Raw genomic sequence first — 110141 nt, 5'->3', positions numbered from 1 at the left:
GTGATCTCCCAAGTTGCCGACCGGGCGGTCGACCTGGGATTGGTCGACATGTCGGCCTCGCATATCGGCATCCACGGCGAAGCGATCCGCGAGGCCGTCGCGCATGTCCTGATGCCGGAGGAGCACCCGCTCGCGGATCGCGAGGTGCTGAGCCCGCAAGACCTTGCCGACGAGCCGATCATCGCCCTGGCGCGGCGCTTTCCCGAGCGCATCAAGGTGGAGCAGGCTTTTGCCGATGCCGGCGTGGCGCTCCGTTTGGTCGGAGAGGGGACGGCGGCTGTTTTCGTCGCGGAGATGGTCAGGCAGCGCGTCGGCCTTGCCTTGCTGAACCCGTTTCCACTGACGCTCGGCGGCCTGTGCGGGCTGGTCGCCCGCCGCTTCGCGCCGGCGATCGCCTATCGCACGATGCTGCTGTTTCCATCCGCCGGCTCGGTCGCGCCGGCGGCGCGCCGCTTTGCCGATCTGCTGATCGCGATGCAGCCGGAGGACGGCCTGACCATGCCGATCAGGTAGCGCTCAGAACGCCTTGAAGGTGATGATCGTGTGGGTGTCGGCGATCTCGGGGATCGACTGGACCTTCTGGGCGACAAAATGGCCGATATCGACGTCGGCCGCGACATGGAACTTGGCGAGGATGTCGTAATTGCCGGCGGTCGAGTAGATCTCCGAGGCGATCTCGCGGTCCGCGAGTTCGCTGGCGACCTCATAGGTCTTGCCGAGCTTGCATTTGATCTCGACGAAGAAGGTCTGCATCGCTTGGCTCCGGAATCCTGTCGCCTCTGGATAGTGCCTGCTGCGATCGGGTCAAGCGCCTGCGAGTTCGGCGATGCGGCGCGTCATGGCGCTGTCAGGATCGGCGAGGCCGGCAATCACCGTGAAATGGTTGGCGCCGTCGATCTCCTCATAGCGCGTGCGCACGCCTTCCAGGCCCCAGATATCGGTCAACCTCCGGCTCTGCCTGAGGTATTCGGCGCTCTCGGTCCCGCCGACGACCGCGTCCATGACGAGCCCGGACGGCGCCGGCCAGAACAGCGGGCTTTCGCGCTCGGCGCCCTCCAGCGTCAGCCCGAGCGCCTTGTTGATGCTGGTCTCCGTCAGCGGCTTCAGATTGTAGAGGCCGGAGATGCCGTAGGCAGCCGGCACGATCTGTTCGGGAAGCATCGGATCGACATTCTTCCAGCCCGTCGCCAGCAGGCAGGCGGAAAGCTGGCCACCGGCCGAATGCCCCACCGCGACCACCGGCAAATTGTAGCGCAGCCAGATCGTCGCGGCAGCCTGCTGCAGCTCCCAGACGATATGGCCGACCTCGACCTGCGGGCAGAGGTCGTAGCCAACGACCGCGACGGGGACACCGAGCAGGTTCAATCCGCGCGCCATGTGCGAGAAGTGGCTCGGATCGAGCGCCTGCCAGTAGCCGCCATGGATGAAGAGCACGATCGCCTGGCTCTTCACGTCTTCCGGCTTGAACAGGTCGTAGGTCTGGCGCGGGCCCTCGCCATAGCGGACGCCGCGCTCGCTGACTGCGACCTCGCGATAGGCGGCGGCGTCGCGGGCCCAGCCGGCGATGATGCCGGGGTGCTCGGGAACACGGCCGCGGTTGTTGTATTCGGTCTCGTAATCGACTGACATCATGTCCTGATCTTGCTGTGCCGCGGCCGGAGCTGGCGGCTCGGTTTGGAACCAGTTTGCGCCATGCGCACCCGGCCGGTCGAGGTCTTTTGACAGGGGCTGCGACAAACGCGACAAGACGCAGCCTCGATCGCGCCGGAGCCCACCATGGACAATCCCGTTCTCGCCGAAGTCACCCGTGGCAGCACGGTCGAATCGCGCCACCGCGGCGCGGCGATCGTCGTCGATGCCGACGGGGCGGTGGTCTTCTCGCTGGGCGACGTCGAGCATCCCGTCTTTCCGCGCTCGGCGGTGAAGGCGCTGCAGGCCCTGCCGCTGCTTGAGAGCGGCGCCGCCGACCGTTACGGCCTGACCCCGGCCGAGATCGCCCTCGCGGTGTCTTCGCATTCCGGCGAGGAGCGCCATGCCGAAACCTCGTTGGCGATGCTGAAGAAGGCCGGCCGCGACGCGGGCTGCCTGGAATGCGGTGCGCATTGGCCGATGGGCGAGGCGGCTGCGCGAGCGCTCGCCCAGGCGGGGCGCGAGCCGAGCGCGCTCAACAACAACTGCTCCGGCAAGCATGCCGGCTTCATCTGCCTGTCATGCGGCCTCGACGAGGAACCGGCCGGCTATGTCAAAGCGGGCCATAAGGTGCAGCAGGCGGTTCGCGCCGCGCTGGAGGAGGTGACCGGCGCCGCGCACAAGGCCGAGCTCTCCGGCACAGATGGCTGCTCGATCCCGACCTATGCCGTGCCGCTGAAGGCGCTGGCGCTCGGCTTCGCCCGCTTCGGCACCGGCAATGGCTTCGGCCCCAGGCGGGCCGAGGCGGCGCGGCGCATCCGCGAGGCGGTCGCCGCCAACCCGTTCATGGTCGCCGGCACCGGACGCTTCGACACCCGCTTCATGGAAGTCTTCGGCGCTCGCGCCTTCATCAAGACCGGGGCCGAAGGCGTTTATTGCGGCACGCTGCCCGAGCTCGGCTACGGCATCGCGCTGAAATGCGATGACGGCGCCGGCCGCGCCACCGAGATCGCGATGGCCGCGCTGGTCGAGCGCTTCCTGCCGCGGCAAGGCAATGACGAAGCAGCCTTTGCGCCGTTCCGCGAGACCGTCATGAAGAACTGGAACGGCATCGAGGTGGGTCGTGTCCGTGCTGCGGAGGCGCTGCGGTCGCGTGCTTGACGGCGAAGGCGTGCCGGCGCGAGGGTCGCCGCCCGCTTCCGGTCCCGCGCGATGCCGCCTGCTCCAACGCCAGATGAGAATGCTTCTGCGCCCGGCCGCGCCAGCGCCTTCAGCCGCGACCTGCTGGCCGGGCTGACGCTGGCGGCGATCACCATCCCCGAGCAGATGGCGACGGCGCGGCTCGGCGGTTTCGAGCCGCAGGTCGGCTTCTATGCCTTCGTCGCGGCAACATTGGGCTTCGTCGTGTTCGGCGCAAGCCGCCTGCTGACGGCCGGCGCCGATTCGACGATCACGCCGATCTTCGTCAGCGGGCTCGCGGCACTGGCGGCGGGCGGCGTGATGCCGGCGGGTTCCGCGACCCTGCTCGCGCTCCTCGTCGGATTGTCGCTCGTCGTCGCCGGCCTGCTCCGGCTCGGCTGGATCGCGGATCTGTTGTCCGTGCCGGTGCTGACAGGCTTCCTCGCCGGCATCGCCGTCCACATCGCCGTATCACAGCTCCCCGGCCTGCTCGGCATTCCCGGCGGCGGCCATCACATCGCCGAGCAGTTCGCCGCCCTCTGGCGCGGACTTGGCGGAATCAACCCGATCTCGCTGGCGATCGGTGTCGCGACATTCGCAATCGTAGATCTGTGCGAGCGCCTCGCGCCACGCGTGCCAGGGGCGCTGTTGGCGCTGGCGGGAGCAACGGCGGCGGTTGTACTCTTTCGGCTGGAGACGCACGGCGTCGCGGTGCTCGGCGCCTTGCCCGCGGGCTGGCCGAGCTTGGCGCCACCCGAACTCGACTGGGCCGATATTCGCAGCCTCGTTCCACTCGCCCTGGTCATCGCGCTGGTGGTGATGATGCAGACGGCCACCGTCAGCCGCTCCTTTCGCGATCCGGATGGTGCCGAGCCGAAGGTCGACCGCGATTTCATCGGCCTTGGCGCCGCGAACCTCTTCGCCGGGCTGGCCAGCACCTTTCCGGTCAATGCGAGCCCGCCAAGGACGGCGGTGGTGGCCGAAAGCGGCGGGCGCTCGCAGCTCGCTGCGGCGACGGCGGCGCTGATCGTGCTGGCGCTTGCGGTCGCGGGCGGTTCGCTTCTGGCACAGGTGCCGGTGGCGGCGCTGGCCGGCGTGCTGCTCTTCGTGGCGCAGCGCATCGTCCGGGTGGAGGTCATCCGGCGGATCGCCGGTCAGTCCCGCTCCGAATTTGCGCTCGTCGTGCTCACGGCCATCGCGATCGTCTGGCTGCCTGTCGAGACGGGCGTCGCCGTCGGGATCGGCCTGTCGCTGCTGCACGGGGTCTGGATGACGACGCGCAGCGAGCCGATCGAGCAGTTGCGCATCCCCGGCACGACGATCTGGTGGCCGCCTGAGCCCGGCCACCAGGGCGAGCAGGTCGATGGTGTGCTCGTGATCGCCTTCCCGGCGCCGCTGCTCTTTGCCAATGCCGAGATCTTCCGGCGCGGCGTGCTGGCGCTGCTGGCCGAGCGCAGGCCGACCTTGCTCGTCCTCGATGCTGGCGGCATCCCGGCCATCGATTATACGGCGGCGCAAGGCTTGTTGGCCGTGGCGGCGGCCTGCCGGACGCAGGGCGGAACCTTCGCCATCGCCCGGGCCGAGTCGGTGCGCGCGCTCCAGGCCTTGCTGGATTTCGGCGTGACCGCCGAGATCGGGGCGGAGCACGTATTCCACAGCGTGGAGGAGGCGGTGAGGGCGCTTGGGCCGATGCGGGCCGCGAGCGTCAGCTGACCGAATTGCCCTCGACCCGGATGCCGGCGGCGCGCTTGTCCTCGCCCTTGGTCAGGTCGCCGGTCACCGCCTTGCCGAATTCGGTGCCGACGACCGCGCCGAGCTTCGCCTCGCTGATCACATTGTTGGCGATCAGCGCATTGCGCTCCTTGGGGACGAGCGAAACCGAGATGCCGATGCCGGTTCGCCGGACGACATTGCCGGTCGCGACGAGGTTGCGCATCGCCCAGGACCAGCCGAGCGTTATGCCGACATCGCTGGCGTTCTCGATGACGTTGCCGGTGACGGCCGCCTCGGCCTCGACATGCAGGCCCGAGCCGCCGACGGGCTCCTTGCCCTTCGGCGCCAGCCCCTTCTGGGCGTTGCGGATGATGTTGTTGGCAACGACCGCGAGCCGCCCACCATGGTCGAGATTGGTGACGCTCGCGCCCTGTGCGCAGTCCTCGATCAGGTTGTTGGCGATGATCGCGCCCTCGAAGGCAAATTCCGAGTAGAGCGCCGTTTCGCCGCAGCGCCGGCCCTGATTGCCGAGAATCTGCACGTTCGAGCCGGAATTGTTGCGGATGAAGGTCAGCGCGCAGTCGCGCAGCGTATTGCCTTCGATCACGACGCCGCCGGCGCGGAAGAGGCTGATGCCGTTGCCGTTCGGCCCGTCGCCGCCGGCATCGCTGCGGATGCGGTTGAGTCGGTTGCCGCGAACGAGGCTCTGATCGTCCCCGGCCTGGCTGCGCCAGAGCTGGATGCCGTTGTTGCCGCAATCCTCGACCATGTTGGCCTCGATCGCGAGCCCGCGCGAATCGAGCGAGAACAGCGCCGAATCCCGCATCGAGCGGAAGCGGTTGCGCTCGATGCGCCCGGCCGTGCGATTGAGCGTCAGCCCGACCGAGCCGGCATTGGCGAACTCGCAGTCGGACAGCGCGAGATCGAGCACCTCCTCGGCATTGAGCAGGCCGATGCGCTGGCCAAGCTTGATGTCGAGCCCGTCCAGCATGATGCCGGCGATGGCGGCCCGCTTGATCCGCCGCGCCACCAGCATCGGCCCGGCCTGCGCCGCGATGAATTGCGTCGCGCCGGGAACGCCGATCACCCGGGCATTCTCCGGCAGTACGACATTGGCGATGCGATAGCGGCCGGGCGCGACGATCAGCGGCGCATCGCGCTTCACCGCCTCGACCAGCGCGGCCTGGAGGGCACGCGACTGATCCTCGGCGGAGCCGGGGCGCAAGCCGAACTGTGCCGCCTCGAGCCCGAGCATGCCGAGCGGAGCTGGCGTGCTCGGGCGCGGCGCCTGTGCCAGCACGGGACCAGCGGAGACCGCGACCGTGCCGAAAAGGGCCGTCCGCAGCCAGTCGCGGCGCGAAAGCGTCATCGAAGTCTCCATCATGCCGCAGAGCCTTCAAGAGGCATGCCGGGACCTCTGGCACGACTGCCGATTACAGGCCGAGCGCTCCGGCGATCTCGGCGGCGGCGGCGGTCGGCGCCATCTCGCCGGCGGCGACGGCCGCTTCCAGCTTTGGCGTGCGCGCCTTCAGCGCCGGATCGTGCCGGAGCTTGGCTTGCAGCCGGTCCTGCACCATCGCCCACATCCATTTGACGTCCTGCCGCCGGCGCTTCTCCGCGATCAGCCCCTTGGCCTCGAAACGGGCGCGGTGCTCCTCGATCTTGGCCCAGAGCGCATCGAGCCCGGCGCCGGTCAGGCCGGAGATCGTCACCACCGGCGTCGACCAGAGCGGCGAGGTCGGCGCGAGGATGTGCAGCGCTGCCTTGTATTGCGCCGCTGCGGCGCGCGCGGCGGTCGCGCCCTCGCCATCGGCCTTGTTGACCGCCAGCATGTCGGCGAGCTCGATGATGCCCTTCTTGATGCCCTGCAATTCGTCGCCGGCATTGGGCAGCATCAGCACCAGGAAGAAATCGGTGAGGTCGGCCACCGCCGTCTCCGACTGGCCGACGCCGACCGTCTCGACCAGGATGACGTCGAAGCCGGCGGCTTCGCAGAGCAGCATGGTCTCGCGCGTCTTGGCTGCGACGCCGCCCAGCGTCCCGGAGGAGGGCGAGGGGCGGATATAGGCGTTCGGGTCGATGGCGAGCTGGGCCATCCGGGTCTTGTCGCCGAGGATCGAGCCGCCGCTGCGTGTCGATGACGGATCGACCGCGAGCACCGCGACCTTATGGCCCTGGCCGGTCAGATAGCTGCCGAGCGCGTCGATCGTCGTCGACTTGCCGACGCCAGGCACGCCGGTGATGCCGACCCTGATCGCTTTGCCCGTATGTGGCAGCAGGCGCGAGAGCAGGGCTTGCGCCTGTTCGCGATGGTCGGCGCGCCGGCTTTCCGCGAGCGTGATCGCCCGTGCCAGCGCGGCGCGCTCGCCCTTGAGAATCGCATCGCCGAGCGCCGTGAGATCGACCATGCCCCGCTGGTAGCAAGCGAGCGCCCGCAACGGAAGCGAGGCTTTCGGCGGCCCAGGCCGTCATCCCCACTCTTGCCAAGCGGCGAGGAGGGTGAGACGAGTCCCGCGGGGTGCGGAGAGCCTGTCGCGTGTCCGGTTTGCGGTTTGTCGTTCTCGTCTCACTGTTGTCGCTCGTGCTCGCCGCCTGCGGTGGCCCGCCGCGTGTTCTGGTGGTTTCGGCGGCGAAGCCCGAGGACACCGTCGGTACGGTCCGCATCTTCGTCGCGACCTCGCGCGCCACGACCGGGCAGCCCGAATATTTCAGCGGGGAGCGCAGCCCTTCGGTCGGCTTCGCCCGGCTCGATATCAGCGTTCCGCGCGCCCATCAGGTCGGCCAGGTCGAGTTGCCGGGCAGCGTCACCAGCGCCGGTGATCCCGCCAGCCATTTCACCGTCAGCGCCGTCGAGCGGCTGACCGAGCCGGAAATCCTGAAGCAGGTGCGGGCGGAGGTCGCCCGGCGCCCGCCAAGCGAGCGCGAGGTGCTGGTCTTCGTCCACGGCTTCAACACCAATTTCGCCGACGCCGCATTTCGCTTCGCCCAGATCGTCACCGATTCCGGCTTCAAGGGCGTGCCGGTGCTGTTTACCTGGCCTTCGCGTGCCCGGGTGCTCGCCTATCCCTATGATCGCGACAGCGCCGACTTCTCGCGCGATGCGCTCGAGACCGGCCTGCGCGTGATCGCTCGTGACCTCGGCGCCAATCGTTTCGACATCCTCGCGCATTCGATGGGGACGCTGCTGACGGCCGAGACCCTGCGCCAGGCGGCGATCCGCGGCGACGGCAGCTTCGGCGGCAAGCTGCGCAACGTCATGCTTGCGGCGCCCGACATCGATCTCGACGTGTTCAAGACCCAGCTCGCCGCGATCAGGCGGCCGGTGACCGTCTTCGTCTCCTCGGACGATCGCGCGCTCGACTTCTCGCGCCAGTTCGCCGGGGACAAGGCCAGGCTCGGGGCGATCTCGGAGAAGGATACCGACGTCGTCGCCGATCTGCGCAAGGCCGGGGCGACGATCATCGATCTCTCGAAAGACCGCAGCAGCGACGACTACAATCACGGCAAGTTCGCGACGTCGCCCCGCGTCGTGCAAATGATCGGACAGCGGCTCGGCGCCGATGGACTGGATGGCAGCACGAGCGGCAGCATGCTTGGGCTCGACTCAAAGGCCTCGCCATCCTTCGCCGCGCGCGACAAATGACTGCCCAATTCTGGCCGCGTTGATCAGGCCTTAAGGGTTGGCGGCCAGAAGGTCCGCACGCCCCCAATCCTGGACCTCGCCAGTGACCTCGCCTTCGCGACACGCCGTTTCACGCCGCTCCTTCGTCGCCCTGCTCGGGGCGGGACTGGCCGGTTGCGCGCAGAGCGAAGCCTCCGTCTCGCCTTTCGTCGGGCCGGCGGATTCGTCCAGCTTCGGAAAGGAGCCGCAGCTTCTGGTTGCGACCACGCGCAAGCCGATGGGCGACCGCGCACCCTATTTCGGCTCGGAGCGCGGCACCGGGCTGACCTTCGCCGAGGTCAGGCTGTCGGCGCCGGGCCGCGGCGTCGCTGCGCAGGTGAGCTCCGTCGTCAGCGGTGACTGGGCCGTGCTCGGCGTGACCCGGCGCAGCGCGAGCGATGCCGCCCGCGCCTTCTCGGACGCTGCGACCGGCCGCGACGTGCTGCTCTACGTCCACGGCTTCAACGAGACCTTCGAATCGGCCGCACGCAGCGCCGGCCAGCTTTCGCATGCGCTCGCCTTCGAGGGGCGCACGGCGCTGTTCACCTGGCCGTCCGGCGGCGGCCTGCTCGCCTATGCCTATGATCGCGAAAGCGCGCTCTGGTCGCGTGACGGCTTCGTCCAGACGCTGAAGGCGCTGGTCGCCAACCCGACGATCGGGCGGATCAATATCGTCGCGCATTCGATGGGCAGCTTCCTGACTATGGAAGGTCTGCGCGAGCTGCGTGATTTCGAGGGGCTGTCCGACCGGATCGGGGCCGTCGTGCTGGCCTCGCCCGATGTCGACATCGACGCTTTCGAGCAGACCGTGCCGCGGCTCGGGCCGATCGCCCAGCGCATGACCGTGATCATCGATCCCGGCGACAAGGCGCTGGCGATCTCCTCGCGCATCGCCGGCGGCGTCGCCCGCGCCGGCGCCGCCGATCGCGAGCGGCTGGAGCAGCTCGGCGTGCGCGTCGCCGACACGGCCGGCCGCGGCTGGAGCCTGCTGCGCCACGACCTCTTCCTGTCGAACAGCGAAGTGACGCAGGTCGTACGCCGCGCCATCGACCGGGCGCGCTCCTGAGAACGGAGGCGGGAGCCTCCGTCCCCGGGTCTTGCCGCGTCAGCCGGCCGGCTTGAGCGCGATGACCGAGCGCGCCGCCTTTTCGATCGCCTCGCGCGAATAGAGCAGCGGCGCATAATCGCCGGCTGCCCAGAGCGGGGCGAGATCGCGATAGTGCGGGCTGTAGGCGTCGCCCGACTGGCCCGGCGTATTGATGAAGCGGCTGTCGTCCCAGTTGCCGACATCCAGCACCATGCGGAACGAGGCGCCTGCGATCACCCTGAAGTCGGAGATGCGGTATGAGGCCGCGCGCGGGCTGAAGGCCGAGCCGCCCATGGCGAGCCGGCCGACATTGAGCTGTGCCCGATCCGGGCCGCCGGCGAGCGGCGACAGGGCATGATCGAACTGGGCGTGGTGAATCTTGCCCCAGTTCCATGTCGCCGTGTCCGGGCCGAGCGTCTGCCGCAACTCCTCCATTGCCGCTTTCAGCGTCTCGAGCAGCAAGGCATTGCGCGCTGCCTTCGGCTCGGCGCCGAGCGCGTTGTCGGGCGCTTCGAGATAAGCGACCACCGCCGCGACATCGAGCGGGCCAATGACGCTGCGCGCCTTCTCAGGTACTGCCTTGACCGTTAGGGCGCGCCCGAGATGCTTGCTCATCCAGACCTCGGACAAAGCAGCAGCCGCGCTGTCGACCGCGATCGCCTGGTTCCAGCCTTTGATCAGCTTCAGGCCTTCGGCTGTGACGGGATCGTCCGATGACAGCGGCGCCAGCAGGACGGCGAGCTTGCGGGCATTCTCCGAATTGTCGTCGTTCTGCAGGGCCATCGCGTCGGCGAGCGTCACCTTGTCTTTGGTGCCGAGCACGGCCTTGATCCGGTTGATCCGCGAGGGATCGGACCATTCGTAGCCGATGCGCTTGGCGAGCAGCGGATGATCCTTCGGGATATTCATCTCGTTGGCGGTGGCGAAGAAGCCCTCGGTCGGGTTGAAGACCTCGGGCAGTTCGCCGGCCTTGAGGAAGCCTGTCCATTCATAGCGTCCGTCGCCGGGCACCGGCATCAGGCCGTCATGGTTCGGCCGCTGCGGCGCGCGCCCGCCGACGATCCAGCCGATATTGCCCTTGTTGTCGGCATAGACCTGGTTCTCGGAGGGCGCGCCCCATTCGGCCATCGCCTTCTTGAAGCCAGGCCAGTCCTTCGCCGTCATGTATTCGGCCGAGTTGAAATAGGCCGAGGTTCCCGGCTCGAACCAGACCGTGCGGATGGCGAAGGCACGTTTCTCCTCGGGCTCGGCCTTCATGACCGGGCCGTGGCGGGTGAATTTGAGCTCGATCTGGCGCGGCGCTTCGCCCTTGACCTCGATCGTCTCATTAACCGTCTTCATCTCCTCCCAGCCACTGCCATAGCGGTACTGGTTCGGATTGGCCGGGTTGGTCTCGTAGACGTAGAGGTCCTCCTGATCGATCGCGAAGATCGTCAGGCCGAAGGCGATCTCGCCGTTGTGGCCGATCGAGATGCCGGGCAGGGCCGGCTCGCCAGCGCCGATCACCGAAAGACCCGGCGCGTTGAGATGCACGACATAGCGCAGCGACGGCACCCCATGGGCGCGGTGCGGATCGTTGGCCAGGATCGGCCGGCCGGTCGCGGTGCGGCTGGCGGCGATCGTCCAGTTGTTCGAGCCGATGGTCGAGACGCTGTCTCCGGCTGCGGCGAAGATGGCGTCGCGGTCGAGCGCGGCGCGCTTCTGGCCGGGCGCGGCGAAGGTGACGTCGCGGGTCGCCAGATTGTAGTCGTCGAGGATATCAGGCTTGATCGCGCAGGGATCGAGCCCATCGGGCACCGTGGTCTTCACGCTCGGTTCCAGCACGCGCCGGAAGCGGTCGGCCTCGATGCCGGCGGCGCAGGCGACGCGAGCCCGCACCACCTCGGATAGCACATTGCGGGTCAGGCCATGGCTGCGGATGCGCACGACGTCCTCGGCGCTCCAGCGATCCGGCAAGGTGCCGGCGACGCGGAAATCAAGCGGCAACGGCTGCTTGCCGGCTCGCACCTCGTCGACGCGGGCATTGATGCCGGCGACGAAGGCGTCGGTATAGGCCTTGGCGTCGGGCCCGTAGGCCGCCCATTCCTTGTCCATCTCGCCGCGATAGAGGAAGAGCCGGGCGGCACGGTCCTGCGCGACATAGGACGGGCCGAAATCCTTGGCCAGCAGCCCGAGCCCGCGCTTGCGCCAGAGATCGATCTGCCAGAGCCGGTCGCGCGCCGCGTTGTAGCCTTGCAGGAAGAGGGCATCGCGGGACGAGGCAGCGTAGATATGCGCCACGCCCCATTGATCGAGGATCAGCTCGGCCGGCCCCTGCAGCCCGGCGACCGTCTGTTCGGAGCGCTTCACGGCGCTGGTCAGCTCGGCCTTCGCGGGCAGGCATCCGGCGATGGTGACGGCGGCAATGGCAAACAGCGACGCTGCGCCGTGGGCGCGATCTGCTCTGCTCATGGTGTTCCTCCGTGCGGCCCGTCTTTGGCGACGGGCCTTGCCGGGGGAGCTTAGGGGCGGAGCGGACGCCAGCCATCGCCCATGACCACATGGCGGTTCTGCCGCGCCGGCATGCGGTGTGGATCGTTCCTTGCGCGTGCCCAGCTAGAGCGGCGGCAGGCCGACCCGCTTCTTGATCGTCGCCAGGGCGAAATTGGATTCGACCGACTGGACGCATTTCAGCCGTGTCATCTTCTGCTTGAGGAAGCGCTCATAGCCCTCGATGCCATCGGTCAGCACGCGCAGCAGGTAATCCTGCGAGCCGGTCATCAGATAGCACTCCGCCACCTCGGGCCAGTTCTCGACCGCCTTCTCGAACTCGGCGATCTGCTCGGTGTTCTGCTGGCTGAGCCGGACCGAGACGAAGACGCTGAAGGGCAGGCCATAGGCCTTGGGATCGACGATCGCCGAATAGCCCTTGATGACGCCGGTCTCTTCCAGCCGCTTCAGGCGGCGCAGGCAGGGCGTCGGCGACAGGCCGACCTTCTCCGACAGGTCCTGATTGGTGATGCGGCCATCCTCCTGCAGGAGGTGGAGCATGCGGCGGTCGATCGTATCGAGCATGTTCTGCTCCTCCTGGTGATCTATCGAGCAGGAAGCTGCAAAATCTTGCTCTAGAGCACGGATGATCGTTCATGCAATGGCCTTAGGATCGTCCTAGGCTCGCGTCGCGGGGCCGAGCTGGCCGGGCAGGAGGTAAGTCATGAGCGACGACAACTACCACAAGGACCGGATCGCCAATCGTCGGCTCCATCCCGAGACCCTGATGATGGGCTATGGCTATTCGCCGGCCATGTCGGAAGGCGCGCTCAAGCCGCCGGTCTTCCTGACCTCGACCTTCGTTTTCGAGAACGCCCAGCAGGGCAAGGACTTCTTCGACCTGACCGCCGGCCGCCGCCAGCTCAAGCCGGGCGAGAAGTCGGGCCTGGTCTATTCGCGCTTCAACCATCCCAACATGGAGATCCTCGAGGATCGCCTGGCGATCTGGGACGAGGCCGAGGCCTGCGCCGTCTTCGCCAGCGGCATGGCGGCGATCGCGACGACCTGTTTCGCCTTCCTGCGCCCCGGCGACACCATCGTCCACAGCCGCCCGCTCTATGGCGGCACCGAGACGCTGCTGAAGAACCAGATGGGCGCCTTCGGCGTCACGCCCTTCGGCTTCACCGACGGCGTCGATGTCGCCCAGATGCGCAAGGTCGCGCAGGACGCCGCCGCCAAGGGCCGCGTCGCGATGATCCTGGTCGAGACCCCGGCCAACCCGACCAACGGCCTCGTCGACCTCTCGGCCTGCAAGGCCATCGCCGACGAGTTGGAAAAGAGCCAGGGCCATCGCCCGCCGGTCGTGGTCGACAACACCATGCTCGGGCCGATCTTCCAGAAGCCGCTGAAGCACGGCGCCGACCTCACTTTGCTCTCGCTGACCAAATATGTCGGCGGCCACAGCGATCTCGTCGGCGGCTCGATCAGCGGCTCGAAGGCGCTGGTGCGGCAGGTGAAGAGCTGGCGCGGCTCGCTCGGCACGCAGCTCGATCCGAACTCCTGCTGGATGCTGATGCGCTCGCTCGAGACGCTCGACATCCGCATGCATCGCGCCAACGAGAATGGCCGCAAGGTCGCCGACTATCTGCGCAAGCATCCGAAGATCGCCAAGGTCCATTATCTCGGCGATCTCGCTGAGGGCGACCCGCGCAAGGCCGTGTTCGACCGGCAATGCACCCAGCCAGGCTCGACCTTCGCCTTCGACGTCAAGGGTGGCGAGAAGGAAGCCTTCGCCGTGCTCGATAACCTGCAGATCATGAAGCTCGCGGTCAGCTTAGGGGGCACCGAGACGCTGGTCTCGCATCCCGCCGCCATGACCCATTCCGGCGTCGCCCGCGAACTGCGCGAGGAGATCGGCCTCACCGACGCGCTGATCCGCATCTCGGTCGGCATCGAGAATATCGAGGACCTGATCTCGGATCTCGCCCAGGCGCTCGATCACGTCGCATTTTGACGGAATAGTCAAAATGCGAAAAACGTGATCGTTTCCAAAGCTCAGAGCATTGCTCTTGCGAAAAACCGGTTTCCACTTTTTCGCGCAATGCTCTCGACGCCGCGTGAGGGCAGGGCGGCGCCGCATCCTCGTCGCGGCGCTCGCCGCCACGCTGCTCGGCGGCCCGGCTTTGGCCGAGCCGCAGACCGAGAGTGTGGCCCAGACCATCTGCCGCCTGATCGAAGGCGCCGCGAAGACGCATGGCCTGCCGGTCGCCTTCTTCACGCGCCTGATCTGGCGCGAGAGCAGTTTCCGGCCGAACGTCGTCAGCCCGGCCGGGGCGCAGGGCATCGCCCAGTTCATGCCGGGCACGGCGAATGAGCGCGGCCTTGCCGACCCGTTCGACCCCGAGGCCGCGATCCCCCATTCGGCCGCCTTCCTCGCGGCGTTGAAGAACCAGTTCGGCAATCTCGGCCTCGCCGCTGCCGCCTACAACGGCGGGCCGAACCGTGTCGCGCGCTGGGTCGAGCGTGGTGGCATGTTGCCTTACGAGACGCAGGCCTATGTCCGTTTCATCACCGGCCGCCCTGTCGAGGAATGGCGATTGGGCGCAGGCGAAACGCCGCCGCCGGCGACGCGCGAGGAGACCGATTGCCTCGCCACGGTCGCCTCGATTCGCATCACCGCGCCGGCCGTGCTGGTCGAGGGCGCCTATGGGCCGTTCGGTGTGCAACTCGCCGGCAACACCTCGAAGGCGCGCGCCATCGCCTCCTATCAGCGTGTCGCCGCGCGCTTCGCTTCGCTGCTGTCAGGCAAGCCCACCATGATCCTGGGCTCGGCCGTGCCGGGCCGGGGCAGGGGCCGCTTCTATCGCGTCAGGCTGCCGGCGCAGAGCCTGCGCGAAGCGACTTTGGCCTGCAATCGGTTGCGGCAGGCGGGCGGGGCCTGCCTGGTGCTGCGGAACTAAACGATCTGCTGCGGCCTTCGGTATTGGTCATCCCGGACAAGCCGCGCAGCGGCGCCGATCCGGGATCCATTCCTGAAGCTCGATCGGAAAGGTTCCGGAATGGGTCCCGGGTCTCCCTTCGGTCGCCCGGGACGACTCGCGTTTGAATCGCGAAGCCGCTGTGCGAGGGACACTATAACCCCACCCGGCCCCAGCCCGGCAGCTTGAGCGCTGGCCGCTGCAGGTCGAAGCCCGCCACCAGCCCAAGCAGGTTGATCTCGACGCCCTCGACCCAGCCGAAGGTGACGCCCGCTAGCCCGTAGAGCGAGGCCTGCAGTCCGGTCCTGCTCGGCGTGAGGCCGGCATAGAGGCCGCCTTCGCGCCAGTCCTTGCCGATCGCGGTCGGCGGCAGGGCACGGCCAAGCTCCGGCACTTCGGAAAGGATGTGCTGGACGAAGCTGTTCGAGTTCGGCCCAGGCCAGGCGGCATAGGAACCATACTCGCTGTAGCTATAGCTCTTCACGGCGTCGCGGATGCGCGGGATCAGCGCCTCGGCTGCCTGCCCTTTGATCTCGCCGACCAGCTCCGGGACATTGCCGTACCAGCGTCCATCGGCGACGCGGACATTGACGCGCACCGGGTTGCCCCAGCCCACGACGTCGAAGCGGGTATAGGCAGGGGCGTTCTTCTCCTTGACCACGACCCAGGAGTGATGGGCGAAGACGCCGCGCCAGCGTCCGACGCGGGCGGCGAAGATGTGGACAGTCGCTTCGGGCGCGATGGCGGGGGCGGGCAGGAGCGCTGCACTCGACCAGTCGGCGCGGGCCCAGTCGGGCGCGCGCGACTGCCATTGCCACCAGGCGGCATGCGTGCCGAGCGGCAGGAGGAAGAAGACCGCGAAAAAGAGGAAAAAGCGCCGGATCATTCTTCTGCTGAAAATAGGGGGCGAGGCGGGGCCGCAACAAGGCGCGACGGCGCGTCACCGATCACGAAATCGAGGTTGAGGCTTCGTCGCAAGCTGCTAGCGTGCAGCCGCGAAATCAAAGGAGGGGCAGATTGCGCACGTTGACGTCGGTTATGCATAGAGTGGCCGCTGCGGTGGCTTTCGGGCTCGTTCTGGCGGCCAGCCCGGCTAGGGCGCAGGACAAGGAACTGCGCATCTTCAACTGGTCGGACTACGTCAATCCGGAGGTGCTCGACGCCTTCAAGAAAGAGACCGGCATCACCGTCGTCTACGACACCTTCGACCAGATGGAGACGGTCGAGACCAAGCTGCTTGCCGGCAAGACCGGCTACGACCTCGTCGTCGTCACCGCTTCCTTCCTGCCACGCCATATTCCGATCGGACTCTATACGCCGATCGACACCGCCAAGGTGCCGAACCTCAAGCACGCCTGGCCGGAGATCAAGCAGCGTCTGGCCAAATACGATCCCGGCAACAAGTTCGCCGTAAACTACATGTGGGGCACCACCGGGATCGGCTACAACGTCGCCAAGGTGAAGGAACGGCTCGGCAACGACGCCGTCATCGACAGCTGGAGCATCGTCTTCGATCCGGAGAAGCTGAAGAAGCTCTCCAATTGCGGGGTGCATGTGCTCGACGCGGTCGAGGAGATGTTCCCGGCGGCGCTGCGCTATCTCGGGCTCGACCCCGATTCGAAGAAGGAGGCCGATCTCGAAAAAGCCGGCGAGTTGCTGCGCAAGATCCGCCCGCACATCCAGAAGTTCCATTCGTCGGAGTACATCAACGCGCTCGCCAACGGCGATATCTGCCTGGCGGTGGGCTATTCCGGTGACGTGCTGCAGGCGAAGAAGCGTGCGGTCGAGGCCAAGAACAAGGTCGAGATCAGCTATGTCATCCCGAAGGAAGGCGCGCTGATGTGGTTCGATTCTTTCGTGATCCCGAAGGATGCCGGCAACCAGGATGCGGCGCTGCAGTTCATCGACTTCGTCAACCGGCCGGAGATGGCGGCGAAGAACTCGGACTTCATCCAGTACGCCAACGGCAATCTCGCGGCCAAGCCGCTGCTCTCGGCCGAGGTTCGCGACAATCCTGGCATCTATCCGACCGACGCGGTGATGAGCCGCCTCTACACGATCACGCCCTACGACCAGAAGACGCAGCGGGTGGTCAACCGGCTGTGGACCCGCGTCAAGAGCGGCAGGTGAACAGGCCGGAGGCCGGGGGAAGGCGCGCCTCGCCGGGCAGCGTCCGGCGCGACTTCCAGCCCTGGAACGACCCGGCGGCGAAACCGCTGGTCGAGTTCAGGAACGTCACCAAGCGCTTCGGCACGGTGACCGCGGTCGACCGGCTCTCGCTTGCGATCCACCAGCGCGAGTTCTTCGCGCTGCTGGGGCCGTCTGGCTGCGGCAAGACCACGCTGATGCGCATGCTCGCCGGCTTCGAGCAGCCCGACGAGGGCGAGCTTCTCCTCGACGGCGTCGACATCACCGCCGTGCCGCCGCACCAACGGCCGGTCAACATGATGTTCCAGTCCTATGCGCTGTTCCCGCATCTCAGCGTCGGTGACAACATCGCCTATGGGCTGAAGCGTGAAGGCCTGCCCAAGGCCGAGATCGCTGCGCGGGTCGAGGCCATGCTCGGGCGCGTTCGCCTGAAGGGCATGGAGAAGCGCCGGCCGGACCAGCTCTCCGGCGGCCAGCGCCAGCGCGTCGCGCTCGCCCGTGCCCTGGTCAAGCAGCCCAAGCTGCTGCTGCTCGACGAGCCGCTCGGCGCGCTCGACAAGAAGCTGCGCGAAGAGACGCAATACGAGCTGATGGACCTGCAGGCCGATCTCGGCCTGACCTTCATGGTCGTCACCCACGACCAGGACGAGGCCATGACCATGGCCGACCGCATGGCGGTGATGGACCATGGCCGGTTGCTGCAGATCGCGCCGCCCGACCTGATCTACGAGGCGCCTTCCAGCCGCTTCGTCGCCGAGTTCGTCGGCGACATCAATCTGATTGAGGGCAGAGTGACCTCGGTCGCGGGCGATCTCGTCACGCTGGAGAGCGGTCCTGCCGGGGTGATCGAGCTCGACGAGGATGCGCCGAGCTGCCGGCCTGGCGATGCGCTCACCGTCGGCCTGCGCCCCGAGAAGATCGCGCTCAGCCACGACGAGCCTGCGCAGGGCGTCAACAAGGTCGCCGGCGAGATCTGGGATATCGGCTATCTCGGCGACATGACCATGGTCCAGGTCATGGTCGGTGGCGACGAGGGCAAGCTCTTCAAGGTCTCGCTCACCAACCGCACGCGGCGGATCGAGCGGCCCTTCGCCTGGGAAGACAAGGTCTGGCTCTCCTGGGACGTCGAGGCCGGCATGGTGCTGGTGTCGTGAGCACGCCGGTCCCCCGAGCCAGCGGAACGGGGCGCGGCCTGCTGGTCGCGGCCATTCCCTATCTCTGGCTCATCGCCTTCTTCCTGGCGCCTTTCGTCATCGTGCTCCGGATCGCGCTGTCGGACGCCGCGACCGACCAGCCGCCCTATGCGCCGCATTTCCCCGGCATCGGCCAGCTCGGCGAGTTCCTTGGCGCGCTCGATCTCGAGAACTTCCGCCTGCTCGGCGACGACCCGCTGTACTGGCAGAGCTATCTCTCCTCGCTGCGCATCGCGGCGCTGACGACGCTGATCGCGCTCGCGATCGGCTATCCGCTCGCCTATGCGATGGCGCTTGCTCCCAAGCGCTGGCAGGGCATGTTGCTCGTCCTCGTCATCCTGCCGTTCTGGACCTCGTTCCTGATCCGCGTCTACGCGTGGATTGGCATCCTCAGGCCGGATGGCCTGCTCGACATGGCGCTGATGGGCATCGGGCTGACCTCCGAGCCGGTGCGCCTGCTCAACACCGACGCCGCGGTGCTGATCGGCATGGTCTATTCCTACCTGCCCTTCATGGTGCTGCCGCTGTTCGGGGCGTTGCAGAAGCTCGACGGCACCTTGCTGGAAGCGGCCTCCGATCTCGGCGCGAAGCCGCTGACCACTTTCCTGACCGTGACCCTGCCGCTCTCGATCCCCGGCATCCTCGCCGGCTCGGCTTTGGTCTTCATCCCGGCGATCGGCGAGTTCGTCATCCCCGATCTGCTCGGGGGCTCCGACACACTGATGGTCGGCAAGGTGCTCTGGAACGAGTTCTTCTCCAACCGCGACTGGCCGCTGGCTTCGGCGGTGGCGATCGTACTGCTCGTCGTCCTCGTCCTGCCGCTGATGCTGCTGCAGCGGGCGCGCGGAGCGACCCGATGAGGCGCTTTGGAGCCCTCCATCTCGCCGCGCTCGTCGCCGGCTTCGCCTTTCTCTATCTGCCAATCGTCGCGCTGATCGCCTATTCCTTCAACGCCTCGCGGCTGGTGACGGTCTGGGGCGGCTTCTCGACGCATTGGTATGGCGCGCTACTGCGCAACGAACCCTTGCTCGACGCGGCCTGGCTGACGATCCGCGTCGCGCTGGTCTCGGCGACTCTGGCGACAGTCCTCGGGACGCTGGCGGCGCTGGCGCTGGCGCGCTACCGGGTCTTCGCGGGGCGCATGCTCTTCTCCGGCATGGTGATGGCGCCATTGGTCATGCCCGAAGTGATCACCGGCCTGTCGCTGCTGTTGCTCTTCGTCGCCGGCGATGTCGAGCGCGGTTACTGGACCGTCGTCATCGCTCACGCGACCTTCAGCCTGGGCTTCGCCTGTATCGTCGTGCAGGCGCGGCTTGCCGGCTTCGACCGCTCTCTGGAAGAAGCTGCGCGTGATCTCGGCGCCACGCCGACGGAAACGTTCCGGACCGTGACGCTGCCGCTGATCTGGCCGGCAGTCGCCGCTGCCTGGATGCTGGCCTTCACGCTCTCGCTCGACGATCTCGTCATTGCGAGCTTCACTACCGGGCCGGGCGCGACGACGCTGCCGATGCGGCTCTATTCGGCGATCCGCCTCGGAGTGACGCCCGAGATCAACGCCGCCTGCACGATCATGATCGCGGCGGTGGCGGTCGCGGTGATCGGCGCCTCCCTGCTGATGAAGCGGGACGCACTGGCCGGGCGGTGAGCGCTATTCCGATGAGGTGCCGCCCGCTGCAAGGAACGCATCCAAAGCCTGTTCCAGCACATCGAGATCGGTGGTGGTGGCGTTGAGCAGGGTATCCACGTCAATGCCATCATAAGCGTGACGCAAGATATTGCCGATGCCTGCGATCTGCCTCCAGGGGATATGCGGGTGGGCGGCGCGCCATTCAGCCGGAACATGGCGGCTCGCTTCACTGATGATCTCGAAGAAGCGTTCAAGGGCCGCACGTAGGATGGGGTCGCGCTTGATCTGCTCATCGCCGTTCGTCTGGCGCATGGCACGGATATTTGCGATTGCATCCTTGATGTGGCTGATCCGGTCGCCGACGGTTGACGCCACTAGAACAGCTCTATCCGCTCATCGCGCGTCGCCCTTGCCAGTCGTTCCGACAAGCTTCGTCGTAATGTGATCTGGACTGGCAGGCCGATATGCTCCGACAAATCCTGTTCGACACCCACGAGATCGATGATCGAAAAACGGGGATCATCGACATCGATCATCAGGTCGACATCGCTGTCGGGCCTGGCATCGCCTCGGGCGCGCGAGCCGAAGAGCGCGATATGGCTGACACCGCGCGCCTGCAGTTCCGACTGCATCGCCAGAATTCGCCGTTTGATCTCGTCCTGACTCATCATCGCGTTGCTGCCGATACCGGTTGCTCGCTCGCTCCCAAGTTTAAATGGTTTCGGTCATTCGCGGAACCGCTGAGCTAAACGCCCGCTGAACGTCCCGCTCAAAGCCGGTTCAGCCCGAGAGCACGATAGTGCCTGCCAGAGCGGGAAGCCTTTCCGCTCGGGCACAAGGAGACATCACGATGTTTCGCACTCTCGCTTCTGCCGGCCTCATCGCTGCCGCCGCGCTCGGGATCAGCGCGGCATCGCCCAGCAGGGCCGAGGCCGGCGTCCTGATCCAGCAGGCCTATTATGACGGCCCCGGCTATGGCTGGCGTGCGCCGCCGGCCTATGGCTACTGGGGCGTGCCGCGCTGGCGGCGCTATTACGAGGGCCCGCGCTTCTACGGCCCGCCGCCCCCGCCGCGCCACTATTACCGCTGGCGCGGTGGCTGGTGACCTTTGAAACCCAGCGGAGCGCGGCGCGTCACTCCGCCGCGCTCTTCTGCGTGTAGCCGAGGCGCTGGTTGAGCTCTTCCAGCAGCTTCTCGGCCGCATCGGCGATGACAGTGCCCGGCGGGAAGATCGCGCTGGCGCCGGCCGCGATCAGGGCGTCGAAATCCTGCGGCGGGATCACGCCGCCGACGACGATCATGATATCGGGCCGGCCGGCCTTGGCGAGGGCAGCCTTGAGTTCGGGCACCAGAGTCAGATGCCCGGCTGCCAGCGAGGATACGCCGACGATGTGGACGTCGTTATCGACTGCCTGACGTGCCGCCTCCTCCGGAGTGGCGAAGAGCGGGCCGATATCGACGTCGAAGCCGAGATCGGCGAAGGCCGAGGCGATCACCTTCTGGCCGCGATCGTGCCCGTCCTGGCCCATCTTGGCGACGAGGATGCGCGGGCGGCGCCCGTCCGCTTCCTCGAAGGCCTCGCACATTAGCTGCACGCGCGTCACGGCAGGGTTCATCTCGCCGACCTCCCGCTTGTAGACGCCCGAGATTGCCTTGATCTCGGCGCGATGGCGCCCGAAGACCTTCTCCATCGCCAGCGAGATTTCTCCCACTGTGGCCTTGGCCCGTGCCGCCTTGACGGCGAGGTCGAGGAGGTTGCCGTCGCCCTGCGCGCCATTGGTGAGGGCGGTGAGGGCGGCTTGCGTCTCCGCCTCGTTGCGCTCCGCCTTGAGCCGCCGGAGCTTGTCGAGCTGCTGGGCGCGGACCGAGGCATTGTCGACCTTGAGGACGTCGATCGCCGCCTCGTTCTCGGGCTTGAAGATATTGACGCCGATGATCGATTGCTGGCGGCCGTCGATGCGCGCCTGCGTCTTGGCGGCGGCCTCTTCGATCCTGAGCTTGGGGATGCCGGCCTCGATCGCCTTGGCCATGCCCCCCAGCTTCTCGACCTCCTGGATATGGCCCCAGGCCTTGGCGGCGAGCTCGGCGGTCAATCGCTCGACATAATAGGAGCCGCCCCAGGGATCGATGATCCGGTTGGTGCCGCTCTCCTGCTGCAGCACGATCTGGGTGTTGCGGGCGATCCGGGCGGAGAAGTCGGTCGGCAGCGCCAGGGCCTCGTCGAGCGCGTTGGTGTGCAGCGACTGGGTATGGCCCTGCGTCGCCGCCATCGCCTCGATCATCGTGCGCGGCACATTGTTGAACACGTCCTGCGCGGTCAGCGACCAGCCCGAGGTCTGGCAATGGGTGCGCAAGGGCAGCGACTTCTCGTTCTGCGCCCCGAAATCCTTGACCAGCTTGGCCCAGATCAGCCTGGCGGCACGCAGCTTCGCCACCTCCATGAAGAAGTTCATGCCGATGGCCCAGAAGAAGGAGAGCCGCGGCGCGAAGACGTCGACGCCTAACCCTGCCCGTTGCCCGGCGCGGATATATTCGACCCCGTCGGCGAGGGTGTAACCGAGCTCGAGGTCCTGCGTCGCTCCGGCCTCCTGCATGTGGTAGCCGGAGATCGAGATCGAGTTGAACTTCGGCATGTTGGCCGAGGTGTAGGCGAAGATGTCGCCGATGATCCGCATCGAGGGCGAGGGCGGGTAGATATAGGTGTTGCGGACCATGAACTCCTTGAGGATGTCGTTCTGGATGGTCCCCGAAAGCTTGGCCGCCGGCACGCCCTGTTCTTCCGCCGCGACGATGTAGAGCGCCAGCACTGGCAGCACCGCGCCGTTCATCGTCATCGACACGCTCATCTGGTCGAGCGGAATGCCGGAGAACAGCGTGCGCATGTCGTAGATAGAGTCGATCGCGACGCCGGCCATGCCGACATCGCCGCCGACGCGCGGATGGTCGCTGTCATAGCCGCGATGGGTCGCGAGATCGAAAGCGACCGAAAGGCCCTTCTGGCCGGCGGCTAGATTTCGCCGATAGAAGGCATTCGAATCCTCGGCCGTGGAGAAGCCGGCATATTGCCGGATCGTCCAGGGCTGGTTGACGTACATGGTCGGGTAGGGACCGCGCAGATAGGGCGCGATGCCCGGCAGCGTGTTGACAAAGGGCAGGCCGTCGCGGTCGGCGGCGGTGTAGAGCGGCTTGACCGGAATGTCTTCCGGGGTTTGCCAGAGCTCGCCTGCGGCCTGGGGGGCGGTCGCGCCGGCCGCACCGTCGGCGAAGGCGAGCTTCGTGAAATCCGGGATCGCGGTCATGGCTTGCTCCCGTCTGGTCTGTCCCACCAATGGTGGAAATGATGCACCGGTCCGTGGCCGCGGCCAACCTTGACCGCGTCCGAGGCCGCGATCGCGGCCGAGATGTAGCGTTTCGCCAGCGCCACCGCCTCGTTGAGGGCGATGCCATGGGCGAGGCCGGCTGCGATCGCCGACGACAGCGTGCAGCCGGTGCCATGCGTGTTCTTTGTGGCGATGCGCGGCGCAACCAGGCGCTCGCGCCTGCCATCCTTGCCGATCAGGATGTCGACGCTGTCGTCTCCGCTTCCGTGGCCGCCCTTGACCAGCACATTGGCCGGGCCGAGCGCCAGCAGTGCCTCGGCCTGCTCAGCCGCGGCATTCTCAGTCTCAGCCGTGGCAGTACCGAGCAGTGCCGCCGCCTCGGGCAGGTTCGGCGTGACGATCGTGCAGAGCGGCAGCAGGCGGCGCTTCAGCGCCTCGATCGCGTCTTCGCGCAGCAGGCGTCCGCCGGAGGCTGCGATCATCACCGGGTCGAGCACGATGTTCTTCGCGTTATGGCGCTCCAGTCCATCGGCGACCGTCTCGATCAGTTCGGCAGTGGCGAGCATGCCGATCTTGACCGCATCGACCGAAAGGTCGTCGAAGACGGCGTCTAGCTGCGCGGCGACGAAATCGGCCGGCACCGGATGGATCGCAGTGACCGCGGTGGTGTTCTGCGCGGTCAGCGCGACGATGACGCTGGCGCCATAGACCTGGTGCGCGGCGAAGGTCTTGAGGTCGGCCTGGATGCCGGCGCCGCCGCTGGAGTCGGAGCCGGCGATGGTGAGGGCGATCGGCATGCCTATCCCTTGCTCGTGCTGACTGGCGATATGGCGATCGCCAGCGCATCCTGCAGCACGGCGATGGCGTCGCAGCCGGCGAAGATGAAGTTCGTCACCCCGGCCTCGCGCAGCGCCGTTTCCTGCTCACCCGGGCGGCCGGCAAGCCAGACCGTGGCGCCTGCAGCCGTCAGTGCCATGGCGGCGGGGATAGCCTCGGCGACATAGGCCTCATCGGAACCGCACAGGCAGGCGAGCTTCGCCCCCGACGCACGAAAGGCCGCAACGAGTGCGTCGAGATTGGTCGTGCCGGTCTTGGCGAAGCCGTCGCCGGAAGGCGCTGCGATGCCGCCAGCCTCGAACAGGTTGCGGGCGAAGCCGGCGCGGGCGGTGAACCCTGCGATCGGGCCCAGCGTCGCGAGGAACGTCTTCGGCCGCTCGCCGGCGGCTTCGGCGATGTCGGCGCTGGCGCGCAGCGCCTCGAACGGCTCGGCCAGCCGGATGCTCGGCAGGGCCTCGACGATGATCGCATCACCGCTCGCGTCTTTGCTGGGGGCGGCAGCCGGCGGCGGCGCCAGTACCGCGACCGGGGCTTCCGACAGGTTCGGGAACTCGCTCGTGCCGGTGATCGGCTCGCGCCGGGTCGCAATCGCCTTGGCCCGGGCGTCGCGCTCGCGCGCCAGCCCTTTCTGGATATGGCCGTTGGCGAGTGCGCCGACGATGCCGGTGAGGTCACCGGAGCTTTCCGCTTCAAGGTCCTGGAACTTGCGCCAGCCCTGCTCGCACAGCGCCTGCGTCAACGCCTCGAAGCCACCGGCTCCGGCCGCCGGATCGGCGACGCGCCAGAGATTGGCCTCTTCGAGCAGGATCAGCTGGGTGTTGCGGGCGATGCGGCGGGCGAAACCGTCGGGCAGGCCGAGCGCGGCGGTGAAGGGCTGGACGCCGATCGAATCGGCGCCGCCGACGCCCGCCGAGAAGGCGGCGATCGTGCCACGCAGCAGATTCACCCATGGATCGCGCCGGGTCAGCGAGCGCCAGGCCGTCTCGGCATGAATGAAGACGGGTTTGGGTTCAAGTCCGCAGGCGCGCTGCACCCGGTCCCAGAGCAGGCGCGCGGCCCGCAGCTTGGCGACTGTGACGAACTCGTCGGCATCAGCAACAAGGGTGAAGGAGATGGCGTCGCGCGCCTCGGCGAGCGGGATGCCCTGCGCTTCCAGCAGGCGCAGATAGGTCACGGCTGTCGCCAGGACGGCGCCGAGTTCCTGCGCTTCGGTCGCGCCGGCCTCGTGCCAGGTGCGGCCATCGGCGGTGAGGAAGGGGCCGGTGAAACCGCGCGCCTTCAGATTGCCGATCGTCTCCGTGATGCGCTTGCCGAGCTCGGACAATGGCACCGCGAGTGCACCGGAGCTGGCGAGCACGCCGATCGGCTCCATGCCGAAATCGATCTGGAGCGAGGAGGGTGCGTGGCCACGCTTGTCGACAAGATCAGCCAGCAGCAACGCATGCTTGCGGCCACCGGGAGCCGGGTCGAGGCGCAAGCGGACGAGATCGAGCATGACACCGTCGAGGGTGGCGTCGAGAGCATCTACAGAGGTCGCGTTGAGCCCGAAGCCGCGCGCCGGGGGGGCACCGGCGAAACTCAGGCTGAGGGAATCGGCGCCGCCTTCCAGCTCGGCGAGGGCGAGCCTTGCTGCCTCAGCCGTATCAGGGTGATCGATGCGGGCCGCGACGCGCCAGCGCCCAGCCTCGGCGCGTAAGGGACGTGCGCCTCCCTCTGCCGCGGCTTCGTAAAGCGGTTCGATCCGGACACCGTCCGCCGTTCGCCCGACCAGCTTCTTCTCGAAATCGGCGCCCTTCAGTACCTTGTCGACAGCGGCGCGCCACTGCGCTTCGCCCGGGGTGGCGAATGCGTCCATGAAGGGTAGATCGGCGAGGACTGTCGAGGTCATCAGCAGCGAACTCCTTGCACGCGTTCCTCCCGCCATTCCCGTCAGGCGGTGGACCACACGCCAGTTGGCGGCCCATTGTGCAACCGCGAAGTCCTGATTGCCATGGCTCGGCGCGAACGCAAATGCCCCCTTGGTCGGAAAGCCGTGCCGAAATGCGCAACCCCGCGACAGCGAACTCCTATGCCCGCAAACGAAAACGCCACCCGGTAGGGCGGCGTTCCGGAAATTCGTGAGGGTTGGGTCGGCTCAGACGAACTGGCCGAGGCCCGGGATCGCGCCGACGATCGCGCCCATGGTGTCCTCGCCTGCCTTCTCGCGACCGACCGCGAACATCTCCTTCGAGACACTCTGGATCTGGCCCATCGACAGGCCGGCCCCCATCAGCTGGCCGCCGAGCGCCATCACGCCGCCGCCACCACCCATCAGGCCGCCGATCGCGCCCATCAGGCCGCCCTTGGCGCCGCCTTCGGCCTCGGCCAGCTCCTGCGCACCCGGCAGCGCCGCCATCAGCTGGCCGATCTCGGCCGCGGGACCTTCCTTCTGCAGGAACGCGAGGATGATGCCGATCGCCTTCTTCGCCAGCGTCTCGTCGAGGCCGGAAGCGGCCATGATGCGGGAGATCAGTTCTTCCATCGTGCGGTCCTCTTATGACGAGCTTGCTGGTGCTCTCAAGATAGTTTACACATAAACTATCTCGGATGGAAGCGATCTTCACGCTTCCGCCCAACGTTTCGGTTCGCTACACCCTGTCTACGACCTTATGGCAACGAAACAGGCGCGACCATGGCGGATGACGGCACGATCCTGATCGGCAAGAGCGAGAAGCCGGAGGTGCTGCTGCTCAAGCTCGCCAACCGCCACGGGCTGGTGACCGGCGCTACCGGCACCGGCAAGACCGTGACATTGCAGGTTCTGGCGGAAGGTTTTGCCAGGCACGGGGTGCCGGTCTTCGCCGCGGACATCAAGGGGGACCTGTCCGGCATCGCCGCGCCCGGCAATTCCAAGCCGCCCTTCGTCAAGCGCGCCGAGGAGCTCGGGCTGAAATACGAGCCCGACCAGTTCACCACCGTGTTCTGGGACGTGTTCGGCGAGCAGGGCCACCCGGTCCGGGCAACGATCTCGGAGATGGGGCCGCTTTTGCTGGCGCGCCTGCTCGACCTCAACGACACGCAGGAGGGCGTGCTCAACATCGCCTTCCGGATCGCCGACGAACAGAAGCTGCTGCTGCTCGACCTCAAGGACCTGCGCGCGATCCTCGCCTTCATCGCAGAGAACGCCCAGGAGCTGACGACCAAATACGGCAACGTCACCTCCGCCTCGGTCGGCACGATCCAGCGCGCTCTGCTCGTGCTGGAGAACCAGAAGGGCGACCTGTTCTTCGGCGAGCCGGCGCTCGACATCAACGACCTGATGAAGACCGATCGCGACGGCCGCGGCATCGTCAACATCATGGCCGCCGACAAGCTGATGGCCAATCCCAGGCTCTACGCCACCTTCCTGCTCTGGCTGCTCTCTGAACTGTTCGAGCAGCTGCCCGAGGTCGGCGACCTCGACAAGCCCAAGCTCGTCTTCTTCTTCGACGAGGCGCATCTGCTGTTCAACGGCGCGCCCAAGGCACTGCTGACCGCGGTCGAGCAGGTCGTGCGCCTGATCCGCTCCAAGGGCGTCGGCGTCTACTTCGTCACCCAGAACCCGCTCGACATCCCCGACACTGTGCTGGCCCAGCTCGGCAACCGCGTCCAGCACGCGCTGCGCGCCTTCACCCCGCGCGACCAGAAGGCGGTTCGGGCTGCCGCGGAGACCTTCCGGCAGAACCCGAAGATCAACACCGAGCAGGCGATTACCCAGCTCGCTGTCGGCGAGGCCCTGGTTTCGACGCTGGAAGGCAAGGGCTCGCCGACCATGGTCGAGCGCTGCCTGATCGCTCCGCCGATGGCGCAGGTCGGTCCGATCACGCCGCAGGAACGGGCGCAATGCATGCGCGACTCCGGCTTCACCGGCAAATACGACACCATGGTCGACCGGGAGTCGGCCTATGAGGCGTTGATGAAGCGCAAGGGGATGAATGCCGAGGGCTCGCCGGTCGAGGCCTCCACGGACGGTGGCGGCGGCATCCTCGACACGATCGGCGGCTGGCTCGGCGGCCCGAAGGAGCGCCCGAAGACCGGCCCGGGCAGCCGCGGCGGGCCGCTGCCGCAGAGCATGGCCGAGAAGATCATAACCTCGGCGGCGCGCTCGGCCGCGACCTCGATCGGCCGGCAGGTCGGCAACGCGATCTTGCGCGGCGTGCTCGGGAGCCTCACCGGCGGGCGGCGGTAGCGCGCACAGTTGCCGCATCTGGTAATTGTCATTCAGGTGCATTACATTTTGCTCCTGAAGGGAGTTTCCGCATGGCCTCGAATGCCTTGGTGCAGGCGCGTATCGACGCCGACGTAAAGGACCGCGCGACGGCGGTCCTTGAAGGGATGGGGCTCACCGTCTCGGATGCTGTGCGCATTCTGCTGACCCGCACGGCGAACGAGGGCGCATTGCCGCTCGAGCTCGTCAGCACCAGCGATGCACATGATGCCTGGTTCCGCGCGAAGGTGCTGCAGGCCCTGGCGGATGAACGCTCCGACATCGATGACGCCGAGGCCGAAGCCCGCTTCGCAGAGCGGCGCGCGGCCGCCTATCGCAAAGCTGGTGGCAAGGCGTGAGCAGGCTGGTCTGGGGGCCATTCGCCCTGGCCGATCGTGACGAGATCTTCAGCTATATCGAAGCCGATAGTCCGAAGGCAGCTGCGGAGGTCGATGAACGGATTGCCTCTGCGGCGCGTCGGCTGCTTCGGTTTCCAGAAAGTGGCAGGCCGGGCAGGGTCGCCGGCACACGCGAACTGATTGTTCCGCGCACGCCCTATATCGCGGTCTATGCGGTGACTGCCGACAAGATCCGCATTCTTCGCGTCCTGCACGGTGCCCGGATGTGGCCTGATGACATGGATGAGGCGTAGGACGCTTTCACGATGCACGCCGCCATGCGCACGGACGGCTGGCATCCGGCGCGCGACTGGGCATGATGGCGCCACCGGAATCAGCCTCCAGTGAGCGCCATGTCCCAGCTTCCCGCCGTTCTCTCCCGCCTCGATGCCGATCTCGACGCGTCGCTGGCGCGCTTGTCCTCCTGGCTCGAAATCCCTTCGATCGGGACCGATCCGGCCTTCAATGCGCAGACGCGCCAGGCAGCAGAATGGCTGCGCCTTGATCTGGAAGGCCTCGGCTTCAAGGCCGAGCTGCGCGAGACTGGCGGCCATCCGGTCGTGCTGGCGCATCGCCCCAAGCCCGGCGCGCCGCATGCGCTGTTCTACGGCCATTACGACGTCCAGCCGGTCGATCCGCTAGAGCTGTGGGACAACGATCCGTTCAAGCCGGTCGTCAAGGAGATCGAGCCGGGGCGCAAAGCGATCCTCGCGCGCGGCGCCTGCGACGACAAGGGGCAGGTGATGACCTTCATCGAGGCGATCCGGGCCACGCTCGCCGAGACCGGCGACCTGCCGATCGGTCTCACCATCCTGGTCGAGGGCGAGGAGGAATCCGGCTCGGTCAACCTGCCGGGCTTCATCAAGGCCAATGCCGCCGAGCTGAAGGCCGATTTCGCGCTGGTCTGCGACACCGGTATGTGGGACCGCGTCACGCCGCTGATCACCTCGACCCTGCGCGGCATGGTCTATCAGGAGGTGCGTCTGAGCGCCGCCGACCGCGACCTTCATTCAGGCCTGTTCGGCGGTGCAGCCGCCAACCCGATCCATGTGCTGACCAAGATCGTCGCCGAAATCCATGACGAGACCGGCCGGATCACGATCCCCGGCTTCTATGACGGCGTGCACGAGCCGAGCAATGCACAGAAGGCCGAATGGGCCGATCTCAACCTGACCGAGAAGGAATTCCTCGGCCAGATCGGGCTGAAGCACTCGATCGGCGAGAAGGGCCGCATGCTGATCGAGCAGATCCAGTCGCGCCCGACCTGCGACGTCAACGGCATCTGGGGCGGCTATACCGGCGAGGGCTCGAAGACCGTCATTCCGGCCAAGGCCTCGGCCAAGGTCTCCTTCCGCCTCGTCGGCGACCAGGACCCGGAGAAGATCGCGGCGGCCTTCCACCAGTTCGTGCGTGAGCGCCTGCCGGAGGATGTGACTGCCGAGTTCATCAGCCATTCCGGCTCGCCGGCGCTGGCCGTGCCGGTCGATTCACCCGTCCTGCAGAAGGCGCGCAAGGCGCTGGCCGAGGAGTGGGGCGGCCGCGTCGTCTCGATCGGCAGCGGCGGCTCGATCCCCGTCGGCGGCGACTTCAAGCGCACGCTCGGGCTCGATACGCTATTCGTCGGCTTCGGCCTAGACGACGACCGCGTCCATTCGCCGAACGAGAAGTACGATCTGTCCTCCTTCCACAAGGGCCAGCGCTCCTGGGCCCGCATCTTGCAAGAACTCGCCTCATGAAATCCGTCTGTGTCTTCTGCGGCTCGAGCCCGGGCCATGATCCCGTCCATGCCGAAGGCGCCCGCGCCATGGGCACGGCCATCGCCCGGCGCGGCCTGACGCTGGTCTATGGCGGTGGCGCCGTCGGCCTGATGGGCATCGTCGCCAATGCCGCGCTCGAAGCCGGCGGCGAGGTCCATGGCGTGATCCCGCGCGCGCTACGCGAGAAGGAGGTCGGCCACAACAAGCTGACCCGGCTCGAGGTGGTCGAGACCATGCACATCCGCAAGGCTCGCATGGCCGAGCTTTCCGACGGTTTCATCGCCATGTCCGGCGGCATCGGTACCTTCGAGGAGATTTTCGAGATCTGGACCTGGAGCCAGCTCGGCATCCACGGCAAGCCGCTCGGCTTCCTCAACATCGACGGCTTTTACGACGCCCTCGGCGTGTTCCTCGACAACACCACCAAGGCTGGCTTCATGTGGCAGGCCCATCGCGACATGGCGATGATGGAGACCGATCCGGCGGCGCTGCTCGACAAGATGGAAGCCTACAAGCCGCAGACCCAGATCAAATGGGTGGAGAAAACGGAGGTTTGATTGCATTCCGTAGGATAGGAATTTTGTCCTTGACATCGTGACGCTGATCGGGTAGAGATCAGGAACGCTCACGAAGTGTGCCTGAGACGAACGAAGCCGCCGCGCTCCCAGCCGGCGGCTTTTGCATGTCCGGGCCGAGCCGAGGTTTCCGATGACCGACGATGGTGACGAGACCGCCCCGGTTCGGCCGGCGGCGAAGCGCAAGCCTGCACCGCGTGGCCGCAAGGCCGTGATCGGCAAGCTCTGGAAGGCGGCGCAGACGCAGCTCGAAGCGCATGAGGCGCATCTGGCCGAACTGCCGGCCGGCGCCGCCGCGAGCGAGACGGACGCCAAGACGCTGGCGACCCTGGCTCGCACCGTGCGCGAGCTTGTCGCGCTGGATTCTGCCGCAGCGGGGGAGGAAGGAAAGTCCGAGGATGAGCCCAGTCCCGCCGAAGGATTGCGCAGGGTCGAAGAACTCAGAAGCGAGCTTGCTCGACGCTTGGTTGGCCTTGCCGCTGAGCATCCGGATATGGGCCGGGCAGCGGGGGCTGCAGACGTTCGGAGCGGAGCTGCTGAAGATCTATGAGTGGGACTGGGCTCGCTGGGCGCGCCCGGATCAACTTCCGCCGCAAGGCGATTGGTTCAGTTGGCTGGTCATGGGTGGCCGCGGTGCCGGCAAGACACGAACCGGTGCCGAGTGGGTGCGCGGCATGGCTCTGGGGCGATCGCCTTTCGCCATAGAGCCCGTCGGCCGCATCGCCCTCGTCGGCGAGACACAAGCTCAAGTCCGCGACGTGATGATCGAGGGCGTCTCCGGGCTGCTGGCGATCCATCACCGCTGGGAGAAGCCGGTCTGGTCGCCATCGCGGCGCCGGCTCGAATGGGGCAATGGCGCGATCGCGCAGGTCTTCACCGCCGAGGATCCGGAAGGACTGCGCGGGCCGCAATTCGGCGCCGCCTGGTCCGACGAATTGGCGAAATGGCCGAACCTTCAGGAGACCTGGGACATGCTGCAACTCGGCCTGAGGCTCGGTAACCAGCCGCGTCAGGTGGTGACGACGACGCCGCGGCCACTGCCGCTGATCAAGCGCCTGCTCGATGATCCCAGAGTCGCCATCAGCCGGGCGGCGACCCGGGCCAACCGCTTCAACCTGGCGCAGAGCTTCCTCGATAGCGTGCATCAGGCCTATGGCGGGACGCGGCTCGGCCGGCAGGAACTGGAAGGCGAGATCGTCGAGGAAAGCGCCGATGCGCTCTGGAGCCGGGCCCTGATCGAGGAATGCCGCGAGCGCGAGGAGCCGCCGCTGGCGCGGATCGTCGTGGCGATCGATCCGCCGGCCTCCTCGTCGAAGCGGGCCGATAGCTGTGGGCTCGTCGCGGCCGGCATCGATCGCGACGGCCTCGGCCATGTACTGGCGGATGCAACGCTCGCCGGCGCCAGGCCGCATGAATGGGCGCAAGCCGCCGTCGCGCTCTATCGCCGGCTGGAGGCCGACGCGCTGGTCGTCGAGGTCAACCAGGGCGGCGAGATGGCGACAAGCGTCATCCGGGAGGTCGATCCGGGCGTGCCGGTAACGCCGGTTCGGGCCTCGCGCGGAAAATTCCTGCGGGCCGAGCCGGTTGCGTCGCTCTATGCGCAGGGCCGGGTACGGCACGCTGGCGCCTTTCCCGCGCTGGAAGACGAGATGTGTGATTTCGGCCCGACGGGGCTGAGCTCCGGTCGCTCGCCTGACCGGCTCGACGCGCTGGTCTGGGCCCTGACGCATCTGATGCTCGGGCCGAAGGGCCGGCCGCGGGTGAGGGGACTCTAGCACCCACCTTCGCAACAACAGCGAGAGACCCATGCTCAATTTCCTTCGCAACCTGCGCGGCCCTGCCGCGCCGGAACAGAAGCGCTCGCGTGTCGGGCCGCTGATCGCCCTGCAAGAGGCCGGCCGCCCGGTCTGGACGCCGCGCGACTATGGCGCCCTCGCGCGCGAGGGCTATCAGCGCAATCCGGTGGTGCATCGCTGCGTCCGATTGATCGCCGAGGCGGCGGCGCAGACCCAGCTCATCGCCAAAGTCGATGGGCGCGAGATGCCGGAGCATCCGGCGCTGGCGCTCACCGAGCGGCCCAATCCGCGCCAGGGCGGCATCGCCTTCCGCGAGATGCTCTACGGCCATCTGCTCGTCGCCGGGAATGCCTATGTCGAGGCGGCGAGCATCGGCCGCGAGCCGCGCGAGCTCTATGCGCTCCGGCCCGACCGGATGCGGGTGGTGCCTGGCCGCGACGGCTGGCCGGAAGCCTACGACTATACGGTTGGCGCGCAGACCATCCGTTTCCGCCAAGACGAGGGCGCGCTGCCGCCGATCCTGCATCTGTCGCTGTTCCATCCGGTCGACGACCATTACGGCCTCTCGCCGATCGAGGCAGCCGCCTGCTCGCTCGACGTCCATAACGCTGCCGGCGCCTGGCACAAGGCGCTGCTCGACAACGCGGCCAGGCCCTCCGGCGCGCTGGTCTATGACGGGCCGGAAGGCGGCACGCTGACCGAGGCGCAGTTCGAGCGGCTGAAGCAGGAGCTGGAAGACGGTTTCCAGGGAGCGCGCAATGCCGGGCGCCCGCTGCTCCTCGAAGGCGGGCTCGACTGGAAGCCGCTGTCGCTGTCGCCGGCCGAGCTCGACTTCGTCGCCGCCAAGGGCGTCGCTGCGCGCGAGATCGCGCTCGCCTTCGGGGTGCCGCCCTTGCTGCTCGGCCTGCCTGGCGACAACACCCATGCCAATTTCGCCGAGGCCAACCGCGCCTTCTGGCGCCAGACGCTGATCCCGCTGGTCAGGCGCACGGCGCAGTCGCTGGCGCAATGGCTTGGCCCCGCCTTCGGCGATGCGCTCGTGCTCGAGCCCGATCTCGATGCGGTCGAGGCGCTGGCGGACGAGCGGGAATCGCTCTGGCGGCGGGTCTCCGCTGCCGGCTTCCTCAGCGAGGACGAGCAGCGCGAGGCAGTCGGCTATGGCCGCCGGGAGGTGCCGTCGTGAACGCGTTCGACGCAGCCGCGGCAGGGATCGTCGCACGCGGCGATCTTGGCCATCTCGCCCTGCTGCTCTGGGCCTTCTGCGCCTCGGGGCTCGCGCTGTTTTCCCTGCGCGAGCTGATCGCCGCCAACCGGCGCTTCGACGAGTTCGTCCGCGAACTCGCCCGGTTCAATGCCCGCTATGAAGGAGGGGATTCATGAGCAAGACCGGTGGCAAAGCGCCGCCCAGGCCGGCTCCGGCAACCGTGAGATCGGGCGCGGCCGCGCCGCGCCCCGGCCGCCAGCCGCGCGAGGTATTCGGCCGCTTCTTCGAGACGCTGGGACAGCTCGATACGAATGGTCGCGGCGGGCGGGGAGGGGTGCGATGACAGCCGTTACGCCCCGCTATCCCGCACTGGCGCGCGAAGCCAAGTTTCTGGCGCAGCCGCTGGCCCGGATCGAGTCGGACGGTGCTTTCGAGGGCTATGCCAGCCTGTTCCGCATCGCCGATCTCGGCAAGGACGTGGTGGAGCCCGGCGCGTTTCGCGACAGCTTGGCCCGCCGCGGCGCCGGCGGCATCCGGATGCTCTGGCAGCATGATCCGACACAGCCGATCGGCCGCTGGCTCGAGCTGCGCGAGGATTCGCGCGGCCTTTATGTCCGCGGCCGGCTCTCGCTCGCCGTGGCGCGAGCCCGCGAGCTGCATGCGCTGATGCGCGACGGCGCCGTCGACGGACTCTCGATCGGCTTCCGCTCGCAGCGCACTCGCAACGAGCCGCGCAGCGGCCTGCGCCGGCTCGAGAAGGTCGACCTCTGGGAGATCTCGCTCGTCACCTTCCCGATGCTGCCGCAGGCAAGGGTCAGCGCCGTCAAGGCGTTGCGCACCCCCTGCCGTGCCGCCTTTCCCTGAAGATTAACCTGAAGCCGCTTGAACCACAGGAGATTCCATGACTGCGCTGAACCAGGCTCCCGAGACGAAGGCGACCGGCGAAACCGCCGCCATCTATGACGATCTGCGCTATACGCTGGAGGCCTACCGCGCCACCAATGACGAGCGTCTGGCCGAGCTCGAAACCCGCATGGGCGGTGACGTGCTGACGGGCGAGAAGCTTGCTCGCCTCGATGATGCGCTCGACGAGACCCGCCGCCGGCTCGACCGGCTGAGCCTCGACAGCCGCCGCCCGGCGTTGGGTGCGAGCGAGGAGCGCGATCCGGCCGTCGCCGAGCACAAGGCCGCCTTCGCGGCTTACGTCCGCCATGGTGAGGCCACCGGGCTGAAGCGGCTCGAGGCAAAGGCGCTCTCGGCCGGTTCCGGCCCGGATGGCGGCTATCTCGCGCCGTCCACGGTCGAGGGCGAGATCCTGCGCCGCCTCGCCACCGTCTCGCCGATCCGTTCGATCGCCACGGTGCGCACCATCTCGTCCGGCACCTACAAGAAGGCTTTCTCGACCACCGGCCCGGCTTCCGGCTGGGTGGCGGAGACGGCGGCGCGTCCGCAGACCGGCACGCCGACGCTGGCCGAGCTCTCCTTCCCGGCGATGGAGCTCTACGCCATGCCGGCGGCGACGCAGACCCTGCTCGACGACGCCATCGTCGACATCGACCAGTGGATCGCCGAGGAGGTCGAGAGCGCCTTCGCCGAACAGGAAGGCGCCGCCTTCGTCACCGGCGACGGCGTCGACAAGCCCAAGGGCTTCCTGGCCTATCCGACGGTTGCGGATACAAGCTGGAGCTGGGGCAATATCGGCACGCTCAAAACCGGTGTCGCCGGGGCATTCGCTGCCTCCAACCCGTCCGACATCCTGGTCGATCTCGTCTATGCGCTGAAGGCGGGCTATCGCCAGAACGCCAGCTTCGTGATGAACCGCAAGACGCAGGCCGCGGTGCGCAAGTTCAAGGACTCGACCGGCCAGTATCTCTGGCAGCCGCCGGCCGCTGCGGGCGCCCAGGCGACGTTGCTCGGCTTCCCGGTCGTCGAGGCCGAGGACATGCCGAACGTCGCGACGGACTCGGTCTCGATCGCGTTCGGCGACTTCCGCCGCGGTTATCTCGTCGTCGACCGGGCGGGCGTGCGCATCCTGCGCGATCCCTATTCCGCCAAGCCGCATGTGCTGTTCTACACGACCAAGCGCGTCGGCGGCGGCGTGCAGGACTTCGCTGCGATCAAGGGGCTGAAGTTCTCGGCCTGAGTGCCCGTTTCGGCTGCGTCAGCGGCCGAACCACCAGCTGTAGCTCGCGCTCGGGCGTGCGTTCTCGCCCGCCTGGCGCGGCTCGTCGCCGTAGTTGAGCAGGCGTTCGCTCGCCTCGGCGATCCAGGCGCGATGATCGTTGATCGGGGTGATCGCGGTGAAGCCGCCGCAGATCATCTTGACGCGGGAGCTCAGCGGCCCGCTCGACCAGGAAACGATGCCGACGAGATCGCGCGATCCGGGCGGGCCACGCAAGACCGGCCCGCCGGAATCGCCGCGGCAGGCGCCGGCACCGAGGATCTCGCCACGGTTCTCGGTATCGACCGCGACCTTGACCGTGTTGGCGGTAGTGTAGTTGCCGGCGTTGACCAGGGTGACTTCGCGCAGCGTGCGCGCGGACTTCTTGTTAGTCTCCGAGGCGAGGCCGAAGCCGGCCATGGTCACGGTCTCGCCCTGCCACAGGCCGCTGCCGAGCGTCAGCGGCTGGATGTCGGCCGGCAGCGGCGTGGCGAGGCGCAGCAGCGCGAGGTCCGCACCCGGCTGGGTGCGTGGCGTCGTGCCGGGCACGAAGGTCGGGTGCGGCAGTACGGCCGCGACGGCATGCGTGCGGTTGCGGAAGCGCTTGTCGAGGCTGATCACGCGGACCGATCCGCCGGTCATCAGGCAATGCGCCGCCGTCAGCACGAGTTCGGAGGAGATCGCAGCGCCCGAGCAGAGCTCGCCGCGGCTGGTCTCGACCCGCAAGGTCGAGGCGCGCACGCCGTCGACTGCTCGGGACTGCACGCCGCCGATCACCGCTTGGGCCGGCGCAGTCATCTGCAGGCCCGCGCAAAAAGCGATTGCGACAGTCGCGGCGCACTTCGAAGAGGTCATGGTCGAGGCCATCATTGCCATGGTGCCAGTCTAGGGTTTGCTGCGGCGCAGTCCAGTGCTCTTCGCAGCGCCGCCTATCAAGGTGTGCGGGTCCAGTCGGCGCTCTCGCCCCAGCCGGCCAGCGTCCGGTCGATCCAGGCGCGTTGCGGCGCGACCAGCACGCCCTGGCTGAGCAGGCCGCATTGCTTGCCGGACGGGCCGGTCGACCAGCTGGAGACGGCGACGACGCCGTCCGAGCCTGCGACGATCGGTCCACCTGAATCGCCCTGGCAGGCGCCGGCGCCCGGCCGCTTGCCGCCGGTCGCAGGGTCTGACGCCCACAGCAGGATCTTGCCGGGGCCGTAGGGCTCAACGGTGGCGAGTGCGGCCGAGCGATAAGTGCCGGTCGTCTTCGCATCACCCTCGCGGCCGACACCATAGCCTGACAACGTCACCGGCGAGCCGGCGCGCGGCAGGCCGCCATCGACGAGCGTCGCGGACGAGAAGCGCGCCGGCAAAGGCGCGCCGAGCCTGACCAGGGCAAGGTCGATCGAGCGCTGCCGGTTCGTGACGGATTTGGCGTTGAACTCGGGGTGCAGCGCGATCGCCGCCGGCTCGACCAGCATCGGCTCGCCGCCTTCGCGCCAGTGGATGCGCAGATCGACGCGGGAGTCGGCGCAATGGGCGGCGGTAAGGATGGCGCGGCGTGACAGCACGATGCCGGTGCAGACGCCGCCGCGCGCATTGAGAACCATCACGGTCGCGCCGGCGACAGGCCCGCCTTCGCGCCCACCGACCACGGCCGAGGCCGGCCGGGTCGCGGCAAATGCCGCCGTCAGGGCCATTAGTCCAATCGCCGTTCTGACACGCATCGAGCCGTCTCCGCTGTCGGGCCGGGCTCGATAGCGCATCGGCGGCGCCGATCAAACCGGAAAAGAGGAGAGGCCATGACGCCGATTGCCCTGACGCCGCCGGCCATCGAGCCGGTCTCGCTGTCGGAAGCCAAGGATTTCCTTCGCATCCTCACCGCTGACGAGGACGAACTGCTCGGCACTTTGATCACGGCGGCCAGACTCATGGTCGAGGCGGCGTCCGGCCGTCTGCTGATCGAGCAGGTCTGGCGCATCGTCCTCGACGCCTGGCCGCAGGGTGGCGATATACGCTTGCCGCTCTCGCCGGTGCGCAGCCTCATGGCGGCACGCGTCTATCCCGCGAGTGGTCCTTCAGAAGCTGTTGTATCGTCTTCGCTGACGCTGGCCGAAGGCTCCGACCCGCCGCTGATCAGGATTGCAGGTCCGGTCCCGGCACCCGGCCGTGCCCATGCTGCGATCGAGATCGATCTCGTCGCCGGCTTCGGCCCGACGCGTGATACGGTGCCGGCGCCGCTGCGACAGGCGGTGCTTCGGTTGGCCTGCCGCTGGTTCGAGCATCGCGGCGACGTGGTCAGCCGCGATGCGATGCGGCTGCCGGCCGAGATCGCTGCGCTGGTCGCCCCGTTCCGCCGCGTGAGGCTGTGATGACCAGGGAGGTCGGTAAAGGCCGCCCTGTCGGTGCCTTGCGCCGTCGCCTGCTGCTGGAGGCGCCTGTCGAGACGCCGGACGGCGCAGGCGGGCGGCTCATCGGCTTCGAGACCGTCGCTGCGGTCTGGGCCCAGGTCGAATGGCTTTCGGGGAATGAACGCTGGCGCGGCGAGCGGCCCGAGCAGGCGGTGAGCCACCGCATCACCCTGCGCTGGCGTGTCGGCGTCGATGCCGGCCAGCGCCTGCGGGATGGCGGCCAGGTCTTCGACATCCGCGCGGTCGGCGATCCCGATGGCGGCCGCCGGCGCCTGATCTGCCTGGTCGAGGAGGTCCGCCGATGAGCGACGCCATCCTGCCGCTGCGGCGCGCCGTCCATGCGCATCTCTCGGTTGACGCCGAGCTGACGGCGCTGATCGGGGCCGGCCGCATCCATGACGAGCCGCCGCGCGCCGCGAGCGGACTCTACGTCGTCCATGGCGAGGTCGCAGCCGAGGATTGGTCGACCGGGAGCGATCGTGGCTGCGAGCAGAAGCTTTCGCTCGTCGTCTGGGCCGGGGAGAGCGCCTCCTCGCGCAAAGCGCTCGAGGCAGCGGCACGCATAGTCGCGAGCCTCGAAGGCGCAGTGCTCGTGCCGGAGGGCCACCGGCTGGCCAACCTGACCTGGCTGTCCTCGAAGCTCGCCCGCGATCCCAAGACCCATCTGCCGACGGTGACGCTGACCTTCCGAGCCGTCACCGACGCGCTCTGACCTCCAAGAAAGGACCGCCCATGCCTGCCCAGAAAGGCAAGGACCTCTTGCTCAAGGCCGCCGATGCCGGCGGCAGCTTCGTCACCGTGGCGGGCCTCCGCGCCCGCCAGATCGCCTTCAACGCCGAGGCGGTCGACGTCACCCATGCCGAGTCGGCCGGGCGCTGGCGCGAATTGCTGGCCGGGGCCGGCATGCGCCGCGCCAGCATCAGCGGGGCTGGCATCTTCAAGGACGAGGCCTCGGATGCGCTGGTGCGCCAGATCTTCTTCGACGGCGCTATCCGCGACTGGCAGGTGATCGTGCCGGATTTCGGCGTGATCACCGGGCCGTTCCAGCTCTCGACGCTCGAATATCGGGGCGACCATGCCGCCGAGGTCACCTTCGAGCTGTCGCTGGAATCGGCGGGGCAGCTCTCCTTCACGCTCGCCTGAGGAGAGGGGGCGCATGGTCAATCGCTACAGGGGCGAGGTCGCCCTGATGGTCGAGGGGCGGGCGCTGCCGATGCGGCTCACCCTCGGCGCGCTCGCCGAGCTCGAGGATGCGTTCTCGGTCGAGAACCTGCCGGCATTGGGTGAGCGCTTTGCGGCTGGCCGGCTCTCGGCCCGCGACATCACGCGCATTCTTGCTGCGGGCTTGCGCGGCGCCGGCGGCACGCTGGCCACGGACGAGGTCGCGGCGCTCCCCTTCGACGGCGGGCTCAACGGCGCCATCGCCGCGGCGATCGCCTTGCTCGACGTCACCTTCGCTCCGGCAGGCGAGCGGGCGGAGGTCCGCCCTCCGTCGCCGCCGGTGGCTTGAGGGCTCCGGCGGCTCCCTTCCCCTGGCACGAGGTGATGGCCTTCGGTCTCGGGCGCCTGTGCTGGACACCGGATGCCTTCTGGGCGGCGACCCCGCGCGAGATTCTTGCCGCGGTCGAGGCCCATCGGCCTGCCGAGGCGGGCGAGCCGCCGTCACGTACCACGCTGGATGCCCTGATGCGGGCTCATCCAGACCCCGCTTCCCGCAACGACGAATGAAGGTGCTCAGATGGCTGACGAAGACGATTCTTCCTCTTATCCCTCTTCCTTCGACGTCGGTGGCCTGCGCTCCCTCAACACGCTGACCCAGAGCCTGAGCAAGTCGGCGCAGGCCTTCGGCAAGTCGATCACCAATGCGTTCGCCAGCGGGATCATCGAGGGCAAGCGCTTCGAGGACGTGCTGCGCAGCATCGGCACCTCGCTGAGCCAGACCCTACTGAAATCGGCGCTGAAGCCGCTGCAGAACACGATCTCGAGCTGGCTCGGTTCCGGCGTCAACAGCCTGGCAGGGCTCTTCACCGGCGGTGCGGGAGGCGGTGGCGGCAGTACGCCGGTCTCCTTCTTCGCCGATGGCGGCGTTGTCGCGTCACCATCCTACTTTGCGATGGGGCGCGGGCTCGGGCTGATGGGAGAACGCGGGGCCGAGGCGATCATGCCGCTGTCGCGCGGCCCCGATGGCAAGCTCGGCGTGCGGGCCGGCGGTGGCGGCGATCGGCGCCCAGTCAGCGTCACCGTCCAGGTCTCGACGCCCGATGCCGACAGCTTCCGCCGTTCCGAGGCGCAGGTCTCGGCGGCGATCGCGCGGGCCGTGGCGCGCGGCAACCGCGCGCTCTGACACCCGCAGCATGACAGGACAGGGAGAGGCGTCATGAGCGGCTTCCATGAGGTGCGCTTTCCCGCGGGGATCGCGCGCGGCGCCCGCGGCGGGCCGGAGCGGCTGACCCAGGTGGTGACGCTGGCTTCGGGCCGCGAGGTCCGCAACAGCCGCTGGGCCCAGTCCCGCCGGCGCTACGATGCCGGCTTCGGCATCCGGACGCTCGATGCCCTGGCCGAGGTCGTCGCCTTCTTCGAGGAGCGGCGCGGACGGCTCTATGGGTTCCGCTGGCGCGACCGGCTCGACTGGAAGAGTTGCGCCCCGTCGGCGACACCTGCGGCGAGCGACCAGCAGATCGGGATCGGCGACGGCGCCACACGGGTCTTCCAGCTCTGCAAGCTCTATGGCGGCCTGCACGCGCCCTATGTCCGCCGCATCACCAAGCCGGTCGCGGGAACGGTGCTGATCGCCGTAGACGGCGTTGCGAAGCCGCAGCCGGCGGTCGTCTCCTGCGACCACGCGAGCGGGCTGATCACTTTCGCCGTCGGCCATGCTCCGCCGGCTGGCTCTGTCGTGAGTGCCGGCTTTGCCTTCGACACTCCCGTTCGCTTCGACACCGATGCGATCGAGGTCGACCTGTCGGCCTTCGAGGCCGGCGACATCCCCAGAATCCCGATCGTCGAGATCGCCGACTGAAGGCTTCGCCATGCGGACATTATCCCCCGGGCTCGCCGCGCATGTCGCCGGCGATGCGACCACGCTGTGCCGGTGCTGGAGCCTGACGCGCCGCGACGGCGCAGTGCTTGGCTTCACCGATCACGATCGCGATCTCTCCTTCGACTGCATCCTGTTTCGAGCGAACGCCGGCCTGGAAGCCGCAGAAGCCAGCTCGGAACTCGGCTTTGCGACCGGTGGCGGCGAGGTGATCGGAGCCCTGGCGGCGAGCGGCCTTAGCGAGGAGGACCTGTCGCGTGGCCTCTATGACGATGCCCGCGTCGCGCTCTGGCTGGTGAATTGGGTCGATCCGAGCCAGCGTACCTTGCTGGAGACCGGTTTCGTCGGTGAGGTGAAACGCAGCGACAGCAATTTCACCGCGGAGGTCCGGGGTCTCGGCAAGGCTTTCGACGAGGAGCGCGGCCGGCTCTACACCGCGGGCTGCTCCGCCGATCTCGGCGATGCCCGCTGCGGCGTCCTTGCGCTTCCGGCGCTTGGAACGGTCTCGGTGACCGATGGTCGGCTCACGATCACGGCGCCGGTCCTCGGCAGTTTCCAGGACGGGCGCTTCAGCGGGGGACGGCTGGTTTTCGAGTCGGGTCAGAACGCTGGCTTTTCCACGGAGATCCGCAGCCATCGCAATGCCGACGGCGCCGTCATCCTGCAACTCTGGCAGGCGGCGCCGCGCCCGATCGCTGTCGGTGATCTCTTCACGGCACTCCCCGGCTGCGACAAGCGCTTCGCCACCTGCCGTGACAAATTCGGCAATGGCGTCAACTTCCGCGGTTTCCCGCATCTGCCGGGCAACGATTTCATCATCGGCGGCACGGGGGCAGGCGACCCCGGCGCCGGGCCGTTCGACGGCGGGAGCCTATTCCGATGACCGGCGCACATGCGACACGGGCGCGTGTCATCGCAGCGGCGCGTGGCTGGCTCGGCACGCCCTACCACCATCAGGCCTCGCTCCGCGGAGTCGGCTGCGATTGCCTCGGCCTGGTGCGTGGCGTCTGGCGCGATCTCTACGGCAGCGAGCCGGAGCCGACGCCACCTTATTCGCCTTATTGGGCACAGCAGGGCTCGGGCGAGACGCTGGCAGAGGCTGCGGAGCGTCATCTGATCCCGGTCAAGCCGCAGGAGGCCCGTCCCGGCGACATGCTGCTCTTCCGCTGGCGGGCGCATCTGCCGGCGGCGCATTGCGCCGTCCTGACCGAGCCGGACCGCATCCTGCACGCCCATGACGGCGCCGCAGTCGGCGAGACCGCCTTCACCGGCTGGTGGCGGCGCCATCTCAGCCATGCCTTCGCCTTTCCGGAGCTCGACGTCTGATGGCCACGCTTGTTCTGCAGGTCGCCGGCTCGGTACTGGGCGCCGCCGTCGGCGGCCCGTTCGGTGCCATGATCGGCCGTTCGCTCGGCGCGATCGCCGGTGCGAGCCTCGACCAGAGCCTCTTTGGCGGGGGCGGCGGCACGCGCATCGTCGAAGGCCCGCGCCTCAAGGAGATCGACGGCCTCGCTTCGACCGAGGGCGCGCCGATCCCGCGCATCTATGGTCGGGCCAGGCTGGGCGGTCAGCTGATCTGGGCGACGCGCTTCGAGGAAGAGGTGACGACCACTGTCACCCGCACCAAGGCCGGAGGCAAGGGCGGGCAGAAGGCGCAGAAGACCTACGAGACCACTTACAGCTACTACGCCAATCTCGCGGTCGCGGTCTGCGAGGGGCCGATCGCTTTCGTGCGCCGCATCTGGGCCGATGGGCGCGAGATCGATTTCAACACCGTCGCGCTGCGCATCCATCGCGGCTTCGAGAACCAGGAGCTCGATCCGCTGATCGCGGCCAAGGAGGCCGGCGCTGCTCCGGCCTATCGCGGCACGGCCTATGTCGTGTTCGAGCGCTTCCCGCTCGCCGACTACGGCAATCGCGTGCCGCAATTCTCCTTCGAGGTGGTGCGCGCGGTGCCGGGCCTCGGCCAGATGATCCGGGCGGTCACGCTGATCCCCGGCGCGAGCGAATTCATCTACCAGCCGACCCTGGTCAATCAGGAGCCCGAAGCCGGCGTCACCGTCGCCGAGAACCGGCATCAATTGCATAGCGCCACCGATATCGATGGTGCGATCACACATCTGCTGGCGCTTTGCCCGAACCTGCGGCGCATCTCCCTTGTCGTCAGCTGGTTCGGCGACGATCTGCGGGCGGATCATTGCACCATCGCCCCGCGCGTCGAGATCGCCGACAAGAATACGCCGGACACGCCCTGGTCGGTCGCAGGAGTCGACCGGACGAGCGCGCGCCTCGTGAGCCAGTCGAGCGGCAAGCCGGCCTATGGCGGCACGCCCTCGGACGAGAGCGTGATTGCGCTGATCCGGCGGCTTCGCCATGTCTACGGGCTCGAAGTGGTGCTCTATCCCTTCGTGATGATGGATGTGCCCGCCGGCAACGCGCTGCCCGATCCACATACCGGCAACGCCTCGCAGCCGCCCTATCCCTGGCGTGGCCGGATCACCTGTTCACCGGCTCCGGGCCAGTTCGGGTCACCCGACGGCACGCCGATCGCGACCGGGCAGATCGCGAGCTTCCTCGGCTCGGCCACGGCTGCGGATTTCTCGCTCGACGGCGACCGGATCGTCTGCGCGCGGCCCGGCGAGTGGAGCTTCCGCCGCGCTGTGCTGCATGCCGCGATGCTCGCCAAGGCGGCCGGTGGCATCGAGGGCTTCATCATCGGCTCCGAGCTGGTCGGACTGACGCGGGTGCGCAGTGCACCGGGTTCCTATCCGATGGTTGCGGGCCTGGTTGCGCTCGCGGCCGAGGTCCGCTCCATCCTGCCGCCGCCGACCAAGCTGACCTATGCCGCCGACTGGACCGAATATGGCGCCCATGCGACCGATGGCGGGCTGGAGGTGCGCTTTCCGCTCGATCCGCTCTGGGCCAGCGTGCATATCGACGCGATCGGCATCGACTATTATGCGCCGCTCTCCGACTGGCGCGACACGCCGGATCATGCCGATCTTTCCATCGCCCGCGGTCCCGCCGATGTCGATTATCTGCGCCATCGCCTGACCTCGGGCGAAGGCTATGACTGGTACTATGCCAGCCTGTCGGCCCGCTACGCGCAGACGCGCCTGCCGATCACCGACGGCGCCTTCGACAAGCCCTGGATCTTCCGCCCAAAGGACCTGCCGAACTGGTGGTCGAACCCGCATGTCGAGCGCTTCGCAGGTTTCGAGATCGGCGCGACCGGCTGGTTGCCCGGCTCGAAGCCGATCTGGCTGACCGAAATCGGCCTGCCGGCCGTCGACAAGGGCGGCAATTCGCCGAACGTCTTTCCCGACCCGAAATCGATCGATGGCGGCTATCCGCATTTCTCGACAAAGGCGCGTGACGATCTCGTCCAGGCGCGCGGTATCGAGGCGATCCTGTCGGGCTTCGACCCCTCGCTTCCCGGTTTCGATCCACAGCGCAACCCGAGCTGGCTTTCGCTCGGCCCGCGCATGGTCGATCCGGCCAACATCTTCGTCTGGACCTGGGACGCCAGGCCGTTCCCCGCTTTCCCGGACCTGACCTCGGTTTGGGCCGACGGAAGCAATTACGAGACCGGCCACTGGATCAACGGTCGCCTGGAGGGGGTGACGCTCGATCGGCTGGTCCGGACTATCCTGGCCGATTACGGCCTGCCGGCGCCGGACGAGCTCGCCATCGACGGCTTCGCCGACGGCTATGTCCTGGATCGACCGATTTCCGCGCGCCAGGCGCTCGAACCGCTGGCCCAGGCCTTCGGCTTCGATGCCGTCATCTCGTCCGGCAGGCTCGCCTTCCGTGGCCGCGCCGCGACGATTGCCCGAGCGTTGTCGGCGGATGACCTTGTGCTCGATCGCAACGGCCAGCCTTTCGAATTGCGCCGCGCGCAGGAGAGCGAACTGCCACGCGAGTTGCGCCTCGTTCATATCGACGGCAATAACGACTACCGCCAGGCGACGGCGCGCTCGCGCCGCCTTGCCGGGGCCGCGCGGCGGGAAAATGCCGTCGAGCTCCCGATGGTCACGCGCCGGGCCGAAGGGCAACGGCTTGCCGATCAACGGCTGCAGGAGATCTGGGCCGGCCGCGAAACGCTCGAACTGGATCTGTCGCCGCGTTGCATCGACCTCGAGGCGGGCGACGTCGTCTCCCTGGAGGTGGCCGGCCAGCCGCGCCTGTTCCGGCTGACGCGCATCAGCGATGGTCCGACGCGGCGCGCCGATGCGCGCTCGGTCGAGCCTGCGATCTATCGCGGTGCGGCGTCGGGAGCGGCAGAGACACGCCTGCCGAAGGTGACGCCGCGGATCGCCGGCCGGCCGGATGCACTGATCCTCGACCTGCCGATCGTGCGGGACACGCCGCCGCCCTTGCAATCCCTCGCAGCCTTCGCCGATCCCTGGCCCGGCGGGCTTGCGATCTGGCGCGCCACCGATGGCATGCCGTTCGCCTTGGCTGGCATCGTCGCGGCCCCCTCGATCATGGGCGAGACCTTGACCACACTGAGGCCCGGTCCCCTCTGGCGGACCGATCGGCATGCCTTCGTCGATGTCCGCCTGCGTGGTGGTGGTCTTGCCTCGGTCGCAGCGGAAGAGGCGCTCGCCGGCGCCAACGCGCTCGCCTTCATCGATCCTGCCGGGCAGGTCGAGATCGTGACGGCGGCGCGGGTCGAACTGATCGGCGCACGGACATTCCGGCTGTCGCAGATGGTGCGTGGGCTCGGCGGTTCGGAGGTGGCGGCGGCACGGACATTGGCGGCTGGAGCGCGCGTGGTTGTCCTCGACGGCGCGGCGGTCGCGCTGACCACGAGCCTCGACGATGTCGGCCGGCATCTGCGCTACCGGATCGGGCCGCCCAATGCCGATGTCGCGTCGGCCTCGATGCGCGAGCTCTCCGCCACTGTCGGAACAGCAGCGCTGCGGCCACTTGCCCCGGTGCGCCCGCGCGCCAGGCGCCTGCCGTCCGGTGTCGCCTTGAGCTGGGTTCGGCGCAGCCGCGTCGGCGGCGATTCCTGGGAAGCGGTCGAGGTCCCGCTGGGCGAGGAGATCGAGCGCTATCGCGTCACGATACGCGCCGGCGACGAGGTCATCAGGATCATCGATGTCGGCGCACCGACGATGCTCTATGAAACCGCCCAGGAACTCGCCGATTTCGGCAGCGTCCAGGCTGTGCTGGACGTCGAATTGGTGCAACTCAGCATTGTTGCGGGTGTCGGCCTTTCCCGGCGTGGACACATCGCCGTGCGCTGAGCTAGCCTCACGCCGATGTTCATGGCGCATTCACGCATGCCGGGCTAGCCCAATGGCGATGATGCTGCTCGACCCCAACGTCGCGATTCTCGCGCTTGTGACCGCGACTGCCTCGCCGGTGGAACCGGTCGATGCGGCGCCGCCGATCGCGTGCCTGTCAGCTCAGGAAACGCGCGAGGCGGTGTCGGACGGCAAGGTCATGCAGCCGGCGGTGGCCTCCCGCCATGCCCGCGAGGCGGCGCCTGGCGAAGTCCTGCGGATCAGGCTCTGCCGCCAGGGCGACGAGTTCGTCTATGTGGTGACGACGATGAAGCGCGACGGCCGCGTCGCCCGGGTCACGCTCGACGGCGCCTCCGGCAAGGTGGCGGATATCCGCTAGTTCCGCTATTTCCCGTTCCTGATCCGCCAATCGGAGAAAAGCCGCCGTGCGATTGCTCGTCGTCGAGGACGACAAGGACCTCAACCGCCAGATCGTCAATGCGCTGGAGAATGCCGGCTATGCCGTCGACAAGGCGCTCGACGGTGAGGAAGGCCTCTATCTCGGCGAGACCGAGCCTTATGACGCAGTGATCCTCGATCTCGGCTTGCCCAAGGTCGACGGCGTCGCCGTGCTGCAGGGGTGGCGCCGGGCGGGCAAGACCATGCCGGTGCTGATCCTGACGGCGCGCGACCGCTGGAGCGACAAGGTCTCCGGTTTCGACGCCGGCGCCGACGACTATGTCGTTAAGCCCTTCCACATCGAAGAACTGCTGGCTCGCGTTCGCGCGCTGCTGCGCCGTGCGGCCGGTCATGCCACGGCCGAGCTGATCTGTGGCCCTGTTCGCCTCGACACCCGCGCCAGCCGCGTCGTCGTCGACGGCAACCCGGTCAAGCTCACCTCGCACGAGTACCGGTTGCTCGCCTATCTGATGCACCATCAGGGCCGCGTGGTCTCGCGCACCGAGCTGGTAGAGCATCTCTACGACCAGGATTTCGACCGCGATTCCAACACGATCGAGGTCTTTGTCGGCCGCCTGCGCAAGAAGCTCGGCGTCGACGTCATCGAGACCGTACGCGGCCTCGGCTATATCGCTGCCGCGAAAGCCTGAGGGCGCCATGCCGGTCACGCGGCAGCGCTTCTCGCTCGGCGCGCGGCTCTTCATTTCGGCTGCGATCTGCTGCGCGCTGGTGCTGATCCTCGCCGGCTTCGGCCTTACGACCTTCTATCGGCGGACGGCCGAGCGCGGCTTCGACGAGCGCCTCAGCGTCTACATCAAGGAACTGGTCGCCGACCTCGCCGCGCCACCCGAGGCCGAGCGCCAGGCGATCGGCGATCTCGGCGAGCCGCGGTTCGACCTGCCGCTTTCCGGCTGGTACTGGCAGATCATCCGGCTCGACGGCGAGCGTCCGAGCGTGCGTACCTCGCGCTCGCTGGTAGGCGGGCAATTGCCGAAACTGCTCGATCAGAATCTGCAGCCGAATCCGCGCGGCCTGCGCGAGAGCTATATCTCGGGGCCGGACGAGCGGCGTCTGCGCGTGCTCGAACGGGAGATCGATGTCGGCGAGGATGGCCGCTTCACCGTCGGGGTCGCCGCGCCCGCCGACGAGATCGAGGGCGATATCCGCGATTTCCGCTTCGCCCTGACGCTGACCTTCCTCTTCCTCGGGCTCGCTCTTGTCGCCTCGACGATCGCCCAAGTGCGCTTCGGCCTGCGTCCACTGGCGCGTTTGCGCTCGGCCGTCGGCACAGTGCGTACCGGCGAGAGCACCCGTATCGCCGGACGCTATCCGCCTGATCTCGCGCCGCTTGCGGGTGAGCTCAACCAGCTCATCGATGCCAATCGCGAGATCCTAGAACGCGCCCGCACCCAGGTCGGCAATCTCGCCCACGCCCTCAAGACGCCGCTCAGCGTGATGCAGAACGAGGCCGAAGCCAGCCAGGGCGTGCTTGCCCAGACAGTCCGCCATCAGACCGCGATCATGCGCGACCAGGTCCAGTACTATCTCGACCGGGCCCGGGCCGCGGCCTTGTCGGGCGCGCTCGGCGGCATCTGCGAGATTTCTCCCTCGCTCGACGCGCTGATCCGTACCTTCGAGAAGATCGCGCAGGGCAGGGCGATCGAGGGCAGCCACACCGTGCCCGCCAGCGTCCGCTTTCGCGGCGAAAAGCAGGATTTCGAGGAGATGCTAGGCAATCTCCTCGACAACGCCTTCAAATGGGCGCGTACCGAAGTCCAGGTCAGCCTGGTACCGGAAGCGCAGGCACCGGAAGGGCGCCTCGTCCTGCTGATCGACGATGACGGGCCCGGCCTGCCCGACGAGGCGATGGCCGAGGTCCTCAAGCGCGGCCGAAGGCTCGACGAGACGACGCCGGGCTCGGGACTTGGCCTCTCGATCGTGGTCGATCTCGCCAAGCTTTATGGCGGCGGTCTCTCGCTGGAGCGTTCGCCGCTCGGTGGCCTCCGCGCCCGTCTCGTCCTGCCGGCGGTCTGACGTCGCATTGCCCGCGTGACCCTTTGTCGCCATCTTCGGACATGAACAGGCACCTTCGAACGGTTATGAACGGCGAATGCTGATCTGGATCATCTTCGCGGCCATGACGGGGGCTGCGGTCATGGCGGTGCTCTGGCCGCTCGGCCGCCGGGCGCCGGCACTCTCCGCCGACACGGCCGGAGCGACCGCGCTTTACCGGGCCCAACTCGCCGAGATCGATCGCGATCTTGGCCGGAAGCTGATCGGTGCCGTCGAGGCCGAGGCGGCCAAGGCCGAAGCCGCGCGCAGGCTGCTGCGCGAGACGGCGTCGGAGACCGTTCCCGCCGGTGAGAGCGAGCCGGCGCTGCGTCGGCGCCGCGCAGCGTCCGCCATCGCGCTGTCCTGCGTACCCCTGCTGGCCCTGCTGGTCTATGGCGCCTATGGCTCGCCGACGCTTCCCGATCAGCCGCTCGCGGCGCGCATGCAGGGCAATCCGGCACAGGATTTCGAGCTGGCGCTGGCACGGATCGAGGCGCATCTCGCCGCCAACCCCACCGACGGCAAGGGCTGGAACGTGCTCGCCCCGGTCTATCTTCGCCAGGGCCGCTTCGAGGATGCCGCGAAGGCCTTCGCCAATGCTGTCCGCTACGACGGTGCGACGACCGAGCGGCTTGGCGGCCAGGCCGAGGCGCAGATTCTCGCTGCCGGCGGCGTCGTCACGGCGGCTGCACGTGAAACCCTCGCCGAGGCGTTGAAGCTCGATCCGGCCAATCCGCGCGCCCGCTTCTTCATGGCGATCGCGCAGGAGCAGGACGGGCAGGTGCCGGCCGCGATCGCGTCGCTGAAGGCTCTGCTCGCAGACGCGCCGGCCGATGCCCCCTGGACGGCGACCGTCCGGGCTCGCCTCGAAGGACTGGAACGTTCCTCCCCACCGTCCGACGCGATCGCCAGCCTGCCCGAGGCCGAGCGTATGGGTGCGATCCGCGGCATGGTCGACGGCCTCGCCGCGCGGCTCGCCGAAGGCGGCGGCAGCCTCGCCGACTGGTCTCGGCTGATCCGCTCGCAGGCCGTCCTGGGAGATCGCGCGGCAGCGCAGAGATCGCTCTCTACAGCGCGCCAGCGCCTGAGCTCCGATCAGTCGGCGTCGTCCGCCCTTGACGGCCTGCGCAGCGAACTCGGCCTGCAGGAGGCGTCGCGATGACCGTCCAGGCCGGTATCCCCGCCACGCCGCCGCGCAAGCGCCTCACCCGCAAGCAGCGTCGCCTCGTGGTGATCGCCTCGGCCGGCGTCGTTCTTGGTCTTGCGGCCGGCCTCGTCGCCTATGCGCTGCGGGATTCGATCGTCTTCTTCTATGGCCCGACCGAGATCGTCGAGAAGGGCCTGACGCCCGGCACACGCCTGCGCCTCGGCGGCCTGGTCGAGACCGGCTCGGTCGAGCGTGGTGCCAACCAGCGCGTCAGCTTCGCCGTGACAGATGGCAAGACCCGGACAATGGTCAGCTATACCGGCCTGCTGCCCGATCTCTTCCGCGAAGGGCAGGGCGTTGTCACCGAAGGCGTGCTCGAAGGGGCGGGCCGGTTCCGCGCCGATTCCGTGCTCGCCAAGCATGACGAGACCTATATGCCGCGCGAGGTCGCCGACGCGCTGAAGAAGCAGGGCCATTGGCAGCCCGGCGAAACCAAACCCGGCGCCCCCGCAGCGCCGGCCACGAAATAGGGCTGCGCCTGTGTTCGTCGAGATCGGTCATTTCGCCCTGGCATTGGCGCTCGGGGTCGCGGTCGTCCAGACGATCGTGCCGCTCTGGGGCGTGGCCCGGAACGATCCGGCCCTGGCATCGGTCGGTCCCGCGGCCGCGATCGCCTGCTTCCTGCTCGTTGCGCTCTCCTTCGGCTGCCTGATGGCGTCCTATGTGGTCTCCGACTTCTCGGTCGAGAATGTCGCCGCCAATTCCCACTCGACGCAGCCGCTGATCTACAAGCTGACCTCTGTCTGGGGGAACCATGAGGGCTCGATGCTGCTCTGGGTCCTCATTCTCGTGCTGTTCGGCGCGCTGGTCGCGCTGTCGCGCCGTTCGCTGCCGCCGAAGCTGCGGGCCGGCACGCTCGCGGCGCAAGGCAGCGTCAGCGTTGCCTTCCTCGCCTTCACGCTGCTGACCTCGAACCCGTTCCGCCGGCTCGTCCCGGCGCCGGGAGAGGGGCAGGACCTCAACCCGATCCTGCAGGACCTCGGCCTCGCGATCCATCCGCCGCTGTTGTATGTCGGCTATGTCGGCTTCTCGATCACCTATGCTTTCGCCGTCGCCGCGCTGATCGAGGGCAAGATCGACGCAGTCTGGGCCCGCGCCGTCCGGCCCTGGACCCTTTTGGCCTGGACATTCCTGACGCTCGGCATCGCCATGGGCTCCTACTGGGCCTATTACGAGCTCGGCTGGGGTGGCTGGTGGTTCTGGGACCCGGTCGAGAACGCCTCGCTGATGCCCTGGCTTGCCGGCACGGCGCTGATCCATTCGACCGTGGTGATGGAGAAGCGCGACGCGCTCAAGGTCTGGACGATCCTGCTCGCGATCCTGACCTTCTCGCTCTCGCTGCTCGGCACCTTCATCGTCCGCTCGGGCGTGCTGACCTCGGTGCACTCCTTCGCGAGCGACCCGCAGCGCGGCCTCTTCATCCTCGGCATCCTGATCGCCTTCATCGGCGGCTCGCTCGCGCTGTTTGCCTGGCGCGCGCCGCTCCTGAAGCAAGGCGGCCTGTTCGCGCCGGTCTCGCGGGAGAGCGCCCTCGTCGTCAACAACCTCTTCCTGGCGACAGCCTGCGCCACCGTTTTCATCGGCACGCTCTACCCGCTCGTGCTGGAGATGGTCACCGGCGACAAGATCTCGGTCGGCCCGCCCTTCTTCAACGCCACCTTCGTGCCGCTGCTGGTGCCGCTCCTGCTGCTGCTGCCGATCGGCCAGACCCTGGCCTGGAAGCGCGGCGATCTGCTCGGCGCCGCACAGCGCGCCCAGGTGGCCTTCGGCCTCGGCGTCGTCACCACGCTGGCGATCTTCGCCTTCGTGCGAGGCGGTCCCGTACTGGCGCCGCTCGGCATCGGGCTCGGCGTCTTCCTGGTCGTCGGAGCGTTCTGGGAGGTCGGCGAACGCGTCGTCGGCCGCGCCAGCGGCGCATCGGCAATTCTGTCGCGCGCGAAGGGCCTGCCGCGTTCGGCCTGGGGCACGGCCCTCGGCCATGCCGGCGTCGGCATCAGCGTGATCGGCATCGCCGCCGTGGCCTGGGGCACCGAGGCGATCGGCATGCTCAAGGTCGGCGAAAGCCTGACCAGCGGCCGCTACACCGTGACGCTGGAGGCGGTGACGCCACGCACCGGCCCGAATTATCGCGAGGATGCGGCCCGCTTCCGCATCGTTGCCGACGGCCGCGAGCTGAAGCCGGTCGAGGCGATGAAGCGCATCTATACGGCGCGCTCCATGCCGACGACCGAGGCCGGCATCCGCACCGTGGGGCTCGGGCAGGCCTATATCAGCCTGGGCGAGCCCGACGCCAGCGGCGCCATTGCGGTCAAACTGCATGACAAGCCGTTGATCCTCCTGATCTGGATCGGCGCGCTGGTGATGGCGGCGGGCGGCGCGCTTTCGCTGACCGATCGGCGCTTCCGGCTGGCCGCGCCGCGTCGCGTGGCGGCACCGTCCGCACTTCCGCAGCCGGCCGAGTGAGCCCGATGCGCGCGCTCCCGCTCCTCCTCGTCGGATCGCTGGCCCTTGCAGCGCCGGCCATCGCCGTGCAGCCTGACGAGGTCCTGAAGAACCCGGCGCTGGAGCAGCGCGCGCGGCAGATTTCCTCCGGCCTGCGCTGCCTGGTCTGCCAGAACCAGTCGATCGACGATTCAGACGCGCCGCTCGCCAAGGATCTGCGTGTCCTGGTGCGCGAGCGGCTCACCGCCGGCGACAGCGACGGCGCGGTGATGGATTTCGTCGTGGCGCGCTATGGCGATTTCGTTCTGCTGCGCCCGCCGATGAACGCGCGCACGATCGCGCTGTGGGCCGCGCCCTTTGTGATCGTTTTGTTCGGCGCCATCTTCCTCTGGCGTCGTCGCAATCTCGCTGCGGCACCGGCTGGTGTGACGCTGACGGCCGAGGAACAGCGCCGGCTCGACGATCTCCTACGCGACGACCGCGGCTGACGGCGCGCCAACCTTACGAAACTGTCATCGTCGGGCGAAATCCAGGTAAGGCGCCGCCCGTCATGGTCCATCTCACGAAGCAGGGAAGGCCCTGCCTCCCGCATCGAGGTGAGACCCATGACCGCCCAAGAGAACAACACCCCCGACACCACGACCCGCTCGCCGGCCACCGCCCGCTCGATCCTGAAGCGCGGCGCGATCGTTGCCGGCGCCGCGACGCTGAGCATCGGCCTGATGGCCGGCCTCGCCGACAATTTCCTCAATACCCACGGCGCCGCCAATGCGCAGCCGGTCCAGCTCTCCGGCCTGCAGCAGACGCAGCTGCCGTCCTTCGCCGACGTCGTCGACCGGGTCAAGCCCGCCGTCGTTTCCGTCCGCGTAAAGGCCAAGGTCGTCGCCAGCGCCAACGATGAAGACGGCCCGGCCGGCGTCGAAGGCCTGCCTCCCGGTCATCCGCTCGAGCGCTTCTTCCGTCGCTTCGGCGAGGAGGGCATGGGCCCGCGTGGGCCGCAGCAGCAACAGCCGCGCGTGCAGCTCTCGCAGGGCTCGGGCTTCTTCATCAGCCAGGACGGCTATGTCGTGACCAACAACCATGTCGTCGCCAACGCAGCCGAGGTCCAGCTCGTCACCGATGCCGGCAAGACGCTCTCGGCCAAGGTGATCGGCACCGATCCGCGCACCGATCTCGCTTTGCTCAAGGTCAACGAGTCCGGAAACTATCCGTTCGTCCAGCTCGCCACCGGCAAGCCGCGCATCGGCGAGTGGGTGCTGGCGGTCGGCAATCCGTTCGGCCTCGGCGGCACCGTGACCGCGGGCATCGTCTCGGCCCAGGGGCGCGACATCGGCTCCGGTCCCTATGACGACTTCCTGCAGATCGATGCGGCGGTGAACCGCGGCAATTCCGGCGGCCCGACCTTCAACCAGAAGGGCGAGGTCATCGGCGTCAACACCGCGATCTACTCGCCGTCGGGCGGCAATGTCGGCATCGCCTTCGCGATCCCTGCCGCCACGGTCCAGAGTGTCGTCGAGCAGCTCAAGGAGCATGGCTCGGTCGCCCGCGGCTTCATCGGCGTGCAGATCCAGCCGGTCACCGCCGAAGTCGCCGACGCGATCGGCCTGAAGGATGCCAAGGGCGCCCTGATCGCCGAGGCGCAGCCCAATGGCCCCGCTGCCAAGGCCGGCCTCAAGCGCGGCGATACCATCCTCGCGGTCAACGGCGAGAAGATCGCCGATGCGCGCGAGCTGTCGAGGAAGATCGCCACCTTCGCACCGGGCGCCAAGACCAGCCTGACCATCTGGCGCGACGGCAAGGAGCGCGAGGTCTCGTTCGAGGTCGGGCGCCAGCCGGCGGCCTGACCCGGGACTATCCAAATCGGGGCATGCTCGGGCGCGTAGCGTCAGTCCACCTTGCAAGAGCATGTTCCGGGCGGATGGTTTCTCCCGGTTGTCACGTCGCCCCCTGCCGGGAATGCCAGCCGTCACGGCGGCAGGTCGGATCGTCACCTCCGGCCTGCCGCTTTTCCTTGTGTTGAGGTAGCGTGTCGCCATGCGACTCCTGATCGTTGAAGACGACGCCGAAGCGGCAGCCTATCTGGTCAAGGCCTTTCGCGAGGCCGGCCATGTCGCCGACCATGCCCTCGATGGCCTCGAGGGCTATGCCATGGCGCAGGGCGGCGGCTACGACGTGCTCGTGGTCGACCGCATGCTGCCGCGCATGGATGGGCTCTCGGTGATCCGCTCCCTGCGCGAGCAGGGCGAGACCACGCCGGTGCTGATCCTGTCCGCACTCGCCCAGGTCGACGACCGGGTGAAAGGTCTGCGCGCCGGCGGCGACGATTATCTGCCCAAGCCCTATGCCTTTTCCGAGCTGCTCGCCCGGGTCGAGGTGCTCTCGCGCCGTCGTGGCGCGCCGGCCTCCGAGCCGACCACCTATCGCGTCGGCGATCTGCTGCTCGACCGGCTGGCGCACCGCGTCACCCGCGCCGGCGAGGAGATCGCGCTGCAGCCGCGTGAGTTCCGCCTGCTCGAATATCTGATGAAGCATGCCGGCCAGGTGGTGACCCGTACCATGCTGCTCGAGAACGTCTGGGACTATCACTTCGATCCGCAGACCAATGTCATCGACGTTCATGTCTCGCGCCTGCGCGCCAAGGTCGACAAGGGCTTCGAGCACCCGATGATCCACACCATCCGCGGTGCGGGATACATGGTCCGTGACACAGCTCGCTGACGGCCAGGCGGCCGAAGGGCAGCAGCCGGCCGGTCGCCTGCGCTTCCTGCCGCATCTTGTCCGCACGACGGCCTTCAAGCTGACGGCGATCTATCTCGTCGTCTTCGCGATCTTCGCCATCTTCGTGCTGGGATATGTCGCCTGGAACGCCAAGAACCTGCTCGACGACCAGATCCGCTCGACCATCGATGCCGAGATCCAGGGGCTGGCCGAGCAGCAGCGCCTCGGCGGCATCAGGCGGCTCGTCCAGGTCATCGAGCGGCGCTCGCGTGGGCCCGGCGCCTCGCTCTATCTCGTCACCACGCCGCTGGGCGAGCGCATCGCCGGCAATATCGAGGCCTTGCCGCCGGGCACGCTCGACCGCCAGGGCGAGAGCGAGATCGAATACGCGCGCTCCTCGGAAACGCTGGACCAGACCAATCACGCCATCGTCCGCGTCTTCATGCTGCCGGCCGGCTTTCGCCTGCTGGTCGGGCGCGATGTCGAGGAGCGCGAGCGCCTGCGCGTCGTGATCAAGCGCGCCGCAGCCTGGTCGGTCCTGCTCGTCGTCGTGCTCGGTTGCTTCGCCGGCTGGTTCGTGGCGCGGCGGGTGCTGAAGCGCATCGACGGCATGAACGACACTGCCCGCTCGATCATGGCCGGCGATCTCAAGGGCCGGCTTGCCATCGCCGGCACCGGCGACGAGCTCGACCGGCTGGCCGGGAACCTCAACGCCATGCTCGACCGCATCGGCGAGCTGATGAGCGGGATGCAGCAGGTCTCGGACAACATCGCCCACGACCTCAAGACGCCGCTGACCCGCCTGCGCAACCGTGCCGAGGAGGCGCTGCGCACGGCGCAGTCGCCCGAGCAGCTGCGCAGCGCGCTCGACGGCGCGATCGAGGAAGCCGATGGGCTGATCCGCGTCTTCAACGCCTTGCTGATGATCGCGCGGCTCGAAACCCGCCAGATCAGCGACAGCATGGCCCCGCTCGATCTTGCCGAGATCGTCGACGGGCTGTCCGAGCTCTACGAGCCGCTGGCCGAGGAGGCAGGCCTTACTTTGTCGGCTTCCGTCGAGCCCGGCCTGTCGCTCACCGGCAATCGCGAGCTGATCGGCCAGACGTTGGCCAATCTGATCGACAACGCGCTGAAATACGGCAAGCCGGAGGGCGATGCGCCGGCGACGGTCGTGGTGACGGCGCGGCGTGTCGGCGACATGGTCGAGCTCGGTGTCGCCGATCACGGTGCCGGCATCCCCGAGGCTGATCGCGGCCGTGTGCTGGAGCGCTTCGTCCGGCTCGATCAGAGCCGCAGCAAGCCGGGCTTCGGACTTGGGCTCGCCTTGGCCTCTGCCGTCGCGCGTCTGCATGGCGGTGCAATCCGCCTGTCGGACAATGCGCCGGGGCTCGATGTCGTAATGTCGCTGCCGGCCAGTCCTCCTCCTGTGGACAGCTCTGCCGCGGAGGTGCCGCAAGGCTCGACATCGCAGTCTGACGGGGCAGGGTTCCAGTCGGCATGACGAAGGGCTAAGGCTCGCTCAGCCGGTCGACGCGGAGGTCAGTGTGGGCGAGCCCTTATGCCAACGCCTGAAGGCGGCGCCCGTCCTGCCGGCGCGCGGCAAGATCAAGGCGCTTTGGCGCGAGGAGCTGATCGAGCGCTTGTTCGATGCCGAGGCTGGTGAACGACTCGCCGCCCATCTGACGGGTCATGACGCCTCGGCCGCGCTCGTTGCCGGTATTCTCGCGCACTCGCCTTTCCTGACCCAGATCATGCGGCGCGATCCGGAGGGGCTCCTCGCCTCGCTGACGACCGATCCTGGCGAGCGCCGCGACGCGCTGCTGGCCGGGATCGCTGCCTTCGCCACGCCGGAAACCGCGACCGCCGACCTGATGCGTGAGTTGCGCCGCTTTCGCCAGGCGATGGCGCTCCTGCTGGCGCTCGCCGATATCGGCGGCATCTGGCCGGTCGAGACGGTCACCGCCGCGCTCAGCGCCACCGCCGACATGGCGGTGAAGCTTGCCAGCGAGCACGCTTTGCATCAGGCCGCCGGTCTCGGCCGGATCGAGCTTCCCGACGCCAATGAGCCCGGCAAGGGCTCCGGGCTTGTCGTGCTGGCGCTCGGCAAGCATGGCGCCGGCGAGCTGAACTACTCCTCCGACATCGATATCGTCGTCTTCTTCGATCCGGAGATGGCCGAGGCCGCCGGCGTCGGCGAGCCCACGAGCTTCTTCGTCAAGCTGACGCAGCAGATCGCCCGCATCATCCAGGAGCGCACGCCGGACGGCTATGTCTTCCGCGTCGATCTGCGCCTGCGGCCTGATCCCGGCTCGACCCATGTCGCCGTCGCGCTGCCGACGGCTTACGCTTACTACGAGACGGTCGGCCAGAACTGGGAACGCGCCGCGATGATCAAGGCGAGGCCTGTCGCCGGCGATATCGAGCTCGGCCGCCGCTTCATCGCCGATCTCGCTCCCTTCATCTGGCGCAAATATTTCGACTTCGCCGCCATCGCCGACATCCATGCGATGAAGCGCCAGATCCAGTCGGTGAAGGGCTTCGAGACGCTCAGCCTGCCCGGACACAACGTCAAGCTCGGCCGCGGCGGCATCCGCGAGATCGAGTTCTTCGTCCAGACCCAGCAGCTTGTCTTCGGCGGCAGGCGCCCGGCGCTGCGCGGGCCGCGCACGCTCGACATGCTCGGCGAGTTGACGAAGGAGAACTGGATCAGCCCACAGGCCCGCGACGAGCTGACGGAATCCTATTGCTGGCTGCGCACGATCGAGCACCGGCTTCAGATGCGCCATGACGAGCAGACGCAGACCCTGCCGACGGACGCCGCCGATCTCGACGCCTTCGCCCGCTTCTGCGGCTATCCCTCGGCCAAGGCCCTCGGCAAGGATCTGGAGGCGCATGCCAGGCGCGTCGAGGGCCATTATGCCCTGCTGTTCGAGGACGCGCCCAGCCTCGCAAGTGAAGCCGGCTCTCTCTCCTTCACCGGTACCGAGAACGATCCGGAGACGCTGGCGACATTGGGCAAGCTCGGCTTCCGCCAGCCGGCGACAGCGGCCGAGACGGTGCGCGGGTGGCATTTCGGCCGCCGCGCCGCCGTCACCAGCGCCCGCGCCCGCGAGGTGCTGACCGAGCTGACGCCGGCGCTGCTCGTCGCGCTCGGCCGCACCACCGACCCGGATGGCGCGCTCGCCCATCTCGACAACGCTTTCGTGCGCATGCCGGCTGCGGTCGAGCTTTTGACGCTGCTGCGCTCGCATGAAGCCCTGCTGCAGCTCTTCGCGGAGATTCTCGGCAGCGCGCCGCGTCTCGCCAAGGTCGCGGCGCTCTATCCGCATGTGCTCGATGCGGTGATCGACCCCGCCTTCAGCGCCCCGCGCCACGATGCCGAGCGTGTGGCGCAGCGCGTACGTGCCATGGTCGGCACGCCGCCGCCCAGCGTCGAGGACGGGCTCGACCGCATGCGCGACGCCGTCCGGCAGGAGAATTTTCTGGTCGGAGCCCGGCTGCTCTCCGGCGTGATCAATGCCGAACAGGCGGCGCAGGGCTATGCCGCAGCGGCTGCTGCCAGTATCCGCGTCGCTTTCGACGATACCCGCGCCGCCTTCGCCGCCGACCATGGTCTCGTCGAAGGCGCGGAGGCGGTCGTGCTCGGCATGGGGCGATTGGGAGCCGGCGAGCTCACTCCATCATCCGATCTCGACATGATGCTGCTCTACGACCGTCCGGAGGACGCCGAGGCCAGTGACGGCAAGCGCCCGCTCGATCCGGTGACGTGGCATGTCCGCTTCACCCAGAGACTCGTCGCGGCGCTGACCGTGCCGACGCGGCGCGGCACGCTCTACCAGGTCGACATGCGCTTGCGGCCCGCCGGCAACAAGAGCCCTGCGGCGACGCAGTTCGGCGGCTTTACCGCCTATCATCAGGGCGAAGCCGAAATCTGGGAGGAGATGGCGCTGACCCGCGCCCGCGTCGTCGCCGGCGATGCCGGCTTGCGGGACAAGGTCGAAGCCGCGATCCGCGAGATCCTGCTGCGCAAGCGCCAGCCGGCCAAGGTCGCCGCCGCCGTTACCGAGATGCGGGCGCTCATCGCCAAGGAGAAGGGCGAGAACGACGCTTGGGATCTGAAGCTCGCCGCCGGCGGGCTGACCGATCTCGACTTCCTGGCCCAGTTCCTGGTGCTCGCTCATGGCCACGACCATCCGCAGCTCCTCGCCCGCACGACCTCGGGGGTCTTCGCGGCGGCGCGCGACACCGGCGTCATCGCCGCTGGAGAGGCGGAGCGGCTCGCGGCTGCGGCACGCTTCATCGGCGACGTACAGCTCTGGCAGCGTTTCGCGATGGAAGAGGATTTCGATGCCAAGGCGGTGCCGGAGCGCGTCCTGCGCCGGATCGCGACGGCGGTCGGCCTGCCGGATGCCAAGGTGCTGAAGGCGGAGCTCGACGAGCGCCGGGCGATGGTCCGTGGCCTGTTCAAGCAGATATTGGGCGCCGCGCAGAAGGCCTGAGCGCAGGGCGCTCTCCTCAGGCCGCCTGTTCGAGCTCCGCGTTCGCCGGGCCCTTCAACGGCAGGTGGACCATCACGATCGTGCCTGAACCCATGATCGAGCGGACACGCAGCGAGCCGCCATGCAGCTCGGCGAGCGAGCGGGCGATGGCGAGACCGAGGCCCGAGCCGCCATGGCTGCGGATGAGATCGCCCTCGACCTGCTCGAACGGGCGCCCGATCCGGCCGATCTTCTCGCGCGGGATGCCGATGCCGCTGTCCTCGACATAGAGGTTCAGCGCATTGGGCGCCGGCTTGACCCGGACCGCGATCCGGCCGCCCTCGGGCGTGAACTTGATGGCGTTGTCGACGAGGTTGCCGACGATCTGGAAGAGTGCGTGCGCATCGGCCTCGAGGCGCATCTCGCTGCCGAGATCGCTGGTGAGGGAGAGCCGCTTGCGCGTGATCTCCTCGCGGTGGCAGCTGATCGCCTCGCCGACCACGAGGTCGAGTGCAACGTCGGTCTTTTCGAGCTCGATCTTGCCGGCCTCGATCCGCGCCATGTTCAGAATGTCGTTGATCACAGCGAGCAGGTAGCCGCCGCTGGAGCGGATGTCGCGGACATATTCGACATAGCGCTCGGAGCCGAGCGGGCCGAACAGCCCGTCATCCATGATCTCGGAGAAGCCGAGGATGGCATTGAGCGGCGTGCGCAGCTCATGGCTCATATTGGCGAGGAATTCGGACTTGGCGCGGTTGGCGCTTTCGGCGGCGGCCTTCTGTTCCAGATAGAGCTCGGCCAGCTCGGCGAGCTGCTGCGCCTGCGCTTCGAGCTTCTGGCGCGAGGCCTTGACGTCGGTGACGGTCTTGAGCAGCTCGTGCTCGGAGCGGGTCAGGCGCTCCTCCTGCTGTTTCAGCATGGTGATGTCGGTGCCGACCGAGACCGAGCCGCCATCCTTGGTGCGGCGGCCATTGATCTGCAGCCAGCGCCCGTCCGAGAGCTTCGCCTCGTAGGAGTGGCTGCCGGAGCCGGCGCGCACGCTGCGGACCGGCTCGCGATCGATGCTCGGCTGAGCGCTGTGACTCATGATCTGCTCGTAGCTCGTGCCGGCGCGCACCAGCTCCGGCGACAGCATGTGCAGCTGCTGGTACTTGGCGTTGCAGAGCACGAGCTTCTGTTCGGCGTCCCAGAGCACGAAGGCTTCCGAGATCGCTTCGACCGCGTCGCGCAGGCGGGCATCGGCGGTAGCGGTGCGGGCGGCCATGCGGCGCTGCTCGGAGATGTCGACGACGATGCCGACGAGATGTTGGGCATGGGTTCGGCGATCGGTGACGAGCTCGGCCCTTGCCTTCAGCCAGACCCATTCGCCCGAGGCGTTGCGGACGCGGAATTCCTGGTCGAGATGGTCGGTCTCGCCGCGGCTGACCGCATCGGCCAGGCCATAGAGGTCGGCATCCTCGGGGTGGATGAAAGCATTGACCTCGCCGAAGGACATGAACTCGCCGGCGCGATCGTAGCCAAGCATGGCGTACATCGAATCCGACCAGTACATCCGGCCCCTGGCGAGGTCCCAGTCCCACAGGCCGCAATGGCCACGGCTCAGTGCTGTGTCGATGCGGTCGCGCACGCAGTCGCAATCCTCGTCGGCGGCGCGGGCCCGGCGCGATTGCAGCACGAAGGCGGCGGTGATGCCCGCGAGCACGATCGCCGCCGAGCCGAACAGGACGAGGATGGAGCGCCGACGCTCGTCCCAGGTCGAGAGCGCGCGCTTCACCGGATGCAGCACCGCGACCTGGCCGAGCGGGGCGGCGAGGTTGCGAACGGTGGCGAGCGCCTCGACGCCGCCGGGCAGCGTGATCGGCATCACGCCGGCGCGATCGGCGAAGACGGTCAAGGCCTGCCCGGGGCCGAGCACGTCGACCAGGTTGCGCTCGCTGGCGCCGATCGCCGGCTCACCGGCGACCAGTCGCCCGCCAGCGTCGCTGACATAGACGATGCGGCCGCGGCCGGCGATATGCTTGGTCGACAGGGGAGCGAGGACGCCGTCAGGGCGCTTGTCGTCTTTCGAGGCTAGATCGAGTTCGCGCACAAGCAACGCGGCGAGTGCTTCCAGGTCGGTCGCGGCATCGTCGATGGCATCATCGCGCAGGGCCGAGGTCTGGACGTAGGCGCCCAGGGCAAGGAGCAGGACGAAGCCCGCGACGAGCGCCGGAATGACTTTCCGGAACGTCGGCTCCAGCTGCTCGAAGCGCTTATAGAGCGGATGTGTCAGGGATCGTGCTACGCCCAGAACTGAATTTGCGCGCACGTGTGCGCAAGCCGCGTCTGCACGCGTCATGCCCGTCCCCCTTCGGAAAGCGATGTACCGACAGTAAGATCGAGAGACGTGCCGCATCCCCGAATCACAGTCAGTTGAATCCGCGGGACTCGCTTTGTCTAGCGGAAACTACGCCCTGCCCGTTGTTTTGCGCGCGCTGGTTGTAGCGGCGAATCGGTTGAATCTTGCGCGCGCAGGACTTCGTTAACCTTTGGCTGGGCAGGCGGTTAACGGGCGATTCTGGCGAGGGTGTAGAGGCCTCGAAGGGGGCACAGAAGCCCTCCGAGGCACCCCATTCAACCCAGCGAGCGAGCGGCGATGTCGGCGACGTCGCGCGACAGGTTGGGCGTCGTCTGCACCATGCGCAAAGCCGCCTCCGCCTTGGCCCGGCGCCCCGCCTCCAGCATGCGCCAGCTCTTGAACGAGCCGAGCAGGCGCGAGGCGACCTGCGGGTTGGTTCGGTCGAGCGCGATGACAATGTCGGCGATGAAGGCGTAGCCCTCGCCGTCGGCGCGGTTGAACTGGGTCAGGTTCGCCGCGAACCCGCCGATGAGGCCACGCACCCGGTTCGGATTGCCGAGCGAGAAGGCGGAGTGGTTCATCAGCCCCTTCACGCGGGCGAGCGTGCCGTCTTCGGCGATCAGCGCCTGCGCCATCAGCCATTTGTCGAGCACCAGCGGCTCGCGGGCATAAAGTTCGCCGAAGCGGGCGATCAGCTCCTCGCGCTCGGCGCCGGGGATCAGCGTCATCGCGGCGAGGGCTGCGAGCCGGTCGGTCAGGTTGTCGGCTTCGGCGAATTGGGCCAGCGAAAGCCGCGCGCCCTCGGCGGGAGCGCCGAGCGCGATCAGGCCGAGCGCTTCGTTGCGGAGGGCGCGCCGCCCGGCCGGAGCTGCCGCCGGCGAATAGGGGCCGCGTTCGCCGAGGTCTTGGCGCAGGCCCGCGAGATGATCCGCAAGTGCGACACCGATCGCGGCGGAAAGCCGGCGATGGGCGCCATGCACGACATCCGGGTCGACATCACGGCCGATCTCGCGGGCGATGTCGGCCGGGGCAGGCAAGCGCAGCACCTGTGCGGCAAAGGCTGGGTCGGCCAGTGCCGGGCCGGCGAGGAATTCGGAGAGCGCCTTGGCGAGGTCGGTCGCGGTCGTATCCAGCGCGGAGCCGTCGCCCTTGCCGGCGCGCACCAGCGCCCGTGTCGCGACCGTCTGCAGCGCCTGCCAGCGATTGAAGGAATCGCTGTCGGCGCTGAACAGTCGCAGCAGCTCGCTGTCGCCGAGGTCGAGCTCGAGCCGGACAGGGGCCGAGAAGCCGCGCAGCAGCGACGGCGTCGGCGCCTCCGGCAGGTCGGTGAAGGTCACGGACAGCGAGGGCTGGTCGAGCACCACCACGCCGCCGGCCTTCAGCGCCGGCGAGGTGCTGGCGAGCGGCAGGTCGCCGCCCTTGCCGACGAGGCCGAGCGCGACGGGGATGACCACCGGCCTCTTCTCGGACTGGCCGGGAGTCGCCGGCGTCGATTGCGCCAGCTGCAGCGTGTAGCTCTTCGCCTGCGCATCGTATCTGCCGGAGGCGACCACGGTCGGCGTGCCCGCCTGCTCGTACCACCCGGCGAAATGGGCGAGATCCTGGCCGGAGGCCTCGACTAAGCAGTCGAGGAATTCCTCGATCGTCGCGGCCGTGCCGTCGCAGCGCTCGAAATAGAGGTCCATGCCGCGCGCGAAGGCGTCCTCGCCGATCAGCACCTTGAGCATGCGGATCAGCTCGGCGCCCTTCTCGTAGACCGTCGGCGTGTAGAAGTTGTTGATCTCCTTGTAGGCGCGCGGCCGGACCGGATGGGCGAGCGGGCCGGCGTCCTCGGAGAACTGCGTCGAGCGCAAGGTGCGGACATCGGCGATGCGCTTAACCGGGCGCGACCGTTCGTCGGAGGAGAATTCCTGGTCGCGGAAGACGGTGAGGCCTTCCTTCAGGCAGAGCTGGAACCAGTCGCGGCAGGTGATGCGGTTGCCCGTCCAGTTGTGGAAGTATTCATGTGCGATGATCGCCTCGATCGAGGCATAGTCACCATCGCTCGCCGTCAGCGGGTCGGCGAGGACATACTTGTCGTTGAAGATGTTGAGACCCTTGTTCTCCATCGCGCCCATGTTGAAGTCGGACACGGCGACGACGTTGAACACATCGAGATCGTAGTTGCGGCCGAAGACGCGCTCGTCCCAGCGCATACAGCGCACGAGGCTTTCCAGCGCCCAGCCGGCGCGCCCGGCCTTGCCCGGCTCGACATAGACCGCAAGCTCGACCTTGCGGCCATCGGCCGTGACGTAAGGCTGCCGGACATGGTCGAGCTTGCCGCCGACCAGCGCGAAGAGATAGGCCGGCTTCGGATGCGGATCATGCCAGACGGCGAAATGCCGCTCGCCGCCGGGCAGCTCGGCCGCGGCGACGAGGTTGCCGTTTGAGAGCAGCACCGGCGCCTCGGCTTTCCTCGCCTCGAGCCGGACCGTGTAGACGCTCATCACGTCGGGACGATCGAGGAAATAGGTGATGCGGCGGAAGCCGTCCGCCTCGCATTGCGTGCAGTAGACGCCGCTCGAGCGGTAGAGCCCCATCAGCTTGGTGTTGGCGCCGGGGTCGAGCGTCGTCTCGACCCTGAGCGAAAACGCACGCGCCGGCGGCGCGTGGATCGTGAGCCCCTGGGGTGAGAGGGAATACAGGGCCGGATCGAGCGGGACCTCGTCGAGCAGGATCGAATCCGGTGCCAGCTCGTCGCCGTCGAGCACCAGCGGCGCGCCCGCATGGCCGGCCGGGTTTGGCCGCAGCTGCAGCTGGGAGCGCACTTTGGTCCGCGTCGGATCGAGGACGATGTCGAGATCGACGGTGTCGATCAGCCAGCCGGAGGGGCGGTAGTCCTCGAGGCGGATCAGCGGGGCGTCTTCGGCGCGCATGGCAGGTTCGCTTCCTTCAGTCGCTCTTATCTATGGGGCCCGGGACCGCGGCGGAAGCCGTCAGGACAGGGCGAGTGGCTTGTCTGACGTGATGGCCGGCTCGGCATGGCTGACCAAGCGGCAGACATCCGGCCGGGCCTCGCGAACCTTGCGCTCGATCTTGTCGACGGCGCGATGCACGGCGGCGACGTCGAGCGCGCCATCGGCCCGGCAATGGTAGTTCACCACCAGGCCGTTGCGGGTCTCGCGCACGCGGACGCTGTGGATGTCGCGGACCGGGCCGCCGGCCTCGGCCGCCTCCTGCGCGATCGCCTTGCCGATCGCCTCGACCACCTCCCAGGGCGCGTTGTGGCCGGAAGGCTGGCCGGTCTCCATCGGCTCGATATGGGTGTCGACCTCGGTCTCGCCGCCGAATTCGGCGCGGATCGCGTTCTCCAGCCGCGTGGCGACCTCGTGGGCTTCGCCAAGCGGGAGAAGCGCGTCGACCTCCATGTCGAGCGAGACGGCGAGCCGCCCGCCGATCGTGTGGACGCTGACATGGTGCACTGGCACCTTCATCTTCAGCGCGATCAGCAGCACGCGCTCCAGCGCCGTCTCGTCGTCGACCTGGACAGGGTTGGCGGTGACGGTCAGCGCCGAATCCGGCTCGACCGCGACGAGGGCCCGCAGCAGGTCTTCCTTGATCGCCGTCACACGGTCGAGTGGCAGGGTCCGCGAGACCTGGATGCCGATCTCGCCCTGCACCACGCCGCCGGCCGGCCGCAGCCGCAGCCATTCGACATTGACGACGCCGGCAACGCCCTGTGCCGCGTCGCGCAGGCGCTCGGCGACACCCTTCGGCGCCGCGTCGATCAGCGTGTCGACCGTGCGCCGCCCCAGCTTCACGGCGGTGGCGATCATGAAGACGGCGAGAGCGAGAGCGGTCGCGCTGTCGGCCATCGGCACGCCCATCCGCGTCAGGATCAGGCCGAGCAGGACGAGTGCCGTGCCGACGAAATCGGTGGCGAAATGCAGCGCCTCGGCCGAGAGCGCCTCGCTGCGGGTCTCCTTGGCGACCATGGTCAGCGTACGCCAGCGCGTCGCGTCGACCATCAGCGAGAACAGCAGCACGCCGATGACCAGCGGCGTCACCGCGACATGCGGTTCGCTGCCGCTCCACAGCCGGTTGGCCGCCTCCCACAGGATCGCCCCCGAGAGCCCGAACAGGATCGCGGTCTCCAGCAGCGCCGCCAGCGCCTCGAACTTGCCGTGGCCGTAATGGTGCTCGTCATCGGCGGGCTTGTCGGCGGCGCGCACCGCGAACCAGGTGAACATGGTCGAGCCGATGTCGATCAGCCCCTGCAGCGCGTCGGTCATCAGGGCGAGCGAGCCGGAGAGGATCGCCGCGCCGAACTTGGCGAGCGTCAGCACGACGCTGGCGATCACCGACAGCGTCGCGGCCTTCTGCTTGACCCGGGAGACCTCGGTGGGCGACACCGAGCCGGCCGGGTTCGGCGTGCGATCCTGCGTTTCGCTCATGATAGGTCCGCGCGAGCCCCAGGCGTCATGTCAGCCCGATTGTGATCAACCGGGCTGACATGACGCCAATTATGAGTTGAGCATGTTCTTGTCGCAAAAGTGGCTGACACTTTTGCGGGACATGCTTGGAATGGCGCCGGTTTGGCCCGATCCATCAACCAGATCAACCCCGGGAGACAAACGATGCGCTATCTCCACACCATGGTCCGCGTCACCGACCTCGATGCCGCCCTCGATTTCTACGTGACCAAGTTCGGCCTCATCGAAACCCGCCGGATCGAGAACGAGAAGGGCCGCTTCACTTTGGTCTTCCTCGCCGCACCCGACGATGCGGCCACCGTCAAGGAGCAGGGCAGCCGCGGCCGCCCGACGCTGGAGCTGACCTATAACTGGGATCCGGAGGTCTACACCGGCGGGCGCAATTTCGGCCATCTCGCCTATGAGGTCGACGATATCTATGCGACCTGCGACAAGCTGATGAAGGCCGGCATCACCATCAACCGGCCGCCGCGCGACGGCAACATGGCCTTCGTCCGCTCGCCCGACAACATCTCCATCGAGATCCTGCAGAAGGGCGAGCCGAAAGCTCCGGCCGAGCCTTGGGCGAGCATGCCGAACACCGGGGTGTGGTGAGGGCGCTGATTGCGAGCTGATATGCTCCCTGATATCATCTGGTGATATCAGGGAGGCTCGCATGGGCATTCTGGTGCGCGACGAGAAGATCGACCGGCAGGTAAGAGAGTTGGCCCGTCAGGACGGGATTTCGCTTCAGGCGGCGATCGGCTTGGCGGTGGACAACGAGCTGAAGCAGCGTGCGGAACGGCGCGAGAGGATCGAGGCGGCCACGCGCCGAGCGCAGGAAAGGCTAGCGCAATATCCGACGATCGACGACGGCCTGACGCACAAAGAATTCTGGGATCGCGAATACGGCGACGCCTGATGTTCCTCGACGCTTCGGTTATCGTCGTCAATCTTCTAGAAGAGCGCGAGGCAATCGCCTTCAGGTCGGCCCTGGCGCAGGCCTCCGAAAACGTGACCTCTCCGTTGGCGATATTCGAGGCTTCGACCAGGATTGCGGCGGTCAAGCGGGTCTCGATCGACAAGGCCTATGAGATCGTTCGCGACTTCATTGAAGAGACGGCAATTCGGGTTGTCGCGATCGATGCAGCGGTCGGCGCGGCTGCCCACCTCTGTGCGGCCCATTACCACTATCTCGCCGGCCATCCCGCTCGTCTTAACATGGGCGATTGTTTCGCCTATGCGGCGGCGCGCGCATCGGGCGTGCCACTCGCCTATAAGGGCAATGATTTCGTCCACACAGACATCGACGGCATCCGCTTCGGAGCCTGACATCCTGCTTCGGAGTGCTCTGCCTTGACCAAGACGTTGTTTGGCCATCTCGACGACGGCATGCCGATCCACGAGGCCGTGCTGCGCTCTCCCGCCGGCGCCGAGGCACGGGTGATGGAATGGGGGGCGGTGCTGCGCGATCTCGTCGTGCCGCTGCCGAATGGCGGGCGCCAGCGCGTCGTGCTCGGCTTTGCCGATTTCGCCGACTATCCCAGGCACTCGCCGCATATGGGCGCGATCGCTGGCCGGTTCGCCAACCGCATTGGCGGCGGCCGTTTCGTGCTCGATGGCGTCGAGTACCAGACGCCACTGAACGAAAACGGCCGCAACTCGCTGCATGGCGGCGGCGAGGGCTTCGGCAAGCGGCCCTGGACGCTGGTGCATCATGACGAGACGAGCGCGACCTTGGCGCTGGTCTCAGCCGATGGGGATGCCGGCTATCCCGGCACGCTCGACGTCTTCTGCCGCTACAGCCTCATAGGCGCGGCGACCCTGCGGATCGAGCTATCAGCCACGACTGACGCGCCGACGATCGTCAATCTGGCGCATCACTCTTACTTTCGTCTCGACGACGCCCCGGACATCCTCGATCACGAGTTCGAGGTCCGCGCCAATCTGATCACGCCGGTCGATGCCGACCTGATCCCCGACGGCTCGGTCGCCTCGGTGGCCGGGACAGCCTTCGATTTCCGCAAGGCCCGGCCGATCCGCTTCGCCAATCCGGATGGTTCGCGCTTCTGGTACGACCATAACTATCTGCTTCGGCGCGACCGCCGCGAGCCCGCCGCGGCGACGGGCCTCGAACTTGCCCATGCTGCGACCTTGCGCTCGCGCCGCTCGGGCCTCGCCATGGAGGTCTGGACGACCGAGCCGGCGCTGCAGGTCTATGACGGCTTCAAGCTCGATACGCCGGTCGCCGGCCTCGACGGCGTCCGCTATGGCGCCTGCGCCGGCATAGCGCTTGAGCCGCAGCATGTGCCGGACTCGCCCAATCTGCCGCATTTCCCCTCGACCGTGCTGCGCCCCGGCGAGGTCTATCGCCAGATCAGCGAATTCAGGTTCGGAGCGTAAGTCGTATGGCCGGTGTCTTCTGTCTCGGTATCGCGACGCTCGACTATGTCTACAGCGTCGAGCGCGTGCCCAATCCCGGTGAGAAGGACCGGGCCCGCGATCTCGTCGTCACCGGCGGCGGCTGTGCCGGCAGCGGCTCGGCCGCGATCGGCCGGCTCGGCGGCAAGGCCTGGCTCGCGACCCGTCTGGGCGACGATGCGGTCGGCGACACCATCGTTGGGCAATTGCAGCAGGACGGCGTCGACACCTCGCTCTCGCCGCGCTTTCCCGGCCTGCGCTCACCGGTCTCCTCGATCCTGATCGACGCCCAGGGCGAGCGCATGGTCGTATCCTATACCGACCCGAAGACGCCGCTCTCGCCCGACTGGCTGCCGGAGGTGCTGCCGGCCGGCTGTGACGGTGTGCTGGTCGACACGCGCTGGGGCGAGGGCTCGCTCGCCGCGCTGCAGCTCGCCCGCAAGGCCGGCGTGCCGGGCGTGATCGACGGTGACCGCCAACCGACGCATCCGGAGATGGTCACGACCGCCAGCCATGTCGCCTTCAGCGAGAAGGCGCTCAGCGAAATCTCGGGCGGGCAGGAGCCGAGGGCGGCGCTGGAAGCCTTGGCGCGCGATGCGAAGAACTGGCTCGCGGTGACGCTGGGCCCGCGCGGCGTGCTCTTCATGGAAAATGGCGGGATCGAGCACTTGCCGGCCTTCCCGATCGAGGCAGTCGACACGCTTGGCGCCGGCGACGTCTGGCATGGCGCCTTCGCGCTGGCTCTGGCCGAGGGGCAGGGGGAGCGTCGGGCGGTGCGCTTCGCCTCGGCGGTGGCGGCGATCAAGTGCACCCGCTTCGGCGGCCGGGCCGGCACGCCGACGCGCGAGGAAGTCGAGCGCTTCCTGGCGGCGCATCCCTGAAGGCGCCGCAATTCAATCGCCGGTGTCGTCGATGCGTCAGTGCCGCGTCGCGCCCTCGTCACGCTGTTCGGGCATCAGATTGGCGGTGCGCTCCCGCGCACCTGGTCAATCTGAGGAGAGCGTCATGCTGGCGATCCAGGGACTGAAATGCGTCTATGATACCGGCTCCCGCGGCTGGGCGATCGAGCTCGCGCTGAAGGGCGAGGGCGAGGAAGCCGTCCGCCGCTTCGATGTCGACGGCCCCGAGGATGCCGAGATGCTGATCGAGGCCTTCGACGAGTCGACCGCGAGCAGCTTCGACCCGGCGACGGGCGAGATCGTCTTCGCCTACGAATACGCCACCCTCGACGACGAAGGCGAGGATGAGGACGAGAACGACGACGAGGACGCCGAAGTCGCCGAGGACGATGAAGACGAAGTCGCCGAAGACGAAGGCGAGAAGGTCAAGGCCTGAGGCCGCGGCCGCGTGAGCACGTCGAGCGCGGCGCTACCCCCAATTGTCCCGAAGCCGCCGCGCCAGTCCGCGACCTCATGGCCGCGCGCGCGGCGGCAAAGCTCGCCCCTGACGCGAATTCGCGGTAAGCCCAGAACGACGCATTTGCGACGCGATCCTGTTACAGCGTAACGATGCGGTGCTGCTGGTCCTCATTTTCCGCAGGTGCCGGCCGCCGCCAGAGTCGAACAATCCCCAGGCCAGGCCGCGATGCAAGACGACGTTGTGTTCCCGACTCTTCCCACGCACGAGACCGGCAAGCTCAAGCGTGGCGTCTGCGCCATCAGCGGCGTCGAGCTCAGCCGCAAGAACCTGGTCGCGCTCGGGACGCTGCGCCCCTCGCTGGTCGAGCATATCCGGCGCGACTTTCCTGATCTCGACGACAACAGCCTGATCAGCCTCAAGGAGCTGGCGCGCTATCGCACCCGCTATGTCGAGGAGATCCTGCGCGAGGAGCACGGCGAATACACCGATCTCGACCGCGAGGTTGCCGAGAGCATTGCCCGGCAGGATACGATCGCCGAGAATATCGAGGACGATTTCGAGGAGCATCGCACCCTCGGCGAGCGCCTTTCGGACGGGCTCGCCAGCTTCGGCGGCTCATGGGCCTTCCTGATCAGCTTCGGCGTCGTGCTGGCGGTCTGGATGGTGGTCAATGTCGTGGCCGGTACGGGCGCTTTCGACCCTTACCCGTTCATCCTGCTTAATCTCGTGCTCTCCTGCATCGCCGCCATCCAGGCGCCGATCATCATGATGAGCCAGAAGCGGCAGGAGGCGAAGGACCGGTTGCGCTCCTTCAATGACTACCAGGTCAACCTCAAGGCCGAGCTCGAGGTTAGGCACCTGCATGAGAAGATCGACCATCTGATCACGCGGCAATGGCAACGCCTTGCCGAGATCCAGCAGGTCCAGCTCGAACTGCTGCAGGAGGCGCAAGTGCCGAGACGCAAGCCGAAGCGGCGCAAGAAGCCGGCGACGAAGAAGAAGGTGGTGGCGGCAGTTCCTGCGGAGTTGCCGGAGCCAGACTCCACAGCCTGACGCCTGCTCGAACCTGATCAGGCAGCAGAGGGCGGTTGACAGGTCGATGCGCGCTCTTTCTGGTGTCGGCTAACAAAATTCGCCGCCCAGGGAGGTTGCCTTGTTCCGTCTGTCTCGCGCCGTTGTGCTCGCCGGCACCGCTTTTGCTGCCCTTGCAACGCCTGCCGCCGCCCAGGGGCAGGTTACCGTCTACTGCTCGATCCTCGAGGAGCAGTGCCGCGAGGGCGCCTCGATCTTCGAGAAGGCGACCGGCATCAAGGTCCAGATGGTCCGCAAGTCGACCGGGGAGGTCTATGCCCAGGTCAAGGCCGAGGCGACCAATCCGCGCGGCGACGTCTGGTGGGGTGGGCCGGGGGAACCGCATCTGCAGGCCGCAGATGAGGGTCTGCTCGACGAGTACAAGTCGCCGAAACTGGCCGAGCTGCACGACTGGGCCAGGCGCCATGCCGAGCAGTCGAAGTTCCGCACCTCAGGAATTTACCTCGGTGCGCTCGGGATCGGCTACAATCTCGAGACCCTGAAGGGCAAGAAGCTGGCCGAGCCGAAATGCTGGGCCGACCTGCTGGATCCGAAGTTCAAGGACGAGGTGCAGGTCGCCGATCCCAGCTCCTCCGGCACGGCCTATGTCTTCCTGGCGACGACCGTCCAGCGCCTCGGCGAGGAGAAGGGCTTCGAGTTCCTGAAAAGCCTGCACAAGAACATCAGCCAGTACACCAAGTCGGGCATCGCCCCGGTCAAGGCGACGGCGCTCGGCGAGACGGCGGTCGGCATCGCCTTCATGCACGACATGCTGACGCAGAAGCTGCAGGGCGCCCCGATCGGCATCGTCGCGCCGTGCGAGGGCACCGGCTACGAGACGGGCTCGGTCTCGGTGATCAAGGGCGGCAAGAACCCGGAGGCCGCGCGCAAATTCGTCGATTTCACGCTCTCGCCGGAGGCGCAGGACATCAACGCGAAGCTCAAGATCAACTCGATCCCGTCGAACAAGAACGCCAAGCTCTCGCCCGATGCGCCGAAATTCGAGGAGATCAAGCTGATCGACTACGACACCCCGCGCTGGGGCAGCCCGGCCGAACGCTCGCGCCTGCTGAAGAAGTTCGACGACGAGGTGAAGGCGCTGCCGCGCTGAGGCGGCTGCGTTTGGTAGCACTGGCCGGAGCCAGTGCTACCAAACGCCTCAAGCGATAGAGGTCGTCACCGCACCGGCGGCGCGTATTGCAGGCCGCCCTGCGTCCATAGCCTGTTCATCCCGCGCGGCAGGTTGAGCGGCGACTTGGCGCCGAGGTGCCGGTCGAAGCTCTCGCCGTAATTGCCCACTGCCTTGACGATGCGCACCACCCAGTCGTTGGTGAGGCCAAGGCTCTCGCCGAACTTGCCTTCGCTGCCGAGCAGGCGCTTGATCTCGGGATTGGGCGATTTCACCATTTCGTCGACATTGGCCTGGGTAATCCCGAACTCCTCGGCGTTCAGCAGGGCGTAGACGGTCCAGCGCACGATATCGAACCAGGCGTCGTCGCCTTGGCGGACCCATGGGCCGAGCGGCTCCTTCGAGATCATCTCGGGCAGGAGATCGTGCTCGGCCGGGGCCTTGAGTTTCATCCGGTTCGCCGCCAGCTGCGACAGGTCGGTGGTGTAGGCGTCACAGCGCCCGGCCTCATAGGCCTGGATCGTCTCATCGAGGCCGGCATAGGCGATGACCTCGTACTTCATGCCGTGATTGCGGAAATAGTCGGCGAGGTTGAGCTCGGTCGTGGTGCCCTGCGCGACGCAGATCGAGGCGCCGTTCAGCGCCTTGAGGTCCTTCACGCCGGTGCTTTTGCGCACCAGGAAGCCCTGGCCGTCGAAATAGTTGATCGCGGTGAAGTTGAGGCCGAAGCCGGCGTCGCGGCCGAGCGTCCAGGTGGTGGTGCGCGACAGCACGTCGATCTCGCCGCTCTGCAGCACGGTCAGCCGGTCCTTCGAGGCGAGCGAGATGTATTTCGCCTTCTCCTGATCGTTGAAGATCGCTGCGGCCAGCGCCCGGCAAAGATCGGTGTCGAAGCCGCGCCACTGCCCCTGCGCGTCGGGCAGCGAGAAGCCCGCGACGCCCTGACTGGTGCCGCAGATCAGATGGCCGCGTTGCTTGATCCGCTCCAGCGTCGTCTGGGCCTGGGCAGCCAGCGGAAGTGCAGCCGCGAGGCAAAGGCACGCCAAGGCGCTGCCGAAATTACGGGCGCGGCGTGCTGAAATTCTGAGCATGAGATTCCCCTGATTATAGGCGCAGCGATCTAACCGCGCTGCCATCGCGCGAGCCAGAGTTATTTATGCGGCTAATTGAGCGGGAGCCTGCATCCGGGCGCCGATCTCCGCCGTATCTGGCGCTTGCGTACAGTGGAGACCCGTCCTGCATGTCCGATCCCGTCCTCGTCATCGCCCGCGCCAGGGTTCTTCCCGCCGAGCGCGAACGCTTCATCGCGGCGGCGCACGACTGCATTGCGGCCACACGCCGCGAGCAGGGCTGCCTTGGCTACGACATTTGTGAAAACCTCGCCGACCCCGGCCATTTCATCAGTGTCGAAAGCTGGGAAAAGCGCGCCGATGTCGACCGGCATATGCAGCAGGCCCATCTCCAGGCCTTCCTCGCCATCGCAGGGACTTGCGTCAGCGCTGCTCCGGTGATCGAAGTGGTGGAACCGCGATCGGTCGATCGCCTCTGATCCATCACGCCACGGGTTTCTCCATGCAGCGCGCCATCTCCGTCGTCCGCAAGGCCGCGGTCAAGCAGGACCGGGTCGTCGAGACCCTCACCCTCGACCATCATGGCCGCAATGCTCGCCATGCCGCGCACAAGGGCGATGGCGGGCGGGAGATTCTGCTCGATCTCGACAAGCCGACCGCGCTGAATGACGGCGATGCCGTCAAGCTGGAGGATGGCTCGCTGGTCTTGATCAAGGCGGCGGCGGAAAAGCTGATCGCGATCACCGCCGAGAATCCGCTACGATTGACGCGTCTCGCCTGGCATCTCGGCGGGCATCATGTTTCGGCCGAAGTCACCGCCGACGCCATCTATGTGGAGCGCGATGCGGCGCTGGCCGAGCTGGTTCGCGGCCAGGGCTGCGCGATGAGCGAAATCGAGCGGCCGTTCCAGCCCGAGCCCGAAGTCCATCATCACGAGCATGGCGACGCCTGCGGCCATGGTCATGGCCATCATCAGCACGGCCATGACCATGGCCATGCCCATGCTGGCCACGACCACGACCATGGCCACGAGCAGCATCATGCGCACGAGCATGGCGCGTCCTGCGGCTGCGGCCATGATGACCACCATCATGACGACCACGGCCACAAGCATGACCATGGCCATCACGGCCACGAGCACGGCCACAAAGGTCACAAGCACGACCACTGAGTCCTGCAGCGCGGGCGGACAGGCATCATGGCGCTCCAAGGTCTCGACGGCCGTGCCTTCGGGTTGGAACTCGCCCTGCGGCTGGTCCGCTCGTGATCTTGGCCATGGCCACCGCGCTGACACTGCTCTTGGCCGCGATAGCCGGCCTGCATGCCTACTGGGGGCGGGGCGGTCTCTGGCCTGCGGCGAGCGAGGATGAATTGGTCGCGACCGTCATCGGCAATGCGAGCGCGCGGCGCATGCCGTCCCCGGGCCTGTGCCTGGCGGTCGCGCTGGCCATTGCCGTAACGGCGATCTGGCCGCTGCTGCTGGCGCAGGGACCAAGCGCAGGCACCCCGCGTCTGCTCATATTCCTCTTTGGCTTCGCCATCACGGCCGTCTTCCTGCTACGTGGTATCGCTGGCTTCCTGCCGGCCTGGCGGCGGCTGCATCCGCGCGAGCCCTTCGCCAGCAATGACCGCCGCTACTATTCACCGCTCTGCCTGCTGATCGCCGCAGGCTATGCGATACTGCTTTTGCAAGGCTCCTGAGCGATGAGCTTCTCCCTCTTGATCCGCGGCTGCGGGCATCGGCAGCCGCCCGGCTCCGGCAAGACGGCGCTATATCGGCGCGGATCTTGCTATGATGGACGGAAAGTCGACGATCATGCACAGCAAGCGTTCCTGTGCCTTCCGCAATGTGCGGCAGGGGAACGCCTCGGCCCGGTTGTCGACTTCATCGAGACCGCCGGCTGAAGGCGCCGGCCGTGAGCTGAGGATGGCATTGATGATGATACTGCGAGCGATCGGATCTGTTGCCATGCTACTGGCTCTCGCCTCGACCCCGGCCTTCGCCCATACCGGCGCCGGGCCGGTCGATGGTTTGATGCATGGCCTGATGCACCCGCTGACCGGGCTCGACCATGTGCTGGCCATGGTCGCCGTCGGCCTCTGGGCCGGGCTGGTCGGCGGCAAGGCGCGCATCGCCTACCCAGCCGCCTTCGTCACCACGATGGCGCTGGCGGGCGCCTGGGGCATGGCAGGCGGCGCACTCCCGGGCGTCGAGATCGGCATCGCCTTCTCGGTGGTCATCCTCGGCGCCGCGGTCGCGCTGAAGGCGTCGCCGCCGCTCGCAGCCGGCACGCTCGCCTGCGGCATCCTCGCCATCTTCCACGGTTTCGCCCATGGCGCCGAGCTGCCGGAGAATGCCAGCGGTCTCGCCTATGCGCTGGGCTTCATCCTCGCGACGGCGGTGCTCCATTTCATCGGCATCATGTTGGCCGGCGTGATCGCCACCCGTGCGCCGCTCATTGCGCGGATCGCCGGTGGCGGGCTCGTGCTTGCGGGTGTGGCTCTCCTCGCCGGTTGAGACGGGCGTCATCGCTTCCGGCAAGCGCGCCGACCTCATCCTCGTCGCGCCGGAGCTGCAGCCGGGCGTCGTCGCGACCATTGGCGGCGGGCGGCTGGTGCATCTGGCGGATCAGCGCCTCCTGGTTTGACCGGACTGCGATTGCCGATCGGCGTGCTGCAACCTAGGATTTAAGCTTGCAGCGACTGGGAGGGGATGATGGCGCGCTGGTCGGACGCGATGAAGCTCTCGGACTACAAGGAGTACGAAACCTACCTGCAAGTCCCCGGCGTCTACGAGATCGGCTACATCCAGCGCGAGACCTTCTACCCGAAATACATCGGCAAGGCACCGGTGACGCTATACCAGCGCATCCGAACCTATGGGCGCGATCTTGGGCGCAGCTCCCATAACCGCTTCATCCGTGAGCTGGTCGAGGTCAACTATCACCGCCTCTGGTTTCACGTCATCCGCGTCAGTCGTCCCGGCGGTGCGGCGCTGCGGGAGGCTTTGCTCATGAACCGGTTGAGCATCGGCGAGTGCGGCCTCTACGAATGGAACTGCCGCTACGAATATACGCCGCTGACCGAGGCGGGCTATGTGCTGAGATAGCTGATGAGCTCACGAGCGAAACGCCGCCGCGATCGCGCTGAGCGTCGCCGCCGCCCGTTTCTGGCCGACGCTCGAATGCAGAATGAGCGGCCGGGTCGGTACGGTGGGAAGATCGAGCTGCGTTCCGACCTCGCTCAGGCCCGCAGGCGCCGCCTGACGGGCGAGCAGGGCGACGCCGAGGCCTGCCATCGCGGCGGCACCGACCGCCGCGGCGCCCTCGCCGGTGAAGGCCTCGCGCCACGCAATGCCGGCCGCCTCCAGCGTCTCCACCGCCATCAGGCGCAGTTTGCAGGGTTCCGGCTGGGCCGCCAGAGGCAGCGGCTGGCCCCGGGAGATCGGGAGATCCGGCGCGCAGAACCAGCCGAACTGCGCCAGTGTCAGCACTTCGCCATCGCGGCGGCTTTCGTCATAGCGCAGCGCGACGACCGCATCGATCTCGCCAGCATCGTAGCGCTGGAGCAGGGTGCGCGTCGCACCGATCCGGAGGTTCAGGGTCACGCCGCCATCACGCTTGCTCGCGGCCTGAAGCAGGCGGGCTAGGTCCGGACCGACGAGATGATGCGTGATGCCGACGGAAAGACGAACGTTGTCGGATGACAGCGCGTCGGTCGCACGGCGATGTGCTGCCAGGAATTCCCGCGCCGGGACGAGAAAGCGTTCTCCGGCGGAGGTGAGGCTGACGCGCCTCGGCGTCCGTTCGAGCAGGCGCTGGCCCAGCCGCTCCTCAAGCCGGCGCAGGCGTAGCGAGGCGGCTGCCTGGGTGGTGTTCAGCAGCCCGGCGGCGCGCGTGAAGGAGCGATGCTCCGCTACGAGGACGAACGTCTCGACGGCTTCCGGGTCGAGTGTCGGACGCGTTTCCATAACAAGATGATATCATTGAAACGCCAATGGCGACAGTTTCGATCGCCTCGTCGACAGTGTTCTGTGATGGCAGCGTTCCAGGAAAGCCCTGCTGCCCATGTCGACGACCATTCCGAGCCCTGTTCCCGAGGAGGCTGCGAGCCGCGCCGGGACCGATCCCTACATCTGGACCGTGCTGACCGTCGCGGTCGCGACGCAGACGGCGGGGTCCTTCGTTTCGCAGGGCGTCTATATCCTAGTTCCGTTCTGGCGGGATGCGTTCGGTATATCGCTGGCTTCTGCCGCACTCGCCGTCACCGCCATGAACGGCACCCAGATCCTGACGATGGTTTCACTCGGCCGCGCGATCGATCGCCATGGCGAGCGGGTCGTGGTCGGCATCGCCATGGTCGGCATGGCCCTCGCGATGGTCGCGGCGGCCCTGGCCAGCGAATTGATCGGGCTCCTGCTCTGCATGAGCGTTCTGGGCGGCACCTACGCGGCGGTGCAGCCGGGTGGGACAAGGGCGATCATGCGCTGGTTTCCACCGCAGCATCGCGGTCTCGCGACCGGCTTCCGGCAGGCGGCGGTGCCCCTGGGCACGATGATCGCAGCCGCGCTGCTGCCGCTGCTCGCCGTGCGCGTCGGCCTGGCTGCGGCCGCCTGGTCGAGCGCGGCTGTGTCGCTGCTCGGGGCGCTGCTGTTCCTGCTCTTCTACAAGGAAGGCGGCGCGGCGCAGGCAAAGCGCGAGACACCATTGGCCTTGCGCCAGCTGATCCGGACCGTCGGCGAAAATCCACGGTTCTGGCCGGTGTTGCGCCTCGGCATCGCGATGTCGGCCTTCCAGTTCACCTTCACCGCCCATGCGATCGGCTACATGGCCGACGCGCTCGCGCTCGGCATGCTCGGTGCGGCGAGCCTGTTCGCGTTGGCGCAATTGGCCGGCATTCCCGGCCGCGTGCTGCTGCCCTGGCTCAGTGACAGGCTGCGGCCCGGGCGGCGCTCCCAGTCCTTCGCCGTGACTGCGCTGCTCGGGGCCGCTGCCGCCGCGGCGCTCGCCGCGCTGCCGGCCGGCGTGCCCGCGCCTCTGGCGGCAGCCGTGCTCGTGCTCTTCGGCATCTTCGGAATCGGCTGGTTCCCGCTCTATCTGCTCGATATCGCCGAGATGGCCCCGCGTAGCTCGATCGCCTCGACGGTGAGCTTCGCTTCGACGCTGTGCCTGATCGTCATGGCGCTTGGGCCCTGGCTCTTCGGCCTAGCCGCCGACCGGTTCGGCTATGCCTGCGCCTGGGCGCTCCTGATCGTCCCGGTCGTCGTCACGGCGCTGCCGCTGCTGAGGAGCCGGGATCGGGCGCTGGAGGCGCGCGTGGACGGGCCAGCCTGAGCCGGCCCGTGCTGTCGCCTCTTCAACTCGCATAACCCTTGACGCTCGACAGCGCCGTCATCACCCCGCGCAGCTCCGCCAGGCCGCGCAGCCGGCCGACCGCCGGATAGCCCGGGAACGAACCCTTCTTGGCGTCGTCGAGCAGTTCATGGCCGTGATCGGGCCGCATCGGGATGCGCCAGTGTCGCCAGCCTGCGGCCTTGCGCCGGGTCTGCTCGGCCATCAGCCCGTCGACCAGGGCGACCATGTCGGTGTCGCCGCCGAGATGTTCGGCCTCCATGAAGGAGCCGTCCGGGTCCTTGGCGACGTTGCGCAGGTGCGCGAACCAGATCCGGTCGGCGAAGCGGCGGGCGATGGCCGGCACATCGTTCTTCGGATTGGCGCCGAGCGAGCCGGAGCAGAGGGTCAGCCCATTCGAGGGGCTGTCGACCGCCCCGAGGATGAAGGCGATGTCGTCCTCGGTCGAGCAGATGCGCGGCAGGCCGAAGAGCGGCCGCGGCGGATCGTCCGGATGGATGCACATGCGGATTCCGACCTCTTCGGCGGTCGGGATCACCGCCTCGAGGAAGCGCTTGAGATTGGCGCGCAGGCCGTCATGGCTCATATCGGCGTAGCGCGCGAGGATGCGCTTCAGCCCCGGCACATCGTAGCGGTCATAGGCGCCGGGCAGACCCGCCATGATGTTGGCCATCAGCCTGGTTCGGTCGGCCTCCGAGGAGCGCTCGAACCAGGCCCTGGCCCTGTCCATCACCTCGGCCGGATGGCCTTCGTCTGAGCCTGGCCGCTGCAGCATGAAATGGTCGACGACGACATATTCGTGCAGGTTGAAGCGCAGCGCCGTGCCGCCGCCTGGGAGGGGCTGGGCGAGGTCGGTGCGGGTCCAGTCCAGCACCGGCATGAAGTTGTAGCAGACCACCTCGATGCCGCAGGCGGCGAGATTGCGCAGCGACTGGCGGTAATTGGCGAAGATCGTCTCGAGGTCGCCTTCGCCGATCTTGACGTCTTCGTGGATCGGCAGGCTCTCGACCACCGACCAGCGCAGGCCGAGGCTCTCGTCGGCCTCGATGATCGCTTTCCGCTTCTCGATCTCCTCGACGCTCCAGACCACGCCATAGGGGATCTGGTGCAGCGCGTTGACGATACCGCGCGCGCCCGCCTGACGGGCCTGGGCGAGCGTCACCACATCGTCCGGGCCGAACCAGCGCCAGGTCTGTTCCATCGTTGCTGTCCTTTTGGAGCGCCGTCTGTCGCGGCTTTTTTCAGGTGGGTTTGCTGAGGCCGCCGCTTGCCGCAAAGGCGTCGACATGGTCGCGCGCGATCGTCTCGATCGCGTCGAAGACGGTGCGCAGATGCGCCCGCATGGTGCGCTCGGCCCGGGCCTCGTCGCCGGCGCTGACGGCCTCTGCGATCTCTCGGTGCTCGCCCAGGATCATCTCCGACCAGCCGCCGGTATCGAGCGACAGGCAGCGGACCCGGTCGAGCTGCGCCTTGACGCTTTCGATCAGTCCCCAGACCGAAGAGTGGCCGGAAAGCCGCGCCAGTTCGGCATGGAACTCCTCGTCGCCGCGGAAGAAGCCGACCCGGTCGCCATCGGCGAGCGCCTGCTCCTGCTGCGCGATGAGAGCGGCGAGGGCGGCCCGCCCGGCCCCGTCGATGTTTTTTGCCGCCAGAGCCACCGTGCGGCATTCCAGCGTCTCGCGCACGAACTGGCTGTCGTAGACCGCGGCAAGGTCGATCGGCGCGACGAAGGTGCCGACTTGCGGGACGACGACGAGGAAGCCGTCCTCGACCAGCCGCTTGAAAGACTCGCGCACCGGCGTGCGGCTGACACCGAACTGCAGCGCCATGCGCGCTTCCGAGATCGCCTCGCCCGGGCGCAGGACCGCGTTCAGCACATCGCCGCGCAACGCCCGGTAGATCTGGTCGGTGCTCTGTCTCGCCGCGGCGATGCCCATTGCCAAGCTCTTGTTCACTAGTATACTAGGATACCGGCTCGAACGGAGGCGTCAACTCCGAAAGCCACGATTTCAGTAGAAGCCGGTGCTGAAAGTGCCGCAAGAGCCCGCTTTTCACGGGCTGGGGAAACAGCAGGCGGCAAAGCCGCCGGGAGGGGAGATCATGGTCCAGGATACGATCCATCGCCGTACATTCCTCGGCGGCGTCGCTGGTATGGCCGGTATCGCGGCCGCGCCCGGAGCCTTCGCTCAAACGCTCAAGCTGCCGGCGTCGCCGCTGACGATCAGCGTCATCGACGTCGGCGGGGCGCTCGCTCTGGTCCAGACGCCGCTGGAGAACTACCCCAAGGCCAATCCCAAGGCCGTCTCGCGGATGGTCTTCACCAAGGCCCCGGCTCCCGAGCTGCCAGCCAAGCTGAAGGCGCAGCAGGATGCCGGCCGCCTCGACATCGATTTCGTCATCGGTGGCCTCGACGTGCTCTCGGCCGGCATCGACCAGAAGCTCTGGGTCGAGTTGCTGCCGCGCTTCGCGGCCGAGCTGCCGAAGCCGGATGACATCTACCTGAAGCCGGCGCTCGCCATGCACAATCTCGGGCGCGGCCAGGCCATGGCGATGGTCTATTACCCGTCCGGCCCGCTGCTCGAATACATGCCCGACAAGGTCAAGACCCCGCCGACCACGGCACAGGAACTGCTCGACTGGACGAAGCAGAACAAGAACCGCTTCCTCTATGCGCGCCCGGCCAATTCCGGCCCCGGCCGTACCTGGATCATGGGCCTGCCTTATATCCTCGGGGACAGCGATCCCAAGGATCCGGCCAAGGGCTGGGACAAGACCTGGGCCTATCTGAAGGCCCTGGGCGAGAACATCGAATACTACCCCGGCGGCACGGGCGCGACGATGAAGGAACTCGGCGACGGCTCGCGCGACATCATCGTCTCGACCACCGGCTGGGACATCAACCCGCGCGTCCTCGGCGTCGTGCCGAAGGAGGCGAAGATCCAGGCGCTGAAGGGTTTCCACTGGGTCACCGACGCCCAGTACATGATGATCCCCAAGGGCGTCTCCGACGAGAAGCTCGCCGTGCTGCTCGACCTGATCCGTCACATGCTGACGCCACAGCAGCAGGCCTACACCTATGACGAAGGCTATTTCTATCCGGGTCCGGCGGTGAAGGACGTGCCGCTCTCGATGGCGCCGGCCTCAAGCCAGAAGGCTATCGCCGAGTTCGGCCGGCCGGAATACGACAAGTTGATCGCCGAGAACCCGATGGAGACCCCGCTCGAGCCCGAGAAGATGGTCGTCGCCTTCCGCATCTGGGACGAGCAGGTCGGCGGCGCCAAGCGCAAGTAAGCGTGCGAGAATAACTCGCCCTTGTCGTCCCGGGCGAGCATCGCTCGACCCGGGACCCATGCCTGAACCGTCTTCGGATAGGCTCAGGCCTGGATCCCGGATCTCCGCTTCGCTGCGTCCGGGATGACCAGCTTTCCCATGAAATCGGTTATCGGCCGCAGCCGGCCGCCCATCCGTTCGAACCCGATGGTCCTTCATGTCGATACATGCCGCGAACTTCCGCGAACTCAGGCTCGACCGGCTTTGCCGCGATTTTGGTACCCATAACGCCGTCAAGGACGTGTCGCTGACGATCAAGCAGGGCGAGTTCATCGCACTGCTCGGCCCCTCCGGCTGCGGCAAGTCGACGACGCTGAACCTGATCGCGGGTTTGCTACCGGCAACCGGCGGCGGCATCTGGCTCGACGATAAGCGCATCGATCCACTGCGCCCTGAAGAGCGCGGCTTCGGCATGGTCTTCCAGAGCTATGCGCTCTTCCCGCATATGAGCGTGAAGAAGAACATCGGTTTCGGCCTGAAGATGCGCGGCATGGCCAAGGCGGAAAGCGACCGCCGCGTCGCTGAGGCGGTCGCGCTGGTCCGCCTGCAAGGCCAGGAGGAGAAGCTGCCCGGCCAGCTCTCCGGCGGCCAGCAGCAGCGCGTCGCCATCGCCCGCGCCATCGCGGTGCAGCCGCCCCTCGTGCTGATGGACGAGCCGCTCTCCAATCTCGACGCCAAGCTGCGCCTTGAGATGCGCGCCGAGATCAGGCGCATCCACAACACGCTCGGCGCCACCACGATCTACGTCACGCACGACCAGGAGGAGGCGCTCTCGCTCGCCGACCGCATCGTGGTGATGCGCGATGGCGAGATCCGCCAGGTCGGCGGCCCGGAGGACCTGTTCTCGCGGCCGGACCATCTCGACGTCGCCGAGTTCATGGGCTTCCGCAACAAGGTCGCCGGCCGCGTCGCCTCCGCCACCGCGGAGACGGCGACGGTCACGGTCGGTGAAGTCGGTGTCGTCGGCCGCGTGAGATCGCCGGTCGCGGCCGGGCAGGGCGCGCATATCTCGATCCGGCCGGAGGACCTCCATCCAGTGGCGGACGGCGCGCCGGGCCTCAAGGCCAAGGTGGTTTCGACCGAGTTCCACGGCCGCGAATTCGTCGGCTTCGCCCGCATGGCCGATGACACGCCGCTGACCTTCCTCGCCGATAGCCGCATCGCGCCCGGCACCGAGATCAGCCTCGCGGCGGCTCCGGATCGCGTCCTCGTCTTCGGAGAGGGCGCATGAGCACCCTGTCCGCAAACGCAGCCGAGATCCCGCTCAAGCAGCGCCTCGCCGCGCGCGGTCTCGACGGGCTGACCCTGCTCGTCCTGCCGGCGGTGTTCTTCCTGCTGGCGCTGTTCATCTACCCGTTCTTCTACGGGCTCTTCCTGTCCTTCAATCCCAAGGCCGGCGGCGCGCTGGCGAACTACCAGCGCTTCTTCTCGGATTCGTTCCTCTACGACACGATCGCGACCACGCTCTGGCTTGCCATGCCGGTGACGATCGTCACGCTGCTGCTGGCGATCCCGATCGCCTTCCGCGTCAGGTTGATGAAGAACCAGCGCCTGCTCACCACCATCCTGGTGATCCCGATCACGCTCGGCACCGTGCTCGTCGCAGAAGGCCTGCTGAACTATCTCGGCCCGCAAGGCTGGTTCAACCGGACGCTGATGACATTCGGCATCATCTCCTCGCCGGTGAAGCTGTTGCACAATTACTGGGGCGTGATGCTCTCGCTGGTCATCACCGGCTTCCCCTTCACCTTCCTTTTGACGCTGTCCTACCTCACCGGCGTCGATCCGGCGCTGGAGCAGGCCGGAGCGACCCTCGGCGCCGGGCCCTGGCAGCGCTTCAAGCACATCCTCTTCCCGCTGCTGCTGCCCGGTCTCGCCATCACTTTCTGCCTCAGCTTCGTCCAGGCCTTTTCGGTCTTCCCCTCGGCGGTGCTGCTCGGTGCGCCGGCAGGGCCGACGCGTGTGATCTCGATCGCCGCCTACCAGGCCGCCTTCGAGGAATACGACTACTCGATGGCCTCGGCGGTCGCGATGATCATGGGCATGGTCCAGCTCGCCATCGTCGTGGCGGTGCTGGGCCTGCGCGGCATGCTCTATCGCGGCCCGGCCGGTGGCGGGAAGGGCTGATCCGATGGTCAAGGACACCCGCCTCTCGACCAAGCTCTGGGCCGCGGCCAACTGGACGCTGATCGGCTTCTTCATCGTCAACCTGTTCGGCATGATCGCCGCGGTGGTGACGAGTTCGTTCTCGACGCGCTGGCTGCGCTCCTGGCTGCCCGATGGCTGGACGACGCGCTGGTACGGCGCCGCCTGGAGCGAGTTCCAGCTCGGCGACGTGCTGACGGTCACCTTCCAGATCGTCTTCCTCGTCGTCTTCCTCTCGGGGCTGATCGGCGTGCCCGCCGCCTATGCGCTGGCGCGGCGCGATTTTCCCGGCAAGAAGCTGGTGATGCTGCTCTTCCTGCTGCCGCTGCTGGTGCCGCCGATCACCTTCGGCATCCCGCTCGCGACGGTGCTCTACCGCACCGGCCTTGCGGGCTCGATGTCGGGCGTCGTGCTCGCCAACCTCGTGCCGACCGTGCCCTTCGTCATCCTGGTGATGATCCCCTTCATCGAGCAGATCGACACCAAGATCGAGGCGGCGGCCCGCGTCTTCGGCGCCAACACCTTCAAGCTCTTCATCCATGTCCTGCTGCCGCTGCTGATGCCCGGCATCCTCGCCGCGCTGCTGCTCGTGCTGGTCCGCACCATCGCGATGTTCGAGCTGACCTTCCTCACCGCAGGTCCGACCAGCCAGACGCTGGTGGTCGCGCTCTACTACGCGGTCTTCGCCGCCGGCGTGCGCGCCGTGCAGTCGATCGACGCCATGGCGGTGATCTACATGGTGACGACGCTGGTCTGGCTCATCATCGCGCTGCGCTTCGTCAACCCGACCCAGATCGTGGCGCGGGCGAAGCGCTGAGAGCATTGCCTTTTGCGCTTCCAAAGCGGGTCGTCCCGGACAAGCCGCTTCAGCGGCGCCGATCCGGGACCCATTCCTGAACCGTTCCGGAATGGGTCCCGGGTCTGCGCTCTGCTTCGCCCGGGACGACCGGAGTTTTTCAATCGAGCTATAGCGGGAACCTCCCGCCGTCTCCCGCATTCCTCCGCTGCTCGTCGCGTTGCGGAGAACGGTCATGGTCGCCAAGCCCGAGGACAAGGCCAGGTCGTCCGGCCGACTGCGCCGCGCGACCGTCGACGATCTGACCATCCGTCGCGTCAGGGTCGGCCGCAATTTCGGCTATCGCGACGCCGACGGCGGCAGGATCACCGACGAGGAGACGCTCGCCCGCATCCGTTCGCTGGCGATTCCTCCGGCCTATCAGGACGTCCGCATCGCCGCCGATCCGCGCGCCCATCTCCAGGCAGCGGGGCGCGACGATGCCGGTCGTATCCAGCATCGCTACCATCCCGACTGGGAGAGGGTGCGCGAGCGCCGCAAGCTCAAGCGCCTCGGACACGTGATCGCTGCCCTTCCGAAGCTGCGCGAGCGCATCGCCGCCGATCTCAAGGACAGGGACCTGTCGCGCCGCAAGGCGCTCGCCTGTGCCGCTGCGATCATCGATCGCTGCCATATCCGTGTCGGCAACGAGGTCTATGCCCGCACCAATGGCAGCCATGGCGCCTCGACCTTGCTGAAGCGCCATGTCGACATCACTGGTAGGCATGTCGCTCTCGCCTTCCGCGGCAAGGGCGGCAAGGATATCGTCTGCGGCCGCGACGACGCCCCGCTTGCGCGCGCTCTGCTGCGGCTGAAGACATTGCCAGGCAAACGCCTGTTCCAGTACCGGGCCGAGGACGGCGCGGTCGCTGCGATCAACGCCGCCGACATCAACGCCTATCTGAAGGAAGCGGCTGGCCTGTCCGTGTCGAGCAAGGATCTGCGCATGCTCGCCGCCAATGCGGCGGCAGCCGAGCTGCTGCTCTCGACCGACATCGCCGCCAGCGAGCGCGGCCGCAAGCGCCAGCTCGCCGACATCATGCGCGCCATCGCCGAGCGGCTGGTGAACACGCCGGCCGTGGTGCGCAAGAGCTATGTCCACGCCATCGTCGTCGATGCCTATGCCAGCGGCCGCCTCAGCCGGGCCTATCGCAAAGCGCGCGGGCGCGGCGGCTGCTCGCGGATCGAGCGGGCGCTGGGATTGCTGGCGGCGTGAGTGGGATGCATGGCCGCCTGCCGGTGCCGGGCGGCGGCGGGGGTTGAACGCGCCGGCGCGCTGGTGATGCTCGGAGCAAACGATCCGAGGAAGCGCCAGGCATGTTTCTCACCAATTCCGACATGGTCGAGCTGATCGAGCTGCGCCATGCCCTGCACCGTGCGCCGGAGATCTCGGGCGAGGAGCGCGAGACGGCAAAAGCGATCGTCGCTTTCCTCGCGCCGAGTGCACCGGACCGCATCGTCACCGAGCTCGGAGGCCACGGCGTCGCCGCGATCTATGACGGCGCCGAGCCCGGCCCAACCGTGCTGATCCGCTGCGAGCTCGATGCCTTGCCGATCGAGGACCTCTCCGGCGCGCCACATGCGTCACAGGTGGCGGGCAAGGGCCATCTCTGCGGCCATGACGGCCATATGGCGACCGTCGCGGCACTGTCGCGCGGGCTCGGCCGGCAGCGGCCGCGGCGCGGGCGCGTCATCCTGCTGTTCCAGCCGGCGGAGGAGACCGGCGCGGGCGCCGCCGCCGTGATCGCCGATCCGAAATTCAAGGAGATCGCGCCCGACTTCTCCTTCTCGCTGCACAACAAGCCCGGCCTGCCGCTTGGGTCCGTCCGGATATCGGAAGGGCCGGCCAACTGCGCCTCGCGCGGCCTCAAGATCGTGCTGACCGGCCACACCTCGCATGCTGCGACGCCGGAACACGCGGTCTCGCCGATCAAGGCGCTCGCCCGTCTGATGCCGGAGCTGACTGCGCTCGGCCCGGGCGGCGCGCTCGAGGGCAATTATCGCCTCGTCACCGTCACTCATGCCAGCATGGGTGAGCCGGCGTTCGGCATCACGCCCGGCCGCGCCGAGCTTTGGGCGACGTTGCGCACGCTAAGCGATTCCCTGATGGGCTCGCTCTGCGCCGAGGCTGAGGCTCTGGTGCGCGAGGCGGCCTCTGCCGGCGGGCTGTCCGTTTCGATGGACTACCACGACGTCTTCCATCATTGCGAAAACCATCCCGAAGCGGTGGCGCATCTGCGCCGCGCCTGCGACGAGGAGGGCATCGCGCGCGGCGAGACGCCGCCGCAGCGCGGCTCCGAGGATTTCGGCCTGTTCGGTCTTGCCTCGAAATCGGCGATGTTCCTGCTCGGCTCCGGCGAGGACACCCCGCCGCTGCACAATCCCGATTACGACTTCCCGGATGACCTGATCGCGCCCGGCGCCCGCGTCTTCATGCGCACGATCCGCAATCTGCTGGGTTAGCCGTCGCCTGCTCCTGCGTGCTATGCGGCGCCTCGAATACAAAAGAGGTGCCCATGCGCAGGATCAGGATCATCGGCATCGGCGCCGGCAATCCCGAGCACATCACGATCCAGGCGGTGCGGGCGCTGAACAGCGTCGATGTCGTCTTCGTGCCGGACAAGGGCGCCGAGAAATCGGCGTTGCGCGAGCTGCGCGAGGAGATCTGCCGGCGCTATATCGAGCATGGCAACTGGCGCACCGTACCGCTCAAGGTGCCCAAGCGCGCCGCTGCGGGCGATGACTATCGCGGTAGCGTCGACGACTGGCATGCAGCGCTCGCCGAAAGCTATGAGCGCCTGTTCCGCGACGAGCTCGGCGAGGATCAGACCGGCGCGCTGCTGGTCTGGGGGGATCCGTCCCTCTACGACAGCACCCTGCGCATCATCGAGGCCGTGCGCGCCCGCGGGCTCGTATTCGATTACGACGTCATCCCCGGTATCACCTCCGTCCAGGCACTGGCGGCGGCGCATCGGCTGGTGCTGAACCGGATCGGCGAGCCCGTCACCATCACCACCGGCCGCAAGCTCGCCGAAGGCGGCTTTCACGACGAGAACGGCAGCACAGTGGTCATGCTCGACGGCGAGCAGGCTTTCGCCAAGATCGATCCCGCCGGCCTCGACATCTGGTGGGGCGCCTATCTCGGCGCGCCGCAGGAGGTTCTGGCTTCCGGCCCGCTCGCCGAAATCTCGGACGAGATCGTCCGCAGGCGCGAGGCGGCACGCGCACAGAATGGCTGGATCATGGACACTTACCTGCTGAGGCGACACGAGAGCTGACCGGCGACATTTGCCGCTAGGCCACCATACCGGTATAATCTGCACGGGCTGGCCGAGGAGTTGCGCCCATGGACATCTCGCTCCGGCTTCGCGATCCGATCGCGCCGCAGCTCGTCGCGGCGCTGCGCCAGGCCATCATCGTCAGCGAGATCAGGCCCGGCGAGGCGCTGTCGGAGAAGGAGATCGCCGGGCGCTTCGGCGTCAGCCGCCAGCCTGTGCGCGAGGCCTTCATCAAGCTGTCCGAGGCCGGGCTGGTGCAGATCCTGCCGAGCCGCGGCACCTTCGTCATGAAGATCTCGATGCGCGAGGTCGCCAATGCCCGCTTCGTGCGCGAGGCGGTGGAATGCTCTCTGGCGCGGGCTGCGAGCCGGCTGATCAACCCTGACGGCGTCGCTCGCCTGCGCCGCCTCATCGCCGAGCAGGCTGCTGCCGCCGGACGCGGCGATTATTCCGGCTTCACCGTATTGGACGAGGCTTTCCATCAGGCGATCGCCGAGATCGTCGACTGCGACTATGCCGGCAAGGTGGTCGAGAGCGCCCGCGCCCAGACCGACCGGGTGCGCTATCTCTCCCTGCCCGGTACCTCGCCGATCCCGCTGCTGATCACCCAGCACAACGCCATTGTCGATGCGATCGAGACCGGTGACTCAGACATGGCCGCCACCGCGATGCGCATCCATCTGCGCGAGATCCTGAACGCGCTGCCCCGCATCGCCGCCGAACATCCGGACCTGTTCGCGGACGAGGAGCTGCCGGCCCATACCAGGGCGTTGCGTCAGCCCTGATCGCCCCGCTGCGCCGCCTTGATCAGCGCCTCGGCGACGCGATCATAGTCCTGCGTCAGGATCGCGGTCGCGACCCGGACATGCTCGGTCGGTCTCGCCGCGCATTTGCTGCCGGGCAGCACCGCGATGCCATGCGCCGCCAGTGTCACCAGCGCGAACTGCTCGTTCTCCACCGGCACCCAGATGCATAAGCCGTCGCTCTCCGGCATGGCGAGGCCCCGCGTTGCGAGGCAGGCGACCAGAGCTTGCCGGCGCTCGGCGTAGATGGCACGGGCCTGCGCCACCCTCTGGCCTGTCTCTGCATCGGTCAGCAACCAGGCGGTCGCCGCTTGGAGCAGCCGGCTGGTCCAGCCCGAGGAGAAGCTGCGATAGGACTGGATCTGTCGGATCACCATGGCCGGAGCCGACAGCACCGCGATCCGCAGGTCCGGCCCGAGCGATTTCGAGAAGGAGCGGATATGCACGACCCGCTCCGGCATCGTCCTGCCCAGGCTGATCGGCGGATGGATCGAGACGTCGCCGATGCCGTCATCCTCGATCACCAGCGTGTCGCTGCCGGCGAGCACCCGGCCGAGTTCGGCCAGCCGCGCCGGGCTCACGTTCTGGCCGGTCACCGAATGGGTGCGCGGCTGGAAGATGAAGGCCGATGGCCGCCGTTCCAGCGCGGCTGCGAGTTCTGAGGGCAGGGGGCCTTCCGCATCGCGGCCGACCGCCAGGATCTCGGCGCCGAGGTCCTCGATGATGTCGAGCAGCCGCATCGCGGTCGGGTCCTCGATCGCGATGCAGGAGCCGGGCAGCACCGTCGCATGCAGCACCGAATAGACGGCGTTGTAGCCGCCATTGGTGGCGAGGAAGGCGGCGGGCGCATAGGGCCAATGCGGCGCGACGGCGTCGCGCAGCGCCGGCAGGATCGGCGTGCGTTCGTAGCTGTTGAGGTTCTCCGCGCTCGCCGCCTGCGCCAAGGCTTCGGCCAGAGGCGGCATCAGCCTGGCGTCCGGGACTGCCAGCGAGAGATCGAGCGCGCCCGGTCCGAAATTCGCGACGCTGGCCATCCGTGTCGGCCGCGGCGTCGCATTGTCGCCGCTGACCCAGGCACCGCCGCGCCCACGGCCCGAGACGATCTTCTGCCGCTTCAATTCGCTCCAGGCCTCCGAGACCGTGCCGGGGCTGACGCCGAGCCGAAAAGCGAGGTCGCGCACGGTCGGCAGCTTCGTGCCGACCGGCAGCAGGCCTGAGCGGATGATCTGGCTGAGGTCGAGCGCAAGGCCGCGCGCGGTGCGCTGCGTCAGACGGCTGGCCAGCCAGGAGGCGTCGGGTTCGTCGTTCATCGACTCAAAAATGAATGTTCAGGAACGTAATAGCGATTGATCAGGTAGATTGAACATTTATCGTGGCCCTCGTCCAAGGTTTTCTGTCCAGTGTGAGGCTGTCGTTTGAAACCTGTGATCCGGCTGGCCCTGCGCGACTGGGACTTCATCACGCCGCTGCTGCTCGGCGACCTCGCTTCCGACCGTTTCGAGCTGACGATCGAGCGCCTCGCTACACTCCCCGACGATTTCGCCAGTGACCCGCGTTTCGACGCCAGCGAGATCTCGTTCAGCCGCTACACCACCGGCCGCGCCCGCGGCGAGACCGGCGTCGTCGGCATCCCGAACTTCATCATGCGTGGCTTCCGCCATCGCTGCGTCGTCACGGCTGCCGACAGCAAGCTGACCCGCTTCGACGAGCTACGCGGCAAGAGGATCGGCATCGCCGGCTGGCAGGATTCCGGCAACACTTGGACGCGCGCCGCCATGGCTGAATCCGGGCTCGGCATCGACGACGCCTACTGGGCCGTCAGCCGCCTCGCCGCCGACCATCCGATCATCGACCGCGTCGGGCGCTATGCCCGCCCTGGCCGGATCGAGGCGCTGCCCGGCCAGCCGCCCTTGCTCGATCTGCTCACAGCGGGCGCGATCGACGCCGTGCTGATGCCCTTCATGCCGAAGGGCTTCTTCTCCAAAGGCTCGCGCTTTAGGGCGCTGCTGCCGGATGTCCGCGCCGCCGAGCGCGACTACTTCGCCAAGGTCGGCTACGTCCCGGGCATGCACATCATCGGCCTCAAGCCAGAGCTCGCCGCCCGCGAGCCCTGGCTGGCGCAGGCGCTGAGCGATCTGCTCGACGAGAGCCAGCGCATCTGGCTGGAGAAGCGCCGCCGCTATGCCGACACCACGCCCTGGCTGATCGACGAGCTGGTGCGCAGCGGGCATGATCTGCCCGAGAGCTGGAACGAGAGCGGGCTGGCCGCAAACCGGACGATGATCGCCGCATTCATCGAGCAGCTGCGGATTCAAGAGCTCGCCGAGACCGATTTGACGCCGGAGACCCTGTTCTCCGCCGCATCCGCGCTGGAAGGAGTCCACTGATGAAAGCCGCGCTCGGACAATTCGCCGTCAGCCGCGAATGGCAGGAAAACCTTTCCACCTCCGTCCGCCTGATGGGCGAGGCCAAGGCCGCCGGCGCCGATCTTTTGCTGTTGCCGGAGGGCATCCTGGCCCGCGACATCACCGACCCCGACATCGTGCTGAAGACGGCGCAGCCGCTCGACGGTCCGTTCATGCAGGGCGTGCTTGAGGCGAGCAAGGGCTCGGCGCTGACCACCCTGTTCTGCATCCACGTGCCGAACGGCAAGGGCCGTGTCTTCAACGTCCATGTCGCGGTCCGTGATGGCGCGATCGTCGCCGCCTACCGCAAGCTCCACCTCTACGACGCCTTCTCGGCGCTGGAATCGACCAATGTCGAGCCCGGCAGCGAAGTGCCGCCGCTGATCGAGATCGCCGGCCTCAAATGCGGGCTGATGACCTGCTATGACGTGCGCTTCCCAGAATTGGCCCGGCGCCTCGCGCTCGACGGCGCCGATGTGCTGCTGCTGCCGGCCGCCTGGGTCCGCGGCCTCGGCAAGGAGGCGCATTGGGACGTGCTGGTCACCGCTCGCGCGCTGGAGAACACCTGTTATGTCGTCGCCACCGGCGAGTGCGGCCCGCGCAATATCGGCGCCAGCATGGTGGTCGACCCGCTCGGCGTCGCCATCGCCCGCGCCGGCGAGGCCCCGGCGCTGATCTATGCTGACATCGATCCGGCCCGCATCGCCGCGGCGCGCGCCGCGCTGCCGGTCCTCGCCAATCGTCGCTTCGCCGGTCCGGAGCTCGCTGCCTGAGAGTGACTGGCCGATCTACTGACAATCATAAAAGGGGTACGTCGCCATGACTATGATCGTGAAATTCGCTGGAGCCGCCGCCCTGGCCGTAGCGCTCCTGCAGGCTCCGGCCTTCGCCCAGGACGCCAGCATCAAGATACCCGAGCAGAAGGTCGACGAGGCCCTGCGCGCCAAGTTGCCGGAGGCGATCCGCACGGCCGGCAAGATGATCTCGGTCAACAACGGCTCCTTCCCGCCTTATGAGATCGTCACCGACGCCAAGACGATGACCGGCGCCGCTGCCGAGCTCTCCGACGCCATCGGCCAGCTCCTCGGCGTCAAGATCGAGCATGCGACGGTGAGCGGGCTCGCCGCGGCGCTGAGCGGTATCGCCGCAGGCCGCTACCAGTTCGCCATGGGCCCGATCGGCGACTTCAAGACACGCCAGGAAGCCAACGACTTCGTCGATTATGTCCGCGAATACGTGATCTTCGCCGTGCAGAAGGGCAATCCGAAGGCGATCGCCAGTCTCGACGACACCTGCGGCAAGAAGATCGCGGTGATGTCGGCAGGCTCGGCCGAGAAGGTGATCAAGGCACAGGCCGAGAAATGCGCGGCCGAGGGCAAGCCCGCGCTGGAGGTGATGTCCTTCACCGACCAGCCGACCTCGATCCTCTCGGTCCGTTCCAGGCGATCCGACGGCTTCTTCTCCTCGCAGGCGCCGCTGACCTATTTCGTCCAGCAGGCCAAGGGCGATCTCGAACTCGCCGCGGTCGGCAAGGCCAACGGCTTCCAGGACCTGTTCCAGGGCGCGGTGGTGCCGAAGGGTTCGCCGCTCGGCGAAGTCCTTCTCGCCAGCATCAAGGCGCTGAAGGCGAACGGCACCTATGAGGCGATCTTCAAGAAATGGGGGCTCGAGAACAACATGATCGGCGAGCCCGGCATCAACCTCTCGAAGAACTGAGCGAGCGGGCCATGAGCAGCGCGGCTGAGCCGATGCAGGACCGACAGGCGGCGCTGCGCGACGTCGCCAACGCCCACCGACCGGTCGAATGGGGGCGCTGGCTGCTCTGGGCCTTCGTGCTCGCAGTCGCCGCCAATTTCGCCTGGATCGTCGCCTGGAACCCGAACTTCGGCTGGCCGGTCGTGGCGCAATGGTTCACGGCCGAGTCGATCCTGCGCGGGCTCTATGTCACGCTCGGGCTCAGCGTCGTCGCGATGGTGATCGGCGTCATCATCGGCCTGCTGTTGGCGATCGCGCGGCTCTCGGACGACCGGCTGTTCAGCGGCTTCGCGGGCCTCTTCATCTGGTTCTTCCGCGGCACGCCGCTGCTGGTCCAGCTGATCTTCTGGTACAATCTCTCGACGCTCTTCCCCGAGATCTCGATATCGATCCCGTTCGGGCCGACGCTGGTCAGCTGGCACACCAACGACCTGATCACGCCGATGACGGCGGCGATCGCCGGCCTCTCGCTGAACGAAGCCGCCTATATGGCCGAGATCATCCGCGGCGGCCTGCTCTCGGTCGACAAGGGCCAGACCGAGGCGAGCGACGCCTTCGGAATGACGCGGGCGAGGGCGCTGTGGCGGGTGATCATCCCGCAGGCGATGCGCTCGATCGTGCCGCCGACCGGCAACCAGCTGATCAGCATGATCAAGGCGACTTCGCTGGTCAGCGTCATCGCCATGGCCGACCTGCTGTATTCGGTGCAGGCGGTCTACAACCGCACCTTCGAGGTCGTCCCGATGCTGATGGTCGCGGTGATCTGGTATCTCGTCATCACCACCGTCCTGAACATCGGCCAGGGCTTCATCGAGCGCTACTATGCCCGCGGCGAGCGCGGTGCGGTGGAGCGCATGCCGGCCATCGCGGAGGCGACCTCATGAGCCGGATCGCGACAGAGGCCGCGCCGCTGGTCAGCGCCCGCAACGTTCACAAATCCTTCGGCCACAACGAGGTGCTGAAGGGCATCGATCTCGACGTCATGCCCGGCGAGGTCGTCGTCGTGCTCGGCCCGTCGGGCTCCGGCAAGTCGACCTTCCTGCGCTGCATCAACCATCTGGAGGCGATCGATCGCGGCTCGATCATGGTCGCCGGCGAGCAGATCGGCTACCGGCTGAGCGGCGAGCGGCTGACCAAACTGTCGCCGCGTGCCATTGCCGCGCAGCGCCGCCAGATCGGCATGGTCTTCCAGCAGTTCAACCTCTTCCCGCACATGACGGCGCTGGAGAACATCATCGAGGCGCCGGTCGGCGTGCACGGTCACTCCCGCAAGGACGCGACCGACTACGCCATGGAGCTGCTCGGCCGCATCGGGCTGACCGAGAAGGCGAATGCCTATCCGCGCCAGCTCTCCGGCGGCCAGCAGCAGCGCGTCGCCATCGCCCGGGCGCTGGCGATCCGGCCGAAGCTGATGCTGTTCGACGAGCCGACCTCTGCGCTCGATCCCGAGCTCGTCGGCGAGGTGCTTACGACCATGCGCGATCTCGCCGGCCAGGGCCTGACCATGATCGTCGTCACCCATGAGATCGGTTTTGCCCGCGAGGCGGCCGACCGCGTCGTCTTCATGGATGGCGGCCTCGTCGTCGAGCAGGGGAGGCCGGAAGAGGTGCTCGCCAATCCGAGCCATCCGCGCACGCGCCTCTTCCTCAGCCGCTTCATCCGCGAAGCGGCCTGAGGGCAGCTCAGCGCCACATGCCGCGCATCTTGGCGCGCACGTCGATCTTCGGGCCGGCGGAAACCGGCCGCGAGCCGGCCTGTGCCGCCAGCGGCCAGGCGCGCCGCTGGAAATGCTTCAGCAGCGTGTTCGGGATGAAGCGCGTTCGCGCCGCATAGACGTGCCGGTCGCCGGTTGACGACTGGCCATGCGTGAAGAAGCGCTGCGGCACCATAAGATGCAGATCGTCCTTGGCGCGCGTCATCGCGACATACAGCAGCCGGCGCTCCTCCTCGATCTCGTCCTTGGCGCCGGCGCCGAGATCGATCGGGATGCAGCCGTCGACGACGTTCATCACGAAGACCGACTTCCATTCCTGCCCCTTGGCCGAATGGATGGTCGAGAGGATCAGATAGTCCTCGTCGAGATGCGGCACGCCGGCCTGATCGCTGGTCGCGTCCGGCGGGTCGAGCGTCAGCTCGGTCAGGAAGCGCTCGCGCGAGGGATAGCCACCGGCGATCTGCTCGAGCTGCAGCAGGTCGGCCTGCCGCGTCGTCGCGTCTTCATGGATGCGCTCCAGATGCGGCTCGTACCAGAGCCTTGCCCGCTCGATCTCGGCCGGCCAGCCCGACATGCCCGAGCGCAGCGCTTCGATCGCCTCGACGAAGGCGATCCAGTCCTCTCCCGCGCGCGCAGGCGCCGGAGCATGGCGAAGAGCTTCCGCCCCGTCCGGCGCCTGCGCCAGGTGCTCGATGACACGCTGGGCCGAGGTCGGCCCGACGCCTGGCATGAGCTGCATCACGCGGAAGGCCGAGACCCGGTCGCGCGGGTTCTCGACGAAGCGCAGCAGCGCGAGCAGGTCCTTGACGTGGGCGGCGTCGAGGAATTTCAGCCCGCCGAATTTCACGAAAGGGATGTTCCGGCGCGTCAGCTCGATCTCGAGCGGGCCGCTATGATGCGAGGCGCGGAAGAGCACCGCCTGCTGCTTCAAGGTCGTGCCGGCCTCGCGGTTCTCCAGCACCTGTTCGGCGATGAAGCGCGCCTGGTCGGCCTCGTCCCGGACATTGACCAGCTCGGGCGCGGCACCCGTCGCCCGGTCGGTCCAGAGGTTCTTGGTGAAGCGCTCGGCAGCCAGGTCGATCACTGCGTTGGCGGCGCCGAGGATGGCCTGCGTCGAGCGGTAGTTCTGTTCGAGCGTGATCACCTCAGCGGGTGGCGAGAAGGCGAGCGGGAAGTCGAGGATGTTGCGGACGGTCGCGGCGCGGAAGGAATAGATCGACTGGGCATCGTCGCCGACCACCGTCAGCCCGCGGCCATCGGGCTTCAGCGCCAGCAGGATCGACGATTGCAGCCGGTTGGTGTCCTGGTATTCGTCGACCATGACGTGGTCGAAGCGCGCCCCGACATCGGCCGCGAGGTCGCCATCGCACATTGCCTGCGCCCAGTAGAGCAGCAGGTCGTCGTAATCGAGCACGTTCTGCTGCTGCTTGGCCTCGACGTAAGATCCGAAGAGCTGCTTCAGCTCCTCCGCCCAGGCGATGCACCACGGATAGGACAGGCGCAGCACATCCTCGATCGGCTGCTCGGCGTTGACGCAGCGCGAATAGATCGAGAGGCAGGTTCCCTTGGTCGGGAAGCGCGCCTCGGTCTTCGAGAAGCCGAGCTCGTGCCGGACCAGGTTCATCAGGTCGGCGGCGTCCTCCCGATCATGGATGGTGAAGGCGGGATCGAGCCCGATCTGCTCGGCGAGGTCGCGCAGCAGCCGCGCGCCGACGCCATGGAAGGTGCCGGCCCAGTTCAGCGCATCGACCGCGACCCCGGCGCCGTCGCCCATCACCTTGCGGGCGATGCGCTCGACGCGGCGGATCATCTCCGAGGCGGCGCGGCGCGAGAAGGTCATCAAGAGGATGCGCCGCGGATCGGCGCCGCAGACCAGCAGATGGGCGACGCGGTGCGCCAGCGTGTTGGTCTTGCCGGAGCCGGCGCCGGCGATGATCAGCACCGGCGGGGCAGGGGCCGCATCGCCGCCATGCGAGACCGCCCGACGCTGCGCCGGGTTGAGGCTGTCGAGATAGACGTGCGCGTTCATGCGTGATTCGACCTGTGCTCGCGAACGGGAACATAACATGCACGGTCGGGGCAACGTCGAATGACGTCGCCGGCTAAGTCACGCGTCAGCAAGAAGCCAGGCCCGGACCGCCGGATCGTTCCTGTCATGCGATGACGAGCGCTGCGGTTTCCTGGCACCGGAATCGAGGGAGACGCCTATGACCAAGAATGCCATGCTCTGGACGGGCCGCGTCCTGACCGGGCTTTTCGCCCTCTTCATGCTGGGCGCGTCGGTGACGCCCAAGCTGCTGCGCATGCCGGTGGCCGAGGAGACGATGGCGCAGCTCGGCTGGCCGGTCGGCTATGCCTTCATGATAGGCCTGATCGAGCTGGCCTGCCTCGTCCTCTACCTCGTTCCGCGCACGGCACTGCTGGGTGCGATCCTGATGATGGGCCTGCTCGGCGGGGCGATGGCGACGCAGATCCGGGCCGGGAGCCCGCTCTTCAGCCATATTCTCTTCAGCCTCTATCTTGGGCTGTTCATGTGGGGCGGCCTGTGGCTCCGCGACGGGCGGCTGCGCGCCCTTTTTCCGGTCGTTCGAGCGTAGCGGCGGGCCCGGCAGCGCCGGGCTAGTCGCCCTCCAGCTGCCTGGCGCGCTCCAGCGCGAGGGCGGTGCCCTTCTCAACGAAGTCTGCAATCAGCGCGAGTTCGTCGACGCTGTATTGCCTCATCAGCGCGGTTGAGCGCTCTGCCATCGGCGCGAACAGCTCTTGGAGCGGCCGGATCGCTTCCGGCACGATCCGGACCTGGATCGGGCTCGCAGGTCCTGCCGGCATGAACCCCGAGGTCGTCGCCAAGCTCAACGCCGCGGCGGGCAAGGCGCTGGCAGATCCGAAGGCACAGGAGCAGCTCAAGACGCTCGGTGTCCTGCCGAATTTCTCGACTCCTGCCGAGTTCGCTGCGCGCATCGCTGCCGACCGCGCCGTCTATGCCGAGATCGTTGCGAAAGCGAACCTCACATTCCAGTAGAGCGCCGGCGCACTATATGGAGGGCGGGAAATCTGCTACGGCGCTGCGCTCGCCAGCAGGGTTCCGGCAACGCCAGACCGTAGATGATGACCGCAGCAGACCACCGTTTCTCCGTGGCCCCGATGATGGACTGGACCGATCGGCATTGCCGGATCGTCCATCGCCTGATGTCGCGCCGCGCCCGGCTGTATACCGAGATGGTGACGGCGCAGGCGGTGGTGCGCGGCGATCGGCAGCGGCTGATCGGCTTCGATGATGTCGAGCACCCGGTCGCGCTTCAACTCGGCGGCAATGATCCGGCCTTGCTGGCAGAGGCCGCGAAGATCGGCGCCGATTTCGGCTATGACGAGATCAACCTGAACTGCGGCTGCCCCTCCGACCGTGTCCAGGGTGGGGCCTTCGGCGCCTGCCTGATGCGCGAGCCGTCGCTGGTCGGCGATTGCGTCGCGGCGATGAAGGCGGCCGTTTCGACCCCCGTCACGGTGAAATGCCGCATCGGCGTCGATGACCAGGACCCGGAAGCGGCGCTCGATGCGCTGACGGCTGCCGTGCGTGCGGCCGGCGTCGATGCGCTCGTGGTCCATGCCCGCAAGGCCTGGCTGCAGGGGCTCTCGCCCAAGGAGAACCGCGAGATCCCGCCGCTCGACTATGAGCGCGCCTATCGGCTGAAAGCGGCCAATTCCGATCTGATCGTCTCGCTCAATGGCGGCATCAGGCATCCCGACGAATGGCTGCCGCATCTCGCCCATCTCGATGGCGTCATGCTTGGCCGCGAGGCCTATCAGAATCCGGAAGTGCTGCTCGCGGTCGATCCGCTGCTCTTCGGCGAGGATGCCCCGGTCGCGGACGCCTTCGCGATGCTGGAGGCGCTCGAGCCTTACATCGCTGCCCATCTCGAACGGGGCGGGCGCCTGCATGCCTTCACCCGCCATCTTGTCGGGCTCTTCCCCGGCCGGCGCGGCTCGCGCCTGTTCCGTCGCCACCTGTCCGAGCATTGCGTCTTGGCGGGAGCGGGTCTCGCCGAACTGCGCGCTGCGATCGCTCATGTCGAGCGCGAAGCCCCGGCGGCGATCGCCGCGGAGTGAGCGCTGATGGCTGACCAGGCGACCGATCCTGCCCTCGTCGCTCGCATCGAGGCGAGCTTCGCCAGGCAGGCGATGATGACGACGCTCGGCGCCCGGCTCGTGCGCGTCGCGCCGGGCGAGGTCGAGATCGCCATGCCGGCGTCACCGCATCTGTCCCAGCAGCACGGCTTCGTCCATGCCGGCGCGGTCGCGACCATCGCCGACAGCGCCGCCGGCTATGCCGGGCTCACCACCATGCCGGCCGGCAGCGGCATCCTCACCGCCGAGTTCAAGATCAACCTGCTGGCGCCCGCCACCGGCGACGAGCTCGTCGCGAAGGGCCGGGTGGTCAAGGCCGGCCGTACCCTGACGCTCGCCATGGCCGAGGTCTTCGCGGTGACGGACGGCAAGCCCAAGCTCTGCGCCATGCTGACGGCGACCTTGATGACGATCGTCGCGCGCGAGGGCGTCAGCGACTAGCCGAGCGGGTCGCTTTCGGCAGGGTACTCCGTTCGGGCAGGCTCCTGCCCCTTTGCCCGTCTTCTGGAGCTATCCGATCTGAGGTCAGCTCGATGCCGGCGAGGGTGTGGTCGACACTCCCGCAGGCGTCCTTCGCACAGGCGCCGAGGTTCGCATCGGCCGGAATGAAGTCGCTCGTGCCCGGTTCGCCAGGTGCATGCCGCCGACCAAGAGGCGTCAGCCACATGCGCGACGCGATCGAAAGCGCATCAGGAGATGGGAAGGCTGTCGTCGCTAGGGACGAGGCGGGCCTGACGATCGATACCGCTCACTGGACGCTGACAAGTGCGCCACCCGCCGCGCCGGGCCAAAGCAACCGGCAGGACAGGTCGGGAAAATCCGATCGGCCAAGCCGAGCACCGCTACGGCGCCGTTTCACCCCTCTGGCGTGCGGGGTTGCGGCCGCGGTTCTGCTTCTCCTTGTCCCGCGCAACGCGGACCGACCGGAGCCCGGTCAGCTGAAGGAGCGCGCGCCACTCGTCCTGCCCGCCGGCGAGGCCTCCAGCATCGCTGCCATGTCGCGGGAGCTGGCCGAGGCCCGCGGCGCCATCGCGGCCCTGAAAGCGCAGTTGCAGGGCGACGCCAGCAGGAACGAACAATCATTGCGGCAGGAGCAGGACAAGGCATCTGCACTGGCGCAGGAAGCCATAGTTGCGCGGCAGGAATTGGTGGCAGCGGCAGCTCAGCATCGCCAGGCGCTCGACGGCGAGCGCGCACAGCGTGCCGCACTGGCCGATCAGCTCTCGGCTTCGCAGCGCGAATTGCAGGCTCAGACGGCCCAGCTGCGAAGTGCAAGCGACGACCTCGAACAGCTCAAGCAACTCGCGACGGCAACGGGCTCCCAGTCGCTGGAACAGGAGCGGCAGAAGGCGGCCGCTCTGGCGCAGGAACTGTCGGCCGCGCAGCGTGACATGGCGACGCAGGCGGCGCAGTTGCGCAAGGTCGGCGAGGAGTCGGCCCAGCTCAGGCAGGCGGAGGCGGCGAAAGCCATGCAGGCGCTCGAGCAGGAGCGGCAAAAGGCTGCCGCTCTCGCGCAGGAGCTTTCGGCCACGCAGCGCGAAGCGGCGGCGCAACTGCGCAAGGTCGCAGAGGAAGCGGGGCAACTCCGGCAGGCCGACGCTGCGAGGGCCGTGCAATTCCAGGAGCAGGAGCGGCAGAAGGCAGCTGCCATCGCCCAAGCCGCAGCCGTGCGGCAGGCGTTGACCACGGCTGCGGCGCAGCATCGTCAAGCCCTCGACGAGGAGCGTGGGCAACGTTCAGCGCTGGTGGCCGAGCTGGCGGCAGTGCGGCGTGAGAGCGAGGCGCAGGCGGCACAATTGCGCAAGGCCGGCGAGGAGGCAGGCCAGCTCCGGCAGGCGGAGGCGGCGCGGGCGGCGCAAGGGCTCGAACTCGAGCGGCAGAAGGCGGCTGCCGTAGCGCAGCTTGCGGCGCTGCGACAGGAGCAGGCAGCCGGCATCGCCCAATATCGCCAGGCCATCGAGCAGGAGCGCGCGCAACGGGCGGCCCTGGCCGGTGAACTGGCCGCCGCGCAGCGGGAGGTCGAAACCCAGCTGGCGCAGCTGCAAAGTGCGCGCGGGGAAACGGACAAGCTCAGGCAGGCGAGCGAGGGCACGATCGCGGAGCTGCGTCAGGCGCTCCAGCAGGAACGGGACCGTGGCGCGACCGTAGCGGAGGAAGTGGCGTCGCTGCGCGCTGCGGCGGCGCAGCCTGCGACCGTAGCCAGGGAGCCTCCCAGGCCCGCGCAAACGATCACAGCCGGCGCGCCGTTGCCGCCGACGGCCGGAGAAGCTCGCAACAGCCCCGAGGCGATGCGGCTGATCGCCAGGGCGAGCGCGCTGCTCGCTCAAGGCGACATCGGCTCCGCCCGGGCCGTGCTCGAACGCGCAGCCGACATGGGCAGTGCCAGGGCGAGCTTCATGCTCGCGGAGACCTACGATCCCCGCATCCTGTCCGCCTGGGGCACCTATGGCACGCGCGGCGAGATCGCGAGGGCCCGCGAGCTTTATGCGCGGGCGCAGGTCGGGGGCATTCAGGAGGCGAAGGATCGTGTCGACGCGTTGCCGCGATAGCGCTCGATGTCGGACGCCGGACGACGGGTGGCTTCCAGAGGAGAGTGCGGGATGAAGATGCCTTCAGGACGGTCCCTGCTGCTTTTGGCCGGGTTGGCGGCGCTCGTTTCAATGCTCGCTTTGCCCGGCCTGGAGGCGCAGACCTTGCAGACGAGCTCCGGCCAGCCACGACGCATGGTCCGGCCGGCCGCGACGGAGCAGGACAAGGCCAACGCCTGGACGGTCGGTCTTGCAGCGGGCCTGCTGGAGGGCGCGCCGCTTCGCCTCGGAGCCGAGATGGCCCGCGTCGTCGACGACGGGAATAACCTGCACGTGCTGCCGATCGTCACCCGCGGCGCCACCGAAAACCTGAATTCGCTGCTCTATCTGCGCGGCATCGACACGGCGATCATCAATTCCGACGCGCTCGAGGAGTACAAGGCCCAGCTGCCGCAGATCCGGCGCAAGATCACCTATGTGCTCAATCTCTTCCCCTCGGAGCTGCATGTCTTCGTGCGGCCAGAGATCCAGAGCCTGCAGGATCTCGCCGGCAAGAAGGTGAACTTCAACACGCTCGGAACCGCTGCCGCCTATTCGGGGCCGCTGATCTTCAGCCGTCTCGGCATCAATGCCGACAACACCTTCATCCCGCATCAGCTCGCGCTCGAACAGATGCGCAAGGGCGAGATGGCGGGCGTGGTGTTCATCACCTCGAAGCCGGTCGATGCCTTCGTCCGCGGACGCTTCGAGCCCGGCTTCAAGTTCCTTCCGGTGGCTTATGACAGCAGGTTCGAGGACTATTATCTGCCGGCGGTGCTGGAGGCCGGCGAATATCCCGGCCTGATCAAGGCGGGCGAGCGGGTCTCGACGATCGCGGTGCCGACCGCGTTGGTCGCGTTCAACTGGGCGCCCCAGACCAACCGCTACGAGCGCGTCGCGCGCTTCGTCGACACCCTGTTCAGCCGCGTCGAGAAGCTGCAGGCACCGGGCTTCGACCCGAAATGGAAGTCGATCAATCTCGCCGCGACCGTGCCCGGCCTCGACCGCTTCCCGGCAGCGCAGGACTGGCTGGATCGCAAGGCGCAGACGCAACGTGCGAGCCAATGAAGCTGATCATGCTCTCCGTCGTCTTCGAGGTTGCGAGCCAGGTCGCCTTCGCACAGGGGGCGCCCGATCCGATGGCGCAGCTTCGCGCCTGCTCGCTGCTCGATCCGGCGGAGCGGCCTGCCTGCCTGAACAAGCTGCCGCAGCCTGTGACGGTGCCCAGGCGTCCCGCGGGAGATGCCGATGGCTGGATCGTCAGCGAGACTACGTCACCGATCGACTACACGCCGATCGTCACCGCCACCGCCTTCGCCGAAGGCGGTGCCAACGGCGCCCTGAAGCAGCTTTCCATTCACTGCCGCGGTGGCCGGACCGAGTTGGTCCTTGGCGGGCCGGCCGCATCCGAGAGCGGAGCCGACTCCGTACTGTCCTATCGCGTCGATGACAGCCAGCCCGTGCAACTCGCGGCGGGCCGGCCGTCCTACGGGACCGGGGTTGCCTTCAGGGGCGATGTGGTCGGCCTGCTGCTGTCGCTCCCCAATGAGGGGGGCATCGCGATCCGTCTCGGCACGCGCGCGGGCGCCGTCCATGACGCGCATTTCAGCCTCGTCGGCCTGAAAGCGGCGCGGGACAGGGTCGCCGCAGCCTGCAAATGGCCGCGCACCCTTGCCAGGCCACGTAGCGAATAGTCCTCGAACCATGGGTGGAATCCGATGACGATAAGGTTCAAAGATGCTTTTGGCGCTGCTCTGCTGGCCGGCCTCGCTGTCACCTTCGCCTCCTCGCCCGCGATGGCGCAGGCCACGAAGCAGAGCGCCGTGCAGGCACCGAAGCCGCCAGTGCCCGACAGGAAGCCACACCGGCTCATCCTGCAGGTGAACACCAACGATCCCGCGATGATGAATCTTGCGCTCAACAACGCGACCAATGTGGCGCAGTACTATCAGGAGCTCGGCGAGAAGGTGGAGATCGAGGTCGTTACCTTCGGGCCCGGCCTGCACATGCTGCGCGACGACACCTCGCCGGTGAAGGCGCGGATCTCGACGATCGCCCTGAGCACGCCGGCCATTTCCTTCAAGGCCTGCGGCAACACCCAGGGCAATATGAGCAAGGCCGAGAACAAGGAGATTGCCCTGATCCCCGAGGCGACGGTGGTGAAGTCCGGCGTCGTCCGGGTTATGGAGCTGCAGGAGAAGGGCTGGACCTACGTCAAGCCGTGACCGGCACCCGTTTCGGGCGCGTCGGGACCGCTCCGCCGCGCAGTCTGCCGCGACGCTGCGCCGATGACGCGGTCGCCTCGGCGCATGCCTGCCTTGCCGCCTGAACCTTGCCCTTTCCGGACAAAGGCCTAAGAGCAGCCCGACCTGTCCTGGCTCGGGTGCATGATGATCGCCGGCATTCCCCTGAACGACCTGATCTTCCTCGCGGTGTCGCTGATCGCGGCGGGCGCCGTCACCGGCCTGCTCGCGGGCCTGTTCGGCGTCGGCGGCGGCGCCGTCATCGTGCCGGTGCTCTACGAGGTCTTCCGGGTGATCGGCGTGCCGGAGGAAGTCCGCATGCCGCTCGTCGTCGGCACGTCGCTGGCGGTGATCATCCCGACCTCGATCCGCTCCTACCGGGCCCATCTCGCCAAGGGCATGGTCGACACCTCGATCATCAAGATCTGGGCCGTTCCCGTCGTGCTCGGTGTGATCGGCGGCAGCGTGATAGCGCGCTATGCCCCGCCCGATGTGTTCAAGGCGGTCTTCGTCGCGGTCGCCTTCGCCAGCGCCATGCGCCTGCTCTTCGCCTCCGACCGCTGGAAGCTCGGCGACGATATGCCGGGTCCCCTCCTGATGCGGATCTATGGCGTGGTCATCGGCATCCTGTCGGCGCTGATGGGCATCGGCGGAGGCCAGCTCTCCAGCCTGTTCATGACCTTCTACGGCCGGCCGATCCACCAGGCGGTCGCGACCTCCTCGGGCCTCGGCGTACTGATTTCGATCCCCGGCGCGCTCGGCTACATTTATGCCGGCTGGCCGAAGATGGACATCCTGCCGCCGCTCTCGCTCGGCTATGTCTCGTTCATCGGCTTCCTGCTGTTTATTCCGACCTCGATCTGGACGGCGCCGATCGGCGCGCGCCTGGCGCACCGGCTGTCGAAGCGCCGGCTGGAGGTGGCCTTCGGCATCTTCCTGCTGGTGGTCTGCGCCCGCTTCTTCTGGTCGCTGATCGCCTGAGCGAGGCGGGCATGGTCGCCATACGCGCCTGCGAGGTGGCCGATCATCCCGGTCTGGCCGGCCTGATGGCTGAGATGCAGGCGCATTACCGTGTGCCCTGTCCGTCCGATGCCGAAATCCGCGCCGGCCTGGCGAACCGGCCGGCCGGGACCGAACTCCTCGTCGCCGAGCACGACAGCGCAATCGTCGGCTTCGCTGCTTTTTCGGCGATCTACCCCGGTCCGGGTCTCCGGCCCGGCTGCTTCCTCAAGGAAATCTATGTGGCGCAGGCCGCCCGCGGGCTCGGCGCCGGCAGGGCGCTGCTCGCCGAACTGGCGCGGCTCGCGCTCGCTCGCGGCCTTGGCCGGATCGACTGGACGGCGGCGCGTGATGATGAGCGCCTGCTGCGCTTCTACGGGAACCTCGGCGCCAAACAGCACCAGGAGAAGGTCTTCTTCAGGCTGACCGGCGAGGAGCTTGCCCGTCTCGCGGACGGCTGAGGCGCGTTTCCAGCATCGCCATGATGGCGAGCCGCTCCGCCTCCGAGAGCCGCGACCATTGAGCGATTTCCTGCAGGGTCCGCCCGCAGCCTTGGCAAAGCTTGCTCGCGGGATCCATCACGCAGATCTTGATGCAGGGGCTCGAGATCGCGCTCATTGCCCGCCCCAGCCGATGACGATGGCGAGGCCGAGATAGATCGCGATCTCGCCGAGCTGCTGCGCCGCGCCGAGGATGTCGCCGGTCTGCCCGCCGATTAGGCGGATGGCGGTGCGCGACAGCCAGAGGGTCGTCAGCGCCGAGAGGGCCAGGCCTATCAGGACGCCAGCAAAGGGGAGGGCGCCGGCTGCGACCAGCAACAGGGCGAGCGCACCCGACAAGCCATAGGCGACCGGCAGTACCGATCGATCGGGTTGTCCGACCGTGGCGGAGGCGCCGTCGCGCCGGGTTGGCGGGGTCGTCGCGAGGATGCGAAGACCCTCGACGCGCGACCACGGCGCCGCGACGAGCACGGCTGCCGCGGCCGCCCAAGCACCAGCGCCTTGCTGGATCGCCGCGAGCGCGCTCACCCGCAGCAACAGCGACAGGCCGAGTGCCAGCGCCCCGAAGGTACCGACGCGGCTGTCCTTCATGATCTCCAGCCGCCGCTCCGGCGTATGCCCGCCGAACAGCCCGTCGGCGCTGTCGGCGAGCCCGTCCTCGTGGAAGGCGCCGGTCGTCACCACGAGCGCGGTCACGGTGAGCGCTGCGGTCAGCAGCGCGTTGACGCCGGCAAGGCCGGCCAGCAGTGCGATCAGCGTCGCAGGGAGCGCGATGACCAGCGCCGCGACGGGCAGGGCGCGCGGCACCAGCCGGAAATCGGGCAGGGTGTGTGCGGTCTCGCCCGGCAGCGCCGGTACCGGCAGGCGCGAATAGAAGCGGATGCAGGTTGCGGTCGCGATCAGCCAGCCCGGCCAGGCGGGCGCCGTTGCCTGCGTCGCATCATCGCTGTCGGTCTGCGTCACGCTGCCCTCGGATTGTCTTCGTCCGCTCCAGCCTATAGCAGCAGCGGCTGCGCGGCGGCGATCTCGCGCTGCCCGATTCCTCAGGTTTTCAAGATCGGCTTCCTCAGATGTCTGCGATGCCCGCCTCCGGCCTGCCCTTCGACGATATCCGCAATCTCATCGCCAACATGCCCGGCCCCGACATGGCCGCGGCCAACACGGTGCGCGCCCGCGACAAGGAGCTGACCAAGCCGGCCGGCAGCCTCGGGCGGCTGGAGGAGATCGCCGAATGGCTCGCCGCCTGGCAGGGCAAGGCGCCGCCGCGGGTCGACCGGCCCCTGGTCTGCGTCTTCGCCGGCAATCACGGCGTCGTCGCCCAGGGCGTCTCGGCGTTTCCACAGAGCGTGACGCGGCAGATGCTGGAGAACTTCGCCGCCGGTGGTGCCGCGATCAACCAGATCTGCGCTGCCTACGATCTCGGCTTCAAGGTCTTCGACCTTGCGCTCGACCTGCCGACCGGCGATTTCACCGAAGGAGATGCGCTCGACGAGCGCGCCTGCGTCGCCACCATGGCCTTCGGCATGGAGGCGCTCGCGGGTGGCGCCGATCTGCTGGCGCTCGGTGAGATGGGCATCGGCAACACCACCTCCGCGGCCGCGATCTTCGCCGCGCTCTATGGCGGCGGCGCGGCCCAGTGGTGCGGCCGCGGCACCGGCGTCGACGAGGACGGGCTGAGGCGCAAGATCGCCGCGGTCGAGGCCGGGCTGAAGCTTCACGCCAGTCATTTGAACGATCCGCTCGAAGTGCTGCGCCGCTTCGGTGGCCGCGAGATGGCGGCGATCTGCGGCGCTATCCTCGCCGCCCGCCTGCAGCGCATCCCGGTGATCCTCGACGGCTATGTCGTGACCGCCGCCGCAGCGATCCTGCACGCGCTCGACTCCTCCGCGCTCGACCACTGCATCGCCGGCCATCTCTCGGCCGAGGGCGCCCATGCGCAGGCATTGGTCAAGCTCGGCAAGCAGCCTTTGCTGGCGCTCGACATGCGGCTCGGCGAAGGGACGGGCGCCGCGCTCGCGGCCGGCCTGGTCAAGGCCGCCGCCGGCGTCCATTCCGGCATGGCGACCTTCGCACAGGCACAGGTCTCGCAGAAGGGCGAGTAGAGCTCGGTTATTCCGCCCGGAACGGATTCTCGATCCGAAGCTGCCCCTCGACGACAAGGCCGTGCTGCAGGTCTTCGCTATGGAGAACCGTGCAGCCGGCGCGCAGAGCGCTGGCGACGATCAGCGCGTCGTAGAAGCCGAATTTGTGCCGCTCAGCCAGGCGCACGGCGTCCTGGTGCGTGACGAGATCGAGCGGATGGACGGTTCGGCTCAGCGTGGTGATCGCCTCGACTGCATCGCAGATCTCGGCCCACGAGAGACCGAGCTTGCGCCGCGCGACATGGGCGAACTCGTTCAGGACCTGGACACTGATCTCGCAGCCGCGGCCGAGCAACTCTTCGGCCACGCCGTTCCGCGGATCGTCGCTGAAGGCATAGACCACGACATTGCTGTCGAGGAAGGCGCGCGTCACGGCGCGCGCTCATTGACCTCGTCACGATCGAAGCGCCAGCCGGGAGGAAGCGGCTTGCGCAGGCTGCGGATGCGGGCAAGCGCCTGCGGCTTGCGCTCGTCGCGAGCGATCAGGAAGGTGCGGTCATCGGCGATACGGATCTCCACATCGTCGCCCTCCTTGAGGGCCAACGCCTCACTGACGGCGGTGGGTATCCGGATGGCGAGGCTGTTGCCCCAACGTGCCACCTGCATGGATCATCTCCTGCTTGATATACACGGATCATGTATATCATGGGTGCTGCGATCAAGCATACAAGACGCGCCGGACGCTCGGCCCGGCGCGTCTTTCGCGTGTCAGGCGCCGAAGCGCTCGATCACCTCGGCCAACGGCACATGACCCTTGAAGGCGCCGCCGCCGGCCGGTGTATCGCCGTTTTCCAGCGCGGTCGCGAAGACCACCGCCGGATCGGCCTCGACCCGCTGGCGCAGCGCCTGCAGCTTCGGCCAGCGCGAGAGATTGGCGACCTCATGGTACTCCAGCCAGCGCGCCACGCCTGCGAGCAGCCCGTCGGCGAGGCTGTGCTTGCCGCCGGCCAGCCAGTTCCCGCCATCGAGCATTTCTTCCAGCCTGTCGTGGCGCTCGATCACGCGCTCGCGCCCGAAACGGCGCAGTGCCGCCTCGAAATCCGGATCGGGCTCGGGCAGCTCCAGCGCCACCCACAACGGCGTGAAGGCGCCGGTAAAGCCGGTGTTGAGGAAGCCCATCAGCTGGTGCATGCGGTCGGCTTCGGGCGAGAGCGGATCGAAGCTGATCTTGCGCTCTGTGTCGCGCGCCTCGAGATAGGCGGCGATCGCCATGGTCTCGGTCAGCGGCCGGCCTTTATCCGTGATCAAGACCGGCGTTTCGACACGCTGGTTGATCCGCTTGTAGGGTGGCTCGCGCATCTCGCCGAGCATGTCGACGCGGCTGAGCTTGTAGGGCTGGCCAAGCCATTCCAGAGCCGCGACCAGGCCCATCGAGGTGCCGGCCGGGTAGCCATAAACGAGAATCGGTTCCATCTTGCGTTTTCCGTTCTGGTTGGGAAACGCTGCGCAGCGGGGTGGAACCTAGTCACTCGCCGCCCCATGTAAATTACGCACTTTTTTGTAACCACGCGCGGAACGGATCATGAAGGACGTCGTGTCCGACTGCTCGATCGAGAGCGTCATGCGGGTGCTGAGCGGCCGCTGGCCGACCTTGCTGCTCTATTATCTGAAGGACGGCACCAAGCGCTTCAACGAACTCAGGCGCGACAATCCGACCGTCTCGCATCGCATGCTCGCGCTGGAACTGCGCAAGCTGGAAGCGGCCGGGGTCGTCCGGCGCATCGACCACGACGGCTATCCGCGCCGGGTCGATTACGAGCTGACCGCCGCTGGTCAGCGCCTCGTACCGCTGATCGACGCGCTTGGCGACTGGTGGGAGGAGGGCGAGGTCGAGCGGAAAGGCACGGCAGGCGTGCGTCGGGCGGCGTAGCGCCTCCGCGGCAGGAGCGCTTAGGCCGCCGAGCGCTCGTTCGGCTCCGGCAGCGCCGGCAGCGTGTCCATCACCCGCTCGGCGGGCAGCGTGATCGTCACTTCCGTGCCGGCGCGCGGGCTCGACTTGATGCGGAAGCCGCCGCCATGCAGGTCGATCAGCCCCTTGACGATCGGCAGGCCGAGACCCGAGCCCTGCTCGGCGGTCTTGATCGCAAGGGAGCCACGCCCGAAGGTCTGCATCACCACCGGGATCTCGTCCTCGGGAATG

General features: G+C 67.7%; 118 protein-coding genes (2 of these 118 only partly in view). 87 read left to right on the top strand and 31 right to left on the bottom strand.

The features are described from left to right. Positions 1-513 carry the 3' portion of a LysR substrate-binding domain-containing protein gene (locus tag BMZ21_RS06540; protein WP_167561559.1) on the top strand. 444 nt of this gene lie to the left of the window's left edge, so the window shows 513 of its 957 coding nt (coding positions 445-957); its start codon lies off the left edge, out of view; it ends in the stop codon at positions 511-513. A 3-nt stretch (positions 514-516) separates the two neighbouring features. Here BMZ21_RS06540 and BMZ21_RS06535 read toward each other — a convergent pair whose 3' ends face one another. Then, positions 517-753, bottom strand: a complete 237-nt coding sequence (locus tag BMZ21_RS06535; RefSeq protein WP_038361355.1) for an Lrp/AsnC ligand binding domain-containing protein — start codon at positions 751-753, stop codon at positions 517-519. Positions 754-804: 51 nt separating this feature from the next. Next, the gene (locus BMZ21_RS06530) at positions 805-1632 is read right to left on the bottom strand and encodes an alpha/beta hydrolase (RefSeq protein WP_091831085.1); all 828 of its coding nucleotides are present in this window, start codon (positions 1630-1632) and stop codon (positions 805-807) included. 144 nt (positions 1633-1776) lie between these two features. On the opposite strand from BMZ21_RS06530, the gene BMZ21_RS06525 reads away from it, so the two are divergent. Both BMZ21_RS06525 and BMZ21_RS06520 read left to right on the top strand, forming a co-directional pair. Next, entirely contained in the window at positions 1777-2790 is a 1014-nt protein-coding gene (locus tag BMZ21_RS06525; RefSeq protein WP_091831083.1) for an asparaginase, read from the top strand. Positions 2791-2841: 51 nt separating this feature from the next. Continuing rightward, on the top strand, positions 2842-4521 hold the full coding sequence (locus tag BMZ21_RS06520; RefSeq protein ID WP_091831081.1) for a SulP family inorganic anion transporter: 1680 nt from the start codon (positions 2842-2844) through the stop codon (positions 4519-4521). Here BMZ21_RS06520 and BMZ21_RS06515 read toward each other — a convergent pair. After that, positions 4514-5890 (bottom strand): TIGR03808 family TAT-translocated repetitive protein, encoded by a 1377-nt coding sequence (locus BMZ21_RS06515; RefSeq protein ID WP_167561558.1) that lies wholly within the window; start codon positions 5888-5890, stop codon positions 4514-4516. The two genes, BMZ21_RS06520 and BMZ21_RS06515, sit on opposite strands and share 8 nt — an antisense overlap. A gap of 64 nt (positions 5891-5954) precedes the next feature. After that, positions 5955-6929: a methylmalonyl Co-A mutase-associated GTPase MeaB gene (meaB, locus tag BMZ21_RS06510; protein ID WP_091831077.1), complete on the bottom strand. Its 975-nt coding sequence runs from the start codon at positions 6927-6929 to the stop codon at positions 5955-5957. Between the two features lie 128 nt (positions 6930-7057). Between meaB and BMZ21_RS06505 the strand changes: the two genes are divergently transcribed. Both BMZ21_RS06505 and BMZ21_RS06500 read left to right on the top strand, forming a co-directional pair. Further along, the gene (locus BMZ21_RS06505) at positions 7058-8164 is read left to right on the top strand and encodes an alpha/beta hydrolase (protein ID WP_167561557.1); all 1107 of its coding nucleotides are present in this window, start codon (positions 7058-7060) and stop codon (positions 8162-8164) included. Between the two features lie 82 nt (positions 8165-8246). Continuing rightward, entirely contained in the window at positions 8247-9248 is a 1002-nt protein-coding gene (locus tag BMZ21_RS06500) for an alpha/beta hydrolase (protein WP_091831072.1), read from the top strand. A gap of 39 nt (positions 9249-9287) precedes the next feature. On the opposite strand, the gene BMZ21_RS06495 is transcribed toward BMZ21_RS06500, so the two are convergent. Next, complete coding sequence (locus tag BMZ21_RS06495) at positions 9288-11720, bottom strand: penicillin acylase family protein (RefSeq protein ID WP_091831070.1); 2433 nt, start codon at positions 11718-11720, stop codon at positions 9288-9290. A 144-nt stretch (positions 11721-11864) separates the two neighbouring features. Beyond that, complete coding sequence (locus BMZ21_RS06490; protein WP_091831068.1) at positions 11865-12323, bottom strand: Lrp/AsnC family transcriptional regulator; 459 nt, start codon at positions 12321-12323, stop codon at positions 11865-11867. A 139-nt stretch (positions 12324-12462) separates the two neighbouring features. Here BMZ21_RS06490 and BMZ21_RS06485 point away from each other — a divergent pair, with 139 nt between their 5' ends. Next, the gene (locus tag BMZ21_RS06485; protein WP_091831066.1) at positions 12463-13752 is read left to right on the top strand and encodes a cystathionine gamma-synthase family protein; all 1290 of its coding nucleotides are present in this window, start codon (positions 12463-12465) and stop codon (positions 13750-13752) included. Between the two features lie 103 nt (positions 13753-13855). Then, on the top strand, positions 13856-14698 hold the full coding sequence (locus BMZ21_RS06480) for a lytic transglycosylase domain-containing protein (RefSeq protein WP_091831063.1): 843 nt from the start codon (positions 13856-13858) through the stop codon (positions 14696-14698). A 172-nt stretch (positions 14699-14870) separates the two neighbouring features. Here BMZ21_RS06480 and BMZ21_RS06475 read toward each other — a convergent pair whose 3' ends face one another. After that, positions 14871-15602 carry a DUF3750 domain-containing protein gene (locus BMZ21_RS06475; protein WP_091831061.1) on the bottom strand — a complete coding sequence of 244 codons (732 nt, stop codon included), beginning with the start codon at positions 15600-15602 and terminating at the stop codon, positions 14871-14873. Between the two features lie 152 nt (positions 15603-15754). Between BMZ21_RS06475 and BMZ21_RS06470 the strand changes: the two genes are divergently transcribed. Genes BMZ21_RS06470 through BMZ21_RS06455 form a run of 4 tightly spaced genes read left to right on the top strand, consistent with a single transcriptional unit; the run spans position 15755 to position 19702 of the window. Further along, on the top strand, positions 15755-16846 hold the full coding sequence (locus tag BMZ21_RS06470) for a polyamine ABC transporter substrate-binding protein (RefSeq protein ID WP_091831059.1): 1092 nt from the start codon (positions 15755-15757) through the stop codon (positions 16844-16846). Next, on the top strand, positions 16843-18018 hold the full coding sequence (locus BMZ21_RS06465; protein WP_091831057.1) for an ABC transporter ATP-binding protein: 1176 nt from the start codon (positions 16843-16845) through the stop codon (positions 18016-18018). The genes BMZ21_RS06470 and BMZ21_RS06465 overlap by 4 nt, the downstream gene beginning before the upstream one ends. After that, positions 18015-18917: an ABC transporter permease gene (locus BMZ21_RS06460; RefSeq protein ID WP_244543729.1), complete on the top strand. Its 903-nt coding sequence runs from the start codon at positions 18015-18017 to the stop codon at positions 18915-18917. Before BMZ21_RS06465 ends, BMZ21_RS06460 begins: the two co-directional genes overlap by 4 nt. Continuing rightward, positions 18914-19702 (top strand): ABC transporter permease, encoded by a 789-nt coding sequence (locus BMZ21_RS06455; protein WP_091831055.1) that lies wholly within the window; start codon positions 18914-18916, stop codon positions 19700-19702. Before BMZ21_RS06460 ends, BMZ21_RS06455 begins: the two co-directional genes overlap by 4 nt. 3 nt (positions 19703-19705) lie before the next feature. Here the strand turns inward: BMZ21_RS06455 and BMZ21_RS06450 are convergent, their stop codons facing one another. Beyond that, complete coding sequence (locus BMZ21_RS06450; RefSeq protein ID WP_091831053.1) at positions 19706-20059, bottom strand: HepT-like ribonuclease domain-containing protein; 354 nt, start codon at positions 20057-20059, stop codon at positions 19706-19708. Beyond that, the gene (locus tag BMZ21_RS06445; protein WP_091831051.1) at positions 20059-20355 is read right to left on the bottom strand and encodes a nucleotidyltransferase family protein; all 297 of its coding nucleotides are present in this window, start codon (positions 20353-20355) and stop codon (positions 20059-20061) included. Before BMZ21_RS06445 ends, BMZ21_RS06450 begins: the two co-directional genes overlap by 1 nt. 179 nt (positions 20356-20534) lie before the next feature. Between BMZ21_RS06445 and BMZ21_RS06440 the strand changes: the two genes are divergently transcribed. Next, positions 20535-20789 carry a hypothetical protein gene (locus BMZ21_RS06440; RefSeq protein ID WP_091831049.1) on the top strand — a complete coding sequence of 85 codons (255 nt, stop codon included), beginning with the start codon at positions 20535-20537 and terminating at the stop codon, positions 20787-20789. 28 nt (positions 20790-20817) lie between these two features. Here BMZ21_RS06440 and scpA read toward each other — a convergent pair whose 3' ends face one another. The 4 genes from scpA to BMZ21_RS06420 form a co-directional block, all read right to left on the bottom strand. Next, the gene (gene scpA / locus BMZ21_RS06435; RefSeq protein WP_091831047.1) at positions 20818-22983 is read right to left on the bottom strand and encodes a methylmalonyl-CoA mutase; all 2166 of its coding nucleotides are present in this window, start codon (positions 22981-22983) and stop codon (positions 20818-20820) included. Next, on the bottom strand, positions 22980-23807 hold the full coding sequence (gene thiD, locus BMZ21_RS06430; protein ID WP_280141473.1) for a bifunctional hydroxymethylpyrimidine kinase/phosphomethylpyrimidine kinase: 828 nt from the start codon (positions 23805-23807) through the stop codon (positions 22980-22982). The genes scpA and thiD overlap by 4 nt, the downstream gene beginning before the upstream one ends. Continuing rightward, the gene (locus BMZ21_RS06425; protein ID WP_244543728.1) at positions 23804-25729 is read right to left on the bottom strand and encodes a methylmalonyl-CoA mutase subunit beta; all 1926 of its coding nucleotides are present in this window, start codon (positions 25727-25729) and stop codon (positions 23804-23806) included. Before BMZ21_RS06425 ends, thiD begins: the two co-directional genes overlap by 4 nt. A 246-nt stretch (positions 25730-25975) precedes the next feature. Next, positions 25976-26362, bottom strand: coding sequence for a hypothetical protein (locus BMZ21_RS06420; protein WP_091831043.1), 387 nt, complete (start codon positions 26360-26362; stop codon positions 25976-25978). Between the two features lie 150 nt (positions 26363-26512). On the opposite strand from BMZ21_RS06420, the gene BMZ21_RS06415 reads away from it, so the two are divergent. The 12 genes from BMZ21_RS06415 (at position 26513) to BMZ21_RS06370 (ending at position 35939) form a co-directional block, all read left to right on the top strand. Beyond that, entirely contained in the window at positions 26513-28048 is a 1536-nt protein-coding gene (locus tag BMZ21_RS06415) for a helicase HerA-like domain-containing protein (RefSeq protein WP_091831041.1), read from the top strand. Positions 28049-28119: 71 nt separating this feature from the next. Continuing rightward, a complete protein-coding gene (locus BMZ21_RS06410; protein WP_091831039.1) occupies positions 28120-28425 on the top strand; it encodes a type II toxin-antitoxin system RelB/DinJ family antitoxin in 306 nt (101 codons plus the stop codon). Further along, a complete protein-coding gene (locus tag BMZ21_RS06405; RefSeq protein WP_091831037.1) occupies positions 28422-28718 on the top strand; it encodes a type II toxin-antitoxin system RelE/ParE family toxin in 297 nt (98 codons plus the stop codon). Before BMZ21_RS06410 ends, BMZ21_RS06405 begins: the two co-directional genes overlap by 4 nt. A 99-nt stretch (positions 28719-28817) precedes the next feature. Next, entirely contained in the window at positions 28818-30200 is a 1383-nt protein-coding gene (locus BMZ21_RS06400) for a M20/M25/M40 family metallo-hydrolase (RefSeq protein WP_091831035.1), read from the top strand. After that, positions 30197-30778, top strand: a complete 582-nt coding sequence (locus BMZ21_RS06395) for an LOG family protein (protein ID WP_091831033.1) — start codon at positions 30197-30199, stop codon at positions 30776-30778. Before BMZ21_RS06400 ends, BMZ21_RS06395 begins: the two co-directional genes overlap by 4 nt. A gap of 151 nt (positions 30779-30929) precedes the next feature. Further along, a complete protein-coding gene (locus tag BMZ21_RS30760; RefSeq protein ID WP_425285412.1) occupies positions 30930-31346 on the top strand; it encodes a hypothetical protein in 417 nt (138 codons plus the stop codon). After that, positions 31249-32571, top strand: a complete 1323-nt coding sequence (locus BMZ21_RS06390) for a DNA-packaging protein (protein WP_425285411.1) — start codon at positions 31249-31251, stop codon at positions 32569-32571. Before BMZ21_RS30760 ends, BMZ21_RS06390 begins: the two co-directional genes overlap by 98 nt. A gap of 31 nt (positions 32572-32602) precedes the next feature. Continuing rightward, positions 32603-33775: a phage portal protein gene (locus BMZ21_RS06385; RefSeq protein ID WP_091831028.1), complete on the top strand. Its 1173-nt coding sequence runs from the start codon at positions 32603-32605 to the stop codon at positions 33773-33775. Next, a complete protein-coding gene (locus BMZ21_RS06380; protein ID WP_091831026.1) occupies positions 33772-33972 on the top strand; it encodes a hypothetical protein in 201 nt (66 codons plus the stop codon). The genes BMZ21_RS06385 and BMZ21_RS06380 overlap by 4 nt, the downstream gene beginning before the upstream one ends. Next, on the top strand, positions 33969-34139 hold the full coding sequence (locus tag BMZ21_RS30280; RefSeq protein WP_167561555.1) for a hypothetical protein: 171 nt from the start codon (positions 33969-33971) through the stop codon (positions 34137-34139). The genes BMZ21_RS06380 and BMZ21_RS30280 overlap by 4 nt, the downstream gene beginning before the upstream one ends. Further along, entirely contained in the window at positions 34136-34660 is a 525-nt protein-coding gene (locus BMZ21_RS06375) for an HK97 family phage prohead protease (RefSeq protein WP_091831024.1), read from the top strand. The genes BMZ21_RS30280 and BMZ21_RS06375 overlap by 4 nt, the downstream gene beginning before the upstream one ends. 37 nt (positions 34661-34697) lie before the next feature. Beyond that, on the top strand, positions 34698-35939 hold the full coding sequence (locus tag BMZ21_RS06370; RefSeq protein ID WP_091831022.1) for a phage major capsid protein: 1242 nt from the start codon (positions 34698-34700) through the stop codon (positions 35937-35939). Positions 35940-35957: 18 nt separating this feature from the next. Here BMZ21_RS06370 and BMZ21_RS06365 read toward each other — a convergent pair whose 3' ends face one another. Both BMZ21_RS06365 and BMZ21_RS06360 read right to left on the bottom strand, forming a co-directional pair. Next, on the bottom strand, positions 35958-36755 hold the full coding sequence (locus BMZ21_RS06365) for a S1 family peptidase (protein ID WP_244543726.1): 798 nt from the start codon (positions 36753-36755) through the stop codon (positions 35958-35960). Positions 36756-36889: 134 nt separating this feature from the next. Then, on the bottom strand, positions 36890-37663 hold the full coding sequence (locus tag BMZ21_RS06360) for a S1 family peptidase (RefSeq protein WP_091831020.1): 774 nt from the start codon (positions 37661-37663) through the stop codon (positions 36890-36892). Between the two features lie 75 nt (positions 37664-37738). Here BMZ21_RS06360 and BMZ21_RS06355 point away from each other — a divergent pair, with 75 nt between their 5' ends. The 22 genes from BMZ21_RS06355 to BMZ21_RS06250 all read left to right on the top strand — a co-directional run bounded on the left by BMZ21_RS06355 (position 37739) and on the right by BMZ21_RS06250 (position 59995). Continuing rightward, positions 37739-38308, top strand: a complete 570-nt coding sequence (locus BMZ21_RS06355; RefSeq protein WP_091831018.1) for a head-tail connector protein — start codon at positions 37739-37741, stop codon at positions 38306-38308. Continuing rightward, positions 38308-38652 carry a phage head closure protein gene (locus BMZ21_RS06350; RefSeq protein WP_091831016.1) on the top strand — a complete coding sequence of 115 codons (345 nt, stop codon included), beginning with the start codon at positions 38308-38310 and terminating at the stop codon, positions 38650-38652. Before BMZ21_RS06355 ends, BMZ21_RS06350 begins: the two co-directional genes overlap by 1 nt. After that, complete coding sequence (locus BMZ21_RS06345) at positions 38649-39059, top strand: DUF3168 domain-containing protein (protein ID WP_091831014.1); 411 nt, start codon at positions 38649-38651, stop codon at positions 39057-39059. Before BMZ21_RS06350 ends, BMZ21_RS06345 begins: the two co-directional genes overlap by 4 nt. Positions 39060-39079: 20 nt before the next feature. Continuing rightward, on the top strand, positions 39080-39490 hold the full coding sequence (locus tag BMZ21_RS06340; RefSeq protein WP_091831012.1) for a phage major tail protein, TP901-1 family: 411 nt from the start codon (positions 39080-39082) through the stop codon (positions 39488-39490). Between the two features lie 13 nt (positions 39491-39503). Further along, entirely contained in the window at positions 39504-39857 is a 354-nt protein-coding gene (locus BMZ21_RS06335) for a gene transfer agent family protein (RefSeq protein ID WP_091831010.1), read from the top strand. Continuing rightward, the gene (locus BMZ21_RS06330) at positions 39854-40075 is read left to right on the top strand and encodes a phage tail assembly chaperone (RefSeq protein ID WP_280141467.1); all 222 of its coding nucleotides are present in this window, start codon (positions 39854-39856) and stop codon (positions 40073-40075) included. Before BMZ21_RS06335 ends, BMZ21_RS06330 begins: the two co-directional genes overlap by 4 nt. 10 nt (positions 40076-40085) lie before the next feature. Then, on the top strand, positions 40086-40691 hold the full coding sequence (locus BMZ21_RS06325; RefSeq protein WP_244543725.1) for a phage tail tape measure protein: 606 nt from the start codon (positions 40086-40088) through the stop codon (positions 40689-40691). 33 nt (positions 40692-40724) lie between these two features. After that, positions 40725-41366, top strand: coding sequence for a DUF2460 domain-containing protein (locus BMZ21_RS06320; protein ID WP_091831007.1), 642 nt, complete (start codon positions 40725-40727; stop codon positions 41364-41366). Positions 41367-41376: 10 nt separating this feature from the next. Beyond that, positions 41377-42267 (top strand): DUF2163 domain-containing protein, encoded by an 891-nt coding sequence (locus BMZ21_RS06315; RefSeq protein WP_091831005.1) that lies wholly within the window; start codon positions 41377-41379, stop codon positions 42265-42267. Further along, positions 42264-42710 carry an NlpC/P60 family protein gene (locus BMZ21_RS06310; protein ID WP_091831003.1) on the top strand — a complete coding sequence of 149 codons (447 nt, stop codon included), beginning with the start codon at positions 42264-42266 and terminating at the stop codon, positions 42708-42710. Before BMZ21_RS06315 ends, BMZ21_RS06310 begins: the two co-directional genes overlap by 4 nt. Next, a complete protein-coding gene (locus BMZ21_RS06305) occupies positions 42710-46639 on the top strand; it encodes a baseplate multidomain protein megatron (protein WP_091831000.1) in 3930 nt (1309 codons plus the stop codon). The genes BMZ21_RS06310 and BMZ21_RS06305 overlap by 1 nt, the downstream gene beginning before the upstream one ends. 52 nt (positions 46640-46691) lie before the next feature. After that, entirely contained in the window at positions 46692-47018 is a 327-nt protein-coding gene (locus BMZ21_RS06300) for a PepSY domain-containing protein (protein WP_091830998.1), read from the top strand. Between the two features lie 46 nt (positions 47019-47064). Then, a complete protein-coding gene (locus BMZ21_RS06295) occupies positions 47065-47727 on the top strand; it encodes a response regulator transcription factor (protein WP_091830995.1) in 663 nt (220 codons plus the stop codon). 7 nt (positions 47728-47734) lie between these two features. Further along, the gene (locus BMZ21_RS06290) at positions 47735-49111 is read left to right on the top strand and encodes a sensor histidine kinase (RefSeq protein WP_091830993.1); all 1377 of its coding nucleotides are present in this window, start codon (positions 47735-47737) and stop codon (positions 49109-49111) included. 76 nt (positions 49112-49187) lie between these two features. Further along, on the top strand, positions 49188-50291 hold the full coding sequence (ccmI, locus tag BMZ21_RS06285; protein ID WP_091830991.1) for a c-type cytochrome biogenesis protein CcmI: 1104 nt from the start codon (positions 49188-49190) through the stop codon (positions 50289-50291). Continuing rightward, positions 50288-50806 (top strand): cytochrome c maturation protein CcmE, encoded by a 519-nt coding sequence (ccmE, locus tag BMZ21_RS06280; protein WP_091830989.1) that lies wholly within the window; start codon positions 50288-50290, stop codon positions 50804-50806. The genes ccmI and ccmE overlap by 4 nt, the downstream gene beginning before the upstream one ends. Positions 50807-50816: 10 nt before the next feature. Further along, on the top strand, positions 50817-52799 hold the full coding sequence (locus BMZ21_RS06275) for a heme lyase CcmF/NrfE family subunit (protein ID WP_091830987.1): 1983 nt from the start codon (positions 50817-50819) through the stop codon (positions 52797-52799). 5 nt (positions 52800-52804) lie between these two features. Continuing rightward, the gene (locus BMZ21_RS06270; RefSeq protein ID WP_091830985.1) at positions 52805-53266 is read left to right on the top strand and encodes a cytochrome c-type biogenesis protein; all 462 of its coding nucleotides are present in this window, start codon (positions 52805-52807) and stop codon (positions 53264-53266) included. Between the two features lie 117 nt (positions 53267-53383). Further along, positions 53384-54622 carry a trypsin-like peptidase domain-containing protein gene (locus BMZ21_RS06265; protein WP_091830982.1) on the top strand — a complete coding sequence of 413 codons (1239 nt, stop codon included), beginning with the start codon at positions 53384-53386 and terminating at the stop codon, positions 54620-54622. Between the two features lie 190 nt (positions 54623-54812). After that, the gene (locus BMZ21_RS06260) at positions 54813-55496 is read left to right on the top strand and encodes a response regulator transcription factor (protein ID WP_091830980.1); all 684 of its coding nucleotides are present in this window, start codon (positions 54813-54815) and stop codon (positions 55494-55496) included. A 37-nt stretch (positions 55497-55533) separates the two neighbouring features. Next, positions 55534-56997, top strand: a complete 1464-nt coding sequence (locus tag BMZ21_RS06255; RefSeq protein WP_091832317.1) for a HAMP domain-containing sensor histidine kinase — start codon at positions 55534-55536, stop codon at positions 56995-56997. Positions 56998-57040: 43 nt separating this feature from the next. After that, on the top strand, positions 57041-59995 hold the full coding sequence (locus tag BMZ21_RS06250) for a bifunctional [glutamine synthetase] adenylyltransferase/[glutamine synthetase]-adenylyl-L-tyrosine phosphorylase (RefSeq protein ID WP_244543724.1): 2955 nt from the start codon (positions 57041-57043) through the stop codon (positions 59993-59995). Between the two features lie 16 nt (positions 59996-60011). Here the strand turns inward: BMZ21_RS06250 and BMZ21_RS06245 are convergent, their stop codons facing one another. The 3 genes from BMZ21_RS06245 to BMZ21_RS06235 all read right to left on the bottom strand — a co-directional run bounded on the left by BMZ21_RS06245 (position 60012) and on the right by BMZ21_RS06235 (position 66745). Beyond that, a complete protein-coding gene (locus tag BMZ21_RS06245) occupies positions 60012-62282 on the bottom strand; it encodes a PAS domain-containing sensor histidine kinase (RefSeq protein WP_244543723.1) in 2271 nt (756 codons plus the stop codon). 305 nt (positions 62283-62587) lie between these two features. Then, complete coding sequence (pepN, locus tag BMZ21_RS06240; RefSeq protein WP_091830976.1) at positions 62588-65227, bottom strand: aminopeptidase N; 2640 nt, start codon at positions 65225-65227, stop codon at positions 62588-62590. A gap of 60 nt (positions 65228-65287) precedes the next feature. Beyond that, positions 65288-66745, bottom strand: a complete 1458-nt coding sequence (locus BMZ21_RS06235; protein ID WP_091830974.1) for a cation diffusion facilitator family transporter — start codon at positions 66743-66745, stop codon at positions 65288-65290. Between the two features lie 183 nt (positions 66746-66928). On the opposite strand from BMZ21_RS06235, the gene BMZ21_RS06230 reads away from it, so the two are divergent. The 8 genes from BMZ21_RS06230 to BMZ21_RS06195 all read left to right on the top strand — a co-directional run bounded on the left by BMZ21_RS06230 (position 66929) and on the right by BMZ21_RS06195 (position 72725). Continuing rightward, a complete protein-coding gene (locus tag BMZ21_RS06230; protein ID WP_091830972.1) occupies positions 66929-67378 on the top strand; it encodes a VOC family protein in 450 nt (149 codons plus the stop codon). Between the two features lie 61 nt (positions 67379-67439). Next, positions 67440-67685: a type II toxin-antitoxin system VapB family antitoxin gene (locus tag BMZ21_RS06225; RefSeq protein WP_091830970.1), complete on the top strand. Its 246-nt coding sequence runs from the start codon at positions 67440-67442 to the stop codon at positions 67683-67685. Next, on the top strand, positions 67685-68095 hold the full coding sequence (locus tag BMZ21_RS06220; protein WP_091830968.1) for a type II toxin-antitoxin system VapC family toxin: 411 nt from the start codon (positions 67685-67687) through the stop codon (positions 68093-68095). Before BMZ21_RS06225 ends, BMZ21_RS06220 begins: the two co-directional genes overlap by 1 nt. A gap of 24 nt (positions 68096-68119) precedes the next feature. Further along, positions 68120-69166 (top strand): aldose epimerase family protein, encoded by a 1047-nt coding sequence (locus BMZ21_RS06215; protein ID WP_091830966.1) that lies wholly within the window; start codon positions 68120-68122, stop codon positions 69164-69166. 5 nt (positions 69167-69171) lie between these two features. Continuing rightward, entirely contained in the window at positions 69172-70065 is an 894-nt protein-coding gene (locus BMZ21_RS06210; RefSeq protein WP_091830964.1) for a PfkB family carbohydrate kinase, read from the top strand. 124 nt (positions 70066-70189) lie between these two features. Next, positions 70190-70519, top strand: a complete 330-nt coding sequence (locus BMZ21_RS30275; protein WP_091830962.1) for a hypothetical protein — start codon at positions 70190-70192, stop codon at positions 70517-70519. Positions 70520-70768: 249 nt separating this feature from the next. Beyond that, on the top strand, positions 70769-71596 hold the full coding sequence (locus tag BMZ21_RS06200) for a DUF1003 domain-containing protein (RefSeq protein WP_091830959.1): 828 nt from the start codon (positions 70769-70771) through the stop codon (positions 71594-71596). 109 nt (positions 71597-71705) lie between these two features. Further along, positions 71706-72725, top strand: a complete 1020-nt coding sequence (locus BMZ21_RS06195) for an ABC transporter substrate-binding protein (protein ID WP_091832311.1) — start codon at positions 71706-71708, stop codon at positions 72723-72725. 65 nt (positions 72726-72790) lie between these two features. Here BMZ21_RS06195 and BMZ21_RS06190 read toward each other — a convergent pair whose 3' ends face one another. Further along, positions 72791-73834 carry an amino acid ABC transporter substrate-binding protein gene (locus BMZ21_RS06190; RefSeq protein WP_091830957.1) on the bottom strand — a complete coding sequence of 348 codons (1044 nt, stop codon included), beginning with the start codon at positions 73832-73834 and terminating at the stop codon, positions 72791-72793. Positions 73835-73983: 149 nt separating this feature from the next. Here BMZ21_RS06190 and BMZ21_RS06185 point away from each other — a divergent pair, with 149 nt between their 5' ends. From BMZ21_RS06185 to BMZ21_RS06160, 7 genes are all read left to right on the top strand, one after another. Then, a complete protein-coding gene (locus BMZ21_RS06185) occupies positions 73984-74292 on the top strand; it encodes a putative quinol monooxygenase (protein ID WP_100959729.1) in 309 nt (102 codons plus the stop codon). A 23-nt stretch (positions 74293-74315) separates the two neighbouring features. Continuing rightward, positions 74316-74984, top strand: a complete 669-nt coding sequence (locus BMZ21_RS06180; protein ID WP_091830953.1) for an urease accessory protein UreE — start codon at positions 74316-74318, stop codon at positions 74982-74984. A 104-nt stretch (positions 74985-75088) separates the two neighbouring features. Then, on the top strand, positions 75089-75514 hold the full coding sequence (locus tag BMZ21_RS06175) for a DUF3995 domain-containing protein (protein WP_091830951.1): 426 nt from the start codon (positions 75089-75091) through the stop codon (positions 75512-75514). A gap of 3 nt (positions 75515-75517) precedes the next feature. Further along, entirely contained in the window at positions 75518-75718 is a 201-nt protein-coding gene (locus BMZ21_RS06170; RefSeq protein WP_091830949.1) for a hypothetical protein, read from the top strand. A 64-nt stretch (positions 75719-75782) separates the two neighbouring features. Continuing rightward, positions 75783-76331, top strand: coding sequence for a HupE/UreJ family protein (locus BMZ21_RS06165; protein ID WP_244543722.1), 549 nt, complete (start codon positions 75783-75785; stop codon positions 76329-76331). After that, positions 76303-76461, top strand: a complete 159-nt coding sequence (locus BMZ21_RS30270; RefSeq protein ID WP_167561553.1) for a hypothetical protein — start codon at positions 76303-76305, stop codon at positions 76459-76461. Before BMZ21_RS06165 ends, BMZ21_RS30270 begins: the two co-directional genes overlap by 29 nt. A 68-nt stretch (positions 76462-76529) precedes the next feature. Then, on the top strand, positions 76530-76922 hold the full coding sequence (locus tag BMZ21_RS06160) for a hypothetical protein (RefSeq protein ID WP_091830947.1): 393 nt from the start codon (positions 76530-76532) through the stop codon (positions 76920-76922). Positions 76923-76931: 9 nt separating this feature from the next. Here the strand turns inward: BMZ21_RS06160 and BMZ21_RS06155 are convergent, their stop codons facing one another. Further along, complete coding sequence (locus BMZ21_RS06155) at positions 76932-77783, bottom strand: LysR family transcriptional regulator (protein ID WP_091830945.1); 852 nt, start codon at positions 77781-77783, stop codon at positions 76932-76934. Positions 77784-77880: 97 nt separating this feature from the next. Between BMZ21_RS06155 and BMZ21_RS06150 the strand changes: the two genes are divergently transcribed. Then, entirely contained in the window at positions 77881-79146 is a 1266-nt protein-coding gene (locus tag BMZ21_RS06150) for an MFS transporter (RefSeq protein ID WP_091830942.1), read from the top strand. 22 nt (positions 79147-79168) lie between these two features. Here the strand turns inward: BMZ21_RS06150 and uxuA are convergent, their stop codons facing one another. Then, positions 79169-80365, bottom strand: a complete 1197-nt coding sequence (uxuA, locus tag BMZ21_RS06145; protein WP_091830940.1) for a mannonate dehydratase — start codon at positions 80363-80365, stop codon at positions 79169-79171. Positions 80366-80405: 40 nt separating this feature from the next. Further along, positions 80406-81101, bottom strand: a complete 696-nt coding sequence (locus BMZ21_RS06140; protein ID WP_091830938.1) for a GntR family transcriptional regulator — start codon at positions 81099-81101, stop codon at positions 80406-80408. 163 nt (positions 81102-81264) lie between these two features. Here BMZ21_RS06140 and BMZ21_RS06135 point away from each other — a divergent pair, with 163 nt between their 5' ends. The 8 genes from BMZ21_RS06135 (at position 81265) to BMZ21_RS06100 (ending at position 89537) form a co-directional block, all read left to right on the top strand. Further along, on the top strand, positions 81265-82455 hold the full coding sequence (locus BMZ21_RS06135; RefSeq protein WP_091830936.1) for an extracellular solute-binding protein: 1191 nt from the start codon (positions 81265-81267) through the stop codon (positions 82453-82455). A 196-nt stretch (positions 82456-82651) separates the two neighbouring features. Next, positions 82652-83725, top strand: a complete 1074-nt coding sequence (locus BMZ21_RS06130; RefSeq protein WP_091830933.1) for an ABC transporter ATP-binding protein — start codon at positions 82652-82654, stop codon at positions 83723-83725. Continuing rightward, positions 83722-84621: an ABC transporter permease gene (locus BMZ21_RS06125; RefSeq protein WP_091830931.1), complete on the top strand. Its 900-nt coding sequence runs from the start codon at positions 83722-83724 to the stop codon at positions 84619-84621. Before BMZ21_RS06130 ends, BMZ21_RS06125 begins: the two co-directional genes overlap by 4 nt. A 4-nt stretch (positions 84622-84625) precedes the next feature. Next, complete coding sequence (locus BMZ21_RS06120; protein ID WP_091830929.1) at positions 84626-85456, top strand: ABC transporter permease; 831 nt, start codon at positions 84626-84628, stop codon at positions 85454-85456. Between the two features lie 214 nt (positions 85457-85670). Beyond that, on the top strand, positions 85671-86690 hold the full coding sequence (locus tag BMZ21_RS06115) for a DNA topoisomerase IB (protein ID WP_091830927.1): 1020 nt from the start codon (positions 85671-85673) through the stop codon (positions 86688-86690). Positions 86691-86791: 101 nt separating this feature from the next. Continuing rightward, on the top strand, positions 86792-87937 hold the full coding sequence (locus tag BMZ21_RS06110) for an amidohydrolase (protein ID WP_091830925.1): 1146 nt from the start codon (positions 86792-86794) through the stop codon (positions 87935-87937). 53 nt (positions 87938-87990) lie between these two features. Continuing rightward, on the top strand, positions 87991-88752 hold the full coding sequence (gene cobF, locus BMZ21_RS06105) for a precorrin-6A synthase (deacetylating) (protein ID WP_091830923.1): 762 nt from the start codon (positions 87991-87993) through the stop codon (positions 88750-88752). Between the two features lie 68 nt (positions 88753-88820). Then, positions 88821-89537 carry a GntR family transcriptional regulator gene (locus tag BMZ21_RS06100; protein ID WP_091830920.1) on the top strand — a complete coding sequence of 239 codons (717 nt, stop codon included), beginning with the start codon at positions 88821-88823 and terminating at the stop codon, positions 89535-89537. Here the strand turns inward: BMZ21_RS06100 and BMZ21_RS06095 are convergent. After that, on the bottom strand, positions 89528-90865 hold the full coding sequence (locus BMZ21_RS06095) for an aminotransferase-like domain-containing protein (protein ID WP_091830918.1): 1338 nt from the start codon (positions 90863-90865) through the stop codon (positions 89528-89530). The two genes, BMZ21_RS06100 and BMZ21_RS06095, sit on opposite strands and share 10 nt — an antisense overlap. A 114-nt stretch (positions 90866-90979) precedes the next feature. Between BMZ21_RS06095 and BMZ21_RS06090 the strand changes: the two genes are divergently transcribed. The 5 genes from BMZ21_RS06090 to BMZ21_RS06070 are packed head-to-tail and all read left to right on the top strand — an operon-like array spanning position 90980 to position 95390. Further along, positions 90980-91942 (top strand): substrate-binding domain-containing protein, encoded by a 963-nt coding sequence (locus BMZ21_RS06090; protein WP_342029027.1) that lies wholly within the window; start codon positions 90980-90982, stop codon positions 91940-91942. Next, positions 91942-92733, top strand: a complete 792-nt coding sequence (locus tag BMZ21_RS06085; protein ID WP_208862229.1) for a deaminated glutathione amidase — start codon at positions 91942-91944, stop codon at positions 92731-92733. Before BMZ21_RS06090 ends, BMZ21_RS06085 begins: the two co-directional genes overlap by 1 nt. 52 nt (positions 92734-92785) lie before the next feature. Beyond that, a complete protein-coding gene (locus BMZ21_RS06080) occupies positions 92786-93676 on the top strand; it encodes an ABC transporter substrate-binding protein (protein ID WP_091830911.1) in 891 nt (296 codons plus the stop codon). A gap of 11 nt (positions 93677-93687) precedes the next feature. Beyond that, entirely contained in the window at positions 93688-94599 is a 912-nt protein-coding gene (locus BMZ21_RS06075) for an amino acid ABC transporter permease (RefSeq protein ID WP_091830909.1), read from the top strand. Continuing rightward, complete coding sequence (locus tag BMZ21_RS06070; protein WP_091830907.1) at positions 94596-95390, top strand: amino acid ABC transporter ATP-binding protein; 795 nt, start codon at positions 94596-94598, stop codon at positions 95388-95390. Before BMZ21_RS06075 ends, BMZ21_RS06070 begins: the two co-directional genes overlap by 4 nt. A gap of 7 nt (positions 95391-95397) precedes the next feature. Here the strand turns inward: BMZ21_RS06070 and BMZ21_RS06065 are convergent, their stop codons facing one another. Then, positions 95398-97458, bottom strand: a complete 2061-nt coding sequence (locus BMZ21_RS06065; RefSeq protein WP_091830905.1) for an ATP-dependent helicase — start codon at positions 97456-97458, stop codon at positions 95398-95400. Positions 97459-97636: 178 nt separating this feature from the next. Here BMZ21_RS06065 and BMZ21_RS06060 point away from each other — a divergent pair, with 178 nt between their 5' ends. After that, a complete protein-coding gene (locus tag BMZ21_RS06060) occupies positions 97637-98026 on the top strand; it encodes a DoxX family protein (RefSeq protein ID WP_091830903.1) in 390 nt (129 codons plus the stop codon). A gap of 22 nt (positions 98027-98048) precedes the next feature. On the opposite strand, the gene BMZ21_RS30265 is transcribed toward BMZ21_RS06060, so the two are convergent. Beyond that, entirely contained in the window at positions 98049-98216 is a 168-nt protein-coding gene (locus BMZ21_RS30265) for a hypothetical protein (protein WP_167561552.1), read from the bottom strand. A gap of 37 nt (positions 98217-98253) precedes the next feature. Between BMZ21_RS30265 and BMZ21_RS06050 the strand changes: the two genes are divergently transcribed. The 9 genes from BMZ21_RS06050 to BMZ21_RS06010 all read left to right on the top strand — a co-directional run bounded on the left by BMZ21_RS06050 (position 98254) and on the right by BMZ21_RS06010 (position 105821). Further along, positions 98254-98448 carry a hypothetical protein gene (locus tag BMZ21_RS06050; protein WP_091830899.1) on the top strand — a complete coding sequence of 65 codons (195 nt, stop codon included), beginning with the start codon at positions 98254-98256 and terminating at the stop codon, positions 98446-98448. 83 nt (positions 98449-98531) lie between these two features. Next, positions 98532-99533 (top strand): tRNA dihydrouridine(20/20a) synthase DusA, encoded by a 1002-nt coding sequence (gene dusA, locus BMZ21_RS06045; protein WP_425285410.1) that lies wholly within the window; start codon positions 98532-98534, stop codon positions 99531-99533. Positions 99534-99539: 6 nt separating this feature from the next. Then, a complete protein-coding gene (locus BMZ21_RS06040; protein WP_091830897.1) occupies positions 99540-99992 on the top strand; it encodes a PaaI family thioesterase in 453 nt (150 codons plus the stop codon). 224 nt (positions 99993-100216) lie between these two features. Then, entirely contained in the window at positions 100217-102100 is a 1884-nt protein-coding gene (locus BMZ21_RS06035; protein ID WP_143079660.1) for a coiled-coil domain-containing protein, read from the top strand. Between the two features lie 51 nt (positions 102101-102151). Next, positions 102152-103186: a TAXI family TRAP transporter solute-binding subunit gene (locus tag BMZ21_RS06030; protein WP_091830893.1), complete on the top strand. Its 1035-nt coding sequence runs from the start codon at positions 102152-102154 to the stop codon at positions 103184-103186. Next, positions 103183-103812, top strand: coding sequence for a hypothetical protein (locus tag BMZ21_RS06025; protein WP_091830891.1), 630 nt, complete (start codon positions 103183-103185; stop codon positions 103810-103812). Before BMZ21_RS06030 ends, BMZ21_RS06025 begins: the two co-directional genes overlap by 4 nt. Positions 103813-103836: 24 nt before the next feature. After that, positions 103837-104343, top strand: a complete 507-nt coding sequence (locus BMZ21_RS06020) for a DsrE family protein (RefSeq protein WP_091830889.1) — start codon at positions 103837-103839, stop codon at positions 104341-104343. A gap of 165 nt (positions 104344-104508) precedes the next feature. Further along, positions 104509-105342 carry a sulfite exporter TauE/SafE family protein gene (locus BMZ21_RS06015; RefSeq protein WP_091832302.1) on the top strand — a complete coding sequence of 278 codons (834 nt, stop codon included), beginning with the start codon at positions 104509-104511 and terminating at the stop codon, positions 105340-105342. 11 nt (positions 105343-105353) lie between these two features. Beyond that, positions 105354-105821, top strand: coding sequence for a GNAT family N-acetyltransferase (locus BMZ21_RS06010; protein ID WP_091830887.1), 468 nt, complete (start codon positions 105354-105356; stop codon positions 105819-105821). Here BMZ21_RS06010 and BMZ21_RS06005 read toward each other — a convergent pair. After that, positions 105778-105978, bottom strand: coding sequence for a DUF1289 domain-containing protein (locus BMZ21_RS06005; RefSeq protein ID WP_091830885.1), 201 nt, complete (start codon positions 105976-105978; stop codon positions 105778-105780). The genes BMZ21_RS06010 and BMZ21_RS06005 overlap by 44 nt on opposite strands. After that, on the bottom strand, positions 105975-106823 hold the full coding sequence (cobS, locus tag BMZ21_RS06000) for an adenosylcobinamide-GDP ribazoletransferase (RefSeq protein ID WP_244543721.1): 849 nt from the start codon (positions 106821-106823) through the stop codon (positions 105975-105977). Before cobS ends, BMZ21_RS06005 begins: the two co-directional genes overlap by 4 nt. A 107-nt stretch (positions 106824-106930) precedes the next feature. Between cobS and cobT the strand changes: the two genes are divergently transcribed. Further along, positions 106931-107962: a nicotinate-nucleotide--dimethylbenzimidazole phosphoribosyltransferase gene (gene cobT / locus BMZ21_RS05995; protein ID WP_091830883.1), complete on the top strand. Its 1032-nt coding sequence runs from the start codon at positions 106931-106933 to the stop codon at positions 107960-107962. 7 nt (positions 107963-107969) lie between these two features. Here cobT and BMZ21_RS05990 read toward each other — a convergent pair whose 3' ends face one another. The 3 genes from BMZ21_RS05990 to BMZ21_RS05980 all read right to left on the bottom strand — a co-directional run bounded on the left by BMZ21_RS05990 (position 107970) and on the right by BMZ21_RS05980 (position 109414). After that, entirely contained in the window at positions 107970-108374 is a 405-nt protein-coding gene (locus BMZ21_RS05990; RefSeq protein ID WP_091830880.1) for a PIN domain-containing protein, read from the bottom strand. Beyond that, positions 108371-108607: an AbrB/MazE/SpoVT family DNA-binding domain-containing protein gene (locus tag BMZ21_RS05985; RefSeq protein ID WP_091830878.1), complete on the bottom strand. Its 237-nt coding sequence runs from the start codon at positions 108605-108607 to the stop codon at positions 108371-108373. Before BMZ21_RS05985 ends, BMZ21_RS05990 begins: the two co-directional genes overlap by 4 nt. A 102-nt stretch (positions 108608-108709) precedes the next feature. Next, complete coding sequence (locus tag BMZ21_RS05980; RefSeq protein WP_091830875.1) at positions 108710-109414, bottom strand: glutathione S-transferase family protein; 705 nt, start codon at positions 109412-109414, stop codon at positions 108710-108712. Positions 109415-109523: 109 nt separating this feature from the next. On the opposite strand from BMZ21_RS05980, the gene BMZ21_RS05975 reads away from it, so the two are divergent. After that, positions 109524-109871 carry a winged helix-turn-helix transcriptional regulator gene (locus tag BMZ21_RS05975; protein ID WP_091830873.1) on the top strand — a complete coding sequence of 116 codons (348 nt, stop codon included), beginning with the start codon at positions 109524-109526 and terminating at the stop codon, positions 109869-109871. 20 nt (positions 109872-109891) lie between these two features. Here BMZ21_RS05975 and BMZ21_RS05970 read toward each other — a convergent pair whose 3' ends face one another. Next, positions 109892-110141 carry the final stretch of a sensor histidine kinase gene (locus BMZ21_RS05970; RefSeq protein WP_091830871.1) on the bottom strand. Its footprint extends 1271 nt past the window's final position, so the window shows 250 of its 1521 coding nt (coding positions 1272-1521); its start codon lies beyond the right edge, outside the window; its stop codon occupies positions 109892-109894.

The organism is Allobosea lupini (assembly GCF_900109525.1).
In the GTDB taxonomy this organism is placed as follows: domain Bacteria; phylum Pseudomonadota; class Alphaproteobacteria; order Rhizobiales; family Beijerinckiaceae; genus Allobosea; species Allobosea lupini.
The sequence above is the reverse complement of the archived record's forward strand: the minus strand, read 5'-3'. Positions and strand labels throughout refer to the sequence as shown.

Bases quoted from the DNA above. Each gene is read 5' to 3' on its own strand.
- BMZ21_RS06210 (WP_091830964.1), top strand. From the start codon at position 69,172: ATGGCCGGTGTCTTCTGTCTCGGTATCGCGACGCTCGACTATGTCTAC.
- BMZ21_RS06325 (WP_244543725.1), top strand. From the start codon at position 40,086: ATGGCTGACGAAGACGATTCTTCCTCTTATCCCTCTTCCTTCGACGTC.
- BMZ21_RS06080 (WP_091830911.1), top strand. From the start codon at position 92,786: ATGATCGTGAAATTCGCTGGAGCCGCCGCCCTGGCCGTAGCGCTCCTG.
- ccmI (WP_091830991.1), top strand. From the start codon at position 49,188: ATGCTGATCTGGATCATCTTCGCGGCCATGACGGGGGCTGCGGTCATG.
- dusA (WP_425285410.1), top strand. From the start codon at position 98,532: ATGATGACCGCAGCAGACCACCGTTTCTCCGTGGCCCCGATGATGGAC.
- scpA (WP_091831047.1), bottom strand. From the start codon at position 22,983: ATGACCGCGATCCCGGATTTCACGAAGCTCGCCTTCGCCGACGGTGCG.
- BMZ21_RS06415 (WP_091831041.1), top strand. From the start codon at position 26,513: ATGGCGGATGACGGCACGATCCTGATCGGCAAGAGCGAGAAGCCGGAG.
- BMZ21_RS06230 (WP_091830972.1), top strand. From the start codon at position 66,929: ATGCGCTATCTCCACACCATGGTCCGCGTCACCGACCTCGATGCCGCC.
- BMZ21_RS06130 (WP_091830933.1), top strand. From the start codon at position 82,652: ATGTCGATACATGCCGCGAACTTCCGCGAACTCAGGCTCGACCGGCTT.
- BMZ21_RS06345 (WP_091831014.1), top strand. From the start codon at position 38,649: ATGAGCGACGCCATCCTGCCGCTGCGGCGCGCCGTCCATGCGCATCTC.
- BMZ21_RS06455 (WP_091831055.1), top strand. From the start codon at position 18,914: ATGAGGCGCTTTGGAGCCCTCCATCTCGCCGCGCTCGTCGCCGGCTTC.
- BMZ21_RS06125 (WP_091830931.1), top strand. From the start codon at position 83,722: ATGAGCACCCTGTCCGCAAACGCAGCCGAGATCCCGCTCAAGCAGCGC.
- BMZ21_RS06020 (WP_091830889.1), top strand. From the start codon at position 103,837: ATGACGATAAGGTTCAAAGATGCTTTTGGCGCTGCTCTGCTGGCCGGC.
- BMZ21_RS06100 (WP_091830920.1), top strand. From the start codon at position 88,821: ATGGACATCTCGCTCCGGCTTCGCGATCCGATCGCGCCGCAGCTCGTC.
- BMZ21_RS06135 (WP_091830936.1), top strand. From the start codon at position 81,265: ATGGTCCAGGATACGATCCATCGCCGTACATTCCTCGGCGGCGTCGCT.
- BMZ21_RS06315 (WP_091831005.1), top strand. From the start codon at position 41,377: ATGCGGACATTATCCCCCGGGCTCGCCGCGCATGTCGCCGGCGATGCG.
- BMZ21_RS06385 (WP_091831028.1), top strand. From the start codon at position 32,603: ATGCTCAATTTCCTTCGCAACCTGCGCGGCCCTGCCGCGCCGGAACAG.
- meaB (WP_091831077.1), bottom strand. From the start codon at position 6,929: ATGGTCGATCTCACGGCGCTCGGCGATGCGATTCTCAAGGGCGAGCGC.
- BMZ21_RS06470 (WP_091831059.1), top strand. From the start codon at position 15,755: ATGCATAGAGTGGCCGCTGCGGTGGCTTTCGGGCTCGTTCTGGCGGCC.
- BMZ21_RS06355 (WP_091831018.1), top strand. From the start codon at position 37,739: ATGACGCCGATTGCCCTGACGCCGCCGGCCATCGAGCCGGTCTCGCTG.
- BMZ21_RS06520 (WP_091831081.1), top strand. From the start codon at position 2,842: ATGCCGCCTGCTCCAACGCCAGATGAGAATGCTTCTGCGCCCGGCCGC.
- BMZ21_RS06320 (WP_091831007.1), top strand. From the start codon at position 40,725: ATGAGCGGCTTCCATGAGGTGCGCTTTCCCGCGGGGATCGCGCGCGGC.
- BMZ21_RS06160 (WP_091830947.1), top strand. From the start codon at position 76,530: ATGGCGCGCTGGTCGGACGCGATGAAGCTCTCGGACTACAAGGAGTAC.
- BMZ21_RS06060 (WP_091830903.1), top strand. From the start codon at position 97,637: ATGACCAAGAATGCCATGCTCTGGACGGGCCGCGTCCTGACCGGGCTT.
- BMZ21_RS30280 (WP_167561555.1), top strand. From the start codon at position 33,969: ATGAGCAAGACCGGTGGCAAAGCGCCGCCCAGGCCGGCTCCGGCAACC.
- BMZ21_RS06015 (WP_091832302.1), top strand. From the start codon at position 104,509: ATGATCGCCGGCATTCCCCTGAACGACCTGATCTTCCTCGCGGTGTCG.
- BMZ21_RS06030 (WP_091830893.1), top strand. From the start codon at position 102,152: ATGAAGATGCCTTCAGGACGGTCCCTGCTGCTTTTGGCCGGGTTGGCG.
- BMZ21_RS06350 (WP_091831016.1), top strand. From the start codon at position 38,308: ATGACCAGGGAGGTCGGTAAAGGCCGCCCTGTCGGTGCCTTGCGCCGT.
- BMZ21_RS06110 (WP_091830925.1), top strand. From the start codon at position 86,792: ATGTTTCTCACCAATTCCGACATGGTCGAGCTGATCGAGCTGCGCCAT.
- BMZ21_RS06445 (WP_091831051.1), bottom strand. From the start codon at position 20,355: ATGATGAGTCAGGACGAGATCAAACGGCGAATTCTGGCGATGCAGTCG.
- BMZ21_RS06180 (WP_091830953.1), top strand. From the start codon at position 74,316: ATGCAGCGCGCCATCTCCGTCGTCCGCAAGGCCGCGGTCAAGCAGGAC.
- BMZ21_RS30760 (WP_425285412.1), top strand. From the start codon at position 30,930: ATGACCGACGATGGTGACGAGACCGCCCCGGTTCGGCCGGCGGCGAAG.
- BMZ21_RS06075 (WP_091830909.1), top strand. From the start codon at position 93,688: ATGAGCAGCGCGGCTGAGCCGATGCAGGACCGACAGGCGGCGCTGCGC.
- BMZ21_RS06260 (WP_091830980.1), top strand. From the start codon at position 54,813: ATGCGACTCCTGATCGTTGAAGACGACGCCGAAGCGGCAGCCTATCTG.
- BMZ21_RS05985 (WP_091830878.1), bottom strand. From the start codon at position 108,607: ATGCAGGTGGCACGTTGGGGCAACAGCCTCGCCATCCGGATACCCACC.
- BMZ21_RS06310 (WP_091831003.1), top strand. From the start codon at position 42,264: ATGACCGGCGCACATGCGACACGGGCGCGTGTCATCGCAGCGGCGCGT.
- BMZ21_RS06490 (WP_091831068.1), bottom strand. From the start codon at position 12,323: ATGCTCGATACGATCGACCGCCGCATGCTCCACCTCCTGCAGGAGGAT.
- BMZ21_RS06095 (WP_091830918.1), bottom strand. From the start codon at position 90,865: ATGAACGACGAACCCGACGCCTCCTGGCTGGCCAGCCGTCTGACGCAG.
- BMZ21_RS06305 (WP_091831000.1), top strand. From the start codon at position 42,710: ATGGCCACGCTTGTTCTGCAGGTCGCCGGCTCGGTACTGGGCGCCGCC.
- BMZ21_RS06335 (WP_091831010.1), top strand. From the start codon at position 39,504: ATGGTCAATCGCTACAGGGGCGAGGTCGCCCTGATGGTCGAGGGGCGG.
- BMZ21_RS06425 (WP_244543728.1), bottom strand. From the start codon at position 25,729: ATGACCTCGACAGTCCTCGCCGATCTACCCTTCATGGACGCATTCGCC.
- BMZ21_RS06035 (WP_143079660.1), top strand. From the start codon at position 100,217: ATGCGCGACGCGATCGAAAGCGCATCAGGAGATGGGAAGGCTGTCGTC.
- BMZ21_RS06395 (WP_091831033.1), top strand. From the start codon at position 30,197: ATGAAATCCGTCTGTGTCTTCTGCGGCTCGAGCCCGGGCCATGATCCC.
- BMZ21_RS06485 (WP_091831066.1), top strand. From the start codon at position 12,463: ATGAGCGACGACAACTACCACAAGGACCGGATCGCCAATCGTCGGCTC.
- BMZ21_RS06040 (WP_091830897.1), top strand. From the start codon at position 99,540: ATGGCTGACCAGGCGACCGATCCTGCCCTCGTCGCTCGCATCGAGGCG.
- BMZ21_RS06535 (WP_038361355.1), bottom strand. From the start codon at position 753: ATGCAGACCTTCTTCGTCGAGATCAAATGCAAGCTCGGCAAGACCTAT.
- BMZ21_RS06140 (WP_091830938.1), bottom strand. From the start codon at position 81,101: ATGGGCATCGCCGCGGCGAGACAGAGCACCGACCAGATCTACCGGGCG.
- BMZ21_RS06400 (WP_091831035.1), top strand. From the start codon at position 28,818: ATGTCCCAGCTTCCCGCCGTTCTCTCCCGCCTCGATGCCGATCTCGAC.
- BMZ21_RS06270 (WP_091830985.1), top strand. From the start codon at position 52,805: ATGCGCGCGCTCCCGCTCCTCCTCGTCGGATCGCTGGCCCTTGCAGCG.
- BMZ21_RS06120 (WP_091830929.1), top strand. From the start codon at position 84,626: ATGGTCAAGGACACCCGCCTCTCGACCAAGCTCTGGGCCGCGGCCAAC.
- BMZ21_RS06115 (WP_091830927.1), top strand. From the start codon at position 85,671: ATGGTCGCCAAGCCCGAGGACAAGGCCAGGTCGTCCGGCCGACTGCGC.
- BMZ21_RS06515 (WP_167561558.1), bottom strand. From the start codon at position 5,890: ATGACGCTTTCGCGCCGCGACTGGCTGCGGACGGCCCTTTTCGGCACG.
- pepN (WP_091830976.1), bottom strand. From the start codon at position 65,227: ATGCGCGCCGAAGACGCCCCGCTGATCCGCCTCGAGGACTACCGCCCC.
- BMZ21_RS06150 (WP_091830942.1), top strand. From the start codon at position 77,881: ATGTCGACGACCATTCCGAGCCCTGTTCCCGAGGAGGCTGCGAGCCGC.
- BMZ21_RS06420 (WP_091831043.1), bottom strand. From the start codon at position 26,362: ATGGAAGAACTGATCTCCCGCATCATGGCCGCTTCCGGCCTCGACGAG.
- BMZ21_RS06360 (WP_091831020.1), bottom strand. From the start codon at position 37,663: ATGCGTGTCAGAACGGCGATTGGACTAATGGCCCTGACGGCGGCATTT.
- BMZ21_RS06200 (WP_091830959.1), top strand. From the start codon at position 70,769: ATGCAAGACGACGTTGTGTTCCCGACTCTTCCCACGCACGAGACCGGC.
- BMZ21_RS06375 (WP_091831024.1), top strand. From the start codon at position 34,136: ATGACAGCCGTTACGCCCCGCTATCCCGCACTGGCGCGCGAAGCCAAG.
- uxuA (WP_091830940.1), bottom strand. From the start codon at position 80,365: ATGGAACAGACCTGGCGCTGGTTCGGCCCGGACGATGTGGTGACGCTC.
- BMZ21_RS05975 (WP_091830873.1), top strand. From the start codon at position 109,524: ATGAAGGACGTCGTGTCCGACTGCTCGATCGAGAGCGTCATGCGGGTG.
- BMZ21_RS06495 (WP_091831070.1), bottom strand. From the start codon at position 11,720: ATGAGCAGAGCAGATCGCGCCCACGGCGCAGCGTCGCTGTTTGCCATT.
- BMZ21_RS06475 (WP_091831061.1), bottom strand. From the start codon at position 15,602: ATGATCCGGCGCTTTTTCCTCTTTTTCGCGGTCTTCTTCCTCCTGCCG.
- BMZ21_RS06265 (WP_091830982.1), top strand. From the start codon at position 53,384: ATGACCGCCCAAGAGAACAACACCCCCGACACCACGACCCGCTCGCCG.
- BMZ21_RS06525 (WP_091831083.1), top strand. From the start codon at position 1,777: ATGGACAATCCCGTTCTCGCCGAAGTCACCCGTGGCAGCACGGTCGAA.
- BMZ21_RS06365 (WP_244543726.1), bottom strand. From the start codon at position 36,755: ATGACTGCGCCGGCCCAAGCGGTGATCGGCGGCGTGCAGTCCCGAGCA.
- BMZ21_RS06155 (WP_091830945.1), bottom strand. From the start codon at position 77,783: ATGGAAACGCGTCCGACACTCGACCCGGAAGCCGTCGAGACGTTCGTC.
- BMZ21_RS06225 (WP_091830970.1), top strand. From the start codon at position 67,440: ATGGGCATTCTGGTGCGCGACGAGAAGATCGACCGGCAGGTAAGAGAG.
- BMZ21_RS30275 (WP_091830962.1), top strand. From the start codon at position 70,190: ATGCTGGCGATCCAGGGACTGAAATGCGTCTATGATACCGGCTCCCGC.
- BMZ21_RS06170 (WP_091830949.1), top strand. From the start codon at position 75,518: ATGAGCTTCTCCCTCTTGATCCGCGGCTGCGGGCATCGGCAGCCGCCC.
- BMZ21_RS06220 (WP_091830968.1), top strand. From the start codon at position 67,685: ATGTTCCTCGACGCTTCGGTTATCGTCGTCAATCTTCTAGAAGAGCGC.
- BMZ21_RS06185 (WP_100959729.1), top strand. From the start codon at position 73,984: ATGTCCGATCCCGTCCTCGTCATCGCCCGCGCCAGGGTTCTTCCCGCC.
- BMZ21_RS06065 (WP_091830905.1), bottom strand. From the start codon at position 97,458: ATGAACGCGCACGTCTATCTCGACAGCCTCAACCCGGCGCAGCGTCGG.
- BMZ21_RS06025 (WP_091830891.1), top strand. From the start codon at position 103,183: ATGAAGCTGATCATGCTCTCCGTCGTCTTCGAGGTTGCGAGCCAGGTC.
- BMZ21_RS06300 (WP_091830998.1), top strand. From the start codon at position 46,692: ATGGCGATGATGCTGCTCGACCCCAACGTCGCGATTCTCGCGCTTGTG.
- BMZ21_RS06440 (WP_091831049.1), top strand. From the start codon at position 20,535: ATGTTTCGCACTCTCGCTTCTGCCGGCCTCATCGCTGCCGCCGCGCTC.
- BMZ21_RS06290 (WP_091830993.1), top strand. From the start codon at position 47,735: ATGCCGGTCACGCGGCAGCGCTTCTCGCTCGGCGCGCGGCTCTTCATT.
- BMZ21_RS06175 (WP_091830951.1), top strand. From the start codon at position 75,089: ATGGCCACCGCGCTGACACTGCTCTTGGCCGCGATAGCCGGCCTGCAT.
- ccmE (WP_091830989.1), top strand. From the start codon at position 50,288: ATGACCGTCCAGGCCGGTATCCCCGCCACGCCGCCGCGCAAGCGCCTC.
- BMZ21_RS06530 (WP_091831085.1), bottom strand. From the start codon at position 1,632: ATGATGTCAGTCGATTACGAGACCGAATACAACAACCGCGGCCGTGTT.
- BMZ21_RS06005 (WP_091830885.1), bottom strand. From the start codon at position 105,978: ATGAGCGCGATCTCGAGCCCCTGCATCAAGATCTGCGTGATGGATCCC.
- BMZ21_RS06410 (WP_091831039.1), top strand. From the start codon at position 28,120: ATGGCCTCGAATGCCTTGGTGCAGGCGCGTATCGACGCCGACGTAAAG.
- BMZ21_RS06165 (WP_244543722.1), top strand. From the start codon at position 75,783: ATGCTACTGGCTCTCGCCTCGACCCCGGCCTTCGCCCATACCGGCGCC.
- BMZ21_RS06010 (WP_091830887.1), top strand. From the start codon at position 105,354: ATGGTCGCCATACGCGCCTGCGAGGTGGCCGATCATCCCGGTCTGGCC.
- BMZ21_RS06070 (WP_091830907.1), top strand. From the start codon at position 94,596: ATGAGCCGGATCGCGACAGAGGCCGCGCCGCTGGTCAGCGCCCGCAAC.
- BMZ21_RS05980 (WP_091830875.1), bottom strand. From the start codon at position 109,414: ATGGAACCGATTCTCGTTTATGGCTACCCGGCCGGCACCTCGATGGGC.
- BMZ21_RS06340 (WP_091831012.1), top strand. From the start codon at position 39,080: ATGCCTGCCCAGAAAGGCAAGGACCTCTTGCTCAAGGCCGCCGATGCC.
- cobT (WP_091830883.1), top strand. From the start codon at position 106,931: ATGTCTGCGATGCCCGCCTCCGGCCTGCCCTTCGACGATATCCGCAAT.
- BMZ21_RS06370 (WP_091831022.1), top strand. From the start codon at position 34,698: ATGACTGCGCTGAACCAGGCTCCCGAGACGAAGGCGACCGGCGAAACC.
- BMZ21_RS06050 (WP_091830899.1), top strand. From the start codon at position 98,254: ATGAACCCCGAGGTCGTCGCCAAGCTCAACGCCGCGGCGGGCAAGGCG.
- BMZ21_RS06235 (WP_091830974.1), bottom strand. From the start codon at position 66,745: ATGAGCGAAACGCAGGATCGCACGCCGAACCCGGCCGGCTCGGTGTCG.
- cobF (WP_091830923.1), top strand. From the start codon at position 87,991: ATGCGCAGGATCAGGATCATCGGCATCGGCGCCGGCAATCCCGAGCAC.
- BMZ21_RS06190 (WP_091830957.1), bottom strand. From the start codon at position 73,834: ATGCTCAGAATTTCAGCACGCCGCGCCCGTAATTTCGGCAGCGCCTTG.
- BMZ21_RS06085 (WP_208862229.1), top strand. From the start codon at position 91,942: ATGAAAGCCGCGCTCGGACAATTCGCCGTCAGCCGCGAATGGCAGGAA.